115 protein-coding genes, 1 pseudogene and 1 riboswitch (2 of these 117 cut by a window edge) are annotated in these 111,643 nt (G+C 69.0%); of the genes and pseudogenes, 46 read left to right on the forward strand and 70 right to left on the reverse strand.

Annotated features, from left to right (window positions below; translation table 11 throughout):
* Window positions 1-186, reverse strand: partial view of a winged helix-turn-helix transcriptional regulator gene (locus tag ACLJO0_RS17605; protein ID WP_125794099.1) — the beginning only. The gene continues 246 nt to the left of window position 1, outside the view; 186 of the gene's 432 nt are visible here — the first part of the coding sequence; the start codon lies at window positions 184-186; the stop codon falls past the left edge of the window.
* A gap of 103 nt (window positions 187-289) precedes the next feature.
* On the opposite strand from ACLJO0_RS17605, the gene ACLJO0_RS17610 reads away from it, so the two are divergent.
* From ACLJO0_RS17610 to ACLJO0_RS17620, 3 genes are read left to right on the forward strand one after another with little or no spacing between them, the layout of a single operon-like run.
* Complete coding sequence (locus ACLJO0_RS17610) at window positions 290-1,228, forward strand: NADP-dependent oxidoreductase (protein WP_410579576.1); 939 nt, start codon at window positions 290-292, stop codon at window positions 1,226-1,228.
* A 37-nt stretch (window positions 1,229-1,265) separates the two neighbouring features.
* Window positions 1,266-1,718: an SRPBCC family protein gene (locus ACLJO0_RS17615; RefSeq protein ID WP_410579577.1), complete on the forward strand. Its 453-nt coding sequence runs from the start codon at window positions 1,266-1,268 to the stop codon at window positions 1,716-1,718.
* Entirely contained in the window at window positions 1,715-2,413 is a 699-nt protein-coding gene (locus ACLJO0_RS17620) for an SDR family oxidoreductase (RefSeq protein ID WP_410579578.1), read from the forward strand. Before ACLJO0_RS17615 ends, ACLJO0_RS17620 begins: the two co-directional genes overlap by 4 nt.
* Here the strand turns inward: ACLJO0_RS17620 and ACLJO0_RS17625 are convergent.
* The 8 genes from ACLJO0_RS17625 to pafA form a co-directional block, all read right to left on the reverse strand.
* Window positions 2,410-3,273, reverse strand: coding sequence for a TIGR03620 family F420-dependent LLM class oxidoreductase (locus ACLJO0_RS17625; protein ID WP_410579579.1), 864 nt, complete (start codon window positions 3,271-3,273; stop codon window positions 2,410-2,412). The genes ACLJO0_RS17620 and ACLJO0_RS17625 overlap by 4 nt on opposite strands.
* Before the next feature lie 72 nt (window positions 3,274-3,345).
* Complete coding sequence (locus ACLJO0_RS17630; RefSeq protein WP_125787707.1) at window positions 3,346-3,687, reverse strand: ArsR/SmtB family transcription factor; 342 nt, start codon at window positions 3,685-3,687, stop codon at window positions 3,346-3,348.
* 12 nt (window positions 3,688-3,699) lie between these two features.
* The gene (locus ACLJO0_RS17635; RefSeq protein ID WP_410579580.1) at window positions 3,700-4,743 is read right to left on the reverse strand and encodes a WD40/YVTN/BNR-like repeat-containing protein; all 1,044 of its coding nucleotides are present in this window, start codon (window positions 4,741-4,743) and stop codon (window positions 3,700-3,702) included.
* A gap of 76 nt (window positions 4,744-4,819) precedes the next feature.
* Window positions 4,820-5,380, reverse strand: a complete 561-nt coding sequence (locus tag ACLJO0_RS17640; RefSeq protein ID WP_410579581.1) for a hypothetical protein — start codon at window positions 5,378-5,380, stop codon at window positions 4,820-4,822.
* Window positions 5,377-6,135: a hypothetical protein gene (locus tag ACLJO0_RS17645; protein WP_410579582.1), complete on the reverse strand. Its 759-nt coding sequence runs from the start codon at window positions 6,133-6,135 to the stop codon at window positions 5,377-5,379. The genes ACLJO0_RS17640 and ACLJO0_RS17645 overlap by 4 nt, the downstream gene beginning before the upstream one ends.
* A gap of 24 nt (window positions 6,136-6,159) precedes the next feature.
* On the reverse strand, window positions 6,160-6,483 hold the full coding sequence (locus ACLJO0_RS17650; RefSeq protein ID WP_410579583.1) for a hypothetical protein: 324 nt from the start codon (window positions 6,481-6,483) through the stop codon (window positions 6,160-6,162).
* Entirely contained in the window at window positions 6,483-7,205 is a 723-nt protein-coding gene (locus ACLJO0_RS17655; protein ID WP_410579584.1) for a hypothetical protein, read from the reverse strand. Before ACLJO0_RS17655 ends, ACLJO0_RS17650 begins: the two co-directional genes overlap by 1 nt.
* An 89-nt stretch (window positions 7,206-7,294) precedes the next feature.
* Complete coding sequence (pafA, locus tag ACLJO0_RS17660; protein ID WP_037319655.1) at window positions 7,295-8,653, reverse strand: Pup--protein ligase; 1,359 nt, start codon at window positions 8,651-8,653, stop codon at window positions 7,295-7,297.
* Between the two features lie 147 nt (window positions 8,654-8,800).
* On the opposite strand from pafA, the gene ACLJO0_RS17665 reads away from it, so the two are divergent.
* Window positions 8,801-10,279 (forward strand): bifunctional phosphatase PAP2/diacylglycerol kinase family protein, encoded by a 1,479-nt coding sequence (locus ACLJO0_RS17665; RefSeq protein ID WP_410579585.1) that lies wholly within the window; start codon window positions 8,801-8,803, stop codon window positions 10,277-10,279.
* Here ACLJO0_RS17665 and ACLJO0_RS17670 read toward each other — a convergent pair.
* Window positions 10,276-11,250 (reverse strand): ArsR/SmtB family transcription factor, encoded by a 975-nt coding sequence (locus ACLJO0_RS17670; protein WP_410579586.1) that lies wholly within the window; start codon window positions 11,248-11,250, stop codon window positions 10,276-10,278. The two genes, ACLJO0_RS17665 and ACLJO0_RS17670, sit on opposite strands and share 4 nt — an antisense overlap.
* Before the next feature lie 282 nt (window positions 11,251-11,532).
* On the opposite strand from ACLJO0_RS17670, the gene ACLJO0_RS17675 reads away from it, so the two are divergent.
* Window positions 11,533-12,171 carry an RICIN domain-containing protein gene (locus ACLJO0_RS17675; RefSeq protein ID WP_410579587.1) on the forward strand — a complete coding sequence of 213 codons (639 nt, stop codon included), beginning with the start codon at window positions 11,533-11,535 and terminating at the stop codon, window positions 12,169-12,171.
* A gap of 157 nt (window positions 12,172-12,328) precedes the next feature.
* Here ACLJO0_RS17675 and prcA read toward each other — a convergent pair whose 3' ends face one another.
* The 4 genes from prcA to dop all read right to left on the reverse strand — a co-directional run bounded on the left by prcA (window position 12,329) and on the right by dop (window position 15,831).
* Window positions 12,329-13,075, reverse strand: a complete 747-nt coding sequence (prcA, locus tag ACLJO0_RS17680) for a proteasome subunit alpha (RefSeq protein WP_410579588.1) — start codon at window positions 13,073-13,075, stop codon at window positions 12,329-12,331.
* 51 nt (window positions 13,076-13,126) lie between these two features.
* On the reverse strand, window positions 13,127-13,963 hold the full coding sequence (gene prcB / locus ACLJO0_RS17685; protein ID WP_125794113.1) for a proteasome subunit beta: 837 nt from the start codon (window positions 13,961-13,963) through the stop codon (window positions 13,127-13,129).
* Window positions 13,964-14,036: 73 nt separating this feature from the next.
* Window positions 14,037-14,231, reverse strand: coding sequence for a ubiquitin-like protein Pup (locus ACLJO0_RS17690; protein ID WP_037319666.1), 195 nt, complete (start codon window positions 14,229-14,231; stop codon window positions 14,037-14,039).
* Window positions 14,232-14,328: 97 nt separating this feature from the next.
* On the reverse strand, window positions 14,329-15,831 hold the full coding sequence (dop, locus tag ACLJO0_RS17695) for a depupylase/deamidase Dop (RefSeq protein WP_076161912.1): 1,503 nt from the start codon (window positions 15,829-15,831) through the stop codon (window positions 14,329-14,331).
* A 43-nt stretch (window positions 15,832-15,874) separates the two neighbouring features.
* Here dop and ACLJO0_RS17700 point away from each other — a divergent pair, with 43 nt between their 5' ends.
* Entirely contained in the window at window positions 15,875-16,390 is a 516-nt protein-coding gene (locus tag ACLJO0_RS17700; protein ID WP_410579589.1) for an NUDIX domain-containing protein, read from the forward strand.
* Here ACLJO0_RS17700 and ACLJO0_RS17705 read toward each other — a convergent pair.
* The 3 genes from ACLJO0_RS17705 to ACLJO0_RS17715 are packed head-to-tail and all read right to left on the reverse strand — an operon-like array spanning window position 16,387 to window position 18,342.
* Window positions 16,387-16,992, reverse strand: coding sequence for a hypothetical protein (locus ACLJO0_RS17705; protein WP_410579590.1), 606 nt, complete (start codon window positions 16,990-16,992; stop codon window positions 16,387-16,389). The genes ACLJO0_RS17700 and ACLJO0_RS17705 overlap by 4 nt on opposite strands.
* A gap of 55 nt (window positions 16,993-17,047) precedes the next feature.
* Window positions 17,048-18,001, reverse strand: a complete 954-nt coding sequence (locus ACLJO0_RS17710; RefSeq protein WP_410579591.1) for an aldo/keto reductase — start codon at window positions 17,999-18,001, stop codon at window positions 17,048-17,050.
* A complete protein-coding gene (locus ACLJO0_RS17715; RefSeq protein WP_125789998.1) occupies window positions 17,998-18,342 on the reverse strand; it encodes a hypothetical protein in 345 nt (114 codons plus the stop codon). The genes ACLJO0_RS17710 and ACLJO0_RS17715 overlap by 4 nt, the downstream gene beginning before the upstream one ends.
* 142 nt (window positions 18,343-18,484) lie before the next feature.
* Between ACLJO0_RS17715 and ACLJO0_RS17720 the strand changes: the two genes are divergently transcribed.
* Window positions 18,485-19,396, forward strand: a complete 912-nt coding sequence (locus ACLJO0_RS17720; protein WP_410579592.1) for a DMT family transporter — start codon at window positions 18,485-18,487, stop codon at window positions 19,394-19,396.
* 54 nt (window positions 19,397-19,450) lie between these two features.
* On the opposite strand, the gene arc is transcribed toward ACLJO0_RS17720, so the two are convergent.
* The gene (gene arc / locus ACLJO0_RS17725; protein WP_125794118.1) at window positions 19,451-21,253 is read right to left on the reverse strand and encodes a proteasome ATPase; all 1,803 of its coding nucleotides are present in this window, start codon (window positions 21,251-21,253) and stop codon (window positions 19,451-19,453) included.
* 362 nt (window positions 21,254-21,615) lie between these two features.
* On the opposite strand from arc, the gene ACLJO0_RS17730 reads away from it, so the two are divergent.
* On the forward strand, window positions 21,616-22,437 hold the full coding sequence (locus tag ACLJO0_RS17730) for a hypothetical protein (protein ID WP_410579593.1): 822 nt from the start codon (window positions 21,616-21,618) through the stop codon (window positions 22,435-22,437).
* A 7-nt stretch (window positions 22,438-22,444) separates the two neighbouring features.
* Window positions 22,445-22,900 (forward strand): hypothetical protein, encoded by a 456-nt coding sequence (locus ACLJO0_RS17735; protein ID WP_410579594.1) that lies wholly within the window; start codon window positions 22,445-22,447, stop codon window positions 22,898-22,900.
* A 115-nt stretch (window positions 22,901-23,015) separates the two neighbouring features.
* On the opposite strand, the gene ACLJO0_RS17740 is transcribed toward ACLJO0_RS17735, so the two are convergent.
* Window positions 23,016-23,840, reverse strand: a complete 825-nt coding sequence (locus ACLJO0_RS17740) for a tRNA (adenine-N1)-methyltransferase (RefSeq protein WP_410579595.1) — start codon at window positions 23,838-23,840, stop codon at window positions 23,016-23,018.
* Window positions 23,841-23,901: 61 nt separating this feature from the next.
* Window positions 23,902-25,053, reverse strand: a complete 1,152-nt coding sequence (locus ACLJO0_RS17745; RefSeq protein WP_396561580.1) for a M50 family metallopeptidase — start codon at window positions 25,051-25,053, stop codon at window positions 23,902-23,904.
* Window positions 25,054-25,181: 128 nt separating this feature from the next.
* Here ACLJO0_RS17745 and ACLJO0_RS17750 point away from each other — a divergent pair, with 128 nt between their 5' ends.
* The 3 genes from ACLJO0_RS17750 (at window position 25,182) to ACLJO0_RS17760 (ending at window position 27,873) form a co-directional block, all read left to right on the forward strand.
* Entirely contained in the window at window positions 25,182-26,075 is an 894-nt protein-coding gene (locus ACLJO0_RS17750; protein ID WP_410579596.1) for a RecB family exonuclease, read from the forward strand.
* Between the two features lie 9 nt (window positions 26,076-26,084).
* Window positions 26,085-26,870, forward strand: coding sequence for a thioesterase family protein (locus ACLJO0_RS17755; protein WP_410579597.1), 786 nt, complete (start codon window positions 26,085-26,087; stop codon window positions 26,868-26,870).
* A gap of 67 nt (window positions 26,871-26,937) precedes the next feature.
* Window positions 26,938-27,873, forward strand: coding sequence for a ParA family protein (locus ACLJO0_RS17760; protein WP_396561585.1), 936 nt, complete (start codon window positions 26,938-26,940; stop codon window positions 27,871-27,873).
* A gap of 75 nt (window positions 27,874-27,948) precedes the next feature.
* Here ACLJO0_RS17760 and hisG read toward each other — a convergent pair whose 3' ends face one another.
* The 5 genes from hisG to ACLJO0_RS17785 all read right to left on the reverse strand — a co-directional run bounded on the left by hisG (window position 27,949) and on the right by ACLJO0_RS17785 (window position 31,869).
* Window positions 27,949-28,794 (reverse strand): ATP phosphoribosyltransferase, encoded by an 846-nt coding sequence (hisG, locus tag ACLJO0_RS17765; protein ID WP_410579598.1) that lies wholly within the window; start codon window positions 28,792-28,794, stop codon window positions 27,949-27,951.
* A 32-nt stretch (window positions 28,795-28,826) separates the two neighbouring features.
* Entirely contained in the window at window positions 28,827-29,090 is a 264-nt protein-coding gene (locus ACLJO0_RS17770) for a phosphoribosyl-ATP diphosphatase (protein WP_007035378.1), read from the reverse strand.
* Window positions 29,091-29,162: 72 nt separating this feature from the next.
* Window positions 29,163-29,654 (reverse strand): methylated-DNA--[protein]-cysteine S-methyltransferase, encoded by a 492-nt coding sequence (locus tag ACLJO0_RS17775; protein ID WP_410579599.1) that lies wholly within the window; start codon window positions 29,652-29,654, stop codon window positions 29,163-29,165.
* A 14-nt stretch (window positions 29,655-29,668) separates the two neighbouring features.
* Complete coding sequence (locus tag ACLJO0_RS17780; RefSeq protein ID WP_410579600.1) at window positions 29,669-31,132, reverse strand: DNA-3-methyladenine glycosylase 2 family protein; 1,464 nt, start codon at window positions 31,130-31,132, stop codon at window positions 29,669-29,671.
* A 56-nt stretch (window positions 31,133-31,188) separates the two neighbouring features.
* On the reverse strand, window positions 31,189-31,869 hold the full coding sequence (locus tag ACLJO0_RS17785; RefSeq protein ID WP_125794128.1) for an HAD family hydrolase: 681 nt from the start codon (window positions 31,867-31,869) through the stop codon (window positions 31,189-31,191).
* 178 nt (window positions 31,870-32,047) lie between these two features.
* Between ACLJO0_RS17785 and ACLJO0_RS17790 the strand changes: the two genes are divergently transcribed.
* Window positions 32,048-32,947, forward strand: coding sequence for a PAC2 family protein (locus tag ACLJO0_RS17790; protein WP_410579601.1), 900 nt, complete (start codon window positions 32,048-32,050; stop codon window positions 32,945-32,947).
* An 87-nt stretch (window positions 32,948-33,034) separates the two neighbouring features.
* On the opposite strand, the gene ACLJO0_RS17795 is transcribed toward ACLJO0_RS17790, so the two are convergent.
* Genes ACLJO0_RS17795 through ACLJO0_RS17805 form a run of 3 tightly spaced genes read right to left on the reverse strand, consistent with a single transcriptional unit; the run spans window position 33,035 to window position 35,688 of the window.
* The gene (locus ACLJO0_RS17795) at window positions 33,035-33,859 is read right to left on the reverse strand and encodes a metallophosphoesterase family protein (RefSeq protein ID WP_410579602.1); all 825 of its coding nucleotides are present in this window, start codon (window positions 33,857-33,859) and stop codon (window positions 33,035-33,037) included.
* Between the two features lie 15 nt (window positions 33,860-33,874).
* The gene (locus ACLJO0_RS17800) at window positions 33,875-35,113 is read right to left on the reverse strand and encodes an MFS transporter (protein ID WP_410579603.1); all 1,239 of its coding nucleotides are present in this window, start codon (window positions 35,111-35,113) and stop codon (window positions 33,875-33,877) included.
* Window positions 35,110-35,688, reverse strand: coding sequence for an ArsR/SmtB family transcription factor (locus ACLJO0_RS17805; protein WP_410579604.1), 579 nt, complete (start codon window positions 35,686-35,688; stop codon window positions 35,110-35,112). Before ACLJO0_RS17805 ends, ACLJO0_RS17800 begins: the two co-directional genes overlap by 4 nt.
* Before the next feature lie 154 nt (window positions 35,689-35,842).
* Here ACLJO0_RS17805 and ACLJO0_RS17810 point away from each other — a divergent pair, with 154 nt between their 5' ends.
* Together ACLJO0_RS17810 and ACLJO0_RS17815 are read left to right on the forward strand one after the other, a co-directional pair.
* Window positions 35,843-36,319: a MarR family winged helix-turn-helix transcriptional regulator gene (locus tag ACLJO0_RS17810; RefSeq protein ID WP_410579605.1), complete on the forward strand. Its 477-nt coding sequence runs from the start codon at window positions 35,843-35,845 to the stop codon at window positions 36,317-36,319.
* Window positions 36,320-36,472: 153 nt separating this feature from the next.
* A complete protein-coding gene (locus ACLJO0_RS17815) occupies window positions 36,473-38,080 on the forward strand; it encodes an ABC-F family ATP-binding cassette domain-containing protein (protein WP_410579606.1) in 1,608 nt (535 codons plus the stop codon).
* Between the two features lie 51 nt (window positions 38,081-38,131).
* Here the strand turns inward: ACLJO0_RS17815 and mshC are convergent, their stop codons facing one another.
* The 3 genes from mshC to ACLJO0_RS17830 form a co-directional block, all read right to left on the reverse strand.
* On the reverse strand, window positions 38,132-39,370 hold the full coding sequence (gene mshC, locus ACLJO0_RS17820) for a cysteine--1-D-myo-inosityl 2-amino-2-deoxy-alpha-D-glucopyranoside ligase (protein WP_410579607.1): 1,239 nt from the start codon (window positions 39,368-39,370) through the stop codon (window positions 38,132-38,134).
* A gap of 596 nt (window positions 39,371-39,966) precedes the next feature.
* Window positions 39,967-41,925, reverse strand: a complete 1,959-nt coding sequence (locus ACLJO0_RS17825; RefSeq protein WP_410579608.1) for a vWA domain-containing protein — start codon at window positions 41,923-41,925, stop codon at window positions 39,967-39,969.
* Window positions 41,922-43,319, reverse strand: a complete 1,398-nt coding sequence (locus ACLJO0_RS17830; RefSeq protein ID WP_396561605.1) for a sigma 54-interacting transcriptional regulator — start codon at window positions 43,317-43,319, stop codon at window positions 41,922-41,924. Before ACLJO0_RS17830 ends, ACLJO0_RS17825 begins: the two co-directional genes overlap by 4 nt.
* 135 nt (window positions 43,320-43,454) lie before the next feature.
* Here ACLJO0_RS17830 and ACLJO0_RS17835 point away from each other — a divergent pair, with 135 nt between their 5' ends.
* Window positions 43,455-44,252, forward strand: a complete 798-nt coding sequence (locus tag ACLJO0_RS17835) for a hypothetical protein (RefSeq protein ID WP_410579609.1) — start codon at window positions 43,455-43,457, stop codon at window positions 44,250-44,252.
* Window positions 44,253-44,256: 4 nt separating this feature from the next.
* On the opposite strand, the gene ACLJO0_RS17840 is transcribed toward ACLJO0_RS17835, so the two are convergent.
* Window positions 44,257-44,877: a VC0807 family protein gene (locus ACLJO0_RS17840; protein ID WP_410579610.1), complete on the reverse strand. Its 621-nt coding sequence runs from the start codon at window positions 44,875-44,877 to the stop codon at window positions 44,257-44,259.
* Complete coding sequence (locus ACLJO0_RS17845) at window positions 44,874-45,758, reverse strand: alpha/beta fold hydrolase (RefSeq protein ID WP_410579611.1); 885 nt, start codon at window positions 45,756-45,758, stop codon at window positions 44,874-44,876. Before ACLJO0_RS17845 ends, ACLJO0_RS17840 begins: the two co-directional genes overlap by 4 nt.
* Before the next feature lie 86 nt (window positions 45,759-45,844).
* Between ACLJO0_RS17845 and ACLJO0_RS17850 the strand changes: the two genes are divergently transcribed.
* Window positions 45,845-46,414 (forward strand): TetR/AcrR family transcriptional regulator, encoded by a 570-nt coding sequence (locus ACLJO0_RS17850; protein ID WP_410579612.1) that lies wholly within the window; start codon window positions 45,845-45,847, stop codon window positions 46,412-46,414.
* A gap of 303 nt (window positions 46,415-46,717) precedes the next feature.
* Here ACLJO0_RS17850 and ACLJO0_RS17855 read toward each other — a convergent pair whose 3' ends face one another.
* Window positions 46,718-47,764, reverse strand: coding sequence for a ferrochelatase (locus tag ACLJO0_RS17855; protein ID WP_410579613.1), 1,047 nt, complete (start codon window positions 47,762-47,764; stop codon window positions 46,718-46,720).
* Between the two features lie 85 nt (window positions 47,765-47,849).
* Here ACLJO0_RS17855 and ACLJO0_RS17860 point away from each other — a divergent pair, with 85 nt between their 5' ends.
* The 3 genes from ACLJO0_RS17860 to ACLJO0_RS17870 all read left to right on the forward strand — a co-directional run bounded on the left by ACLJO0_RS17860 (window position 47,850) and on the right by ACLJO0_RS17870 (window position 50,104).
* Window positions 47,850-48,434 (forward strand): TetR/AcrR family transcriptional regulator, encoded by a 585-nt coding sequence (locus ACLJO0_RS17860; protein ID WP_410579614.1) that lies wholly within the window; start codon window positions 47,850-47,852, stop codon window positions 48,432-48,434.
* Between the two features lie 75 nt (window positions 48,435-48,509).
* Window positions 48,510-49,691: a Cmx/CmrA family chloramphenicol efflux MFS transporter gene (locus ACLJO0_RS17865; RefSeq protein WP_410579615.1), complete on the forward strand. Its 1,182-nt coding sequence runs from the start codon at window positions 48,510-48,512 to the stop codon at window positions 49,689-49,691.
* Window positions 49,692-49,699: 8 nt separating this feature from the next.
* Window positions 49,700-50,104, forward strand: a complete 405-nt coding sequence (locus tag ACLJO0_RS17870) for a nuclear transport factor 2 family protein (RefSeq protein WP_410579616.1) — start codon at window positions 49,700-49,702, stop codon at window positions 50,102-50,104.
* A 64-nt stretch (window positions 50,105-50,168) separates the two neighbouring features.
* On the opposite strand, the gene fabI is transcribed toward ACLJO0_RS17870, so the two are convergent.
* Entirely contained in the window at window positions 50,169-50,936 is a 768-nt protein-coding gene (gene fabI, locus ACLJO0_RS17875; RefSeq protein ID WP_410579617.1) for an enoyl-ACP reductase FabI, read from the reverse strand.
* Window positions 50,937-50,984: 48 nt separating this feature from the next.
* The gene (gene fabG / locus ACLJO0_RS17880) at window positions 50,985-51,689 is read right to left on the reverse strand and encodes a beta-ketoacyl-ACP reductase (RefSeq protein ID WP_005150154.1); all 705 of its coding nucleotides are present in this window, start codon (window positions 51,687-51,689) and stop codon (window positions 50,985-50,987) included.
* 191 nt (window positions 51,690-51,880) lie between these two features.
* Between fabG and ACLJO0_RS17885 the strand changes: the two genes are divergently transcribed.
* The 6 genes from ACLJO0_RS17885 to ACLJO0_RS17910 all read left to right on the forward strand — a co-directional run bounded on the left by ACLJO0_RS17885 (window position 51,881) and on the right by ACLJO0_RS17910 (window position 58,381).
* Window positions 51,881-53,239 (forward strand): MFS transporter, encoded by a 1,359-nt coding sequence (locus ACLJO0_RS17885; protein ID WP_410579618.1) that lies wholly within the window; start codon window positions 51,881-51,883, stop codon window positions 53,237-53,239.
* A gap of 10 nt (window positions 53,240-53,249) precedes the next feature.
* The gene (locus ACLJO0_RS17890; RefSeq protein WP_125794147.1) at window positions 53,250-53,918 is read left to right on the forward strand and encodes a response regulator transcription factor; all 669 of its coding nucleotides are present in this window, start codon (window positions 53,250-53,252) and stop codon (window positions 53,916-53,918) included.
* Window positions 53,919-53,921: 3 nt separating this feature from the next.
* Window positions 53,922-55,325, forward strand: a complete 1,404-nt coding sequence (locus ACLJO0_RS17895; RefSeq protein WP_410579619.1) for a sensor histidine kinase — start codon at window positions 53,922-53,924, stop codon at window positions 55,323-55,325.
* On the forward strand, window positions 55,322-56,263 hold the full coding sequence (locus ACLJO0_RS17900) for a TAXI family TRAP transporter solute-binding subunit (RefSeq protein ID WP_410579620.1): 942 nt from the start codon (window positions 55,322-55,324) through the stop codon (window positions 56,261-56,263). Before ACLJO0_RS17895 ends, ACLJO0_RS17900 begins: the two co-directional genes overlap by 4 nt.
* 145 nt (window positions 56,264-56,408) lie before the next feature.
* The gene (locus ACLJO0_RS17905) at window positions 56,409-57,695 is read left to right on the forward strand and encodes an alpha/beta hydrolase family protein (protein WP_410579621.1); all 1,287 of its coding nucleotides are present in this window, start codon (window positions 56,409-56,411) and stop codon (window positions 57,693-57,695) included.
* Window positions 57,696-57,949: 254 nt separating this feature from the next.
* A complete protein-coding gene (locus tag ACLJO0_RS17910) occupies window positions 57,950-58,381 on the forward strand; it encodes an acyl-CoA thioesterase (RefSeq protein WP_125794151.1) in 432 nt (143 codons plus the stop codon).
* On the opposite strand, the gene ACLJO0_RS17915 is transcribed toward ACLJO0_RS17910, so the two are convergent.
* Entirely contained in the window at window positions 58,369-59,964 is a 1,596-nt protein-coding gene (locus tag ACLJO0_RS17915; RefSeq protein ID WP_410579622.1) for an alkaline phosphatase D family protein, read from the reverse strand. The two genes, ACLJO0_RS17910 and ACLJO0_RS17915, sit on opposite strands and share 13 nt — an antisense overlap.
* Window positions 59,965-60,075: 111 nt before the next feature.
* Between ACLJO0_RS17915 and ACLJO0_RS17920 the strand changes: the two genes are divergently transcribed.
* Window positions 60,076-60,537, forward strand: a complete 462-nt coding sequence (locus ACLJO0_RS17920; protein ID WP_410579623.1) for a tRNA (cytidine(34)-2'-O)-methyltransferase — start codon at window positions 60,076-60,078, stop codon at window positions 60,535-60,537.
* 82 nt (window positions 60,538-60,619) lie between these two features.
* Here ACLJO0_RS17920 and ACLJO0_RS17925 read toward each other — a convergent pair whose 3' ends face one another.
* From ACLJO0_RS17925 to ACLJO0_RS17945, 5 genes are all read right to left on the reverse strand, one after another.
* A complete protein-coding gene (locus ACLJO0_RS17925) occupies window positions 60,620-61,600 on the reverse strand; it encodes a VWA domain-containing protein (protein WP_125794154.1) in 981 nt (326 codons plus the stop codon).
* A complete protein-coding gene (locus ACLJO0_RS17930) occupies window positions 61,597-62,481 on the reverse strand; it encodes a DUF58 domain-containing protein (RefSeq protein WP_233598847.1) in 885 nt (294 codons plus the stop codon). The genes ACLJO0_RS17925 and ACLJO0_RS17930 overlap by 4 nt, the downstream gene beginning before the upstream one ends.
* Before the next feature lie 69 nt (window positions 62,482-62,550).
* Window positions 62,551-63,621 (reverse strand): AAA family ATPase, encoded by a 1,071-nt coding sequence (locus ACLJO0_RS17935; RefSeq protein ID WP_410579624.1) that lies wholly within the window; start codon window positions 63,619-63,621, stop codon window positions 62,551-62,553.
* A 283-nt stretch (window positions 63,622-63,904) separates the two neighbouring features.
* Window positions 63,905-64,447, reverse strand: a complete 543-nt coding sequence (locus ACLJO0_RS17940) for a molybdenum cofactor guanylyltransferase (protein ID WP_410579625.1) — start codon at window positions 64,445-64,447, stop codon at window positions 63,905-63,907.
* A 2-nt stretch (window positions 64,448-64,449) separates the two neighbouring features.
* Entirely contained in the window at window positions 64,450-65,805 is a 1,356-nt protein-coding gene (locus ACLJO0_RS17945) for an NlpC/P60 family protein (protein WP_410579626.1), read from the reverse strand.
* A gap of 341 nt (window positions 65,806-66,146) precedes the next feature.
* Here ACLJO0_RS17945 and acnA point away from each other — a divergent pair, with 341 nt between their 5' ends.
* The gene (gene acnA / locus ACLJO0_RS17950) at window positions 66,147-68,957 is read left to right on the forward strand and encodes an aconitate hydratase AcnA (RefSeq protein WP_410579627.1); all 2,811 of its coding nucleotides are present in this window, start codon (window positions 66,147-66,149) and stop codon (window positions 68,955-68,957) included.
* Between the two features lie 73 nt (window positions 68,958-69,030).
* Window positions 69,031-69,834 (forward strand): alpha/beta fold hydrolase, encoded by an 804-nt coding sequence (locus ACLJO0_RS17955; protein ID WP_410579628.1) that lies wholly within the window; start codon window positions 69,031-69,033, stop codon window positions 69,832-69,834.
* Between the two features lie 238 nt (window positions 69,835-70,072).
* On the opposite strand, the pseudogene ACLJO0_RS17960 reads toward ACLJO0_RS17955, so the two are convergent.
* Window positions 70,073-70,504, reverse strand: a pseudogene (locus ACLJO0_RS17960) (MgtC/SapB family protein); the annotation flags it as partial.
* Between the two features lie 135 nt (window positions 70,505-70,639).
* Window positions 70,640-71,590 (reverse strand): LysR family transcriptional regulator, encoded by a 951-nt coding sequence (locus ACLJO0_RS17965; RefSeq protein WP_410579629.1) that lies wholly within the window; start codon window positions 71,588-71,590, stop codon window positions 70,640-70,642.
* A 144-nt stretch (window positions 71,591-71,734) separates the two neighbouring features.
* Between ACLJO0_RS17965 and ACLJO0_RS17970 the strand changes: the two genes are divergently transcribed.
* The 3 genes from ACLJO0_RS17970 to ACLJO0_RS17980 are packed head-to-tail and all read left to right on the forward strand — an operon-like array spanning window position 71,735 to window position 74,423.
* The gene (locus ACLJO0_RS17970) at window positions 71,735-73,156 is read left to right on the forward strand and encodes an MFS transporter (RefSeq protein WP_410579884.1); all 1,422 of its coding nucleotides are present in this window, start codon (window positions 71,735-71,737) and stop codon (window positions 73,154-73,156) included.
* A gap of 13 nt (window positions 73,157-73,169) precedes the next feature.
* Entirely contained in the window at window positions 73,170-74,060 is an 891-nt protein-coding gene (locus ACLJO0_RS17975; protein ID WP_410579630.1) for an SDR family oxidoreductase, read from the forward strand.
* Between the two features lie 15 nt (window positions 74,061-74,075).
* Window positions 74,076-74,423, forward strand: coding sequence for a darcynin family protein (locus ACLJO0_RS17980; protein WP_410579631.1), 348 nt, complete (start codon window positions 74,076-74,078; stop codon window positions 74,421-74,423).
* A 205-nt stretch (window positions 74,424-74,628) separates the two neighbouring features.
* On the opposite strand, the gene ACLJO0_RS17985 is transcribed toward ACLJO0_RS17980, so the two are convergent.
* The 7 genes from ACLJO0_RS17985 to ACLJO0_RS18015 form a co-directional block, all read right to left on the reverse strand.
* Window positions 74,629-76,236: an alpha/beta hydrolase gene (locus ACLJO0_RS17985; RefSeq protein ID WP_410579632.1), complete on the reverse strand. Its 1,608-nt coding sequence runs from the start codon at window positions 76,234-76,236 to the stop codon at window positions 74,629-74,631.
* Between the two features lie 156 nt (window positions 76,237-76,392).
* Entirely contained in the window at window positions 76,393-76,815 is a 423-nt protein-coding gene (locus ACLJO0_RS17990; RefSeq protein ID WP_410579885.1) for a nitroreductase family deazaflavin-dependent oxidoreductase, read from the reverse strand.
* Between the two features lie 46 nt (window positions 76,816-76,861).
* Window positions 76,862-77,839 carry an L-histidine N(alpha)-methyltransferase gene (egtD, locus tag ACLJO0_RS17995; protein ID WP_410579633.1) on the reverse strand — a complete coding sequence of 326 codons (978 nt, stop codon included), beginning with the start codon at window positions 77,837-77,839 and terminating at the stop codon, window positions 76,862-76,864.
* A complete protein-coding gene (gene egtC, locus ACLJO0_RS18000; RefSeq protein ID WP_410579634.1) occupies window positions 77,836-78,618 on the reverse strand; it encodes an ergothioneine biosynthesis protein EgtC in 783 nt (260 codons plus the stop codon). Before egtC ends, egtD begins: the two co-directional genes overlap by 4 nt.
* A 5-nt stretch (window positions 78,619-78,623) precedes the next feature.
* Window positions 78,624-79,973 (reverse strand): ergothioneine biosynthesis protein EgtB, encoded by a 1,350-nt coding sequence (egtB, locus tag ACLJO0_RS18005; RefSeq protein WP_410579635.1) that lies wholly within the window; start codon window positions 79,971-79,973, stop codon window positions 78,624-78,626.
* The gene (locus tag ACLJO0_RS18010) at window positions 79,970-81,232 is read right to left on the reverse strand and encodes a glutamate-cysteine ligase family protein (RefSeq protein ID WP_410579636.1); all 1,263 of its coding nucleotides are present in this window, start codon (window positions 81,230-81,232) and stop codon (window positions 79,970-79,972) included. Before ACLJO0_RS18010 ends, egtB begins: the two co-directional genes overlap by 4 nt.
* Before the next feature lie 130 nt (window positions 81,233-81,362).
* Complete coding sequence (locus ACLJO0_RS18015) at window positions 81,363-82,286, reverse strand: LysR family transcriptional regulator (RefSeq protein ID WP_410579637.1); 924 nt, start codon at window positions 82,284-82,286, stop codon at window positions 81,363-81,365.
* 162 nt (window positions 82,287-82,448) lie between these two features.
* On the opposite strand from ACLJO0_RS18015, the gene ACLJO0_RS18020 reads away from it, so the two are divergent.
* On the forward strand, window positions 82,449-83,639 hold the full coding sequence (locus ACLJO0_RS18020) for a Glu/Leu/Phe/Val dehydrogenase dimerization domain-containing protein (protein WP_410579638.1): 1,191 nt from the start codon (window positions 82,449-82,451) through the stop codon (window positions 83,637-83,639).
* Window positions 83,640-83,694: 55 nt separating this feature from the next.
* Here ACLJO0_RS18020 and pip read toward each other — a convergent pair whose 3' ends face one another.
* From pip to ACLJO0_RS18045, 5 genes are all read right to left on the reverse strand, one after another.
* Window positions 83,695-84,642, reverse strand: coding sequence for a prolyl aminopeptidase (pip, locus tag ACLJO0_RS18025; RefSeq protein WP_410579639.1), 948 nt, complete (start codon window positions 84,640-84,642; stop codon window positions 83,695-83,697).
* Between the two features lie 311 nt (window positions 84,643-84,953).
* Window positions 84,954-85,685 (reverse strand): ESX secretion-associated protein EspG, encoded by a 732-nt coding sequence (locus ACLJO0_RS18030; protein WP_410579886.1) that lies wholly within the window; start codon window positions 85,683-85,685, stop codon window positions 84,954-84,956.
* 24 nt (window positions 85,686-85,709) lie between these two features.
* Window positions 85,710-87,053: a hypothetical protein gene (locus tag ACLJO0_RS18035; RefSeq protein ID WP_410579640.1), complete on the reverse strand. Its 1,344-nt coding sequence runs from the start codon at window positions 87,051-87,053 to the stop codon at window positions 85,710-85,712.
* Complete coding sequence (locus tag ACLJO0_RS18040; RefSeq protein WP_410579641.1) at window positions 87,050-87,676, reverse strand: DUF3558 domain-containing protein; 627 nt, start codon at window positions 87,674-87,676, stop codon at window positions 87,050-87,052. The genes ACLJO0_RS18035 and ACLJO0_RS18040 overlap by 4 nt, the downstream gene beginning before the upstream one ends.
* A 2-nt stretch (window positions 87,677-87,678) precedes the next feature.
* The gene (locus tag ACLJO0_RS18045) at window positions 87,679-88,077 is read right to left on the reverse strand and encodes a hypothetical protein (RefSeq protein WP_125794175.1); all 399 of its coding nucleotides are present in this window, start codon (window positions 88,075-88,077) and stop codon (window positions 87,679-87,681) included.
* 201 nt (window positions 88,078-88,278) lie between these two features.
* Here ACLJO0_RS18045 and ACLJO0_RS18050 point away from each other — a divergent pair, with 201 nt between their 5' ends.
* The 5 genes from ACLJO0_RS18050 to ACLJO0_RS18070 all read left to right on the forward strand — a co-directional run bounded on the left by ACLJO0_RS18050 (window position 88,279) and on the right by ACLJO0_RS18070 (window position 93,104).
* On the forward strand, window positions 88,279-88,875 hold the full coding sequence (locus ACLJO0_RS18050; RefSeq protein WP_410579642.1) for a TetR/AcrR family transcriptional regulator: 597 nt from the start codon (window positions 88,279-88,281) through the stop codon (window positions 88,873-88,875).
* A gap of 157 nt (window positions 88,876-89,032) precedes the next feature.
* Entirely contained in the window at window positions 89,033-90,379 is a 1,347-nt protein-coding gene (locus ACLJO0_RS18055; RefSeq protein WP_410579643.1) for a hemolysin family protein, read from the forward strand.
* The gene (locus tag ACLJO0_RS18060) at window positions 90,376-91,419 is read left to right on the forward strand and encodes a hemolysin family protein (protein ID WP_410579644.1); all 1,044 of its coding nucleotides are present in this window, start codon (window positions 90,376-90,378) and stop codon (window positions 91,417-91,419) included. The genes ACLJO0_RS18055 and ACLJO0_RS18060 overlap by 4 nt, the downstream gene beginning before the upstream one ends.
* Complete coding sequence (locus ACLJO0_RS18065) at window positions 91,416-92,327, forward strand: 3-methyladenine DNA glycosylase (RefSeq protein WP_410579645.1); 912 nt, start codon at window positions 91,416-91,418, stop codon at window positions 92,325-92,327. Before ACLJO0_RS18060 ends, ACLJO0_RS18065 begins: the two co-directional genes overlap by 4 nt.
* A gap of 93 nt (window positions 92,328-92,420) precedes the next feature.
* A complete protein-coding gene (locus ACLJO0_RS18070) occupies window positions 92,421-93,104 on the forward strand; it encodes a hypothetical protein (protein WP_233611602.1) in 684 nt (227 codons plus the stop codon).
* A gap of 146 nt (window positions 93,105-93,250) precedes the next feature.
* On the opposite strand, the gene ACLJO0_RS18075 is transcribed toward ACLJO0_RS18070, so the two are convergent.
* Both ACLJO0_RS18075 and ACLJO0_RS18080 read right to left on the reverse strand, forming a co-directional pair.
* Window positions 93,251-94,075 carry an aldo/keto reductase gene (locus ACLJO0_RS18075; RefSeq protein WP_410579646.1) on the reverse strand — a complete coding sequence of 275 codons (825 nt, stop codon included), beginning with the start codon at window positions 94,073-94,075 and terminating at the stop codon, window positions 93,251-93,253.
* A 48-nt stretch (window positions 94,076-94,123) separates the two neighbouring features.
* The gene (locus ACLJO0_RS18080; protein WP_410579647.1) at window positions 94,124-94,951 is read right to left on the reverse strand and encodes a helix-turn-helix domain-containing protein; all 828 of its coding nucleotides are present in this window, start codon (window positions 94,949-94,951) and stop codon (window positions 94,124-94,126) included.
* 114 nt (window positions 94,952-95,065) lie between these two features.
* Here ACLJO0_RS18080 and ACLJO0_RS18085 point away from each other — a divergent pair, with 114 nt between their 5' ends.
* On the forward strand, window positions 95,066-95,428 hold the full coding sequence (locus ACLJO0_RS18085) for a nuclear transport factor 2 family protein (RefSeq protein ID WP_410579648.1): 363 nt from the start codon (window positions 95,066-95,068) through the stop codon (window positions 95,426-95,428).
* Window positions 95,429-95,431: 3 nt separating this feature from the next.
* On the opposite strand, the gene gcvP is transcribed toward ACLJO0_RS18085, so the two are convergent.
* Window positions 95,432-98,311 carry an aminomethyl-transferring glycine dehydrogenase gene (gcvP, locus tag ACLJO0_RS18090; protein WP_410579649.1) on the reverse strand — a complete coding sequence of 960 codons (2,880 nt, stop codon included), beginning with the start codon at window positions 98,309-98,311 and terminating at the stop codon, window positions 95,432-95,434.
* 171 nt (window positions 98,312-98,482) lie between these two features.
* Window positions 98,483-98,584, reverse strand: a riboswitch (glycine riboswitch).
* A gap of 46 nt (window positions 98,585-98,630) precedes the next feature.
* A complete protein-coding gene (locus ACLJO0_RS18095; protein WP_125794182.1) occupies window positions 98,631-99,212 on the reverse strand; it encodes a MerR family transcriptional regulator in 582 nt (193 codons plus the stop codon).
* A gap of 297 nt (window positions 99,213-99,509) precedes the next feature.
* On the opposite strand from ACLJO0_RS18095, the gene ACLJO0_RS18100 reads away from it, so the two are divergent.
* On the forward strand, window positions 99,510-100,124 hold the full coding sequence (locus ACLJO0_RS18100; protein ID WP_410579650.1) for a TetR/AcrR family transcriptional regulator: 615 nt from the start codon (window positions 99,510-99,512) through the stop codon (window positions 100,122-100,124).
* Window positions 100,125-100,214: 90 nt separating this feature from the next.
* Here the strand turns inward: ACLJO0_RS18100 and ACLJO0_RS18105 are convergent, their stop codons facing one another.
* The 6 genes from ACLJO0_RS18105 to ACLJO0_RS18130 all read right to left on the reverse strand — a co-directional run bounded on the left by ACLJO0_RS18105 (window position 100,215) and on the right by ACLJO0_RS18130 (window position 103,702).
* Window positions 100,215-100,688 (reverse strand): bifunctional nuclease family protein, encoded by a 474-nt coding sequence (locus ACLJO0_RS18105; protein WP_005150031.1) that lies wholly within the window; start codon window positions 100,686-100,688, stop codon window positions 100,215-100,217.
* 219 nt (window positions 100,689-100,907) lie between these two features.
* On the reverse strand, window positions 100,908-101,669 hold the full coding sequence (locus ACLJO0_RS18110; RefSeq protein WP_199748990.1) for a MerR family transcriptional regulator: 762 nt from the start codon (window positions 101,667-101,669) through the stop codon (window positions 100,908-100,910).
* Window positions 101,666-102,133: a glycogen accumulation regulator GarA gene (garA, locus tag ACLJO0_RS18115; RefSeq protein WP_005150023.1), complete on the reverse strand. Its 468-nt coding sequence runs from the start codon at window positions 102,131-102,133 to the stop codon at window positions 101,666-101,668. Before garA ends, ACLJO0_RS18110 begins: the two co-directional genes overlap by 4 nt.
* A gap of 125 nt (window positions 102,134-102,258) precedes the next feature.
* Complete coding sequence (gene gcvH / locus ACLJO0_RS18120) at window positions 102,259-102,642, reverse strand: glycine cleavage system protein GcvH (RefSeq protein ID WP_125784149.1); 384 nt, start codon at window positions 102,640-102,642, stop codon at window positions 102,259-102,261.
* A gap of 63 nt (window positions 102,643-102,705) precedes the next feature.
* Window positions 102,706-103,341, reverse strand: coding sequence for a CDP-alcohol phosphatidyltransferase family protein (locus tag ACLJO0_RS18125; RefSeq protein WP_410579651.1), 636 nt, complete (start codon window positions 103,339-103,341; stop codon window positions 102,706-102,708).
* Between the two features lie 88 nt (window positions 103,342-103,429).
* Window positions 103,430-103,702, reverse strand: a complete 273-nt coding sequence (locus tag ACLJO0_RS18130) for a hypothetical protein (protein ID WP_410579652.1) — start codon at window positions 103,700-103,702, stop codon at window positions 103,430-103,432.
* A gap of 307 nt (window positions 103,703-104,009) precedes the next feature.
* Between ACLJO0_RS18130 and ACLJO0_RS18135 the strand changes: the two genes are divergently transcribed.
* Window positions 104,010-104,519, forward strand: a complete 510-nt coding sequence (locus tag ACLJO0_RS18135) for a hypothetical protein (RefSeq protein WP_410579653.1) — start codon at window positions 104,010-104,012, stop codon at window positions 104,517-104,519.
* Window positions 104,520-104,542: 23 nt separating this feature from the next.
* Window positions 104,543-104,920: a hypothetical protein gene (locus ACLJO0_RS18140; RefSeq protein ID WP_125794189.1), complete on the forward strand. Its 378-nt coding sequence runs from the start codon at window positions 104,543-104,545 to the stop codon at window positions 104,918-104,920.
* A gap of 320 nt (window positions 104,921-105,240) precedes the next feature.
* Here ACLJO0_RS18140 and ACLJO0_RS18145 read toward each other — a convergent pair whose 3' ends face one another.
* Together ACLJO0_RS18145 and ACLJO0_RS18150 are read right to left on the reverse strand one after the other, a co-directional pair.
* Window positions 105,241-105,681, reverse strand: a complete 441-nt coding sequence (locus tag ACLJO0_RS18145; RefSeq protein WP_410579654.1) for a hypothetical protein — start codon at window positions 105,679-105,681, stop codon at window positions 105,241-105,243.
* Between the two features lie 17 nt (window positions 105,682-105,698).
* The gene (locus ACLJO0_RS18150; RefSeq protein ID WP_410579655.1) at window positions 105,699-106,634 is read right to left on the reverse strand and encodes a hypothetical protein; all 936 of its coding nucleotides are present in this window, start codon (window positions 106,632-106,634) and stop codon (window positions 105,699-105,701) included.
* 109 nt (window positions 106,635-106,743) lie between these two features.
* On the opposite strand from ACLJO0_RS18150, the gene ACLJO0_RS18155 reads away from it, so the two are divergent.
* The 4 genes from ACLJO0_RS18155 to ACLJO0_RS18170 are packed head-to-tail and all read left to right on the forward strand — an operon-like array spanning window position 106,744 to window position 110,508.
* The gene (locus ACLJO0_RS18155) at window positions 106,744-107,712 is read left to right on the forward strand and encodes an adenylate cyclase (protein ID WP_410579656.1); all 969 of its coding nucleotides are present in this window, start codon (window positions 106,744-106,746) and stop codon (window positions 107,710-107,712) included.
* Window positions 107,713-107,714: 2 nt separating this feature from the next.
* Window positions 107,715-108,689: a hypothetical protein gene (locus ACLJO0_RS18160; protein WP_410579657.1), complete on the forward strand. Its 975-nt coding sequence runs from the start codon at window positions 107,715-107,717 to the stop codon at window positions 108,687-108,689.
* Window positions 108,686-109,879 carry an adenylosuccinate synthetase gene (locus ACLJO0_RS18165; RefSeq protein ID WP_410579658.1) on the forward strand — a complete coding sequence of 398 codons (1,194 nt, stop codon included), beginning with the start codon at window positions 108,686-108,688 and terminating at the stop codon, window positions 109,877-109,879. Before ACLJO0_RS18160 ends, ACLJO0_RS18165 begins: the two co-directional genes overlap by 4 nt.
* A complete protein-coding gene (locus ACLJO0_RS18170) occupies window positions 109,876-110,508 on the forward strand; it encodes an NUDIX domain-containing protein (protein ID WP_410579659.1) in 633 nt (210 codons plus the stop codon). Before ACLJO0_RS18165 ends, ACLJO0_RS18170 begins: the two co-directional genes overlap by 4 nt.
* A 5-nt stretch (window positions 110,509-110,513) precedes the next feature.
* On the opposite strand, the gene ACLJO0_RS18175 is transcribed toward ACLJO0_RS18170, so the two are convergent.
* Both ACLJO0_RS18175 and ACLJO0_RS18180 read right to left on the reverse strand, forming a co-directional pair.
* Window positions 110,514-111,272 (reverse strand): D-Ala-D-Ala carboxypeptidase family metallohydrolase, encoded by a 759-nt coding sequence (locus ACLJO0_RS18175; RefSeq protein WP_125794197.1) that lies wholly within the window; start codon window positions 111,270-111,272, stop codon window positions 110,514-110,516.
* Between the two features lie 261 nt (window positions 111,273-111,533).
* Window positions 111,534-111,643, reverse strand: partial view of an AMP-binding protein gene (locus ACLJO0_RS18180; RefSeq protein ID WP_410579660.1) — the end only. 1,594 nt of this gene lie beyond the right edge of the window; 110 of the gene's 1,704 nt are visible here — the last part of the coding sequence; its start codon lies beyond the right edge, outside the window; the stop codon is at window positions 111,534-111,536.

Below are 111,643 nucleotides of genomic sequence, written 5' to 3' on the forward strand. Positions count from 1 at the left end.
GACGCCGGCGATCCGGCGGGAGAGGTCGCTGTAGCGCTGGGGCCCGTCTCCGAGGGCGACGAGGACGAGGCTCACCCACTTACCCGAGACCTCGTCGAGCAGTTTCCGGGCGGGGCAGGCCGCGAGATAGGCGTCGTAGGCCCGTTTCTCCTCGTTCCGCCGTTCTTGTGCCGTGCGCGTGACCACGGTGCGCGTACCTCCGCGTGGGTTGGGCACCTCGAGGTGCGTACTTCCCGATGGAGAGTAACTCCCCATACGTTCGCTGGGAACGATCCCTTGGAGGAGAATGATGCGCGCAGTGGTGGTCCGCCGGTTCGGCGGTCCGGAAGTCCTTGAGTTCACCGAGATCCCGGTGCCCGTACCGGGAACCGGTCAGGTACGGGTGAAGGTGGCCGCGGCCGGGGTCAACCCGGTCGACGCCGCGACCCGCTCGGGTTTTCTGACCGAGGCGGGGATCATCCCGCCTCGTGAGGTGATCGGGATCGGCTGGGATGTCGCCGGGACGATCGACGCGGTGGGCGACGGTGTCGCCGGATTCGCCACGGGCGACACCGTGATCGGCCTGCGGGACCGGCCGTCGACGGCGCTCGGCACGCACGCCGAGTTCGTCGTGCTCGACGCGGGCGCGGTCGCCGCCGCCCCGCGGACGGCGTCTCTCGTAGAGGCCGCGACGCTGCCGCTGAACGGTCTCACCGCGGTCCAGGCCCTCGATCTGCTCGACCTGCCATCGGCTGCGACGGTCCTGGTGACCGGTGCGGCGGGTGCCGTCGGCGGCTACGCGGTCACCTTGGCCAAGGCCCGCGGTTTCCGCGTGGTGGCGGTCGCCGGTTCCGCCGACGAGGCACTGGTCCGAGGGTTCGGCGCGGAGGTTTTCGTGCCTCGCGGCGACTTCCTGGCCGATCGCGTGCGCGCGGTGATCCCCGGCGGTGTCGATGCGGCGCTCGACACCGCGTTGCTCGGGCTCGAAGCCCTGGACGCCGTGGCGAACCGTGGCCGGTTCGTGGTGTTCGCGGCCGGAGCGGCTCCGATTCCCTTGCGCGGCATCAGGGTCGAGCACGTCTGGATCCGAGCGGACGGCGCCGCGTTGGCCGATCTGGCGGCCCTCGTCGACGAAGGCACGCTCGCGCTGCGGGTCGCGGACACGTCGCCCTTGGACGAGGCGGCGAAAGCGCACGAGCGCCTTGCCACGGGCGGGCTCCGCGGACGACTGGTGCTGACCAACGAATAAGTTGACGCTTAATTAAGCCTACGGTTATCTTCGCATCATGGACAAGAACGAAACCCGGCTCGAACTCCGGCGTGAGTACCCGGACCCGATCGAAGACGTCTGGTCCGCGCTCACCGAATCCGAGCGCACGGCCCGCTGGATCGGCACGTGGACGGGCGAAACAGGGGTCGGCAACACGATCATGCTGCTGATGACCGCGGAGGAGGGCTCCGAACCGTCGCCCGCCGTCATCCGTGAATGTGATCCGCCGAAACGGCTGGCCATGGATCTGCACAACACCGACGAGCCGACCTGGCGGGTGGAGCTGACGCTGACACCGCGCGGCGACGGAACGGTGCTCGACTTCGTACACCGGATGCCCAAGCCGGATTGGGACACCTCGGACATCGCCAAGGGCTGGCACTTCTATCTCGACCGGCTCGGAGCTTCCCTCACCGGCGAACCGGTGCCCGAATGGGAGACGTACACGCCGCCTAGTTTGGAGGCATGAACGATCGAGTACTGCTGATCACCGGCGCCTCCCGCGGTCTCGGCGAGGCCACCGCACGCCGGGCGGCCGCGGCCGGGTTCCGGCTGGCGTTGCTCGCCCGCGACCGCGAGGCGCTGCTCCCCCTCGTCGCCGAGTTCGGCGAGGATCGCGCCCTCGCGCTCGCGGTCGACGTCACCGACTGGGGTTCGCTGTCCTCCGCGGTCGAGACGGTGAAGTCCACCTTCGGCGGGCTGGACGCGGTGTTCGCCAACGCGGGGCAAAGCGTCGTGGTCTCGTTCTTCGGCGACGGCGGCGCGGAGCCCGAGCAGTGGCGGGACATGGTGCTGACGAACGTCTACGGCACCGCCCTCACCGCACGGGCGACCCTGCCGTCGCTGGCGGAATCGAAGGGGCACCTCGTGCTCACCGGTTCGGTCGCGGGGCGCTACCACCGGCCGGGGAACCTCTACTCGGCGACGAAATGGGCGGTGACCGGGCTCGCCGGATCGATCCGCGAGGAGGCCGTCGGCACCGGCGTCCGGGTCACCGTCGTACAGCCGGGCCTGGTGGACACCTCGATGATCCCCGAGGACTCGAAGTCCAAGCCGAAACTGGAACCCGACGACATCGCGAGGGCGGTGCTCTACGCGCTGGAGCAACCGCCCTCGGTCGACGTCAACGAGATCGTGGTCCGCCCGACCGGGCAGATCCGCTAGCCCGGCAGCAGCGACTCGGCCAGCCGTCGCCAGTGCGGCATGGCCGACTCGCCGGGTTCGACGCCGATGACCTGGATCCCGACGTGGTCGGCGCCCGCGTCGAGATGGCCGCGCAGTTTCGCGGTGACGGTGTCGAGGTCGCCCCAGAACACGAGATCGTCGACGAGCCGGTCGCTGCCGCGGCCACCGTCGAGGTCGGCTTCCGTGTAACCGAGACGGAGGAACTTGGCGACGTTGTACTCCGACGTCAGGTAGCCGTGCAGATGCTCGCGAGCGATCCCGCGCGCCTTGCCAGGGTCGGTTTCGAACAGCACAGCGTGCTCGACGCCGAGGAAGGCCTTCTCCCCCAGCACTTCCCTCGCCTTGACGGTGTGCGACACCGGCACGTGATAGGTGTGCGCACCCTCGGACCGGTCTCGGGCCAGTTCGAGCATCTTCGGCCCGTACGCGGCCAGCAGGCGCCGGATCGGCACGGCGGGCAACGGGTTGGCGCTCGTGACCGTGTCGAGTTCGTCGAGGTAGCCGTTCATGGCCTCCAGCGGCTTGACGCCGGGACGCGCGCCACCGAAGCCGAGCCCCAGGACGTGCCGGCCCGGATAGGCGTCGGCCAGCAGGAGCGCGGCGCCGCGGGTCCAGCGCGCACCGCGGGAGCCGATCCGCGCGATCCCGTTGACCACGGCCATGCGTTCGGTGGACGCGAGCAGGAATCCGGCGTGGGTCAGGGCTTCCCGCCCGTCCCGTTCCGGGATCCAGATCGACGGCCACCCGAGTTCTTCCAGTTCCCGCACCGAATCCCGCAGCATGCTCGCGGGCTGATCTTCGAAGTCGAACGTCCAGATCCCGAAACGCCCCAGTTCCATCTGTCTCTCCTCAGGTCGAGTGCAACATATCGAAGTATCGCAGATGTTCGATATGTTGCACTCGACCTGAGCTCAGATGGAGCGTCCCAGCAGGTCGACGAGCTGCGCGATCCGCTGTTCGTCACGGCGGTAGTGCGTCCACTTCCCCACGCGTGTGGACCGGACGAGCCCCGCGCGCTGCAGCAACGCCATGTACGCGGACACGGTGGATTGCGCGAGCCCCAGCTTCGCCTGGAGATGACTGACGCAGACGCCGACCTCGTTCTGGTCGGCGATCGCGTTCTCCGGCGGGAAGTGCCGGTCCGGTTCACGCAGCCACCCGAGCACCTGGAGGCGGATCGGGTTGGCGAGCGCCTTCAACACCTCGACGAGATGCTCGGTGGTCTCCGGGACGGGTTCGGCTTGTGCGGTCATGATCCTTCGAGCTTAAACCCCGCCGAGCCGGGCGGCCCTGCCTTTCGCCCCGCTCGCCCAGCAGGCGCCGCGCGCGCAGTCGACCGAGTCCAGCGATCCGGTGTCGAACGACTTCCAGTGCCGCCCGCCGTCCGGGCTCAGATCGCTCCCGCCGGGGCCGACGGCGATGACCGTGTTCCCCAGCCAGGCCAGCCCGGAGCGGTAGCCGACCGGCGCCTCGGACGGCGTCCGCCACGTGCGTCCCCTGTCCGCGCTCAGCGCGACCGCCGGCCCCGGCGCGTTCGGCGCCGCGTAATCGCCGCCGATGGCCACGCCGTGCCGCGGGTCGCGGAACGTCACCGAGAAGACCCCGGCGGAGGCGCCGCTGGGCAACGGGGTGTCCGCGGCCTCCCAGGTCTTCCCGCCGTCGCCGGAGTGCAGGACCCGTGCGCGGGCGCCACCGCCGGTCGCGATCCAGGCGTCACGCGGGCCCGAGGTGGTGAGGCACTGGCCGCTGGCGGCGAACCCGAACTCGCCGTCGAGCGCGGGGACCATCCCCTCCGATGGCACGGGCTGCCAGGACCGCCCGCCGTCCGAAGTGGACTGCAACCGGAACTTGCCGTCCACCGGATCGCTCATCGCGAGGCCGCGCCGGTGGTCGAAGAACGCGACGCAGTCATAGAAGGCGGCCGGGTCACTGTTCTGGAAGGACAGTCGCCAGCTCTTGCCGCCGTCGTCGGTGCGATAGATCCGGGACGCGTCGCCGGGCCCGATGGACAGGGCGACGGCGTGGTCGGCGTCGAAGGCCTCGATGTCACGGAAGTCGAGCGCCTCGGTGCCCGCCGGGGCGACCGGCTTCCAGGTGCGACCGCGGTCGGTGGTGCGCAGGATGGTGCCCCCGCTCCCGCTGACCCACGCCGTACGCGAGTCCACCGCGGCGAGCCCGCGCAGTTGCGACTCCGTACCCGTCGGAGTCTCCGTCCACCTCGGCTCGGGACATTCCGGCGCGGCTTGCGCGACCCCGGTGAACGCCAACGGGACGACCGCTCCCAGCAGGACCAGCAACGATCGGCGCATCGGCGCACCTCTCCCTCGGTCGAAGAACCGCGCGGGCAACCCTAGTCCGCTCGACGGCGACGTGGCGAGACCCGAGTCAGCCGGACTCTCGCTCGAGATGCTTCCGCACCTTCTCGACCGTCGGGAAGAGCAACCGGTGAGCGACGACGGCGTTGACGATCGTGAGGATCAGGGCGAGAACCGGCAGGAGCGTGTACATCACGATGCCAGGCGTCACTTCAATGGTGTCCTGGGGGTCGTATTGACCGGATGTGGCGACACGGGAAACATAAAAGATCAAGAAGATCGCCGTCGCGAAAAGAGCACCGCCGCACAACCCTGCCTCGACTCCTCGCAGGAGGATGGCGCCTTTCGTCTCCACGCTGCCGGTTCTCACGAGCGGCCGTGCCGTCATCATGGCGATACCCGACAACAACAGCGCGACGGCCGCGAAAGTGGCCATTCCCATGGTGACGACATTGGCGCCGTCACTCGACGTCGGAAGAATCCGCCCCGCGATCTGGATGACCACCACCATGACCAGGCCGACGGCACCCGTTCCGATCCCGAGACTGGTGGCGATTTCGCGAATGGTGCCGATCATCGCGGGCGGGAGAGGACGATAGGGCTCCGTCGGCCACACGGTCGGGTAGGTCACGGTTGCCGCTTCCAGTCCGATGAATGCGACATCGATTCCGTGTTGGTCCTTGGCCACGTGGCGCCGAGCGAGTTCACCTTGTCCTCAATAGCGGTTTGTTCCACTCCGATGCTGTTGGTGAGTGAATCCACCGCGCTGATGGTAGTGAAGATCGACGCGATACCGGCACCGATCACGCCGATTAGAATCACGACCGCGGCTGGGATGCCGACAACGCTGATGGCACTGACGATGGCCACGGCGACAGCGATACCCAAAGCCGAAAGGGTTCCATATATCTGAATCCAGAAACTCTCCAGACCATTGGCGAGGTTGACGAGCGAGTTCCGGATCTGTAACCCCAGATCCTTGAGCGAGTTCAGCCCCGCGACCTGAGCGGGCACCGTGACCTTGTATGTCTCGGCCGCCTTGCCACTCCACTCGATGTTCGTCTTGAGCTTGTCCAACGATACCGAGCCGGCGATCTCGCCGATACCGCTACCGATCCGATCCGACCACTCGGCGGCCACTTGCCTCAGCTTCGCGGGATCTCCACGGTCCGTGACGAACTTCTTGGTCGCGTCCCATAGCTCGGTCACCTTCTGGTTGAGCTCGTTCATGACCCGGCGGACGGGTTCGATCAGATCCGAGAGGATGTCCGGCACCCAGCTCATCACGCTGTTCACCTGGTCGAACAACTCACGGATCTTGTCTTCGATTTCACGAAGCTTTTCCATCGACTGGTCGATGACCGGATTCGCTCCAGCGGCCGTCATGGTGGATTCCCCTCGGATGTGTCGCTAGCCGCGGCCGGCGCGATCGATGTCGAGCGCGTGCTGGTCCTCGTCGTGGGCGTACCGATCGGCGGCCGCGCGCAAGGAGGTGGACAGCGCACGGAAGTTGCTTCCCGCTTGGTCGATCATGTCCTGGATGAGGGCGCGGGCCTGGTTGTACTGCTTGTCGAGTCCCTTCGCCGCCGCGTACGACATGACGTCGCCGGGTCCCAGACCCAGCGGATCGATCGCCGCACGAGGAGCGGCGAGATCGTCCGCGGCCCTGTCCCACAGGTCCGCGTCCGAACGAAGTGCGTCCAGCGCCAGTGCGAGGTCGTAGTCGTCCGCCATTACGGCTGCTCCTTACTGATCGACGGTTCGAGACCGACGCGGCGCGCCATCCGGTGCGGGTCGAAGAGCAGGCCCATGATCTCGGCGATCGCGGGCCCTTGCGGGCCGTCGGCGAGGCCCGGCGGAGCACTGGCCCCGCGAAGGCGGCGGAGCACGTCGAGGAGTTCGCTCTCGATCTCGCCCGTCCGGACCTGCGCCACCCAGGACTGGTCGATTTCCACGTCGACGATCTGCCCGTTGGTCACCGAACCACGGACATGGCCACCACCGCTCTCGACGGTGATGCGGCGGTCGACGACCTCGGCGGCCCGCTGAGTGAACTGCGCCAACTCGGCGGTCGCGGCTTCCACGAGACGAAGCATGTCCTGTGTGCCGAGGGGTGACTCGTCGGCGATGGACGCGGGTGTCGCGCCGAAGGTCGGCATGGCGGGCGGGTTGCGGGCGACGTCGTCCACTTGCCGGGCCAAAGCGGCGATCGTGGCGGCGTTCGCCGCCGCTGCCACAGCGCTGTGCAGCCCGCGTGGGTCGACCGACCGTTTCCACTCCGGAGAGAGGGCCACCGCGAAGACGTCCGCATCCGGTGAGACGACCACGGTGACGACACCGTCCTGATCCCGCCCGGCGATCCGGTCGGCTTCGGGAACCGGTTCAGCGGTGGACGACCTCGGTGGATCGTCGTCCTGTTCCAGCTCTTCCTCGAACGCCCACCGCTCGTCGTCCATCCTCGCCCTCCCCGGCTCAGAACCCACAGCGACCTCCACGGTACCTGGAGTGACGATCGCGTGTCGGTCGACTCTGAGCCGGGTGTCGATCAGAGTGAGGAAATGAGCCTTTCGACCCGTTCGTCCACCGAACGGAACGGGTCCTTGCACAGCACGGTCCGCTGGGCCTGGTCGTTCAGCTTGAGGTGCACCCAGTCCACGGTGAAGTCACGCCCGGCGGCCTGCGCGGCGGCGATGAAGTCGCCGCGCAGCTTCGCGCGCGTGGTCTGCGGCGGGGTGTCCTTGGCCAGTTCGATCTCGCCGTCGTCGGTGACCCGCCGCACGAGGCCCTTCCGCTGCAGCAGGTCGAAGATGCCGCGGCCGCGCCGGATGTCGTGGTAGGCCAGGTCGAGCTGAGCGATCCGCGGGCTCGACAGGTCGAGGTCGTGCTTGTTGCGGTAGCGCTCGACCAGCCGGTGCTTGATCGCCCAGTCGATCTCGGTGTCGATCTTGCTGAAGTCCTGCTGCTCGACCGCCTCCAGCGCCCGGCCCCACAGCTCGACGACGCGCTCGGACTGCGGCGACGAACCGGTTTCCTTGACGTGCTGGACGGCACGCGCGTGGTACTCGCGCTGGATGTCGAGCGCGGACGCCTCGCGGCCGCCGGCGAGCCGCACCTGGCGGCGGCCGGTGAGGTCGTGGCTGATCTCGCGGATGGCCCTTATCGGGTTGTCCAGGGTGAAGTCGCGGAACTGGACACCCGCCTCGATCATCTCCAGCACCAGATGCGCCGAGCCGACCTTGAGCATCGTGGTCGGTTCGGCCATGTTCGAGTCGCCGACGATCACGTGCAGGCGCCGGTAGCGTTCGGCGTCGGCGTGCGGCTCGTCGCGCGTGTTGATGATCGGCCGCGAGCGCGTGGTGGCGCTGGAGACGCCTTCCCAGATGTGTTCCGCTCGCTGGGACAGGCAGTACACCGCGCCGCGCGGCGTCTGCAGCACCTTGCCCGCGCCGCAGATCAGCTGCCGGGTCACCAGGAACGGCAGCAGCACGTCGGCGATCCGGGAGAACTCCCCGGCACGGGTCACGAGGTAGTTCTCGTGGCAGCCGTAGGAGTTGCCCGCCGAGTCGGTGTTGTTCTTGAACAGGAAGATGTCGCCGCCGATGCCCTCGTCCGCCAGCCGCCGCTCGGCGTCGACGAGGAGGTCCTCGAGGATGCGCTCCCCCGCCTTGTCATGGGTGACGAGCTGGACGAGGTCATCGCATTCGGCCGTCGCGTACTCCGGGTGGGAGCCCACGTCGAGGTAGAGCCGCGAGCCGTTCGACAGGAAGACGTTCGACGAACGCCCCCAGGACACGACACGCCGAAACAGGTAACGCGCCACTTCGTCCGGGGAGAGCCTGCGTTGCCCGTGAAAGGTGCACGTGACCCCGAACTCGGTCTCGATGCCAAAGATCCGCCGCTGCATTCCACCAGAGTAGGCGGTGAGGGCCCGGTGACGGTGCGCCGTTCGGGCGGCGACACGCGGTCGGTACGTTGCATTCGGTGAAAGGTGTGCGGGACGTCCCGATCGGGTATCACGCGCATGACGTCCCGACCCGGAAGCGGTGAATCCGTGTTAAAGCAGCTCAAACGCCCTTTCCGCAAGGTCGGAAGGACTGACCGGAGGCTGATGGCCCGGAGCGCCGCGCTCCCGAGGACGCGGGCCGACGACGTGATCACCTCGCTCTCCAAAAGTGCGGACAAATCCAAGCTTTGGTGGTGTGTCGCGGTCCTGCTCGCGGCGAAGAAGGGTCCGACGCGCCGGGGCGCGCTCCGCGGCGTGGCGGCCATCGCCGGGGCCAGCGCCGCGGCGAACCTGATCGGCAAGCCGCTGTTCCCCCGCCGCCGTCCCGCGGCCGAAGAAGTGCCGATGCACCGGCGCCTCGTCCGGCGGCCGACCTCGTCGTCGTTCCCGTCCGGACACTCGGCGTCGGCGGCGGCCTTCGTCACGGCCGTCGCGATGGAATCGCCCAAGACCGGCGCCGCACTCGTCCCGCTGGCCGCCGCCGTGGCCTATTCCCGGGTCCACACGGGCGTCCACTGGCCCAGCGACGTCGGCGTGGGCATCGGCATCGGTATCGGTGCCGGCCTGCTGACGCGGCACTGGTGGCCGCTGCACCCCGACGTCCCCGGCCGCACCGCGCACACCGCCGAAGCGCCGGAGATGCGCGACGGGGAGGACATGCTCGTCCTGGTCAACCCGCATTCGGGGATCGACGGCCAGGACCCGACCGAGGAAGCCCGCTTCGCCTGGCCCAAGGCCACCATCCTGTACCCGGACGCGAAACGGGACCTGCGCGAGCAGCTCTGCGAGGAGATCGCCGCCCGCGACAACACCGTGCGCGCACTCGGTGTCGCCGGCGGTGACGGGACGGTCGCCGCGGTGGCCGCCGTCGCGTCCGACCACGACCTGCCGCTCGCGCTCATCCCGGCCGGCACCCTCAACCACTTCGCCCGCGACGTCGGCATGCGCTCGATGCCCGACGCGGACGCCGCCACCGAAGCGGGCAACGCCGTCGGCGTCGACCTCGGCGAGGTCGAGATCAACGACGGCGACGACCACCGCTACTTCGTGAACACCGCCAGCCTCGGCGGCTACCCGGAAATGGTCCGGATCCGGGAAAGGCTGCAGAAGCGGCATCCGAAGTGGCCGTCCGCGGCGATCGCGCTCGCCCGCACCCTCCGGCGCGCGAAACCGCTCGAAGTGACCCTCAACGGCAAGCACACCAGCATCTGGCTGCTGTTCGTGGGCAACGGCACCTACTCGCCCAAGGGGCTCGCGCCTTCTCGCCGCCCGGCGCTCGACACCGGCCTTCTCGACGTCCGCTACCTACGGGCCGACGTGCCGTACTCGCGGGCACGGTTCATCCTCGCCACGATCACGAACAGTCTCAACGCCAGCCACGTCTACCAGGAACTCGACGTCCCGGAACTGCACGTCCGGCTGCTCGACGGCAATCGCCGCGTCGCCACCGACGGCGAGGTCGGTCCGCTCGGCAACGACTTCCGCTTCCGGTCGCGGCCCAGCGCGCTCACCATCTACCGGCTCTAGGCGTCCAGCATGGCGCTGCCCAGCGGCGTCAGCGAGTGCAGCACCGCGTTGCGGTCACGTTCGGTGGTGATCAGCCCCGCGCGCCGCAACACGGAGGTGTGCTTGCTGACCGCCGACGGAGTCACGCCGAGCCGGACGGCCAGCTCCGACGTGCTGCACCCGACCGCTAGAACAGCCAACGTCGCCGCCCTGGTCGGCCCGAGCAGGTCGGCCAGTGCGGTGTCCGGCGATCTTCGTACGTCGCGGCCGTACCCGGTCGACTGGGCCGCCTGCCGCACCGACGGGTAAAGCAGCCGAACGGGTCCCCGGCCCGTCGCCGGGACGACCACCGGGCACACCGCGAAATACGTCGGCGAGATCATCAGCCCGGCTCCGTCCGCGCCGCAGGAACCGACGATCCCGTCGCCGACCTCCAGTACCGGGGACGACCAGCGCACCAGCGGCCGCAGGCTCGTCAGCGCCGCGTCCACCCCTTCGTTCAGCATCAGCTGCGCACGCATCCCCCGGTCCGCGTCCACCTGGGCCCGCGCCGCTTCCCATCCCGGCGCAAGCGAGAGGTCGAAGTAGTCCTGCATCGCCTGGACGAGCTTCGGCAGCCCGGCGGTGTCCCCATCCGGCAATCCCGCCGCCCAGGCGGGCAGCTCCCGGTTCACCGCGACATCGCGCAACGCCGACTTCAAGCCCACTGAGTCGGTCCGGGCGATCTCCGCGAGCCCCGCCTCCAAACCGGCTTCGTCGGCTTCCGGAACGAGAAACGCCGGAATCGGCGCGTACGGGCGGCACAACCACAGCAGCACCGAAGCCGACTCCACCAGCCCGAGCCGGACACGGTGCCGCCACCGGTTGAACAACGCCGAGCCCGCGTCGCGCCGCTGCAGGATCTGAAGACTGGAAACCAGCTCGGCCAAGGGATCCGCTTCGGGCGCGAGCCTGACGCGCGTCAGGTCCTGCAACGTCAGCTCGATTCGCACGGATAGCCTCGCCTTGCTCGAAGTCGTCGCCGTGTGATCGTGAACCAGGCCATTCCGTTACATCGCTGAACTGCCCTATTGCCGCTCCCGGAAATCTCCTCGACGGCCGTGGTTCAGACCTGAATGATGTTCGGAGAAGGCCCGCTTCTCGGGGGTTTACGCGGAGCCTTCCACGAGGGGATTCATCGGCTGTGCCTTCGGGCTGCGATTCATCGCGGCCTGACGACGGCTGCCTTCCCTTCACCTCACTGGGAGAAAACGCTTTCCACAAAAGGGGAATAAATGACGAAAATGAAGCGCCTTGCGGGAATCATCGCCGCCGCCGCGGGTGTCCTGACCCTGGTCACCGCACCCGCCGCCACCGCGGCCCCGCAGCCCACCGGCGACGGGTTCAAGACGGTCAGCGTGCACGGGATGAAGCTCATCCCGGTCAAGCGCACCTCCACCGGCGCGCGCACGCAGGCCGCCGGCATCGCCGACGCGGACATGTTCCTCATCCCGTCCGGGCTCGACACGAACAAGTGCTGGGACGCCGACCTGAACACCATCAACCGCAACGGCACCAGGATGCAGCTCTGGGACTGCAACTTCGACGCGGACCACCAGGCGTTCTACATCACCGACAACCCCGAGGGTTACACCCGCTTCCAGAACGTGGCCAGCGGCCGCTACCTGGACGCGGACCTCAACACCATCAACAAGAACGGCACCATCGTCCAGCTCTGGGACTTCATCGCCGGTGCCAAGAACCAGTGGTGGGGCGGCACCGTCAACCCCGAGGGTTACGTCCGCTTCCAGAACCCGAGCAGCGGCCGTTACCTGACCGCGGAGGGCAACTCGGCCAGCAACGGCACGCGGCTCCAGCTGTGGAGCTTCATCGCCGGTGGCCGCAGCCAGTGGTGGGGCAACGGCCCCGCCTGAGGCCGAACCGGTCGCTTGACCGACGCGACCTGACGTCGTGAAGGCCTCCTTCCCTACTCTCAAGGTAGGGAAGGAGGCCTTCACGGCGTTTCGGCAACAGGAAGGCCCCCTTCCTTGCGTCCAGCGCAAAGGAAGGGGGCCTTCCGGTACTTGAGACTCAGTCCTTCTTGGACTCGCCCTCGGCTTCGTCCTCCGCGGGCTCTTCCGGCTCGGGGGGCAGAAGCGCGTCGAGCGCGGCACCGGCGACCCGGCGGAACTTACGTCCGCGCCGATCCCGCTCCAGCACGGCGACCTCGAGCTTCACCGGGTCCGAGTCGCCGTTCGTGGGCGTGGGGGTGTTGGCGCGCAACGCCTTCACCGCGACGCCGAGCGCCGCTTCCAGCTCCATGTCCGACTCGTAGCTGTCCTTGAGCTTCGTGGTGAGCGTGTCGGCCTGACCGCCCATCACGACGAACTTCGGCTCGTCGAAGATCGAACCGTCGTAGGTCAGCCGGTACAGCTGGTCCTCGTCCGCGGTCGCGCCGACCTCGGCTACGCAGACCTCCACCTCGAACGGCTTCAGCTGCTCGGTGAAGATGCTGCCCAGCGTCGCGGCATACGCGTTCGCCAGCGCACGCGCGCTGACATCCCGCCGGTCGTACTGGTAGCCCTTCAGGTCCGCGTGCCGGATGCCAGCGACGCGAAGGTTCTCGAACTCGCTGTAGCGGCCCACGGCCGCGAAACCGATCCTGTCGTAGATCTCCGACACCTTGTGCAACGTCGCCGAGGGGTTCTCGGCCACGAACAGCACGCCACCGCGGTACTTGAGCACGACCACGCTCCGGCCACGCGCGATGCCCTTGCGCGCGATCTCGGAACGCTCCCGCATCAGCTGCTCGGGAGAGGCGTACAACGGCATCGTCACTGTGGTGCTCCGCTCTTTCGGACTCTCATCGGGAAGGGGACAGGGAGAGGGCTAGCGCCCGCGCTCGGCTCGTGCGGCCACGATGGCCTCGGCCACCGCGGTCGTCTTCTCGAGCGGCACCGCCACCGCACCCTGCTCCGCGGTGACCGTCACGATCGTCGGGAAGATCCGGCGTACCAGATCCGGGCCGCCGGTCGCGGTGTCGTCGTCCGCCGCGTCGTACAGCGCCTCCACCGCCGTCCGGATCGCGGCTTCGACGTCCGCGTCCGGGTCGTACAGCTTCTTCAGCGAGCCCTTCGCGAACAGCGATCCCGAGCCGATGGCGTGGTAGCCAGCGCTCTCCTCGTAACGTCCGCCGGTCGCGTCGTACGAGACGATCCGGCCCGCGTGCTTCGCGTCCTCCGCGTCGAGGTCGTACCCGACGAACAACGGCAGCACGGCCAGCCCCGCCATCGCCATCTCCAGATTGGACTTCACCAGCCCGGCGAGCTTGTTCGTCTTGCCGTCGAGCGAGAGCGAAACACCCTCGATCTTCTCGTAGTGCGCCAGTTCGACCGCGTACAGCCGCACCATCTCGATCGCGAGCCCGGCCGAGCCCGCGATGCCCACCGCCGAGTACTCGTCGGTGAGGTGCACCTTCTCCATGTCGCGCGAAGCGATCAGATTGCCCGACGTGGCCCGCCGGTCACCGGCGATCAGCACCCCACCCGCGAACTTGACCGCGACGATCGTCGTCCCGTGCGGGGCGTCCAGCCCGCCCGCCCCGGCCGAGACCCGCCGCTCCGGGAGCAGCTCGGGCGCCTGCGCCCGAAGGAAGTCCGAGAACGACGAGGTCGCCGACGAGAAGTACGCGGCGGGCAGCGCCGACTTACCCGAGGTGTGTTCCATACGTGCTCAAAGTTCCAATCTGTGTGATCCACCGGCTCCGCACAGGCGGCCGCCCTGGCCGCCGGAAGACGAGTTACTCGCCGCCCTTTTGCACGTAGGCGCGGACGAAGTCCTCGGCGTTCTCCTCGAGCACGTCGTCGATCTCGTCGAGGATCGTGTCGACGTCCTCGCCGAGCTTCTCGCGCCGTTCCTGACCCGCCGGACCGCCGTCCTCGAACTCTTCGTCCGAGTCGCCGCCGCCGTGCTTTTCGATCTTTTCCTGAGCCATCTCGCCTCCCGGTGTGGCCGATGTTTCCTAGCCTACCCAGCGGTCCCGACATTCCGTGGGATCCGTGATCGCTTAACCCCGATGAAAGGAAATCCCGCTAGTCCGAACCGGTGAGCGCCTCCACCAGCTCCTCGGCGGTCGCGGAGTCGTCCAGCAACTTCCCCACGTGGGCCTTCGTGCCCCGCAACGGCTCCAACGTCGGGATCCGCACCAGCGATTCCCTGCCGACGTCGAAGATGACCGAATCCCACGACGCCGCGGCGATGGAGCTGGCGTACTTCTCCAGCGCGCGGCCCCGGAAATAGGCCCTGGTGTCCGAAGGCGGCGTCGTGACCGCCTCCAGCACCTCCTCCTCGGTCACCAGGCGCTTCATCGAGCCCCTGGTGACGAGCCTGTTGTACAGGCCCTTGTCCAAGCGGACATCCGAGTACTGCAGGTCGACCAGCCGCAACCGCGGCGCGCCCCAGGCCAGCTGGTCCCGCGCGCGGTAGCCCTCGAGCAACCGCAGCTTCGCCGGCCAGTCCAGCCTGTCCGCGCATTCCTGGGGGTCCCGCGCCAGTGCGTCCAGGATCTCGCCCCAGACCCGCAGGACCTCCTTGGAGGCCTCGTCCGCGCCGGTGCGCTCCAGGTTCGCCGACGCGATCTCGTGATAGGCGAACTGGAGATCCAGCCCGGTGTACTTGCGCCCGTTGGCCAGCGACACCTTCGCCTTCAACGTCGGGTCGTGGCTGATCTGGTGCACGGCCCGCACCGGCTCGTCCAGCTTCAGGTCGTCGAACCGGATGCCCGCCTCGATCAGGTCCAACACGAGCGCCGTCGTGCCGACCTTGAGGTACGTGGAGTACTCGGCCAGGTTCGCGTCGCCGATGATGACGTGCAGACGGCGGTACTTGTCCGCGTCGGCGTGCGGCTCGTCGCGGGTGTTGATGATCCCGCGTTTGAGCGTCGTCTCCAGGCCGACCTCGACCTCGATGTAGTCGGAGCGCTGCGAGAGCTGGAAACCGGCTTCCTCGCTCTGCTGCCCGACACCGACCCGTCCCGAACCGGTCATCACCTGCCGGGACGCGAAGAACGGCGTCAGCCCCGCGATCACCGCTGTGAACGGGGTCGAGCGCTGCATCAGGTAGTTCTCGTGCGTGCCGTAGCTCGCGCCCTTGCCGTCGACGTTGTTCTTGTACAACTGCAAAGGCGGCTGACCGGGGACGGTGGCGGCCTTGCGCGCCGCCTCCTCCATGACCCGTTCGCCCGCCTTGTCCCAGATGACCGCGTCGCGCGCGTTCGTCACCTCGGGCGCCGAGTACTCCGGGTGCGCGTGGTCGACGTACAGCCGCGCCCCGTTGGTCAGGATGACGTTCGCCGCGCCGAGGTCCTCGACGTCCGGGTCGTGCCCGGGGCCGCTCGGGCCGGTCAGGTCGAACCCGCGGGCGTCCCGCAGTGGCGATTCCACCTCGTAGTCCCACCGTGCCCGCCTGGCCCGCGGGATGTCGGCCGCGGCCGCGTAGGCCAGCACGACCTGGGTCGAGGTGAGTACCGGGTTCGCCGTCGCGTCGCCCGGCACCGCGATGCCGTACTCGACTTCGGTTCCCATGATCCGCCGCATACCCACCACCCTACGGGGTCGGGGCCGTGCGACGATGCCCCCCATGTCAGGCAGTGACGAACTCGTTGCGCTCTATGACCTCGACGGAACCGCGATGGGAGCGGCCACCCGGTCCCGGGTCCGCGCCGAGGGGCTGTGGCACGCGGCGGGCGTGGTGTTGGTCCGTTCGAGTGACGGAGGTTCCGTTTACGTGCACCTGCGCACTCCCACGAAGGACGTCTATCCCTCCACTTGGGACTGCTGGGCGGGCGGCATCGTCGCGGCGGGTGAGACACCGGTGGAGTGCGCGCGCCGGGAACTCGCCGAAGAACTGGGTGTGCACGGAGTGGAACTGCGGCCGCTTTTCGTCCATGTCACCGATGACGACACGATCCGCTGCCACAACTTCGCGTTCGAAACGCGCTGGGACGGCCCCTTCGTCCACCAACCGTCCGAAGTCGTGGAAGGACGTTGGCTGACACTGGCCGAGTTGCGTTCGTGGCTCGACGATCCGGAGAGCCGGTTCATCCCGGACGGCCGTCTCGGCGCGCTGGAGTGGTTCCGGCGAGAAGGCGGCTAGGCTGAACGGAGGCGCTGCGCGACGATCGGCAACATGCGCTTCGCCGCGTCCGTCGCCCGCGCCTCGGTTCCGGCCGTCACGCTGAGGGCGGAGACCAGTTTCCCCTTGGCGAGCAACACCGTGCACGTCGTGCCCTCGCACCAGGCACGCTGGATCTCGACGCCGGCTTGCTTCGTCAGCGTGAGCTTCTTGCCTTCGCAGTCCGCCTGGGCGACGACGTCCGAGGCGTCACGGTCGGTGTACTCGGTGACCTGGTGCTCCAGCGTCGAGCCACTCGGATACGACCACGTCGACGAGCGGCTCGTGCCACGGGTCAGTCCGGTCAGACAGCCGGACACCTTGCTCTCACCGGGGACGACTTCTTCCTCGACGACGTCCTCGTCCGTCAGCAGCGCGGCGGAAACGGCCGCTGGGACCGGAGCCCGGGTTGACGACGGCGGCACCGGCGCGGCCTGCGGCTTCACCGACGGTTGCGCGGGTTCGACCGCAGGCGTCGGTGTCGGGTCGTCGTAATAGGTGTCGAGGTCGTTGGGGCGGTCCGCACAGCCCGACAAACCGAACAGCGCGACCGTCGCCACCGCGAGCACCTGCCGATGACGCACCCTCAAGCCTCCCCGGTGACCCGCCAGACGTTTGCCGCGAGAGTAGTCCAGCCCCTCAATGCCAGCCCAGGCAGGACCGGTGCCGCCAGTAGGCGACCGGTTCTTCCGCGAGCGCGGCCAGCTCCGCGAGTTCGTCCGCGGTCGGCTTCACCTGCGTGGCAAGGAGATTCTCCGCGAGCTGGGCGGTACTCGACGGGCCGATGACCGCGACCGGCCGCCAGTCCTGCGCCAGCACGGCCGCGATCGCCACCGCGTCCGGACCGGCCCCGTGCTCCCGCGCGATCCGCGCGAGCGGTGGCGGCGGCTCGACCACCAACCGTCCGTTCGCGACGGTTTCCTTGACCAGCACCCGTTTCCCGGCGGCGTGCGCTTCCGCGAGCGCCGGGCCGACGGAGGGTTCGAGCAGGTTCCATGTCGACTGCACGGCACTGAAGACCGGCGTTCCGGAGACCTCCAGCTCGAACGCCCGGCGGACCGCGTCGGCCTGCGCGGCGCCGGAGGTGGAGAACCCCACCGGGACACCGTCGGCGGCGAGTTCGGCCAGGGCGCCGATCAACCGGTCGTCGCCGAACAGCGGACTGTCCACAGTGAGCGAGTGGACTTGGTAGAGGGAGACCGCTTTACCCAGCAGGTCAACGGTTTCCGCCCACTGCTCGCCGAACCGCGCCGCGGTGTGCTCCTTGACCTCGTGCACCTCCGCGTCGAGCTTCCACTCCCCTACATAGCGGTAGCCCCATTTGCTCGACACCGTCACGTCCGCGGGGGCGCGATCGGCGAGCCAACCGGCGAGGAACTCCTCCGAGGAACCATACGAACGGGCGACATCGATCCACCGGACGCCCGCGCGGTACGCGTCGTCCAGTACGTCGTAGGTCGCCGCGCGCATCGCCTCGAACTCGCGTCCGGGCGGCAGCGCGTCGGCCGGGCCGAGGTTGATGTACGCGGGCCTGCCGAGCGCCGCCAGTCCGACGGCGATCCGGTCGCCGACGCAGGTTTCCGAGGCTGTCACCGGGCTCCTTCGTTCTTGTGGCGGAGGATCGCGAGCCACTGGCTCGAGTTCTGCGCCTGCCGATGGAGCTTTTCGAGGCGGGCCGCCGGGGCTCGAACGTAACCCTTGCCGAAGACGGGCGCGATCTGACGGAGGCTGGCGCCTTCCTCCCTGGCGGCGAGCAGTGCCCAGTCGGAGGCGTCGGCGCAGGCCGCGGAAGCGCGGCGCAACTCCCCCAGGATCTCGATGAGTTCGGGGGCGCTCACCTCGCCCGCTCGTACGGCGGCCGCCGTCGTTTCCAGCCATGCCAGGACATCGGCCTCGGTGATCGGCGCGCGCGGGCGCCCAGCGGATTCGCTCACGGCCGATAAGTATAGGTCGTTATACGCTCGGCGCGCGGGACCGCCACGCGGAGGCGTGGAACACATCGTCCGAAAACCGCTGGAGTACACAGTGGATTCCCGATTCACTGAGCCGGAAGACGCGAACTCGGGAGAAGGACAATTGGGACGTTTCAGTATCGCGATCCGGTTCGCGGCACTCGCGATCGTGTGGGGCGCGAGTTTTCTGTTCATCAAGATCGGCCTCACCGGCCTGTCGCCCGCTCAGGTGGCACTCTCGCGCATCTGCCTCGGCGCGGTGGCCCTGATCGCCATCGCCGCTTGGCGCCGCAAGCCACTCCCCCGTGATCCGGCGCTCTGGGGCCATCTCGCGGTGGTCTCCGTGCTGCTGTGCGTGATCCCGTTCCTGCTGTTCTCCTGGGCCGAGCAGTACATCTCGTCCGGGCTCGCCAGCATCTTCAACGCGACCACCCCGCTGATCACCATGCTCATCGCCGCCGCGGCCCTGCCGTCGGAACGGTTCACGAAGGCCCGTACGACCGGCCTGATCCTCGGTTTCCTCGGCGTGCTCACCATCGTCGGGGTCTGGCAAGGGATCGACGTCTCCCACGAACTGACCGCGCAGCTGGCGTGCCTCGGCGCGACGACCTGTTACGGGATCTCGTTCGTCTACGTGCGACGGTTCATCTCCTGGCGGAACCTCGACGCGCCGACCGTCGCACTCGGACAGGTCTGTTGCGGTGCCGTCGTGATGCTGCTGCTCGCGCCGTTCATCGCGACGACGCCGGTGCGCCTCGACACGCCGATCGTCCTCAGCATGATCGCGCTCGGCGCGCTGGGCACCGGGCTCGCCTACTCCTGGAACGCGTCGATCATCGCGGCTTGGGGCGCGTCGAACGCGTCTGCGGTGACCTACCTCACACCCGTCGTCGGTGTGCTCCTCGGTGTCCTGGTCCTCGACGAACCCTTGGCGTGGAACCAGCCCGTCGGCGCGCTGCTCGTCGTTCTCGGCATCCTGGCCGCACACGGACGGCTGAGCGTGCGCAAGAAGGTCCGGGAACCCGTCCCCGTGTGACGCGAAAGGGCCCTTCGCCGCATGCGCTGCGGCGAAGGGCCCTTTCGGCTTGCTCTACAGGTACTGACCGGTGTTCGTGGCGGTGTCGATCGCCCGCCCCGAATCCTGGTTCTTGCCGGTGACGAGCGTGCGGATGTAGACGATCCGCTCGCCCTTCTTGCCGGAGATCCGGGCCCAGTCGTCCGGGTTGGTGGTGTTGGGCAGGTCCTCGTTCTCCGCGAACTCGTCGACGATCGCGTCCAGCAGGTGCTGCACGCGCAGGCCGGGCTGCTGGGTCTCCAGCACCGACTTGATCGCCGACTTCTTCGCCCGGTCCACGATGTTCTGGATCATCGCGCCCGAGTTGAAGTCGCGGAAGTACAGGACTTCCTTGTCACCGTTGGCGTAGGTGACCTCGAGGAACCGGTTCTCGTCCGTCTCCTCGTACATCCGCTCGACCGTGTGCTGGATCATCGCGTCGAACGTCGCCCTGCGGTCCCCGCCGAACTCGGCGAGGTCGTCCGCGTGGATCGGCAGGCCATCGGACAGGTACTTGGAGAAGATGTCCTTCGCGCCTTCGGCGTCCGGACGCTCGATCTTGATCTTGACGTCGAGCCGGCCCGGCCGCAGGATCGCCGGGTCGATCATGTCTTCACGGTTGGAGGCGCCGATGACGATGACGTTCTCCAGGCCCTCGACACCGTCGATCTCCGAGAGCAGCTGCGGGACGATCGTGGTCTCCACGTCGGAGGACACGCCCGAACCGCGGGTGCGGAAGATCGAGTCCATCTCGTCGAAGAACACGATCACCGGGGTGCCTTCGGAGGCCTTTTCCCGAGCCCGCTGGAAGATCAGGCGGATATGCCGCTCGGTCTCCCCGACGAACTTGTTCAGCAGCTCCGGACCCTTGATGTTCAGGAAGTAGGACTTCCCGTCCGCCTTGTCGCCGCGGGCTTCCGCGACCTTCTTGGCGAGCGAGTTGGCCACCGCCTTCGCGATGAGGGTCTTACCGCAGCCAGGAGGCCCGTAGAGCAGCACGCCCTTCGGCGGGCGCAACTGGTACTCCTGGTAGAGATCCGCGTGCAGGAACGGAAGCTCGACGGCGTCGCGGATCTGCTCGATCTGCCGGGTGAGGCCACCGATGTCCTCGTATTGGACGTCGGGCACCTCCTCCAGCACGAGATCCTCGACCTCCGCCTTCGGCACGCGCTCGTAGGCATAGCCGGCTTTCGAGTCGACCAGCAGGGAATCGCCCGGCTTGAGGGGCTGTTCGGCCAGCGGATCGGAGAGCAGGACGACCCGCTCCTCGTCCGCGTGCCCGACCACGAGCGCACGAAGGCTGTCGCCCTCGACATCCGGGGCCAGCACCTCGCGCAACGCGCAGACCTCGCCGATCCGCTCGAAGTCGCCGCCTTCGACGACGGTGAGCGCCTCGTTGAGCCGCAACGCCTGTCCGCGCTGCAGCGATGACACCTCGACCGCGGGTGAGACCGAGACCCGCATCTTGCGGCCCGCGGTGAACACATCCACCGTGTTGTCCTCGTACGCGGTCACGAACACGCCGTAACCGCTCGGAGGCTGGGCCAGCCTGTCGACCTCCTCCCGCAACGCGAGCAACTGGCCACGCGCCTCGCGGAGCGTCTCGACCAGTTTCGTGTTGCGTTCCGTGAGTTGGCTCACTCGTTCCGACGCCTCGGCGAGTCGCTGCTCCAGCACTCGGTTCTGACGTGGCGAATCGGTGAGCTTCCGGCGCAGCAGGGCGACTTCCTCCTCGAGGAAGCGAACTTGACGTGCCTGCTCGTCGGACGTGATCTCGGCTCCGGTCGTTTCTGAAGGGTCGGCCTCCTCGCGCCGACCTCCGGGAAGGTCATGATGCATCGGGCACCTCCTCGGAGTGCTTTTCATTCCACGGTACCGGCGATCACCGACAATAAAAGGCCTTTCCGCATCACAAGATCGGCGCGTCGCGTTCCGGACGTTCCCGCAGCACGTACCTTCACCATGCGCAAGGGGCCATCCCGGTGCCGGGTCCGACACTCCCATGGTCACAATCCGTCCACCTACCCTGACCTGCGGCGGAATACCCGGCGCCGTCCGGGTGCAAACGGGTTCCCGGTATCAGTTCGGCCCTAATCGAGCGGCGATCCGGGTCGATGGCTAGCATCGGGCGACGTTCGCCGGGGAGGTCGACCGGCGCGTCGTGTTGAGCATTTTCGCAGAACAGCTAGGGGGCAACAGCCATGACTTACCCGCCGCAACAGCCCGGCGGCTACGGACAAGATCCGTACGGCCAGCAGGGCGGGTACCCGCAGAGCGGCCCCCAGCCGCAGCAGGGATACCCCGGGGGTGGCCAGTACGGCCAGGACCCGTACGGCCAGCAGCAAGGTGGCTATCCGCAGAGCGGACCACAGCCCCAGCAGGGATACCCGGGCGGCACGCAGCAGTTCGGCCAGCCGGATCCCTACGGGCAGCAGGGCGGCTACAACGCGTACCCGCAGGAAGGCGGCGGGTACGGCGGCGAGCCGCCCAAGAAAAAGAAGACGGGCCTGATCGTCGGCATCGCGATCGGCGCGGTCGTGCTGGTCGGCGGTGGTGTCACCGCCCTCGTCATCGCACTGAACTCCGGTGACGACAACCCGACCGCCGCGCCGCCCACCAGCAGCGCTGCCCCGTCGGAGGCTCCGGCCTCGTCGTCGCAGAAGCCGAGCTCGACCCGGAGCAAGTCCAGCTCGCCGAGCACGTCGGCGACCAAGAGCTCCGGTCCGGCGCCCGGTGGGAAGGCCACGCCTCAAGAGGTCTTCGAAAGTGCGGCGACCTCTTACAGCGCGGGTGACAAGAAGGCGTTCCTCGACCTGATCTGCCGCAGCGAGAACACCAAGGACGAGGGCAAGCCGCTCGACCCCATCAAGCTCGAGATCACCGAGCCCGCCAAGGAAAGCGGCGACCGGGCGACCGGCCGTTACCGCGCGACCCAGGGCACCAAGATGGCGGAAGGCACCATCACCGCGGCCAAGGAGTCGGAACTGTGGTGCCTCAAGGACATCAAGGCCGACAAGAAGTGACCCACCGGTGACGGTGAGCCACAAGCTGACCGCCGCCGCGGTGGTTTTTGGCGCGGTCGTGGCCGGGGTCGTGGTGGGGCTGCTGCTGGTGGCCCCGTCCGGCTCCGACCCGGCCGCGTCGACCACCGTCACGCCCTCACCGCAGCCGAGCTCGTCCCGTCCGGTCCCGGTGGATCCGGACGTGGCGGCGGTCGAGGTCGTCGGCAAGGCGATCGCCGCGGCCATCGTCAACCACGACGCGACGGCGTTCGGCAAGCTCACCTGCGTCCAGCAGTCCTCGGCCGATCTGGCCGAGCTCAAGCGGAAGTGGGAGGCGGCGGGCAAGGTTTCGGCCACCGTCCCCGACCCGCCCGCGGTGAGAGGCGACTCCGCGACCGTGACCGTGCACGTCGAGGGCGCGGGCGGTCAGAAGGACACGCCGTTCCCGCTCAAGAAACGCGACGGCAAATGGTGCGTGCCCTGACATCGCGCCGGTGCCGGGTCTTTGGTCCGTCACGCCACCTGTGGCATCGCGCCTTGCTGAGGTACATGAAGGTCCCCTTCATGTACCTCAGACGAGCAACGGCCAACCCGAGCGGCTAGCCCTTGCCGGAGCGGCGGTGGACCCGCGGCGACACGGTCCCGTCGGCCAGACGGCGCGCCGTCAGCAGGAACGCGGTGTGCGCGACCATCCGGTGATCCGGCCGCACCGCGAGGCTCACGACGTGCCAGGGCCGCATGAGTGTCTCGAACGATTCCGGCTCGGTCCAGCACTGCTGGTCCCGCAAGGCTTCCGTGATCCGCGAAAGCTGTGTGACCGTCGCCACATAGACCGTGAGTACGCCGCCGGGCACGAGATGCGCGGCGACCGTCTCCAGCTGGTCCCAGGGCGCCAGCATGTCGAGGACGACCCGGTCGACCTCGCCGGTGTGCGTCGACAGGTCCGCGACCGTGAGCGACCAGTTGTCCGGTTTGTGGCCGAAGAACTTTTCGACGTTCCGCTCGGCGTGTTCGGCGTGGTCGTCCCGGATCTCGTAGGACTGCACGGTGCCTTCCGAACCGACCGCCCGCAGCAGCGAACAGGTCAGCGCGCCGGAGCCGGCGCCCGCCTCGAGCACCCGTGCTCGCGGGAAGATGTCGCCCCACATGACAATCTGCGCGGCGTCCTTCGGGTAGATCACCTGCGCGCCACGCGGCATCGACAACACGTAGTCCGGAAGCAGCGGGCGAAGCGCCAGATAGTGGCTGCCGCCCGCAGAAGTGACGACCGAACCCTCCTGCGCCCCGATCACGTCGTCGTGCGCCAGTGCGCCGCGATGGGTGTGATACTGCTGCCCCTCGGCGAGGACCATGGTGTAGTGCCGCCCCTTGGAGTCGGTCAGCTGAACCCGGTCACCAATACGAAACGGCCCACGGACCGACACTGAACCTCCACACGCACGCGAACCTGATCGACGACCGATCCTCGCAGGTGGCCGCGCCACGCTACGCCGGGGGTCGGCTCCGGGTCATCGCGGCACGCAGGTCCTCGCGCCGGAGCACCCCCGCGGGCCTGCCTTCGTCGTCCACGACGAGGAACTGCCACGCGGCGGTTTCCCGGACCCGCTCGGCGATCTCCTCCCCCGACTCCGAGGAAAGCAGCACCGTGTCGGCGCGGATCGGTTCCGCCGCCATCTCCGCGGGCGCGTGTGGTGACGTCCCGGCCAGTTGCGCGGCGGCCGTCTCGTCGAGCAGCCCGGCCGCGACGCCGTCGGCACGCACCAGGACCACCCCACGGCCCGCCGAAGCGGCCAGCGCGTCCGAGACGGGGCTTTCCGCGGGAAGCTGGAGAACGGGCCGGACGAGTTCGCTCAACCGCACGCCTTCGGGCCAGCCTCGACGTGTTTCGGCGGCGAGTTCGCTTCGTGCGCCGAGGATCACGAACCACGCCGTCACGACGCAGACGCCGAGCCGGAGCCAGCGGTCTTCGCTGCCCGCCGCCAGCCCCCACAGCGCCCAGACGACCAGTCCCGCCGCGACGACGCCGCCACCGACGACCGCCGCCCGCGTGCCCTTCTCCCGGTGGCCCGTCGCCGCCCACACTCCGGCGCGGACCAGCCTGCCGCCGTCGAGCGGGAGCCCGGGAAGGAGGTTGAAGATCCCGACCGCGAAGTTCGCGACGGCGCATTCGGCGATGAGCAGCCATGCCGCGCTTTCCGGTGGGACGGCGAACATGAGCAGCGCGCAGAAACCGCCGAGCAGCAACGAAACCACCGGTCCCGCGGCGGCTACGAGCCCTTCCTGCCGCGGCTGGCGGGGTGTCCTGGCGACCTCGGAGAGTCCGCCGAGCAGGAACAGGCGCAACCGCCGGACCGGGATGCCGAGGCGCAGCGCGACCAGGCAGTGCCCGAGTTCGTGCGCGAGCACCGAGAGTCCGAGAAGGACCGCGAACGCGGCCGCCAGCAGCCAGGAGGTCAAGGTCGTCGCGCCCGGCAAGAGCCTGCCGACCAACGGCGTGTAGAGCACCACGATGATCAGGGAGCCGATCCACCACGAAGGGGCCAGCAACACGGGGATCCCGGAGACGCGGAACAGCAGGAGACCGCCCTCTGGTGCCACGCCTCGTCGAGGCGGGCCCTGCTCACCCGTCACCGCCATGGATGAGAGCGTAGATGCCCAGGTGTGGGGTGCCGGTAACCCGCCCTTCCCGTCCGGGTGGTGTCGGTCATGCCGCTCCGGTGCGTTGCGGTCGGAGAACTGTCGGTGCCCGGCGATACCCTCGTCCCATGCCCGACACCGACACGGTCACCGCCGATCCGCCGCCCGGCGCCGAAGTCCCGCGCCGTCGGCCGGCCCTGTCCCCGTCGCGTGCCAGCGACTTCAAACAGTGCCCGCTGCTCTACCGCTTCCGCGCGGTCGACAGACTCCCCGAGATCCCGACGAAGGCCCAGCTCCGCGGCACGCTGGTGCATTCCGTGCTGGAGCGGCTGTTCTCCCTCCCGCAGGCCGATCGCACGCCGCCGCAGGCCAAGGAGCTGCTCGCGCCGGCGTGGGAGGATCTCTCCGCGGAACGTCCGGAATGGATCGAGCTGTTCGACCAGGAGGATCCCGAGGCCGTCACCTCGTGGCTCTCCTCGGCGGAGCAACTGGTCGACACCTACTTCGGCCTCGAAGATCCACGTCGGCTGGAGCCCGAAGCGTGTGAGCTGCACGTCGAGATCGAGCTGGGCTCCGGGGTGCTGCTCCGGGGCTACGTCGACAGGCTGGACGTGGCGCCGACCGGCGAGATCCGCGTCGTCGACTACAAGACCGGCGCCGCGCCCCGTGAAATCGGCGAGGCCAAGGCGATGTTCCAGATGAAGTTCTACGCCGTGGTCCTCTGGCGGCTTCGCGGTGTCGTGCCGCGCCAGCTGAAACTGATGTACCTCACCGACGGGCAGTCCCTGGCGTACGCGCCCGACGAGGGCGAGCTGATCCGCTTCGAGCGCACGCTGGAAGCCATCTGGCAGGCGATCCTCAAAGCGGGCAAGACCGGCGATTTCCGGCCCAACCCGAGCAAACTCTGCGCGTGGTGCGATCACCAGGCGCTGTGCCCGCAGTACGGCGGCACTCCCCCGCCGTATCCCGGCTGGCCGGAACCGGACCCCGGTGAAGAGTCCGTTTTGGACCGTGCGGATTAGGCTGCCTTTGTGACAGAAGCCTTCTATGTGCCGTCAGGCGACGGCGTCTTCCTCCCGACCCCGCATACCGCCGGCCCGTGGACGCCGGACGCGCAGCACTTCGGGCCGCCCTCGGCGCTGCTGGTCCGCGCGCTCGAAGAGCTCGACGCGCCGCACGCGAGCCAGCTGGCGCGAGTGACGGTCGAGATCCTCGGTCCCGCGCCGCTCAAAGAGCTTTCGGTGCGAGCTTCGGTGAAGCGACCGGGCCGGTCGGTCGAGTGGCTGGAAGCCGAGCTCTCCCACGGCGAGCGAGTCGTCGCCCGTGCCGCGGCGTGGCGGATCGCGACTTCGGACACCACCGCGGTGGCCACTCCCGAAGGTCCCCCGCTGCCGTCGCCGGACGGCCTGCCCACGTCGAGCTGGCCGGAAACCTGGCACGGCGGCTACCTCGACGCCGTCGAATGGCGGCGGATCAGCGGCGCGCTGGACACACCCGGGCCGGCGACCGTCTGGGGCCGCCAGCGTGTCGCCCTCGTCGACGGGGAGAAGCCGAGCGCGCTGCAGCGGCTGTTCGTCCTGGCGGACTCCGGCAATGGGATCTCGAACTTCCTCGACCCGCGCGAGTGGTGGTTCATCAACTCGGAGCTGACGGTGCACCTCCGCCGCCCGCCGCTGGGCGACTGGATCGGCGTCGACGCGGCGACGCTGGTCGGCCCGAACGGGATCGGCACGGCGACGACCACCCTGCACGACGCCTCCGGCCCGATCGCTTCTGGAGCACAGGCGTTGCTGGTGCGGCCGCGACAGGCGGGCTGATAGACGCGCTTTCCGAGCCCGTTTCCAATAGCCTTCCCGGAACAACAGACGCAGGGAGCGCTTCGGCATGCAGATCACCTCGGTGGTCAACCAGAAAGGCGGGGTCGGCAAGACCTCACTCAGCGTGGGCGCGGCGGCCGCACTTGCCGAACGCGGCCGCCGGGTGCTGCTGATCGACCTCGACCCACAGGGCCACGCGACCACCGAACTCCTCGGGCTGGACGAGGTGGCCCCGAACATGCCCAGCCTGGCGAAAGCCCTGACCAAGGTGTGGAAGGGGCCGATCGAGGAGCTCGCCGTCCGGCATCCGCGCAGCAACCTCGGGCGGGGCGGGGCGTTCGACGTCATCCCGACGTCGCCGGGCATGTTCGACCTGATCCGGCGGCTGGACCAGTTCCGCGTCCCCGGCTGGCAGCTGGCCAGGGTCATCCAGTTCGCGAACTACGACCACGTCATCATCGACTGCCCGCCCGCGCTCGACGTGCTGACCAACAACGCGCTGGCCGCTTCGCACGGGATCCTCGTGCCGGTGCAGCCGGACCGGACGAGCATCCGCGCGCTGCGCCTGCTTTCGGACCAGGTGCGTTACGTCGAACAGACCGTCGGCCGTCCGCCGATCGCCTACTACGGCCTCGTGCCGGGCCTGTACCGCCGCCCGATCTCGCACTACGCGGCGGCGGCTTTGCAGGAGCTGTACACCTTCGGGATCCCGATGCTGTCGCACGTGCCGCTCGGCGTCGTGATGAACGAGGCCGCGGCGCACGGCGTGCCCGTGACGACGTACGCGCCGGAAACCTTGCAGGCGCTGTCGTTCCGGGAGATCGCGGAGACGCTGGACGGCTACCTGCGGAACCATCCGGCCGCGGCGATCGTGCCGGCGGACGAGGACTTCGTCTTCGAGGATTTCATCACCGAGGTGTCGGTGACCCGCAGCGCGAAGGACAACGGGACGCGCAAGAAGCTCTACGACCTCATGCCCAAGAAGCCGAACCGGCCCCGCTGACCAACGCCATGAAAGGTCCTTTCCTTGCGAAATTTGCAAGGAAAGGACCTTTCATGGCGTCTGTGACCGTGAGGGTCAGAGGCGGCAGGCCCGGATGTCCGAAGCCAGGACGGCCTTGGCGCCGGTTTCGGCGAGTTCGTCCATGATCCGGTTGACCTCCTTGCGCGGCACCATCGCGCGCACGGCCACCCAGTCCTCGTCCGCCAGCGGCGCGACGGTCGGCGACTCGAGGCCCGGCGTGATCGCGATGGCAGCGGCGAGCAGCGGACGCGGGCAGTCGTAGTCCAGCATCATGTAGTGCTGGGCGAAGACGACGCCCTGCAACCGCGCCTTCAGCTGATCCTTGGGCCGGGTGTGCTCGGTGCCCGCGCGCTGCAGCAGCACCGCCTCGGACACGCAGATCGGGTCCCCGAAGGCCACGAGGTTGTGCTGGCGCAACGAACGTCCGGACTCGACGACGTCCGCGATGGCGTCGGCCACGCCGAGCTGGATCGAGATCTCGACGGCGCCGTCGAGGCGGATGACCTCCGCCTCGACCCCGTGCTGCTTCAGGTTCTCGCGGACGAGCCGCGGGTACGACGTCGCGAGCCGCTTGCCCTGCAGGTCCTGCGCCTTCCAGTCCCGGCCCGCGGGTGCGGCGTACCGGAACGTGGAGCCGCCGAAGCCGAGGCCGAGGATCTCCTCGACCGGGGCACCGGAGTCGAGCGCGAGGTCGCGGCCTGTGATGCCGAGATCCAGCTCGCCGGATCCGACGTAGATCGCGATGTCCTTGGGGCGCAAGAAGAAGAACTCGACCTCGTTGATCGTGTCCAGCACGGTCAGGTCGCGGGCCTCATGTCGCTTGCGGTAGCCGGCCTCTCCGAGCATCTCCGACGCGGCGGCGGCGAGGGCTCCCTTGTTCGGCACGGCGACACGCAGCATTGTCTCTCCTTGGTTCTCCGGACGCGAACGCGTCACAGGTACCGGTACACGTCCTCTGTCGACAGTCCTCGGCCGAGCATGAGCACCTGTACGCGGTACAGCAGCTGTGAAATCTCCTCAGCGAGCCTGTCGTCGGATTCGTGCTCGGCGGCGATCCACACTTCGCCCGCCTCTTCGAGCACCTTCTTGCCCTGGGCGTGCACTCCCGCGTCCAGCGCGGCGACGGTGCCGGAACCGTCGGGGCGCGTACGGGCGCGCTCGGCAAGCTCGGCGAACAGCTCATCGAAGGTCTTCACAGTCTGGAGATCCTTCCATCCGCGTCCGCGTCGCGCTGCCCCGGGCCGGTGTGGTGCCGGTCGCGTCACACTTCAGAACAGCACCGAGCCGCCGCGTTCGAAGTCGAGCAGGTGCCGCTTCCGTGCGACCCCGCCGCCGTAACCGGTGAGATCGCCGTTGGAGCCGATCACGCGATGACACGGCACGATGATGCTGATCGGGTTCTTCCCGTTCGCGAGCCCGACCGCGCGCGACGCGGTGGGCCTGCCGAGCCGGTCGGCGAGCTGACCGTACGAGACCGTCTCGCCATACGGGATCCCGAGCAGCCCTTCCCAGACCATCCGCTGGAACGTGGTGCCGCCGAAGCTCAGCGGGAGATCGAAGTCCTTCCGCTGGCCGGCGAAGTACTCCTTCAGCTGCCTCTCGGTGTCGACGAAGATCGGCGAGCCCGGATCCGGATGGCCGAAGCTCTCCTCGACCGGACGGTGCCGCTGCTGGACCATGTACAGGCCGCAGAGGCTTTCGCCGTCCGCGACCAGGGTCAGTTTGTCGTACGGGCTGTCGATGACGGTGTGCGTGCGCATGGCGCTCCTCGAACTCAGGCGGCGGGCAGCCGGTTGATCGGGTGATCTCCGGTCGCCCAGAGGTGCTGAACGGCGTAGGCGCGCCACGGGCGCCAATGTTCGGCGTGCGCGGCGAACGCGGCCGGACCGAGCCCGAGCCCTTTCGCGGCGATCTTGACGCCGAGGTCGGTCGGGAGGAAGGCGTCCGGGTCGCCGAGCGAACGCATCGCGATGCTCTCGACGGTCCACGGGCCGAAGCCGGGCAGCGCGTGCAGCCTCTCCCGGGCCTGCTGCCAGTCGCTTCCCGCGCTGAGGTCGAGTCCGCCGTCGTTCAGTTCGGCGATGAGGCCGAGCAGGGTCCGCTTGCGGCTCTGCGGCATCGCGAGACTTTCCGGGTCGATCTCCGCGAGCGCGGTGGCGTCCGGGAACACGTGGGTGAGGCCACCGTCCGGATCGTCGACGGGCTCGCCGTGCGCGAGGACCAGCCGGGCGGCGTGGGTGCGGGCGGCGGCGGTGGACACCTGCTGGCCCAGCACGGCCCGGACGGCGAATTCGTCGCCGTCGACCGTCCTCGGCACCCGTCTGCCGGGTGCGGCGGCCACGAGCGGCCCGAGCAGCCGGTCCGCGGCCAGCGCTTCGTCGACCGCGACCGGGTCGGCGTCGAGATCGAGCAGGCGGCGGCATCGGCTGATCGCGGTCGAGAGGTCACGCAGGTCCGAGAGCGTGAGACGGCAGCCGATGTAGCCGTCTTCCGGTTTGAGGGTGACGATGGCGGGGCCGTGCGGGAGCCGCAGCGTCCGGCGGTACGCACCGTCTCGCCATTCCTCGACGCCGGGGACACCGGTCGCGACCAAATGGCCGAAGAGGTTGTCCGGGAACAGCGGCTTCCGATACGGCAGGCGGAGGCTCAGCGTCCCGGGCGCGGTCGACGGCTCGGTGCGGCCCCGGGCCCGCAGTTCGGTCGGAGACAACGCGAAGACCTCGCGGACGGTGTCGTTGAAGGTGCGGACGCTGCCGAACCCCGCCGCGAGGGCGACGTCGATCATCGACAGGCCGGTCGTCTCGATCAGCAGGCGCGCCGTCTGCGCCCGTTGCGCACGGGCGAGGCTGAGCGGGCCCGCGCCCAGTTCGGCACGCACATGCCGCTCCACCTGCCGGACGCTGTAGCCGAGCCGGGCGGCCAAGCCGCTGACCCCGTCGGTGTCGACGACGCCGTCGGCGATCAGCCGCATCGCTCTGGCCACCAGGTCCGCGCGCTCGTTCCACCGCGGTGAACCGGGGCTGGCGTCCGGTCGGCACCGTTTGCAGGCGCGGAATCCGGCCTCCTGCGCGGCGGCCGCGCTCGGATAGAAGGTCATGTTCTCCGGTTTGGGCGGGACGACCGGGCAACTCGCCCGGCAGTAGATCCGCGTCGTCAGGACGGCCGTGAAGAACCACCCGTCGAACCGGGCGTCCTTCGCCTGGACAGCGCGGACGCAGCGCTCGAAATCCTCATGCACCCGGCCAGCATCACCGACCGCACGGGCCGCGGTCTAGCGGAAATGCGACATGGCGGTCAGGGCAGGAGCGCGGTCAGCGCGGGCACGTCAAGACCGACCAGCGAAGAACGGAACACGCGCCGCTCTCCCGGTTCGACGTCGACGTCGTTCGGGATCACCACCACCGTGCAGCCCGCCGCGGCCGCGGAAGCCGCGCCCGGCGGGGAATCCTCGATCGCGACGCACCGGGAAGCCGGTACTCCCAGCAACTCCGTGGCCAGCTGATACGGCCTGGCGTCCGGCTTGTTCAGACCATCGACCTCGTCACCGCAGACGGTGGCGGCGAAGTACTCGCGGCCGATGGTGTTGAGCGCGAGTTCGGTCAGCGACCGTTCGGTGGAGGTGACCAGCGCCATCGGAACGCCGTTGGCCCGCAACAGTTCGAGCAGCTCCTGCGCACCGGGGCGCCACGGAAGCGGGCCGTCGAAGAGGTTGGCCGTGCGGGCGCGGATCCACTCCCCCATCTCCGCGATCGACTCCGGGGTGACGGGTTTGGCGCACACTTCGAGCAGGAACGCGGCCGTGTCGTCCATATTGGACCCGACGAGACTCAGGCGCTGTTCCTCGGTCAGTGTGCCGCCGAGGGTTTCGACGGCCTCGTAGAGCGCGACGTCCCACAGCTTCTCCGAGTCGACCAGCGTGCCGTCCATATCCCACAGCACGGCGGCGAGTCCGTCCGGTGTGGACGGTTCGGTCACGGCTCCCCCTCACGATCGGATGCACCTTCCGGGCCCCACGGTAGCCGAGACGAATTCACGTCGGCGGCGCGGTCGCTGCCCGAAATGTCGTATTGCGTCGTCTCCGCGCGTTTCGTCGCCGCGAAACGCCACCGGACATGCCCAACGGCGCACGGCCGCCTGGTCGTAGGCTGGTCCGGTGAGTGAGCCCGTCGACGAGACCCAGCAGCCCGGCCGCGACCAACCGGATGACCCAAAGCCGATCATGATCGTCGCCTTCGAAGGTTGGAACGACGCAGGGGACGCGGCCAGCCGGGCGGTCGAGCATCTCCAGCTCAACTGGGATGCGACCCCGCTGAGCGAGCTGAGTCCGGACGAGTACTACGACTTCCAGGTCAGCAGACCGACCGTGCGCATGGTGGACGGCGTCACCCGAAGGGTCGACTGGCCGACCACGCGGCTCTCGGTGTGCCGTCCGGAGGGCATCAGCAGGGACATCGTGCTGGTCCAGGGGCCCGAACCGAACATGCGCTGGCGTGCCTTCTGCGCCGAACTGCTGGAGTACATCCAGCAACTGGACGTCGCCACAGTCGTCACCCTCGGCGCGCTCCTGGCCGACACCGCGCACACCCGGCCCGTCCCGGTCACCGGGACGGCGTACGACAAGGACACCGCTTCACAGTTCGGCCTGGAGCTGAACAACTACCAGGGGCCGACCGGCATCGTCGGCGTCCTGCAGGACTACTGCGTGCAGGCGGGCGTCCCGGCGGTGTCGATCTGGGCGGCCGTGCCGCACTACGTTTCGCACCCGCCGTCGCCCAAGGCCACCCTCGCGCTGCTGCACAAACTCGAGGACGTCCTCGACGTCGAGATCCCGCTCGGCGCGCTTCCCGAGCAGGCCGAGGAGTGGCAGCGGACGGTCACCGAGATGGCCGAAGAGGACGAAGAGATCAGCGAATACGTCCGGGGGCTCGAGGAGCGCGGTGACGCGGAGACCGAGTTCACGCTGGACGACGTGAGCGGGGACAAGATCGCGGCCGAGTTCGAGCGGTACCTGCGGCGGCGGCGCCCGGGCCAGGATGGGCCTGGACGGGGCTGAGCTCGCGGCACTTCTCAAGCGCTATGAACGGTCCGTTACTGGCAAAATTTGCAAGTAACGGACCGTTCATAGCATCCGGGTGACCGCTCAGAAGATGCGCCGGAGCGGGATCGGACCCCGCGCCCGCTTGCGCCACTCCCGCGGATAGCCGAGCGAGACCTCTTCGAACCGCACGCCGTCCGCCTCCGTGGAGCGCGGGATGTGCAGGTGCCCATAGACGGCGACCTCCGCCCGGAAGCGCAGGTGCCAGTCCTCGGTCTCGGTCGTCCCGCACCACAGCGCGAACTCCGGGAAGTACAGCGGCTCGGTCGGGTGGCGGTGCAGCGGCCAGTGCGACATGAGGATCGTCCCGTGGTCCTCGGGGATCGCCTCCAGCCGTTCCGTGCTGATCTTCACCCGGTCGGCGCACCAGGCCTGCCTGCTGGGGTACGGGTCGGGGTGCAGGAAGAACTCGTCCGTGCACAGCACGCCCGCCTCGCGCGCCTGCTCGATGGCGGCCAGCATCGGCAGCCCGTCGGCCGCGGGGGTCCGCCAGCTGTAGTCGTACAGCACGAACAGCGGGGCGATCGTCAGCGGCTTGTCCTGGTGCTCCCACACCGGGTACGGATCCTCCGGGGTGAGGACGTCGATCTCGCGGCAGCGCTCGACCAGATGCTCGTAGCGCGCCTGGCCCCGCAGCTGACATTCATCCTTCTGGGTGGTCCACAGCTCGTGGTTGCCGGGAACCCAGACGACCTTCGCGAAACGTTCACGCAAGGTCTTGAGCACCCCGATCACCGATTCGGCGCGTTCGGCGACGTCACCGACCACGAGCAGCCAATCGTCCGGGGTTCGGGGGACGACCTCGTCGACGAGCGGGGCGTTGCCCTCATGGGTGACGTGGAGGTCGCTGGTGGCGAAGAGATGCGGCACTCCACCACCGTAGCTTCACCCGGACCGGGGAATCACCGAAACCGCGTCACGACGCGGCCGGCCCGACGCCGACACGCCCAGCACGACCAACGCCGAGACGGTGTGCAGACCCGCCTGGACGTTCAGCAGCACTCCGGTGCCCAGCACGTTCACCAGCGCGCCCGTCAGCAGCGCGCCCAGCGCCGTGAACCCCGCCGTGCCTGCGAAGACGGTGCTCAGCACGCGGCCGGACCGTTCGGGGGACGCGGTCGTCTGGACCAGTGAGAGCAGCCCGGAGCCGGCGAGCACTCCAGGGGCGCCGACCAGGCCGAAGAGCCCGATGAAGACACCCAGCGACGTGGTCAGTGCGGGCAGGTTCCAGATCACCGCCGACAGCAGACCGAGCGCCAGTCCACCCCAGCCGAGCAGGGCGGCGGGCGCGACCTTGCGGGCGACGGTGGCCACGGCGAATCCCGCGACCAGCCCGCCGAGCGCCTGCACACCGCGAAGCAGGCCGACGTCGCCTTCGGTGCCGTCGAGGATGTCGAGCACGAAGACCACGAACAGGACCAGGAACATCCCTTGCGCCAGTGACGTCAGCACCACGACAACCCCGGCGAGGCGAAGGCGTCCTTCGCGGCCGATCTCGCGTAGCCCGTCGATCCAGGCTCGGAACACCGGTTCGTGCGGTCCTGCCGGTTTGGGCGCGGCGACGCGCGGAAACGGGCGCGCCAGCAGGGCCGAACCGATCACCAGCACGCCGAGATAGGCCACCACGACCCAGCCCAGGCCGCCGAATCCGAGCAGAAGACCGCCCGCCCAGCCGCCGGCGAGCCGCGCGACGCTCCCGTTGATGCTCATGAGGCCGTTGGCGCCGATCAGTTCCTCGGGGGCGACCAGTTCGGGCACGAGCGCGTTGCGGGCGGGCTCGAACAGCGAAGCCAGCCCAGCTTGCGCGGCCATGACCGCGTAGATCACGTACACCGGGCCGCCGGACGCGACGAACAGCAGCGGCAGCGCCACGAACGCCTGGCCCGCGCACACCACGCACAGCACCAGCCGCCGGTTCCAGCGGTCCGCGATCACGCCGGCGACCGGGCTGAGCAGCACCGCGGGCACCAGGCCGAGGACGATGCTCAACGCCGTGGTGGCCGCCGAACCCGTCGCCTGGAAGACGAACACCGGCAACGCGATCTGCAGCATCCACTCGGCGGTCTCGGAGAAGAAGGCGGCGATCCACAACCGCGCGAAGGCGGGTTCTCTCAACGGTTTCATCTGCTCGGCTTCCCCTCGGCGTCGATGCGAAGGAACGCCCGCAGTCCCAAGTGGACCGGAAGGGCCTCCGCAGGAGCGTCTTCGCGGATCGCGCCGACGTAGGGCCGCACGAGCGCGTCGATCCCCCGCACCAGCTCGTCCAGCTCCGCCGCGGTCACCCGCAGCGAGTAGTTGTTGATCCCGGACGCGTCCCGCCACTCCTTGTCGAGCAGGTCTGCCGCGTCGAGATAACGCTCGGTCAGCTCCTTCTCCCGCGCGAGAGTGGTGCCCACGACCGCCAGTTGCGCGCCGTGCAGCTCCGGGTCGTCGCCGAACTCGATGCCGACCTGACATGCCCGCCACGGCCGCTCGCGGCCGTCCTCCCCCTCGACGCGTTCCACGAGGCCGTGCTGGGCGAGCTGACGGAGATGCCAGCTGCAGTTCGAGGCGGTCGACCCGACGGCCGCCGCGCATTCGCTCGCGGTCCGCGGACCGACCGCCATGAGGTGGTCCACCAGCGCCGAACGCAGCGGATGCGCCAGCGCCCGCATCAGCTCGACGTCTTCGATCCGCTTGCGCGGCGGCAACCCGGTCATCGCCCGATCCAATCTGAAAGACTTCTTTCGAAAGTTCTCTTTCAGATTCACAGGTGGCCGTCAGGATGTCAAGCGAACGCCGGGATACCCTTGGCGACACAGCTACTGCACGCAGCAGTAACTGCACAAATTAACTACTGACTCAGGGAAGCACATGCCTGACCAGCGAGAACTCGCCACCGCGGCGGCTTTGGAGATCCCCCGGTTCGTCAGCGCGACCGTCCTGTTCCAGACGGCCATGGCGGAACGGCTCGGGATCAGCGCCACCGAGCTGCACGGACTCCAGCTGGTCATCAGTGGCGCCGCAACCTCGCCGACCGAGCTGGCGCGAGCACTCGGCATGACCACCGGCGCGGTGACCCGAATGCTCGACCGGATGGAGGCGCAGCGGCTGGTCGAGCGCGTCCCCGACCCCGCGGACCGCCGCCGGATCGCGATCCGCCCGCTGCCCGACCGGCTCGACGACGTCGCCGACCTCTACTCCCCCATGGCCCGGTTCTTCGGCGACCGCCTCGGCAGGCTCGACCGGCGCCAACTCGCCGCGCTTCTCGGCGTCATGACCGACGGGCGCGCGTTCGCCGAACAAGAGGCCGCGCGGCTGCGATCCGACTCCCCCGAAAAGAGGGGTTGACTAACGCTACATAGGTTGCGTTAGACTGCTCGCATCATGGACAACTGACATCGCACCTTCCCCGCTCCGAGGCGGCTTCGGTCGAGCGCTGCTCCCGTAAGCCACGAGACCCGGCAGGGATCACTCATGTCCGAAGAAGCACGGTGATGTCGTATGTCTCTTTCCCTGATCGCCAAAGACCTCGTCCACTCCTACGGTGCCCGCGTCGTGCTCGACGGCGTGAACCTGACGGCTTCGGCCGGGCAGCGGCTCGGCCTGGTCGGCGAGAACGGCGCCGGCAAGTCCACGCTCCTGCGCTTGCTGGCCGGGGTCGAAGAGCCCGACGCCGGCGAGGTGCTGCGAGGCGACGACCTCGGATTCCTCTTGCAGGAGCTGCCTTTCGCGTTGACCGCGCGGTTCTCCGACGTCATCGACGACGCGCTCGCCGAAATCAGGCAAGCGTCGGCGAGACTCGACGAACTGACCGAAGCGCTCGCTCGGCATCCAGACGACGCTGCCGTGCTCGACGAGTACGGGACCGTCCTGGAATGGGCCCAGGCGCACGACCTCTGGGACGCCGACCGACGAGCCGAGGTCGTCTGCGCTGGTCTGGGGCTCGCCGGGATCGACCCGGCGCGCGAACTGGGCACCCTGTCGGGCGGGCAACGGTCGAGGCTCGGCCTCGCGGCGTTGCTGATCCGGCGGCCGGGCACGCTCATCCTGGACGAGCCGACGAACCACCTCGACGACGCCGCGATGGAGTTCCTGGAACAGCATCTCGCGTCGCTGACCGGTGTCCTCGTGCTGTCGTCGCACGATCGCGTGTTCCTCGACGCGGTGTGCACCGACATCGTCGACCTCGACCCGGCGCTGGGCGGCCCGACCCGGTACGGCGGCACGTATTCCGACTACCTGGACCAGAAACGGGCCGAACGGGCGCGCTGGGAGCAGCGCTACGCCGAGGAGCAGGACGAGCTCAAGGAACTGCGCGAATCGGTGGCCGTCACGGCGCGCGCCGTCGCGCACAACCGGCCGCAGCGCGACAACGCCAAGATGCTCTACGACTTCAAGACCGGGAGGGTGCAGAAACAGATCTCACGCCGGGTCCGCAACGCACAGCTGCGGCTGGACGAACTGGAACGCGACCAGGTGCGGAAGCCGCCCGCGCCGCTGCGGTTCCAGGGCGGCCTGACCGGCGAACCCGGCGAGGACAAGACGGCCATCTCGGTGCGGGACATCGAGATCGCCGGACGGCTGCGGCTGGCGACCCTGGACGTCACGACGACGTCGAGGCTGCTGATCACCGGCGGGAACGGCGCCGGGAAGTCGACGCTGCTGTCCGTCCTCGCCGGCTCGCTGACGCCGGACTCCGGCACCGTCCTTTCCGGACGCGGCGTGCGGATCGGCATGCTGGCTCAGGACGTCGCGTTCGCCGAGCCCGAGAAGACCGCGCAGCGGACCTACGCCGAAGCCCTCGGCGAGGACGCTCCCCCGTTGCGTGGCCTGGGATTGCTGGCCCCGCGTGATCTCGGGACCCGGGTCGGTGCGTTGTCGGTCGGGCAGCGGCGGCGGCTCGCGCTGGCGTTGCTGATCGCCGACCCGCCCGAGGTGCTCCTGCTGGACGAGCCGACGAACCACATCTCGCTCACCTTGGCCGAGGAGTTGTTCACCGCGCTCGATTCCGCGCCGGGTGCCGTCGTCATCGCGTCGCATGATCGGTGGCTGCGGCGCGATTGGGCCGGTGACCACCTCCGGCTGGAGGCCGGTCGCGTCGCCGTGTAGGGCGTTATACACACTGCTGGGGCGGGGAAGTTCCCCGCCCCAGCAGTGTTTTCAGAGCTCGATGCCGAGCAGCGCGTCGACGGCGTTCCGGATCAGGCCGGGGGCCGCCGGGTCGGTGCCGGACCGGTTCAGTGCCTGCTCCGCCCAGGCGTCGACGGCCGCGAGTGCCTTGGGCGTGTCGAGGTCGTCGGTGAGGTGGTCACGCAGTCGCGCGACGGTGTCCTCCGCCGACGGACCCGTGCCGACGGAGACGGCCTCGCGCCAACGGGCGAGGCGCGCTTCGGCGTCCGTGCGCAACTGCTCCGTCCACGGCCGGTCCTCGCGGTAGTGCCCGGCGAACAGCGCGAGCCGGATCACGCCGGGGTCGACCTTGTCGGCACGCAGCCGCGAGACGAACACGAGGTTCCCGCGCGACTTCGACATCTTCTCGCCGTCGAGACCGATCATCCCGGCGTGCACGTAATGCCGCGCGAACGGCCGGTCCCCCGCGACGGCTTCCGCGTGCGCGGCGCTGTACTCGTGGTGGGGGAAGATCAGGTCCGAGCCGCCGCCCTGGACGTCGAAGCCGAGGCCGAGCCGGTTGACCGCGATCGCGCTGCACTCGATGTGCCAGCCGGGCCGCCCCGCGCCCAGTTCGGACTCCCACGACGGTTCACCCGGCCGCGCCATCCGCCACAGCAACGCGTCGAGCGGATGCTGCTTGCCGGGGCGGTCCGGGTCGCCGCCGCGTTCGGCGAAGAACTTGGCCATGGTCTCGGCGTCGTAGTTCGACTCGGACCCGAAGTGCCCGGTCGCGTTGTGGGCGAAGTAGATGTCCGGGTACTCCGCGTCGTCGGCGCGGTACGCGCTGCCGTTCGACAGCAGCTTGGCGATGACCTCGACGATCTCCGGGATGCTCTCGACGGCCCCGACGAACTGCCGCGGCGGCAGCACCCGCAACGCGGTCATGTCCTCACGGAACAGCGCCGTCTCGCGCATGCCGAGGACGACCCAGTCGTCCTTGTCCCGCTCCGCTCGCTCCAACAGGGGTTCGTCGATGTCCGTCACGTTCTGCACGTAGTGGACGTCGTGCCCGGCGTCCCGCCACAGGCGGTTCACCAGGTCGAATGTCAGATACGTGGCGGCGTGTCCCAGATGGGTCGCGTCGTACGGCGTGATGCCGCAGACGTACATCCGGGCGGTCGACCCGGGCGCCGTGGGGCGGATCTGCCCCGTCGCCGTGTCGTGGAGCCGCAGCGGACGGGGGGTGCCGGGGATACGGGGCACGTCGACCGATGACCAAGTCTGCATACCCCGACTGTAAGCGGAGCCGCCACGCCGTTCCCGTCCGGTGGGAGCCGGACACGGCCGGAGTAACGTAATCCGCTGGTCCTCGGCTCCCGCACCAGGCAGCCGAGCTGGACCGGTTCGGTCGCGTACGGCCGAGTTCGCGATCGGTACAGGTGGTCGTGAGTGGCGATTCGGGTTAGAGCGAAGCGTGTTTAGGTACCTACGGCGGGTGGGTCGGGATCGCAGGTCCGTGAAGGGCTCCTTGCCTACCCTGAGAGTAGGGAAGAGGCCCTTCACTACTACATGCCGGACTCAGCTCAGCCCGAGCCGAGGCTGGGGGCGGGCAGGAACACCACCTGGAGTCTCAGCGCTACAGCGACAGCGCGTGAAGGCCCCGTTCCCTCGGCTCAGCCGAGGAAACTCGACCTTCACCCTTCCCCAGTACATGAAGGACCCCATCCTTGCGCCTAGGTACAGGAAGGGGGCCTCCATGTACTGGGGGAAGGCCTTCGAGCGCCATCGTTGTGCCTGGTGGGGCTACTGGGCTAGAGGTGTGTTCCGAGTCCCGCGCTCAGCCGAGGCCAGTAGGTACCGGAGCCGACTCGGCCCACCCCTCACTACCGCTTCCTGACCCGCAGGTAGTCGCCGACCACGGCGGCGCCGAGCCCGTCCAGATCCGGAGCGACGACGCGGCCGCCCGAGCGGCGGGCGATGAGGTCGACGAACTCCGTCAAGCGCGGGTCGTCCCCGAGCCGGAACACCGTCACCGACGCGCCCAGCTTCGCCATCCGGTCCACTTCGGACAACGTCTTGAGCAGCGTCCTGGGCTGGGGCGGATAGTCGAACTCCGCCGAACCGTCGGCCTCCAGATGCGCCGTCGGCTCACCGTCGGTGACCATCAGGACCACCGGCTGCGCGTCGGGATGCCGCCGCAGATGCCGTCCGGCCAGCAGCAGGGCGTGGTGGGCGTTGGTGCCCTGCTCCCAAGCGCCCTCCAGCCCGACGAGTTCGGCCAGTTCGACCGATGTCGCGTAACGGCCGAAGGTGATCAGCTGGAGGGCGTCGTTGCGGAACCGGGTGCTGATCAGCTGGTGCAGCGCGAGCGCCGTCCGCTTCATCGGCAGCCAGCGGCCCTCCTGCACCATCGACCACGAGGTGTCCACGAGCAACGCCACCGCCGCCCGCGACCGGTGCTCGGTCTCGATCACCTCGACGTCGGAGACGTCCATCCGGACCTGCCGCGCCCCCACCGAAACCGAGCGCAGGACGGAGTTGCGGACCGTCCTGGAGACATCCCACGGCTGCGTGTCCCCGAACCGCCACGGCCTGGTCGCGCCGGTCGGCTCACCCGCGGCGCCGGCGGACTCGGTCTCCCGTTGACCTATCTTGCCGCGCAGCGCGTTCACGACGTCGGCGAGCGCTGTCTCTCCGAGTCGCCGCAAAGCCTTGGGAGACAAGCGAAGCGTGCCATCGGGGGCGCGTTCGAAGAGGCCTTGCCGCCGGAGCTCGCGTTCCAGTTCGGACAGCCGCCGCGCGTCAACGCCGGCGTCCGGTCCGAGCTGGCGTTCGAGAGCCTCGACGTCGATGTCCTCCAGCCGCGCGCCGGGATACGACTGGCCGAGCTGTTCGGCCAGCGCGTCCAGTTCGGCGAGGTCGGACATCGCGCGGGCACCCTCTCCGAGGCCCAAGGGATCGTCGCCCCGGAACCGTTCCGAAGACGTCCAGTCCTCGCCGGGCCGCAGCGCGCGCAGCTGGGCGTCCAAAGTGGACAGTTGTTGCGCGAGCCGGGGATCGCCGAACGCCTGCTGCGACAGTTCGGCCAGTTCGGCTCGCTGCTCCGGGGTCATCGAGTTGAGCATCCGCTGCGCGGCCGCGGCACGAGCGGCGAGGACGTCGATCAGTTCCTCGACGTTCTTCGGGTTCTCCGGGAAGAATTCGCCGTGCTCGCGCATGAACTCCGCGAACCGCTCCGGGACGTCCTCACGGCCCTGTGCGTGCGCGGCCAGCAGGTCGTTGAGATCGGCGAGCATCCGGTTGGCCCGCTCGGCCTCTTCCGGTCCGGCGTTCCGCAGCGCCTCCTTCATCCCCTCGAAGCGGGAATCCAGCAGCTCACGGCCGAGCAGGTCCCGGATCTTCTCGTAGTTCTCCCTGCCCTCCCGCGAGCGCCAGTCGTACTCGGCGAGTTCGCGTACGGCCGCCGCCGTCCCCGGCGGCAACGCGTCCAGCTGAGCCTCACGGAAGCGGGCGTCGTCGTCCGGATCGGGGAACAGCTCGCGCCGTTCGGCCTCCAACGCCTGGTCGAGCAGCCGCTGAACCTCCTGGAGCGTGCCGTCCAGCCGGTGCCGCCGCTGGATCTCCGACCGGCGCTGCCAGAGCCGCCTGGTCAGTTCGTCGAGCCCGGCGGTGCGCGGGGTGCCGCGCCGCAACAGCTCCTCCAGCGCGGACCGGGGCGAGGCGCCCGCCATGACGTCGCGGCCGATCTCGTCGAGCGCGTCCCGCAGATCCGCCGGCGGCGCCAGCGGATCCGGACCGTCGTGCCACGGCCCGTACGAGTAGCCCTCCGGGGCGGCGCTCATCGGCCGTAGACGGTCGTGCCGTCGTCGGAGTCCTTGGCGAGTTTCCTCGACAGGAACAGGGATTCCAGTGCCAGTTCGACCGCGGCCGCGATCCGCCCCGCCGGTTCGTCAGGGCCGACGCCGGCGCGCGCGGCGACGTCGTGGAGCACGGGCAGTTCCGGCAGCGCGGCGAGGACGTCCTTGCCGGGCACGCGTTCCCCGGTGGAGACCAGGTGCCCGGACTCGACTGCGTCGGCCAGCGGCAGCAGATCCAGACCGGCGAACCGCGAACGGGCCGTCTCCGCGACCGCCCGGCGCAGCAGGTGCACGAGATGCTCGGTCTCGCGACCCTCCTCGCCCGGCTCGAATTCGAGCTTGCCCCGCAGGACCGCGGGCACCGCATCGAGGTCGACGGGACGCGCCACGGCGGGTTCCTCACCGGTCAGCGCGGACCGGCGCAGCGCCGCCGCGCCGACCGTTTCCGCCGCCGCGACGGCGAACCGGGCCGAGACGCCCGACCGCTGGTCGATCACCGGTGATTCGCGCAGGTTCCGCACGAACCGGGCCAGCACCTCCAGCAGCGGCTCGCCGACCTCGGCGACCAGATGCGCCTCCTGCCGGACGACGGCGATCTCCGACTCGACGTCGAGCGGGTAGTGCGTCCGGATCTCGGCACCGAACCGGTCCTTGAGCGGGGTGATGATGCGGCCGCGGTTGGTGTAGTCCTCCGGGTTGGCCGTCGACACCAGCAGCACGTCCAGCGGCAGGCGCAGGGTGTAGCCGCGCACCTGGATGTCGCGCTCCTCCATCACGTTCAGCAACGCGACCTGGATGCGCTCGGCGAGGTCCGGCAGCTCGTTGATCGCCACGATGCCGCGGTGGGCACGCGGGACGAGTCCGAAGTGGATGGTCTCGGGATCGCCGAGGCTGCGGCCTTCGGCGACCTTCACCGGGTCGACGTCGCCGATCAGGTCACCGACCGAAGTGTCCGGTGTGGCCAGTTTCTCCGTGTACCGCTCGTCGCGATGGCGCCAGGTCACCGGCAGGGCGTCGCCGAGTTCGGCGGCGCGACGGCGCGATTCCGGGGTGATCGGGTCGAGCGGATGCTCGGCCAGCTCGGCACCGTCGATGACGGGCGTCCATTCGTCGAGAAGTCCCGCGAGGGTGCGCAGCAGCCGGGTCTTGCCTTGGCCGCGTTCGCCGAGCAGGACGACGTCGTGCCCGGCCAGCAGCGCGCGTTCCAGCTGCGGCAGCACGGTGCGCGAGAACCCGACGATCCCGGGCCAGGCGTCTTCCCCGGCGCGGAGCTTGGCGAGCAGGTTGTCGTGCAGTTCTTGTTTGACCGACCGCGGCAGGTGACCCGCCGCGCGGAGGTCCCCGGCGGTCCGGGGCAGGTTTGCGGGAACATCGTTCACCCGTTCGACGCTACGTCGCGACCGTGGCCTCTGTCGACGTGAAGCAACTCCAGCTCCGGGTACGTTCACCTGCCCTCCCCCTCGATAACGCGCCCATTTCCGGGTTTCGCCGGAAGCACGACTAAAATCAGTCCAGTGTGCCGTCCTAGTGCGACCCTCGCGGTCTGGTCTTCGGCGTGGCTGAACGGAGCCGCCGCCTCCGACGACATCCTTGACGCCCTTCAGGTCTGGGGCGAAGCCCACGACTTCGTCGCCGCGGACGCGGCGGCCGCCGAGGCGTTCGACCTGCCGCTCGCGTTCAACCGGGCGGCGACCCCGGTCCAGCTGCTGCTCGCCCTGCGCGCGCAGGGCGCCAAGAGCATGCAGTTGCTGCTCCCGGTACCCGGCGATGTGCGGGGGTTGGGCGGCGGCGGGCAGTTCACCGAAGCCGCGCTTCGGACCGGTGAGGCCGTCCTGTTGCCGGATCTCGGCTACGGCGTCGTCCCCGAGGCCATCGCCGAAGGTCTCATGCGGTGGACCGTGTACTCGGTGCCCACGCCGGGCGTCCTCGAGTACCGCCCGCTCGGCGAGGCCGAGCACGGCCTCACCGACGCGATCCGGGCGAGCGCGGGCGCGCTCCAGACCCTGGACGTCGCCAGCGAACGGCCGGGTGTGCGGGCGGAACTTTCGGCTCGGCTGCGGGCGGCCACCGACGCGCCCTGGCCCGCGGGGATGCCCGGCCGGGCACTGCGGGTGCTCCAGCGATCCCAGGAGATCGCGGCGATCCTCGCCATCGCCGAATCCGACGATCCGGGCGGCGCGCTCTCCGCGTCGGCGGCGCTTCGGCGGGCGGAGGCCTTGCGGCCGCTGACCGAAGCCGTCCGCAACGCGCGGTGCGCGGCGATCAACGAAGCGGTGCGGGAGTTCGCCGAGCAGGCGGACAGGCACCCGTAGCCGTTCACGTGGTCACGGTGTGCTTTTTCTGGATCTTCTCGGCATACCGGACGGACCACAGCGAAAGCCCTCCGATGACCGTGATCAGCAGGACCACGCTGAGCACGTTCATCACGTCCGCCGAAAGGGTGTAGACCAGCGGCACGCGGACCGCGGCCTCCAGCAGCAGCGCCACTCCCCACACCGCCGACATCCGGGTGAACGCCCGGCGGAAAGCGGGCACTTCGTCCGTGAGGCGGTCGATCTCGGCGCGTTTGGCCGCGCTGGACCCGGCCCGCACGGCGACGAGCACCATGGGCGTACGGCTGAAGCAGCTCACCAGCAGCACGATCGCGGCGGTCGCGGTGGCGAAGGATTCCTTGAGCAACAGGAATTTCGCGTCACCGCTGACCAGTGAGAGGACGAGCCCGACCCCGAGCACGCCTGCCAGCAACGCGGCGAAGCCGTCGAAGGACCGGTCGCGGACGGCGACCCAGGCGATCCGGGCCGCGGCCACCACCGCCCCGGCCAGCAAGGAGACCTGCTCGCTCTGCCAGGCGAGCCGGAGCCCGTAGTACGCGGCCAACGGGAGCGCGACATCCCAGAGCAGCAAGGAGAGCGTCGGATTCCTGCCGTGCCCGGTCACGACGGTGTTTCCTCTGCCGCCAGGAACGCCAGGATCCGCGCGTTGACCTTGTCCGCCGCTTCGCCCGCGATGGCGTGGGTCGCCGAAGGCCACAGTTCGACCTGGCCCCGCGGCAGAAGCCCGCGAGCCCGTGCGGCCGCGCGATCCGGGTGGTGGATGACGCTGCGCCCGGCGATCAGGGCCAGCACGGGCATCCGCAGTGAGCGCAACTGCGCGTCGGTGATCAACCTGGGTGACGGCAGGGCGATGCGGTAGGTCCGCATTCCTTCGTCGATCACCCGCGCGACCGGATCCGTGGTGTCGACCTCCGCGCCACCGGAGATCCAGTGCAGGAACGACGGCCGGGCCCATCGGCTGACGCCGGGAATAGCGGTGAGCGTGGCGCGGACGACCAGTCCCGCGGTCAGCCCGCCGAAAGTCAGCACCGGGTCGATCAGGGTGAGCGAACTCAGCCGCTCCGGCGCCCGCGCGGCGAGGTTGGCCGCGAGCCAGCCACCGAAGGAGTACCCGATCAGGTGCACTGCGGCCAGGTCGAGCTCCGCGAGCACCGTACTCAGCCAAGCGGCTTGGTCCACACCGTCCCGGATCGGGGCGGTCTGTTCACTGCGGCCGGGTTCGCCGATGAGGTCGACCGCGTAGACCTCGCCGTGCCGGAGCAACGCGGCGAGGTTGGGTTCCCACATCACCGCGGTCCCGGCACGACCGGGCAACAATACGATCGGCGTTCCACCCGGCTGCCCGAACCGGTACACGCGCGCCACCCCGAACGCCGTCTCGACGTCGTGGATCCCGGCCGCCGCGGGCAAAGCCGCCAGACCTCGCTCGTAGACGACCTCGTACTCGGCCCGTGCCTCCGACGAGGCGAAACCGCCCACCTTCATCTACACCCCTCCTTTTACGGTACGATCGGATTGTAAACAATTGGTGAGAAGTTTGCAATCCGATCGGACTGCCAAAGGAGGAGCGGGTGCCCAAACGAGTCGATCACGAGGACCGGCGGCAGCAGATCGCCGCGGCCGTCCGGCGTATCGCGGCCGACCGGGGGCTCGAAGGGGTCAGCCTGAACGAGGTCGCGGCCGAAGCGGGCATCTCGAAAGGGTTCGTTCAGCACTACTTCGCGTCGAGAGACGACATGCTGCGCTTCGCGACGACCACTTTGCGAAGCGGGCTCGAGGAGCGCATCGCCACCCCGTCAGAACTCGGCGTACGGGACTTGCTCATCGCCCTGCTCCCCCTGAACGAGGCCGCCAGGGACGAAGCGCTGGTCGCCAACGCCTTCCTGATGCGCGCGCTCAAGGATCCGGAGATCGCCGGCCACTTCCGGACCGGCCACGGGCAGCTCCGTGACGCGTTGGCGGCCATGCTCACCGCCGCCAGGGTCGACGGCGAACTCGTGCCCACCGTCGACCCGGTCACCGAAGCCGCGCTCCTGCTGGCGCTGGTCTCCGGCCTCGGCGACGCGGTGCTGCTCGGCTATCAGTCCGGCGAAGAGGCCATCGCCCTGATCGACCTCCACCTGTCGAGGATCACCGCCTGACGACGATCGACCTCGTCAGTGGTGATGACGGTTCGGGCCAGCCGTGGCTTAGGTACCTACGGGCGCCTGGACGCGAGGTTGGCCGCGGGCCGGTGCGCGGATGGCGGTTTCGCGTGATTGGACGGACGACACGCGTGTTCGGGCGGACGAATCGTCCGGTCAATCACATGACATCGCCGGTGCTGGAGCCAGGCCCGAGTCCGTGAAGGCCCTCTTCCCTCGACTCAGCCGAGGAAACTCGACCTTCGCACCTTCATGTACCTCGGGAGGGCAAGGTCACTGGTACCGAGCCGGTCGAGCTCTTCAAGGACGTGCGGGCCTCTTCGCGGGCTCACAGCACCCGATCGCGCAAGGCGCGCCGTTGACCGTGCACCCGGCCGCCGGGAAGGGCGACAGCTTCCGCGCGGGTGCCCCGTCGGTGTGCTCCCGGATCAGTTCCACGACGAGCTCGGCGAAACGCGGGTCGGTGTCCGGCGTCAAGGCCCGCGCGAAGCCCATGCCGTGCTCCGCCGCCCGTTCGGCGGCCTCGTTGTCGAGGTCCCAGATCACCTCGAGGTGGTCGGACACGAAACCCACGGGGCAGACCACCACCGAGGTGACGCCTTCCGCGTGCAGCGCGTCGATGTGGTCGACGATGTCCGGCTCCAGCCACGGCACCTGCGGCGGACCGGAGCGCGACTGCCATACGACGTCGTAGGTCTCGATTCCCACTTCGGCCGCGACGAGGCGCGCGGCCTCGGCGATCTGACGCGAGTAGCGCCTGCCGCCTTCCGAGGGCGGCCCGGACGCGGTGTCGGCGGATTCGGGCACCGAGTGGGCGCAGAAGACGGTCCTGGTTCCAGGCTGGTTCCCCAGCTTCGCGTGCGCAGCGCGAACTGCGTCGGCGAAGGCGGCGATGAACAGCGGGTGGTCGAAGAACTGCCGCAGCTTCACCAGTTCCGGCGCGCCGTCGCCGACCGACGCACGGGCGCGCTCGATGTCCTCGTCGTACTGACGGCAGGCGGAGTAGCCGCCGTACGCGCTCGTGGGGAAGACCAGGACGCGCCGGGCACCCGCTTTGGTGATCTCGGCGAGGGTGTCCTCGACCATCGGCCGCCAGTTGCGGTTGCCGAAGTGGACGGGCAGCTCGATCCCGGCGGCCGCGAGCTGCTTCTCCACCGCGGCGATCGCGTCCCGGTTCAGCCGGTTGATCGGCGAGACCCCGCCGAAGTGCTGGTAATGCTCGGAGACCTCGAGCAGTCGTTCCCGGGGGACCCCGCGGCCCCGCGTGACGTTCTCCAGGAACGGCATCACTTCGTCAGGTCCCTCGGGACCACCGAACGAAAGCCAAAGCAGCGCGTCGTAACCCACCCTGTCATCTTGCCGCTGTGGCGCCCCGCACGCTGACCCGGCCCATTTTGAACCGAGCGATCCAAAACCTGGTACGGTCGCCCCCATGGCCAGGCCGAAGGAATTCGACGAGCGCGCCGCGATCGGGCGCGCCATGGACGCGTTCTGGCTTCGCGGCTACGAGGGCACGTCGACGCAGGCCCTCTGCGAAGCCACCGGCTTGGGCCGCAGCAGCATCTACAACACCTTCACCAGCAAGCACGAACTGTTCGTGCGCGCGCTCGACCACTACGCCGAACGCGGGATCGTGGCCAGGACGGCCTTGCTGGAGGAGTCCGGAACCGGCCTCGATCGGTTCCGCACCTTGTTCTCGTACACGATCGCCGAGGAAGTCGCGAACCACGGCCGAGGCTGCCTCGTGGTCAACACGGTGGCCGAGTTCGGCGATCGCGATCCCGAGATCAAGGCGCGGATCGACGCCGACACCGGACGGCATCTCACCCTTCTCTCGGCCTGCGCCAGGGAAGGCCAGCTCGACGGGACGGTCGACAGCGACCGCGAGCCCGGCGCCATCGCCGAGTTCGCGCACAGCACCGTCGCCGGCCTGCGGCTGATGTCCCGCCGCGGCGCTGGACGGGCGGCCATGGAGGCCGTCTCCGCCATCGCACTGGACGCGATCGCCGCGAAGTAACACCTGGAACGAAATCCCCGTGCGCAACGCTGCCCACATTTTGGACTGATCAATACAAAACTGGAGGGAATCCCCGTGCCTTTGGCAGTCTGCGTACTCGGACTGAGCGTGTTCGCGCTCGGCACGTCCGAGTTCATGATCACCGGCCTGCTGCCCGGGATGGCGGCCGATCTGAACGTCGGCATCCCGGAGGCCGGGCTGCTCATCTCGGCTTTCGCGATCGGCATGGTCGTCGGCGCTCCCCTGCTCGCGATCGCGACGCTGCGGGTGCCGAGGCGCGCCACCCTCATGGCCTTGCTCGTCGTCTTCGGCATCTCGCACGTGGTCGGCGCGCTGAGTTCGGGATACGCCCTGCTCTTCGCGACCCGCGTGGTCAGCGCCGTCGCCTGCGCCGGGTTCTGGGCGGTCGCGGCGGCCACCGCCGTCGCGCTCGTCCCGGTCGAGCGCCGCGGCCGCGCGCTGGCCATCCTGGTCGGCGGGCTCACCGTCGCGAACATCGCCGGCGTGCCCGCCGGGACCTTCCTCGGCCAGCACGCGGGCTGGCGGGCCGCGTTCTGGGCGGTCACGGCGCTGACCGTCGTCGCGCTGATCGGGGTCTTCGCCTTGGTCCCGGAGACGCAGAACGGTGAGGCCAAGACCGACGTGGCGACCGAACTGCGGCTCTACCGAGGCGGCCGGTTCTGGCTGGCACTCGGCGTCATCGCGTTCGCACAGGCGATGATCTTCGCGACCTTCAGCTACCTCGCGCCCATGCTCACCGAAGTCGCCGGACTGCCGGAAAGCTGGGTTCCGGGCGTGCTTTCCCTGTTCGGGCTCGGCGCGCTGATCGGTATCACCGTCGGCGGACGGCTCGCCGACGCGAGGCCCTTCGCGACTCTCTACGGCGGCCTCGCCGTCGCCTTGCTCGCCCTCGTGCTGCTCGCGCTGTCCGGCCCGGCGACCCCGGTCGCGATCTTCGCCGTCTTCCTCTTCGGCGTCGCCGGATTCGGGGTCAATCCCGCGTTGAACGTCCGCGCCTTCGCCGTGGCGGGCAACGCGCCCACGCTCGTCGGCGCGAGCACGACCGCCGCGTTCAACGTCGGCAACACCGTCGGACCGTGGCTCGGCGGCGAGTCGATCGACGCCGGTCTCGGCTATCCCAGCGTCGCCTGGGTGAGCGTCGGCCTCGGCGTCGCCACCGTCGTCGCACTCACCTTCGCCGCCGGTGTCCAGCGCACTGACGACACCCGCCTGCTCCGCGAACCCGTTACCCAGTAAGGAGAATCATGTCCGAACGAACCCGAACCACCCTTGCCGAGTTCTTCCGCCGAATGTCCACAGGGGACACCGACGGAGCCACGGAACTGTTCGCCGACAGCGTCGCGTGGGACATCCCCGGTGCGACCGAGCTCGTCCCGTGGATCGGCCCGCGCCGGAACCGGGCGGAGATCCGCGAGTTCTACGAACTGCTCGACAAAGGGCTCATCAAGGACCGGTTCGACGTCGAACGCGTCCTCGCCGACGGGCCGCACGCGGTCGCGATCGGCCGCCTCCGCTCGACGATCCGCAGCACCGGCAAGGTGATCGAGACGGCCTTCACCATCGAGTTCGAGGTGAACGGCGACGGCCTGATCACCAAGTACCTGCTGCTCGAGGACTCCTGGCACGTCGCCAACGCCGTCCGGCCCTGAAGTACATGAAGGCCCCCTTCCTTGCGCCTGGCGCAAGGAAGGGGGCCTTCATGTACTTACGAACTCAGAAGCCGGTGGCGTGCAGACCGCCGTCGACCATGATCATCGAGCCGGTGGTGGCGGGCAGCCAGTCCGACAGCACGGCGCAGACGGACTTCGCCGTCGGGTCCGGGTCGGAGCTGTCCCAGCCGAGCGGGGCGCGGTCGCCCCAGCCGTTCTCCAGATCCGCGAACCCGGGGATCGACTTCGCGGCCATGGTCTTCATCGGGCCGGCGCTGACCAGGTTGACCCGGATGCCCTGCGGGCCCAGGTCGCGGGCCAGGTACCGGTTGACCGACTCCAGCGCGGCCTTCGCGACGCCCATCCAGTTGTAGGCTGGCCACGCGACGCGAGCGTCGAAGTCCATGCCGACGATCGACGAACCGCGCGACAGCAGCGGCAGGGTCGCGACCGTGAGCGCCTTGAAGGAGTACGCCGAGACGTCGACGGCCACCTTCACGTCCTCGCTGGGGGCGTCCAGGAACGGCGCGCCCAGGCAGGACTGCGGGGCGAACCCGATCGAGTGCAGAACGCCGTCGAGCCCGTCGACGTGCTCACGGACACGGTCGGCGAGCGAGTCGAGGTGCTCCTGGTTGGTGACGTCCAGCTCCAGCACCGGCGCCTCCTCGGGGAGACGCTTGGCGATGCGCTCGACGAGCGACAGCCTGCCGAAGCCGGTGAGCACGACCTTCGCGCCCTCCTGCTGCGCGATCTTGGCCGCGTGGAACGCGAGCGAGGCGTCGGTGATGACGCCGGTGATCAGCAGGCGCTTGCCTTCGAGCAGTCCTGGCACGGGACCTCCAGTCCGGGTGGTTTCGATCGGTACGGGAAAACGGGAACGTCAGTGGCCCATGCCGAGGCCGCCGTCGACCGGCAGCACCGCGCCGTTGACGTACCCGGCCTCTTCGGAGGCGAGGTAGCGGACGGCGGCGGCGATCTCCGACGGCTCGGCGTACCGGCCGGAGGGAACCTGGGCGAGGATCTCCTTCTTGCGGTCCTCGCCGAGTTCGTCGGTCATGTCCGTGGCGACGAAGCCCGGCGCGATGACGTTCGAGGTGATGTTGCGCGAGCCCAGCTCACGCGCGAGCGAACGGGCGAGACCGACGAGACCCGCCTTGCTCGCCGCGTAGTTGACCTGGCCCGCCGAGCCGGTGAGGCCGACGACGGACGAGATGAAGATGTAGCGGCCCCACTTGCCGCGCAGCATGCCGCGCGAGGCGCGTTTGGCGACCCGGTAGGCGCCGGTGAGGTTGGCGTCCACCACGCGGGTGAACTGCTCCTCGCTCATCCGCATGAGGAGGGTGTCGTCGGTCATGCCCGCGTTCGCGACGAGGACCTCGACCGGACCCTGGTGCTCCTCGACGAGCTTGAAGGCGGCGTCGATCTGCTCGGCGTCGGTGACGTCGGCCTGCACGCCGAAGAGACCGTCGGGTGCTCCGGAACCGCGGTGCGTGATCGCGACCTTGTGCCCCTGCGCCGCGAGGTCCTTCGCGATCGCCAAACCGATGCCGCGGTTGCCGCCGGTGACCAGTACCGACCGTCCCACAGAGCTCTCCTCGCCTCGTCGTGTCGCGCTGACGGCACTGAGGTTATCGGCTCGCCCGGCGCCCGCCGGAGCCGCGCCACCCCTACCTCCGGGTAACCGCGACCGTCCTAAGCGGATGTTAGGAACCGCGCCGAAACCTTGCCCGGCGGTCACGGATTGTTCACCGTGAGCCGGAACACAGGAGGTCAAAGATGACAACCCGGATCGGCGAATCCTCGCCGCCCGTGAGCGAGAGGCGAGTCGTCGGCAACGTGCTGCGCGGCTCGATCGGCAACCTGGTCGAGTGGTACGACTGGTACGCCTACGCCGCCTTCACCACGTACTTCGCCAAGTCCTTCTTCCCCACCAAGGACACGACGGCGGCCTTCCTCGGCACCGCGGCGGTCTTCGCCGTCGGTTTCCTCATGCGACCGCTCGGCGGCTGGATGCTGGGCCGCTTCGCCGACCGCTTCGGGCGACGAAGCGCACTCGTGCTTTCCGTCACGTTGATGGCGGCGGGGTCGCTGATGATCGCGGTCACCCCGACCTACGCCTCGATCGGGATCGCCGCACCGATCCTGCTGCTGGTGGCCCGGCTCGTCCAAGGGCTCTCGGTCGGCGGGGAGTATTCGACCTCCGCGACCTATCTGTCCGAAGTGGCCACTCCGGGCAAACGCGGCTTCTACTCCAGCTTCCAGTACGTGACACTGTACGGCGGCCAGTTGCTGGCGCTCGGTCTCCAGTTGCTGCTGCAGGCCATCCTGACCGAACAGCAGCTGACGTCGTGGGGCTGGCGGATCGCGTTCGTCGTCGGCGCGCTCGCCGCGGTCGTGGTGATGTTCCTGCGCCGCGGGATGGACGAGTCGGCCAGCTTCGAAGAGGCCAAGGCGTCCGGCACCGGCAAGGAGGCGGGCGACAAGGGCACGCTGCGCGCGCTCATCAAGTATCCCAAGGAGATCGCGCTCGTCGTCGGCCTCACCCTCGGCGGCACGGTGTCGTTCTACACCTTCGCCACCTACAGCCAGAAGTTCATGGAGAACACCGCGGGCATCCCGCGCCGGACGGTCACGCTGATCCTGTTCTGCGCGATCCTCGTCGCCGCGATCCTGCAGCCGTTCGCGGGCAAACTTTCCGACCGCATCGGCCGCCGTCCGCTGCTGATGTTCTTCGGCATCGCCGGCACGCTGCTGACCGTCCCGATCATGACGCTGATGGGCGGGACGAAGGAGCCGGTGCTCGCGTTCCTGCTGATGCTGGCCGGGCTGGTGATCGTCACCGGCTACACCTCGATCAACGCGATCGTGAAGGCCGAGCTGTTCCCGACGAAGATCCGCGCCATCGGCGTCGGTCTCCCCTACGCGCTCACCGTGGCGATCTTCGGCGGCACCGCCGAGCTCATCGCGCAGGCGCTGAAGGGCGCCGGTCACGAATCGGTGTTCTTCTTCTACGTCGCGGGCTGTGTCCTGGTGTCGCTGATCGTGTACGGCACAATGCGGGAAACCTCGAAGACCTCGGAGCTGGACAAGAAGAGCCGGCCCGAGCCCGAGCTCGTGTCCGGCCGAGAAGGCTAGGCGGGAAGGTATGGCCGTGCGGGTGCTGCTCGTCGAAGACGACGCCGGTGTCGCCGACGCGCTCGCCGAAGCCCTGCAATCGCGCGGCCATACCGTCTCCCACGCGATCCGCGGCAGCGACGCCCTGCACCGGCATCGCGCGGCCGACGTGATCCTGCTGGACCTCAACCTGCCGGACATGCACGGGCTCGACGTGCTCAGGAAGGTCCGGCAGGTCTCTCCGGTGCCGGTGCTCGTGCTCACCGCGAGCGGGGACGAGCGGTCCGTGGTGCGCGGACTGCGGCTCGGCGCCGACGACTACCTGACCAAACCGGTCCGCCTTGCCGAACTGCTGGCGAGGATGGACGCGGTCGTCCGGCGTGCCGCGGTCTCGGCGACGCCGCAGGACGGCGTCGTCCGCGTCGAGGACGTCGAGATCGACCTCGGCGCGCGGCGCGTGCTCGTCGACGGGACCGACATCGGGCTCACCGCCAAGGAATTCGCCGTCCTGGCCGTGCTCGCCGCGCGGCCGGGCACCGCGGTGAGCCGCCAGCAGCTGATGGACGAGGTCTGGGGCGACGCGTACCTCGCGGTCTCCCGTTCGCTCGACGTGCACCTGACCCAGCTGCGCGCGAAGCTCGACCGGCCGGGACTGCTCACCACGATCCGGGGTTTCGGCTACCGCCTCGGCCGGGGCTGACCGGTGCGCACCCGGCTGCTGGTCGTCCTCGTCGCGCTCGCGCTGACCGTGGTCGCCGCGTTCGCGATCCCGCTGTTCGGGTCGACCGCCGCGCAGCGGACCCAGCAGCTGGTGATCGCCCGCAACGCCGACGTCGACCGGTTCGTCGTCCTCGCCCAGCAAGCCGTCGACGCCGGGGACGCGACCACGCTGACGGTCGACGCCGCGCGGTATTCGTCGTTATACAGCGAGGCCGTCGTGGTGGTCGACGCGCGCGGTGGGCCGCTGGTCGAAACCGGCGGGATGACCGCCGGGGAACCGGTGGTCCGCTCACTCGTCGAAGCCGCGCTGCGCAACCAGCTCGCGAAGGGACCAGAGCAGCTGAGCCCGTGGTCGGCGGATCCGGTCTACTTCGCCCGCCCGGTGGGCACCGGGACGCGGGTGGCCGGTGTGGTCGTCCTTCGCGCGTCGGTGACCGCGGCGGCGGCCGACGTCGCCACCCGCTGGGCCACGATCGTCGCGGGCGCGGCGCTGGTCGCGGCGCTGTTCGTACTGCTCGCGGTCCTGCTGGCCCGCTGGATGGTGCGGCCGCTGCACGAATTGGAGACCGGCGTGCAGGCGGTGACCGAGGGGCATCGCGCCCAGGTTCCCGATCGGGCGGGGCCCCGCGAGCTGCGTTCGCTCGCGACGTCGTTCAACCGGATGTCCGACGCCGTCGTCGAGGCGTCCGAGCAGCAGCGGCGGCTCGTCGCGGACGCGTCGCATCAGCTGCGCAATCCCATGGCCGCCTTGCGATTGCGGGTGGATTCGCTGGCCGCGCAGGTCGATGGGGACGGCCAGCGGGCCTACCGGGCGACGGTCGCGGAGGTCGAGCGCCTGGAGTCCCTGCTCGACGGGTTGCTCGCGCTGGCGCTCGCCGAAAGCGCCGCGACCCGGCTCGCCGCTGGGGAATCCGGCGACGAACCCTGCGATCTCCCGGCCGTACTGGCCGAACGCGTCGACGCGTGGCGTCCCTCGGCGGACGACGCGGGAGTCCGCCTCGCGGCGTCGCAAGGCCACGACGAGCCGGTGCCCGTGCGGTGCCCGGAAAGCGATCTCGCCCAAGTGCTGGACGTCCTGCTGGACAACGCGGTGCACTACGCGGGCCGCGGCGCCACGATCACCACCGGCTACGAGACCGGTGACACGACCGCCACGGTCTTCGTGTCCGACAACGGTCCTGGACTGTCCACAGAGGACCGTGAACGGGCGACCGAACGGTTCTGGCGGGCAGGCGGCGACGGCGCGCCGCGCGGGACGGGACTCGGCCTCTCGATCGCGAACCAGCACGTGCTCGCCCGGGGCGGGAAACTCGAACTGCGCCAAGCCGAACCGCACGGACTCGAAGTCCGCGTCGAACTCCCTCTCGCGACAGGGGAAAAGCCGTGACCGTCACCAGGCGTACGGCGATCCTCGCTGGGCTCGCCACCCTCGCGGGCTGCTCGACGGCCGGCTACCGGGGGCCGGAGCGGGAGGTCGTCATCTCGGCGGGCGAGAGCGGCGGCTTCTATCTCGCCTTCGCGGAACTGCTGGCCCAGCAGCTGAACCGGGCGGAGCCGCGGCTGCGCGCGACGGCCGTCGCCACCGAGGCCAGCGTCGAGAACCTGCGGCGGCTGCGGGACGGCCGGGCCGATCTCGGGCTCGTCCTCGGCGACGTCGCCGAGGCGGCCTTCACCGGCGCGGAGCCGTTCTCCGTCCCGATCGCCTTCTCGGCCATCGGCCGCGTCTACGAGAACTACCACCAGCTCGTGGTCCGCGCGGACGGCCGCGTGCGGTCGCTCGCCGATCTGGCCGGACGACCGGTGGCGATGGGCGCGAGCGGCTCCGGCGTGGCGGTGTTCAGCTCACGGCTGTTCGCCCGCGCCCAAGTGCCGGTGAAGGCGAAGAACCTGCTCCTGGGTGAAGCGATCAACGCGTTGGCGGCACACGAGGTCGACGCGCTGCTCTGGTCCGGCGGGATCCCGACTCCCGCGCTCACCGAGCTCAACCGGTCCACCGCGATCACCCTGCTCCCCCTCGACGCCCAGCTGCCGGCGCTACGGACGGGCTACGGCCCGGTGTACGACCAGGTCCACGTCCCTGCGCAGGCCTACCAGGGCGTCGGCGAACTGCGGACGATCGGCGTCGCGAACCTGTTGCTGGCCGCCCCTTCACTGCCCGACGACGTCGCGGCCGCCGTCGCGCGCGTGCTGGCCGGACACGCCGCCGACCTCGTCCCGGCGCCCGCCGTCGGAACCCAGTTCCTCGACGTCCGGACGCTGATCGGCACTGGCAAGGTCCCGCTGCATCCTGGTGCCGCGTCGGCCTACCGTGCCCTGCACGGGTGACCCGCGCTCCATCTTCAGAGGGATGCGCGCCGACCTCGCGCGCTGCCAGGGTCGGAGGCAGGCGGCCGCCGGGCCGCCCCGATCTGGAAGGACTCCAGCAGTGGGCGAATTCATGCGGTCGTCGCAACATGGTCTACATGGGACAGTGTCATCGAGACACACCAGGGTGGTGCGGGGTTCGGCGCTGATCGCGGGCCTCGCGCTCGCGGGCGGGCTCGCCACGGCGGCCCCCGCCGTCGCGGCCGACCAGGCCAAGCTCACCGCACCGGCTCTCACCGGCCACCACGACGTCGGCACCACCGACCTCCACCTCGTCGACCAGTCCCGCCCCGATCCGTGGAAACCGGAACGGCGCCGGGAACTCATGGTCACCGTCACCTATCCGGCGGACCGGTTCGCCGACGGACCGCGCGCGCCGTGGCTCACGCCCGGCATCAGCGGCGTCATCGACCAGACGCTGGCGAGCAAGGACTATCTCGATCTCCCGGCGGGCTCCATCGATTGGAAGTCGGCAAAGCGGCGGGCCGAGCTCGGCGTTCCCGCGGCGCACGGCGCGCCCAAGCCGGTCGCGCTCTTCTCGCCCGGTTTCGGCGGGCCTCGGGAGACGTACTCGGCGATCGTCGACGATCTGGCCAGCCGCGGCTACGTCGTCGTCTCGCTCTCGCACACCTACGAGAGCGCGGCGGTCGAATTCCCCGGCGGGCGGCTCGAAACGGCCCTGCCGCCGGGCGAGGGCCCCGAATTCATGAAGAAGGCGCTCGACGCGCGGGTCGGTGACACCCGATTCGTCCTCGACCAGCTCGCGAAGATCGCCCGCGGCGAGAATCCCGACGCGGAGAAGCGGCAGCTCCCCCGCGGCCTCGGCTGGTCACTCGACCTGTCCCGGGTCGGTGCCTACGGGCATTCCTACGGCGGGTTCACCTCCGGCGAGGCGATGGTGCACGACCGCCGGATCGACGCCGGGATCAACCTGGACGGCGCGATGGCGACCGCGTTCGGCTACCCGCCGGGCAGTGCCTACGTGCCCGGCGAGGTCACGAAACGCGGCCTGGACCGGCCGTTCATGCTGATGGGCGCCGAGGGCGTCGACGAGAACGGGAAGCCGCTGGAGCACACGCACAAGCAGCCCGATTTCGACCGCAGCTGGGCGGACTTCTGGGCCAACCAGCGGGGCTGGAAGCGGGACCTGCTGCTGCGCGGCGGCAGCACGCACATGGCCTACAGCGATCTTCAGGTCGTCGTGCCGCAGCTCGGTTCGCGAGTCGCGCCGGAGAAGCGTGAGGCGGTCATCGGCACCATCGATCCCCGCCGATCGCTGGCCGCGCAACGGGAGTACATCGGCGCGTTCTTCGATCTGCACCTGAAGGGCCGCGACCGGCACCTGTTCGACGGCGAGTCGCCGCGCCACCCGAATATCGATTTCATCGACTGAGAAGGGGCCGTGAGTGGTAAGGACGGTTAGGGCCAAGGGTGGCTTAGGTACCTGCGTGGATTCCCGCTGCGGTTGATCTCAGGCTCGGTCCGTGAAGGACTCCAGTCAGGCGCTCACGTGAGTTTCCTGGGGATGTCGTGAAGGGCCCCTTTGAGACGATGAAGGTCTCAAAGGGGCCCTTCACGACATAAGAGCTCGACGCCGGGCCCCTTCCTCGAACCGAGGGAAGGAGGCCTTCACGTAAGTTGGAAACCGTGACAGAGCCACGGAAACCGATCGTCGAAATGCCGCTGCGCGTGCGCTACCACGAATGCGACGGACAGGGCATCGTGTTCAACGCGAACTACCTCGCCTACGTCGACATGGCCATGTTCGAAGTGGAGAAAGCCCTCTTCGGCTCACACGAAGCGGCACTGGACAGCGGCGTCGACGTCGTCGTCGCCGAGTCGAACCTCCGCTATCGCGCGCCCTGCCGCTACGACGACGAACTGGTCGTGGCCGTGTACCTCAACCACCTCGGCACGACGTCGCTGATCATCGACTTCGAGATCAGCCGCGGCGGTGACCTGTGCACGGAAGTGAAGACCCGCTACGTCTTCGTCGACCCGAAGACGCTCAAGAAGGCGGCGCCACCCGCGTCGGTGCGCGAGGTGTACGCCGCCCTCCTGCCCGCTCAGGCGGACTGAACGCCGGGGCGCCGGTCCTCGACGACGTAGCTGGCCCGCGTGCTGATCGGCGCGCCGGGGGTGTTGACGAACGGCACCACCCGGAAGTCGCTCCGCCAGCGCTGCCGGTTGACGTTGACCCGGACGTATCCGCGCTGGCTGTTGAAGAACTTCATGTGCGGGTTGGCCTTCAGCAGGTTCTCACCGCCAGGTGTCATGTCGGCGCCGTTGCCGCCGCTGGTGATCGACGTCCCGACGAACTCGCTCGCGACGGTGGGCGAACCCGGGTCGCCGAAGTCGCGTTTGAGGTCCCACGCGTAGTTCTGGTGCCTGTCGCCGGTGATGACCACCAGGTTCCGCACCCCGCGGTCCTGCGCGGCCGCGAGCACGCGGTCGCGGTCGGCGACGTAGCCGTCCCACGGGTCGAGGTAGACGTTCGTGGCCTCGCCGGCGTCGGTGTCGGTCTGGCCCATCGGCGCCTGGTTGCCGAGGATCTGCCACCGCGCGCGGGATCGGGAGAAGCCGTCGAGCAGCCAGTCCCGCTGTTCCGAGCCGAGCAGCGTGCGGTCCTGGTCGAACCGCTCGGTGCAGTTCGCCGACTGGCCGTCACCGCACGGCTGGTCGTCACGGTACTGGCGGGTGTCGAGCATGGTGAAGTCGGCCAGCGTGCCGTAGCTCAACCGCCGGTGAAGCCGTGCGTCCGGCCCCTTCGGCAGCTGGGCGATGCGGTACGGCAGGTGCTCGTACATCGCCTGGAACGCCTCGGCGCGCCGACGGCGGAAGACCGCGCGGTCCTGGTCCGGTTCCTTGTCGATCTGCGAGATGTCGCCCGCCCAGTTGTTCTCCACCTCGTGGTCGTCGTTGACGTGGATCCACGGGAAGGCGGCGTGCGCGGCCATCAGCGGCGCTTCGGACTTGTAGAGCGCGTACTGGAGCCGGTAGCGGGCCAGATCGAAGGTCTCGCCCTTGAACTGCGGCCCCACCGGCGTGCCGCGGCCGACACCCGTGACGCCGCTTTCGTAGAGGTAGTCGCCCAGGTGCACGACCAGGTCGAGGTCCTCGGCCGCCATGTGCTCGTACGCGGTGAAGTGCCCGGCCTCCCAGTTCTGGCACGACGCGAACGCGAAGTTCAGCTCGCGCGGCGACGACCACGCGACGGGCGCCGTCCGGGTGCGGCCGACCGGCGAGACCTCGTCACCGGTGCGGAAGCGGTAGAAGTACTCGTGATCCGGTGCGAGGCCGTGGATCTCGGGGTGCACGGAGTGGCCGAGTTCGGGCGTGGCGACCACGGATCCGCGGCGGATCACGGCGCGGAAGCGCTCGTCGAGCGACACCTCGTACTCGACGCGGACCGGCGTCCGCGGCATACCGCCGAAGCCGTCGGCCTCGTAGGGCTTCGGCGCGAGCCGGGTCCAGAGCACGACACCGCCGGGCAACGGGTCACCCGACGCGACACCGAGCGTGAACGGGTTTCCGGCACCGCGAGCGAGCGGCATCGCGCCGGCGGCGTTCCAGGCACCGGTCCCCAGCAGGACGGCGGCCGCGCCGGCGGAGCCATAACCGAGGAAGCGACGCCGCGACAGGGGGTGAGGGAGCGAAGGCATGAAGCCCTCCTGTGGTGGGATGGTCACGGGCGGGCCTCATGCTCGTCCGGCTTGATGGCCACCCGGCCGCGCTCAGGCGAAGCGCCCGTGAACGAAAGACGATCAACCCTCGTGTTCCGCATCCTGTTCTACCGCCCGGAAATCCCGCCCAACACGGGTAACGCGATCCGCTTGACCGCGAACACCGGCTGCGAACTCCACCTGGTGGAGCCACTCGGTTTCACGCTGGAGGACAAGCAGCTACGGCGTGCCGGGCTCGACTACCACGACCTCGCGCGCGTCCACGTGCACGCGGATCTCGACGCCGCGTGGGCGGCGCTGCTCCCCGCCCGGGTCTACGCGTTCAGCGCTTCGGCGACACGGCTGCACACAGACGTCGCGTACGAGCCCGGAGACGTGCTGATGTTCGGACCGGAGTCGGCGGGGCTGCCCGCGGACGTGCAGGAGTCCGCGCAGGTGACCGACCGGGTGCGGCTGCCGATGCTGCCGACGAGCCGGTCACTGAACCTGTCGAACACCGCGGCGATCGCCGTCTACGAGGCTTGGCGGCAGAACGGCTTCGCGACCCCCTGAGGCACTCCCCCATGCTATGAAAGGTCCTTTCCTTGCAAAATTTGCAAGGAAAGGACCTTTCATAGCACTCTCGGGAGCCAGATCAGGGCAGTCGCTGCCCCAGGAAGAGTGAAGCCGCCGCCCCGATCATCAAGATCAGCGTCCCCAGAATCACCCAAGGCCTGCTCGCGTCGGCGTCCTTCAGCTCGTATCCGATCTGCTCGCCGAGGTCGTCGTACACACGTTTCAGTTCGTCCGCGCTCGCCGCCTTGTAGAAGTCGCCGCCCGAAAGCCGGGCGATCTCCTCCAGCGATTCGTCGTCGACCTTCACGTCCTGCGGTTTGCCGTCGATGTCGACGGAGCCGTGCGTGGTCCCGAACGAGATCGACGAGATCGGCACCTGGGCCTGCTTCGCCGCCTGCGCGGCCGTGTAGCCACCTCGCGGGGCGTACAGGTCGTCCGGCACGGTCTGCTTGCCGTCACTCATCAGGACGATGCGGGCGGGCGGCGGGCCTTCCGCGCCGCCGACGATCGCCGAGAAGCTTTCGATCGACTGCAACGCGGCGAAGATCCCTTCACCGGTGGCCGTCGACTGCGCCAGCTTGAGGTTGTCGATCGCCTTCACCACGCCGCCGCGGTCGGTGGTCGGCGCGACCAGCACGGTCGCCGTCCCCGCGAAGGAGATCAACCCGAGGTTCACCCCGGGGGTCATGTTCTGCGCGAACGACCGCGCCGACTCCTGGGCCGCCTTCAACCGGGTCGGGGCGACGTCGGTCGCTTCCATCGACAGCGAGGTGTCGATCACCAGCATCACGGTCGCCCGGTTGCGCGGCACCTTCTGCTCGGCCGTCGGCCCGGCGAGCGCGACGGTCAGCACCAGCAGCGAAAGCACGATCAGGATGGCGGGAACGTGCCGCACCCATCCCTGGCTCTTCGGCGCGACCTTCTCCAGCAGTTCCAGGTTGGCGAACCGCATGGTGCGCTTGCGCCGCGCGCGCTGCGAGAGCACGTACCCGACGGCCACCGCGGCGACCGCCAGCAGCAGCAGGAACCACCACGGCGACGCGAATCCGGTCAGGCTCACGCGACACCACCGGACCAGCGGCGCTTGCGGGCCACCACGAACCGGACCATGTCCGCGATCCAGTCCGAATCGGTGCGCAGCACCAGATGCGCGGCACCGGCCCGGCGCAGCGCGGCAGCGACCTCCTGCCGGTGAGCATGCGCCGCGGCGCCGAATTCCTTACGCAGCAAGGCCGAAGCGTGCACTTCGCGCTGTTTCCCTGTCTCCGGGTCGGCCAGCACGACGGTGCCCACGTCGGGCAGGTCGATGTCGCGCGGGTCGAGGACTTCGATGGCGATGAGGTCGTGGTGCCCGCCGAGCGCGCGCAACGGACGCTGCCATTCCATGTCACCGAGGAAGTCGGAGATCACGACGGCGAGCCCGCGACGGCGAGGCGGGCGGCGCAGTTTCTCCAGCGCCGCGGCGAGATCCCCGCGGACACCTTCCTCGGCACGCGGGGTTTCGGCGATCTTGCGGACCAGTCCCCGCGCGTGCGGGAGCCCGCCGCGCGCCGGGATGCGCGTGATGCTGCCCGCCCCGTTGGAGACGAGCGCGCCGATCCGGTTGCCGCCACCGCCGGTCAGGTGGGCGACGGCGGCCGTCGCGCAGACGACCAGGTCTCGCTTCTCGCACAGCGCCGTGCCGAAGTCGAGACTCGCGGACACGTCCGCCACCAGCCATGTCTCCAGCTCGCGGTCGGCGACGGTCTCCCGGATGTGCGGGCTCGTCGTCCGCGCGGTGACCGCCCAGTCCATCCGGCGGACGTCGTCGCCGGGCTGGTACGGCCGGGCCTCCCCCGGTTCCGAACCGGGCCCCGGCACCAGGCCGAGATGGTTTCCCTGCAGCAGACCGTCGAGACGGCGGCGCACGTCGAGTTCGAGCGTGCGCAGGCCCGCCTCCATCCGCTCCCCGCGGAGTACCGGCGGAGCCCAGGAAGGACGTTCGCCCTTCTCGTTCTTCACGCGAGTTCCTTACCTGACGGGTGCGCCGGCCGGGACCGGGCCGCTCTGCCCGGCGCCGCCCTGCGGGCGGGCCGAGACCTGCGGCAACGGCACGGTCTGCAGCACCCGCGTGATGATGTGGTCGATGGGGACGCCGTCGGCCAGCGCGTCGTAGGACAGCACGAGCCGGTGGCGCAGCACGTCGGGAACGACGTCGACGACGTCCTGCGGCAGCACGTAGTCCCGGCCGCGGACCAGGGCCAGCGCCCGCGAGGCGGCGATGATGCCGAGGCTGGCACGCGGCGAGGCGCCATAGGACACCCAGCCCGCGACGTCGGCGAGGCCGTGGTCGTTCGGGGTACGGGTGGTGAGCACGAGGCGGACGACGTAGTCGACCAGCGCGTGGTGCACGAACACCTGCGAGGCCACGCCCTGCAGGCGGACCAGTTCACCCGGGGACAGCACCTCTTGTGGGGTGGGCGCGGTGACGCCCATCCGGTAGATGATCTCCCGCTCTTCCTCGGCGGTCGGGTACTCGACGACGATCTTGAACAGGAACCGGTCACGCTGCGCCTCGGGCAGCGGGTACACGCCCTCGTTCTCGATCGGGTTCTGCGTGGCGAGCACGAGGAACGGGTCGGGCATCGGATGAGTCTGGCCGCCGATCGACACGTGCCGCTCGGCCATCACCTCGAGCATCGCCGACTGCACCTTGGCAGGCGCGCGGTTGATCTCATCGGCGAGCACGAAGTTCGCCACCACCGGGCCGAGCTCGACGTCGAACCGCTCGGCGCCCTGCCGGTAGATCCGGGTGCCGAGGATGTCGGCGGGGACCAGGTCCGGGGTGAACTGCACGCGCGAGAACGAGCCGCCGACCACTCGCGCGAAGGTCTCGACGGCGAGGGTCTTCGCGACGCCGGGAACACCTTCGAGCAGGAGGTGCCCCCTGGCCAGCAGGCCGACCAGCATTCGTTCGACCAGCCTGTCCTGGCCGACGATGATCCGCTTGACCTCGAACACGGTCCGCTCCAGCAACTGGGCGTCCCGCGCCGGCGTTCCGGGCTGCTGCTGCGCGCCATCGGCGTAGCCGGGCTCGGTCACTCGTGCCTCCTGTGTTCCCCGCTTGCGTTCTTGCGTCCGGATGTGACCGTAGTGGTCGGTGACACAGCCGTTCGTGAAGGTAGCCAACCCGATCAGCGGTATGACGGCTGTGAAGGCCTCGGTGACGCCTGGGGACCTACGGCGAACTTGGCGCGCGAAGGCCCGAGTGCACCGAGGGTCCCTTCAGGTACTTCAGCGGCGAGGCGGCTCACCGGTACCGAGCCGGTCAAGCCTCGTGAGCGGTAAGGACGGTTAGAACCATCCGTACCCCTCACGACCACACCTACGAGAGCCGGTCCAGATCCTCCGGCGTGTCGATGTCGTCGCTCTCGCCCGGCTCCTCGGGGACCTCGACGATGTCCAGCCCGCCCAGCGTCCGCCGCAGCGAGGCGTTCTCCACCGTCTCCGGCAAGGCCGCGCGCAGCGCCTCGGCGCGCCAGGCGCCGAGCAGCCACTGCCGCTCCCCCGAACCGTCGACCAGAACCGCGCCCGACGCGGCACCGAGTGCGGCCACCAGCCGATCCACAGTGGACTTCCGGACGCCGGCGAGGTCACCGGCCAGCACCACGACGAGCTCCGTGCGCACCAACGCGAGCCCGGCGGCCAGCGCGGCCACCGGACCCGTTCCGGGCGAAGCTTCCCGAGTCCAGACGACGTCGCCGAAACCCGGTCGTTCCGGGCCGACGACGATCACCGGATCCGCGTCCTCGAGCGCGGCCAGCGCCCTGGCCAGCAACGGTTTCCCTCCGACGGGGAGCGCGGGTTTGTCCACACCGGACAGGCGACGCGCGGCGCCGCCAGCCAGCACGATCCCCGCGTGAGTCACGCTCAGCCGATCAAGCGGGTCGCGTACGGCATGATGCCGCCGTAGCGCACCGGCGCGATGCGCACCCGCAGACCCGACTGCGGCGCCTCGACCATCTGCCCGTTCCCGAGGTACATCGCGACGTGGTGGATGCCTCGCGCGCTGCCGCCCCAGAAGAGCATGTCACCGCGGCGCATTTGCGAGAGCGGCACTTTCCGCCCGGCGTTGTACTGGTAGCCGCTGTAGTGCGGGAGCGACTTCACCCCGGCGAACGCGTAGATCATCAGGCCCGAGCAGTCGAAACCGATCTTGTTGTAGTCGCCGTAACGGTCGGCCGTGCCACCGTCGCGGATGCCGCGGGTCGGACCGGCCGTGTTGCCACCGCCCCAGGCGTAGACCACGCCGAGCTGCGACAGCGCGCGCCGGACGACGGCTTCGACGCTCGCCCCGGCGGGGGCCGACTGGACGGGCCTGCCCGTCGGACGGCCGCCTCCGCCCTGACCGGGGCTGGGCCTCGATGCGGCGAGAGCGGCCTGACGAGCGCGTTCCTCGTCCTCGCGGGCCTTCTGCGCCTTCCAGTCCTCGTAGCGCTGCCGCTGCCCCTGCAGGCCGCTGACCTTCTGCTGCGCTTCGAAGAGCTGCTTCTCGACGCCCGCCTTGTCGGCTTCGAGCTTCTGATTCTGCGTGGCCTGGTTGTCCTGCGCGTGCTGGGCGGCGCTCTGCGCGTTGTCGGCCTCGTGTTTGGCCGCTTCGGCCGCGCGCTTGCGCTCCTGCGCGATCTCCAGCTTCTTGCGCGCGGTCGCGTCCTTGTTGGACTTGTCCGTCTGCGCGCGCTTCATCGTGTCGAGCGCGTTGAGCCTGCTGCCGCCGACCGCGTCGAGCATCTGGGCGCGGCCGAGGAGTTCCTTCGGGCTGTTGGCCGTCAGGTACGCCGACACCGAGCCGATGGTGCTGCCCTGCTGGAAGCTGGCGGCGGCGAACTTGTCGAGGTCGGTTCGGGCCTTGTCGATGGTCGCCTGCGCGGCGTCGGATTCGGTGCGCGCGGACTGCGCCTCGCGATCGGCCTGCGAGGCTTCGTCCTGCGCGGTCTCCGCGTCGACCCTCGCCTTGTTCGCCTCTTCCATCTTCAGCTCGACGTCGTCGTTGAGCTGGGCGAGCTTGGACTCGGCCTGGGCCAGCTGGTTCGTGAGCCTGCCGACGTCACCCGCCTTGGCGTTGGCCTCGGCCTTGCTGGAGTTGATCTCGGAGTCGCTGGGGTTCGGCGGGGGCGGCGGAACCGCGAGCCCCGTGCCCGTCACCCCGAGCAACAGCGCGGCGGCGAGCGCGCCGATGGTCATGCCACGGCGGGCACGCGTCCCAGACCCGGCTTCACCACGCACGATCCGCCCACCTCCTGATCTTGAACAATGGACTCACTGTGCCACTGCCGTCACAGCATTACCAGAAGCACCACCAGGAACTTACACACCGTAGGCACCATTTCCCCTCAACGGGGGACGAACAGACGAACGTTTCGTCACTCGAACGGCCGCAGGTCGGTGAGACCTTCATGACCCGCGTGTCGGCTTGCTTCCCAAAAAGGACGGGCGTACTGTTTGAGGAGACGAACGAGGTGTGCCATCCCGCGTCCGGACCTACGGTGGGGGTGCGCAAGACTCGCTCCCGGCCGACCCGAACGGCCTGGAGAACTCACCGAACTGACCCGCCACTGGAGTTAGAAGTGACCGCACCCGCCAGCAAGGACAGCTTCGGCGCCAAAGACACGCTGAAGGTGGGCGACGCCTCCTACGAGGTGTTCCGCCTGAACAAGGTCGAGGGCTCCCAGCGCCTTCCCTACAGCTTGAAGATCCTGCTCGAGAACCTGCTGCGGACCGAGGACGGCGCGAACATCACCGCCGACCACATCCGCGCGCTCGGCGACTGGGACGCCAAGGCCGACCCGTCGATCGAGATCCAGTTCACGCCCGCCCGCGTGATCATGCAGGACTTCACCGGCGTGCCCTGTGTCGTCGACCTCGCCACCATGCGCGAGGCCGTCACCGACCTCGGCGGCGACCCGGACAAGGTCAACCCGCTCGCCCCCGCCGAGCTGGTCATCGACCACTCCGTCATCATCGACGTCTTCGGCCGCGCGGACGCCTTCGAGCGCAACGTCGAGATCGAGTACGAGCGCAACCGCGAGCGCTACCAGTTCCTGCGCTGGGGCCAGGGCGCCTTCGACGAGTTCAAGGTCGTCCCGCCGGGCACCGGCATCGTGCACCAGGTCAACATCGAGCACCTCGCGCGCACGGTGATGGCTCGCAACGGCCAGGCGTACCCCGACTCCTGCGTCGGCACCGACTCGCACACCACCATGGTCAACGGCCTCGGCGTGCTGGGCTGGGGCGTCGGCGGCATCGAGGCCGAGGCCGCCATGCTGGGCCAGCCGGTCTCCATGCTCATCCCGCGCGTCGTGGGCTTCAAGCTCACCGGCGAGATCCCGACCGGCGTGACCGCCACCGACGTCGTGCTCACCATCACCGAGATGCTGCGCAAGCACGGTGTGGTCAGCAAGTTCGTCGAGTTCTACGGCGAGAGCGTCGGCGCGGTGCCGCTGGCCAACCGCGCCACCATCGGCAACATGAGCCCGGAGTTCGGCTCCACCGCGGCGATCTTCCCGATCGACGAAGAGACCGTCCGCTACCTCAAGCTCACCGGCCGCTCCGAGGAGCAGGTCGCGCTCGTCGAGGCCTACGCCAAGGAGCAGGGCCTCTGGCACGACCCGTCGCACGAGCCGGAGTACTCCGAGTACATCGAGCTGGACCTGTCGACGGTCGTCCCGTCGATCGCCGGCCCGAAGCGCCCGCAGGACCGCATCGAGCTCACCGACGCGAAGAACTCGTTCCGCAAGTCGATCCACGACTACGTCGGCGGCGAGCAGGACACCCCGCACACCAACGTCGACGAAGCCGTCGAGGAGTCCTTCCCGGCCAGCGACCCGGCGGCCCTCTCGTTCAAGGACGAGGGCGCGGTCGACATCCAGTCCGCGGCGAACGGCCACAGCGGCCGCCCGAGCAAGCCGGTCAAGGTCAGCACGTCGGACCGCGGCGAGTTCGTCCTCGACCACGGCGCCGTGGTGATCGCCTCGATCACCTCCTGCACCAACACCTCGAACCCGTCGGTCATGCTCGGCGCGGCGCTGCTCGCCAGGAACGCGGTCGACAAGGGCCTCGCGGTCAAGCCGTGGGTCAAGACCTCGATGGCGCCGGGTTCGCAGGTCGTCACCGACTACTACAACAAGGCCGGTCTCTGGCCGTACCTGGAGAAGCTGGGCTACCACCTGGTCGGCTACGGCTGCACCACGTGTATCGGCAACTCGGGCCCGCTCTCGGACGAGATCTCCGCGGCGATCCAGGAGAACGACCTCACCGCGGTTTCGGTGCTCTCGGGCAACCGGAACTTCGAAGGCCGGATCAACCCCGACGTGAAGATGAACTACCTCGCGTCGCCGCCGCTGGTCATCGCCTACGCGCTCGCCGGCACGATGGACTTCGACTTCGAGAACCAGCCGCTCGGCCAGGACACCGACGGCAACGACGTCTTCCTGAAGGACATCTGGCCCGCGGCCAAGGAGATCCAGGAGACCATCGACTACGCGATCACGCAGGAGATGTTCACCAAGGACTACGCCGACGTCTTCGACGGTGGCGAGCGGTGGAAGTCGCTGCCGACCCCCGAAGGCAAGACCTTCGAGTGGGACGCGGAGTCCACCTACGTCCGGAAGCCCCCGTACTTCGAGGGCATGCAGGCGAAGCCGGCCCCGGTCACCGACATCGCCGGCGCGCGCGTGCTGGCGAAGCTCGGCGACTCGGTCACCACCGACCACATCTCCCCCGCCGGTGCGATCAAGCCGGGTACCCCGGCCGCGCAGTACCTGACCGAGCACGGCGTGGAGAAGAAGGACTTCAACTCCTACGGCTCGCGTCGCGGTAACCACGAGGTCATGATCCGCGGCACCTTCGCGAACATCCGGCTGCGCAACCAGCTGCTGGACGACGTGCAGGGCGGCTACACCCGCGACTTCACCCAGGACGACGCCCCGCAGGCGTTCATCTACGACGCGGCGCAGAACTACGCGGAGCGGAACATCCCGCTGGTCGTGCTGGGCGGCAAGGAGTACGGCTCCGGTTCGTCGCGTGACTGGGCGGCCAAGGGCACCTCGCTGCTGGGTGTGCGCGCGGTGATCACCGAGTCGTTCGAGCGCATCCACCGGTCGAACCTGATCGGCATGGGTGTCATCCCGCTGCAGTTCCCGGCAGGCGAGTCGGCCTCGTCGCTCGGCCTCGACGGCACCGAGACGTTCGACATCTCGGGCATCACGAAGCTGAACGACGGCGAGACCCCGCGCACGGTCCACGTCACCGCGACGAAGACCGACGGCACCAAGGTGGAGTTCGACGCGGACGTCCGCATCGACACCCCTGGTGAGGCGGACTACTACCGCAACGGCGGCATCCTGCAGTACGTCCTGCGGAAGATGACCCAGGCGTAAGCACCTCCCACGTCGGCCCCTTTCCCCGCACTTCGGGGAAAGGGGCCTTCGTCGTTCTCCGGTACCGTGCGGTATGACCACGGGGAGAATTCAGGTCGAGAACGGCGAATTGGCGTACGAGATCCGCGGCGAAGGCGATCCGGTGATCCTGCTGCACGGCGGGATCCTCGATTCCCGGATGTGGGACGCCGAAATGGCTGCGCTCGCACCGCACCACACCGCTATCAGGTACGACGCTCGCGGACATGGCGAATCGTCCACGCCGACAGAGCGGTTCAAGCACTACGAGGATCTCCGCGAGCTGATGACCGCGCTGGGGCTTCCCCGCGCGTCACTGGTCGGCTTGTCCGGCGGCGGGCGGATCGCGGTCGACTTCGCGCTGACCTACCCGGACCTCGTCGAGAACCTCGTCCTCGTGGCCACCGGCCTCAGCTCGATGGTGATGAAGGATCCTTTCGTCTTGGAGCAGAACAAGAAACTCGAGGAGGCGGGTGCGCGAGGTGATCTCCCCGCCGCCATCGAGTGCATCCTGCGCATGTGGGTGGACGGGCCGCGGCGCGCGCCCGCGGACATCGATCAGGAGGTCCGGAGGCTGTGTCAGGAGATGTACACGCAGACGATCGTGCGGCACGGGCTCTCCGGTTTCACACTGATGGACGAACTGCGGGCCATCGAGCGCACCGGCGAGCTGACCCCGCGCACGTTGACGTTGGCGGGCGATCTGGATTCTACGGACATCCTCGCCATCTCCGACCAGATCGAAAGCGAAGCACGCGACGCCCGGAAACTCGTCGTTCCCGGAGTCGCGCATATGATCAATCTGGAGAAACCCGCCGAGTTTTCGGGGATATTGCTGGAGTTCCTAGCCTGCTCGTGAGCGATAACGACGGTTCTGTTGAGGGGTAACGCAAAGGTGTCGGGGTCGCGGGATTCGCTCGCGGGCCGTGGGCGACCGTGCCGCGAAAGCCCCCTCCTCGCTACCGCACCCCCGCACCCGGCGTTGCGAAAGCCACTTTCGCAACGTTGAACGTTGCCAAAGTGGCTTTCGCAACCTCCCAACTTTGCCCTACCCCTCAATAACCGTCCTTACCGCTCACGACGTCGTCGTCCCGGTGCTCCGGCCGGCGGTCGACGACGCGACCGAGCGGGCGCAACAGCACGTTGACCCCGACGATCACCGCCGTCCCGGCGAGCGCGACGACGTAAAGTCCTGCTCCTGCAAGGGATCCGACGGCCGCCGAGCACCACAGGGTGGCCGCGGTGTTGAGCCCGCGCACGTTCAGGCCGTCCCGCAGGATCACCCCGGCACCGAGGAAACCGATACCGGAGACGATCTGGGCGGCGACGCGCGTCGGGTCGGCGTCGCCACTGGTGTTCAGCCCGCCGAAACCGTGGGCGGACAACAGGACGAAGAGGGTCGCGCCGACGGCGACGAGGGCGTTGGTGCGGAGTCCGGCCATCCGGGCGCGGTACTGGCGCTCGATGCCGATGACGGCGCCGAGGCCGACGCCCGTGCCGACCCTGAGCAGCATTTCGAAGGTGTTCATGATTCCGGCTCTTTTCTGGCGTGCGTACACAAAGCCAGACAGGGAAAGGAGACCGGAGAAGGTCAGCGCACCGCGCGCACGGGTGAACGGCGACCACTTCCGGTCGATCCAGAACTGTCTTCCGGCATGTGCCGCTCACCTCGCTTTCGTACTCGATCGGTGTTGATCAACCTTCGAGACTCTACCACCGGACGGTCCGAAGGCGGCGTGGATCGTGTCACGCAGCCAGCGCTGGGCCGGATCGGCGTCGAGCCGCGCGTGCCAGAGCTGGCAGACCTCGATCGACGGCAGGTCCGCGGGGACCGGGAACCAGCGGATGCCGAGTGACCGGCCGTACTGCTCGGCGAGCCGCTGGGGCGCGAGACCGATGTAGTCGCTCGAAGCGACCAGGAACGCGGCGACGGCGGAGGTGGGGACGACCGCCGCGACCCGCCGCTGGAGGCCGGCCGCCTCGAGCACGTCGTCGAGTGGTCCCCTGCCCTTTCCTCGCCGCGAAGCGGAAACGTGCGGATACCGGCAAAGCTGCGCCAGCGTCGGACGACGTACGCCGCCGAGCGGGCCGTCCGCCCGGACGATCGCGACCACGCGTTCCTGGTACAGCAGGGTCGAATGGATGTCGGGCGCCGCGATGTCGCCCGCGCCGATGTCCAGATCCACCGATCCGTCTCGCAACGCCTCGGTGCTCTCGCTTCCTTCGGCGACGAAACGCAGGACCACACCCGGCGCGACGGCGGCGGTCGCCTCGACGGCCGCCGTCACCAAGGTCGCGGCGACGCCGTCGTTGATGCGAATGGTGAAGGTGCGTTCGAGGTCGGCGATCGCGAGGTCACGGTCGGCGCTGATCAGGGCCGACGCCTCGTCGAGCAGCGACCGCACCCGCGGGGCGGTCCGGAGCGCGAACGGCGTCGGCACCATCCCGCGGCCAGCGCGCACCAGGATCGGATCCCCCATCGCCCGCCGCAACCGGCCCAGCGCCCGGCTCGCCGCCGGGATCGACAGGTGCAGCCGTTCGGCGGCCGCCGTCACGCTGCCCTCCCGCAGCAGGGCGTCGAACACCCGCAAAAGGTTGAGGTCCAGCTGATCCATAGTTGCATCATACGCAACTACTTCTTGTCAAAGTTGCGTGGCACGAAGAACGCGCTGGCCCATAGCGTCGTGGACATGCCACTCCGACTTCACCTCCGCGACGCCCCCGAAGCCGCCGCGGACCGACGCGGCCTGCTGACCGCCATGTGTGCCTGTGTCGTACTCGTGGTCGGGATGGTCGCCGCCATCAACCTCGCCGTCCCGATGCTGGCCGCGAGCGATCTCCACCCGTCCGCGTCGGCGCTGATCTGGATCGTCGACACCTACGTCGTCTTCTTCGCCTGTCTCGTGATCCCCGGCGGCGCGGCGGGCGATCGTTTCGGCCGCAAGGGCGTCCTGCTCGCCGGCCTGGCGCTGTTCGCGATCGGCGCGCTGCTGTCGGCGATCGCGCCAAACGTGCCGACCCTGCTGGCGGGCCGGGCCGTCACCGGGATCGGGGCCGCCGCGGTGCTGCCCAACACACTCGCCGTGTTGCTGCACGCCGTACCCGCCGAGCGCAAGGGCGTGACGATCGCGACCTGGGCGTCGATGACCGGGATCGGCGGTGTCGTGGGGAACGTCGGCGGCGGCGCGCTGCTGGCGGGCGGATCGTGGCGCTGGCTGTTCGCGGCCGTCGTCCCGCTCACCGTCGTGCTGGCCGCGCTCGTCGTCCGGATCGCGCCCGTGTCCCCTCGGCACGACCGGCCGCTCAGCCCCCTCGGCGCCGTCCTGCTCGTCGGCGCGTCGGTCGCGTTGTTACTCGGCATCGTCGAAGGGCCCGAAGAGGGTTGGGGAAGCCCGATCGTCCTGGCCGGATTCGCGGGCGCGGTCCTGCTGTTCGCCTTGTGGACGGTCGTCGAACTGAGGGCCGGGCACCCGCTGCTCGATCCCCGGTTGTTCCGGGTGCCCGCGCTGCGCAGTGCCTGTCTCGGCATGACCACGATCTTCTTCGGGATGTTCGCGCTGTTCTACGTCAACGCGTCCTTCCTCCAGTACGGCAAGGGTTTCGGGGTCCTGTTGACCGGGCTCGGGATCATCCCGCTGACCGTCCCGGTCATCCTCGGCGCGCGGCACGTCGGCAGGCTCGTCCGGCGCGTCGGCGTCGACGCCACGGTCGCCATCGCGTTCGTCTTCAGCGGTTGCGGTCTCATTGGACTGTCCACAAGCGACAGTTCGACGCCGTACCCGGTGTACGCGGCCTGGCTCGTGGTGACCGGTGTCGGTGTCACGCTGGCCCTTCCGACGCTGTCCGCCGCGATCTCCGGTTCGCTGCCGCCCGCACAGGCCGGTGTCGGCGCCGGACTCCAGGCCACCACCCGCGAATTCGGCAGCGCACTCGGCGTCGCCGTCATCGGCACCGTTCTCACCGGACGCTTCGTGGCCGCGCTTCCACCGGACATCCACGCGGAGCACGATCCGCGCACCGTCGCGCAGGCGCTGGCCGTCACCGCGCCCGGCCGCGCGCCCGAAGTGATCTCCGCGTTCGTCACCGGCGCGAGCGCGGCCCTCCGGGTGATCGGTGTGAGCGTGCTCGTCCTCGGGGCGCTCGTCGTCCTGCAGTCCCGTCTTTCCCGTAACACCAAGTAAAAGGAGTGCTCCCATGCACGTATTCGTCACCGGGGCGACCGGCTGGATCGGCTCGGCCGTCGTGGACGAGTTGCTCGACGCCGGCCACGAGGTCACCGGCCTCGCCCGCTCGGAGGCTTCCGCGGCCGCACTGGAGCGGAAGGGCGCGCGGATCCGCCGCGGCGACCTGGACGACCTCGACGGCCTCCGCGCGGGCGCCGAAGAGGCCGAGGCCGTCATCCACCTGGCGAACAAACACGACTGGGGCAACCCCGCCGAGTCCAACCGGGCCGAGCGGGCCGCCGTCCAGACCTTCGCGGATGCTTTGACCGGAACAGGCCGGGCTTTCGTGCTCGCCGCCGGACTCTCGACCCTGGCCAAGGGCAGGCCCACCACCGAAAGCGACCTCTCCCCCGCCATCGGCCCCGGCTCCCATCGGGGCGGTAGCGAGAACCTCGCGCTCGAGTACGCCGAGAAGGGCATGCGGGTGATCAGTGCCCGCTTCGCACCATCGGTGCACGGCGTGGGCGACCACGGTTTCGTCTCCGCCCTCGTCGCGGCCGCCCGCAAGCAAGGCGTGTCCGGCTACCTCGGCGACGGCACCGCCTCCTGGGCCGCCGTGCACCGCACCGACGCGGCCCGGCTCGTCCGGCTTGGCCTGGAAGGCGCGCCCACCGGCTCGCTGCTGCACGCCGTCGCCGAGGAAGCCGTCACGACACGGGAAATCGCCGAGGCCGTCGGACGGATGCTCGACGTCCCGGTGGTTTCCGTGGCACCGGAGAAGGCGGGCGAACACTTCGGTTTCGTCGGCCGGTTCTTCGCGCTGGACATGTCCGCGTCCAGCGAGCGCACCCGCGAACTCCTCAAGTGGACGCCGTACGGACCGAGCCTCACCGAGGACATCGAAGCCGGCGCCTACGCCTGATCGAGAGGAACCACCATGTCCGAAGTGACCGCTTTCATGCTGGTGAAGACCACGCCGGAATGGCTCGGCCTCACCGTCGAGCAACGGGTGGAGGCCTTCAAGACCGAGGTGCTCCCGGCGATCGAGAGCAAGGTGAAAGGAGTCCGGTCCCGGTTCTTCGACACCGAGTTCTACTCGGCGCGAGTGACCGACGTGTGGGTCTGGGAGGCCGACGACCACCACTCGTACCAACTGCTCATCGAGGCGCTGCGTGAGACGCCGTTCTGGGACCGGTATTTCGAGGTCGTCGACCTTTTGGTCGGCGTCGAGAACGCGTACGCCACGAATTACGGTTTGGACGTCTACGCGAGCGTCAACGTCTGAAGCCGGCAGGGGCCAGGTGCACCGGCGGCCGCGACCTTGGCCGTAGCCGGTGCCCTGGTTACCCACCCGGGTCACCCGGACGAGAATCCCGTCCGGGTGATCCGGCCTCCCCGCCGGAACCCTAGGCCGGGGTGTTCGGGACCGGTCCCCGGACGCCACGAAGGCCACCGTCGAGACGGTGGCCTTCGTGTTCACGAGCCCAGGATCAGGCAGTGGTTTCGAACGGCTGGACGTTCGGCTGGAACACCTGGCCGTTGGCCGGGACCTTCAGATCGATCAGGTAGTCGGCCGTCACCTTGTCCACCCCGAGCGAGTCGCCCAGGATGCAGTGCCCGAAGGCGTCGACCGAGAGCAGCCGGGCGTTCCCCAGCTGGTCGGCCATCCGCTTCGAGAACAGGTACTGGGTCGCCGGGTCGTAGTAGTTGCCGACGACCAGGACCGGGGTGTCGGTCTTGGCCTGCCACGGGCCGCGGTAGACGTCCGGCTTCTTCGCCGGCCACACCGGGCAGCCCGCCACGTCCGAGAACGCCTGGTAGCGACCGAAAGTGGGCGATTCCTTCTCCCACTTCGCGGCGATCTCCGGGACCTTCTCCTGCTTGATCGTGATCTTCTTGTCCGAGCAGTTCACGGCGAAGTACGAGTCGTCGCCGACGTACGGGCTGTCCGGATTCGCGTCCGCGCGCCCGTTCGCTCCCGACCGCAGCACCTTCAGCTCGACGGCCTGCGCCGTCTGCGTCTGCGCCGCGGGCGGGTGGACGACGTTGTACAGCGCCTGCAGGTCGTCGGCCAGCGGCGGGAACGACGTCGGCGAGTACAGCACCCCGGCCACCGTGCTGGTGAACGCGTTGATGTCGTAGTTGCTCCCGTCCGGCAGCTTGATCGGCTGCCGGCGCAGGTGGTCGCGGATCTCGTCGAACTTCTCCCGCGGCGTGCCCGGGCTGAAGGAGCACTTCGGCCCGACCTGCGCGCACTTGCGCAGGAAGGCGTCCAGCGCGATCTCGAACCCGCGAGCGCGCTCGCGGTCGTACTGCACGCCGTCGCTGGTGCGCAGTGCCGGGTCGACGTTGCCGTCGATGACGATCGCGCGGCTCTGCTTCGGGAACATCGACGTGTACGTCGACCCGATCAAGGTGCCGTACGAGAAGCCGACGAAGGTCAGCTTCTGGTCGCCGACGGCGGCCCGCATCTTGTCGAGGTCACGCACGACGTCCTTGGTGGACATGTGGTTCAGCAGCGCGCCGGCGTTGTTCTTGCAGAACTGGCCGTAGTCGCGGTACGACGCGAGCGTGCCGGAGATCTCCTGCCGCGACAACGGCACGGGGATCTGGGCGGCGAAGACGTCGTTCGCATCCTCCTGCGTGGTGAAACACTTGAGCGGGTTGCTGGCGCCGACCCCGCGCGGATCGAACCCGATCAGGTCGAACCGGTCGAGCACCTGCGGCTGGAAGTAGTTCGCCGCGCCGATCGGCATCCTGAATCCGGAGCCACCGGGGCCGCCCGGGTTGAGGAACAGCGAACCGACCTTCTTGTCGGGCGTCTTCGCCGCCCGCTTCAGCATCGCGATGTCGATGGTGCCGAGCGCCGCGTTGTCGTGGTCGATCGGCACGCGATACCGCGCACAGCTGTAGAACTTGACCTGGTCGGCGGGAACACCGCGGATCTGGTCCGCCGTGCAGGCACCCCAGGTCACCGGCGCGGTCGCGCCGACTTGGGCGGCAAGCGTCCCGGCTTCCGGTGCGGCGACCGCCGTCCCGGACGCACCGGTCAACGCGGCGCCGGCCACGAGTGCCCCTACCAGTGCGAAACCGCGCACCGGCCTCCTTGTGGATCTCGGCAAAACGACTCCTCCCTCGGCTGGCGACGTGGTGGTCCACGTCGCACCATGCGCCGCCGACGTCACGGCGCGTAACACCAAGCGAGCCTCGCACAAGCCGGTAACCCAGTCACCGGCCGAAAGGATGGTACGAACCTATCGAGTGGTTGTCTTCAACTCGAAAATCGGTAACACACGGCGAGCGGCGTGGGCTTCCATGGAGTAACCGGGCCAGAAGTCCAGCAGCAGTTTCCACATCGCTTCGTACTCGTCACCGAGGAGTTCCCTGGCCATGACCGGGATCTCCTTGCCTGCCAGCGCGACGACCGCGTCCGGACGCGCACGCAGATTGTGTGTCCACGCGGGATCGTTCGGCCTCCCCCAATTGGAACCGACGAGCACGAAATCCTCCCCGTGCGGGAAGTACAGAAGGTTGGTGCCGCGGGACAGCCCGCTCTTGCGCCCGGTCGTGGTCAGCCGCAGGGAAGGGAGCCCGGCCAGCGCGACCAGGCTCACCTTCCCCTTGAAGAGGCGGTGGAGTCTCTTGTCCACCCAGATGATCCCGCCCGCGAGCCCCATCAGCCACGGTTTCGTGCCGAGCACGCGGGCGAGCGACGTGAGAGGGTTAGCCACGGACTGATCTTGCCAGGCTCACGCCGAACCGCGATTCCGAGTCCGTCCACCATTTCTCCACCGAGAACCCGGCCTCGGCCAGTTCCGCGGCGATTCCCTCCCGCCGGAACTTCGCGGAGATCTCCGTACGCACGTACTCGCCCTCGGCGAACTTCACCCGCAGGTCCGCACCGGGGATCTCGATGGTCAGCGGCTCACGCGCACGCAGGCGCATTTCGATCCATTCGTTCTCCTCGTCCCAATACGAGACGTGGTCGAAGGCGGCCGGATCGAAGTTCGCGCCGAGGCCGTCGTTGATCACGTGGAGCATGTTGCGGTTGAACTCGGCGGTGACCCCTGCCGCGTCGTCATAGGCACGCTCCAGTGTTTCCCGGTCCTTCACCAGGTCCGTCCCGAGCAGGAGCCACTCCCCCTCGTCGAGCACCTCGCGGACCGAGCGCAGGAAGGTGGCGCGATCGGCGGGCAGGAAGTTGCCGATCGTGCCGCCGAGGAAGACCACCAGCCGCGGCCGGTCACCCGGCAGCAGGTCGAGATGCCGGGTGAAGTCGCCGACCACGCCACGGACTTCGAGGGACGGGTAGTCGGCCGTGATGGCTTCCGCGGCTTCGGCGAGCGCGGTTTCGGAGACGTCGAGCGGGACGAACTCCTTCAAGGTGCCGTGGTTCGTCAGCGCGTCGAGCAGGAGCCTGGTCTTCTCACTCGATCCGGAGCCGAGTTCGACCAGGGTGTGCGCGCCCGAGCTTTCGGCTATCTCACCGCCGCGCGCGGCGAGCACCTCCCGCTCGCTGCGAGTCGGGTAGTACTCGGGAAGGGTGGTGATCTTCTCGAACAGTTCGCTGCCGCGCGCGTCGTAGAACCATTTGGGCGACAGCCATTTCTGGTCAGCTTCCAGGCCGGCGCGGACGTCCGCGCGCAGCTGCTCGGTGATGTCCGATTCGCTGTGGTGTACGTCGAGGTCGACTTCGGTCATCGTGCCTCAGGGCTCCGATCGGCTTCGAGGGCGGCGTTTTCTTGAAGGGCGATGATCTCCACGCCCGCGCCGGTCACCCGGACGGCGTGGTGGTCGGGAACGGGAGTCCAGCCGGGCTCGTCGTCACACGGTTCCGACGCGACGAGCACGCCGTCGCCGATGTCCAGATAGGACAGGGAATGCGTCCACGCGGTGCCGATGAGCGTCCGGCCGTCGGTCAGCAGGAGGTTGAGCCGCGAACCCGGCCCCGCCTCCTCGACGACTCCGGTCAGCCATGTGACCGCAGCGAGCGGGTCTTCACCCGCCTCGAGCCGCTCACGCAGCAAAGCCCACAGCAGTACCGAATCCGTGGTCGCCTCCAGGGTCAGCAGGCGGGTGATCGGCAGTTTCGCGGCGAGCTCGGCCATCGAATCCGGCCAGCCCCTCACCAGCCCGTTGTGGCTGAAGAGGTAGCCGCCGCCGGTGAACGGCGCGTTCGCCGCCTCGACCACGGGCATCCCCGTCGTGCCGTTGCGGACCGCGGCCATGAAGGCGTGCGACCGGACCGACGCGGCCAGCGCGGGCAGGTCCCCGTCCGCCCACAAGGGAGCGGACCGGCGCAGCCGCAGCGGCTCGGGACCTTCGGCATACCAGCCGAGGCCGTACCCGTCCGCGTTGACGGAGCCGCCGCCCCGCATGTCATCGGGGGCGTAGGACTGTACGAGCAGTGAATGAGGGGCGCGAAAGAGCGTCTCGGCGGGCGAACGCGGCTCGCCGAGATACGCGAGGTGACGGCACATGCCGCTCAGGCCACCTCGCTCGGCCGTGCGTCCCGGGCACAGCGGAACCCGGAGAAGATCTGCCGCCGGATCGGGTGATCCCAGTTGCGGAACGTGCCGCGGATGGCCGCCGCGTCCGTGCCGAACGAGCCACCGCGCAGGATCCGGTAGTCCCCGCCGAAGAACACCTCCGAATACTCCTTGTACGGGAACGCGGCGAATCCCGGATATGCCTCGAATCCGCTGCTGGTCCACTCCCAGACGTCACCGATCAGCTGGTGCACACCCAGCGGGGAGGCCCCCGCCGGATACGCGCCCGCCTCCGCGGGCCGCAGGTGTCGCTGCCCGAGGTTGGCGTGGTCGGGGCCGGGTTCCTCGTCGCCCCAGGGGAACCGGCGCGAACGGCCGGTCACCGGGTCGAACCGGGCGGCCTTCTCCCACTCCGGTTCCGTCGGCAGGCGCCGTCCGGCCCAGGCGGCGTACGCCTCGGCCTCGTGGAAGGAGACGTGGACGACGGGTTCCGCCGCGGTCACTTTCTCGTAGACGCCGAACCGCGTCCGCCACCAGCCGTCCTGTTCCCGCTTCCAGAAGCGAGGCGCGTCGATGCCGTGCTCGCTGCGGTACGCCCAGCCCTGTTCACTCCACCACTTCGGGTCTTCGTAGCCCCCGGAGTCGAGGAACTCGGCGTACGCCCCGCAGGTGACCGGCGTGGTGTCGATGAAGAACGCCTCCACCGCGACCTCGTGCGCCGGACGTTCGTTGTCCAGCGCCCACGGCTCGGCGGAGGTGCCCATGGTGAAAGCGCCACCGGGCACGAAGACCTCCGCGGGCAACGGCCCGGACCTCGACGGCGGCGGGGCGGGCGCGTGCAGCACCGGATCACCCTTGCGGAGCTGATGCGTGGCCAGCATCGTCTCGTCGTGCTGCTGCTCGTGCTGGGTGATCATGCCGAAGGCGAAGGCGTCCTCGGTGAGCCGCCTGCCTTGCAGTGGAACGGTTTCCAGGATGTCGAAGGACTTCTCCCTGACCTCGCGGACGTATTTGCGGGCTTCCTCCGGGCCCAGCAGCGGCAGTGCCGGACGATCCGCGCGAGCGTGCTGGAACGCGTCGTAGATGTCGTCGATGTCGGGCCGGAGCGCTTCGCGGCCGCCGACGTCGCGCACCAGCCAGAGTTCCTCCTGGCTGCCGATGTGCGCGAGGTCCCAGACCAGCGGCGACATCAGTTTCGAATGCTGGCGGACCAGGTCCTCGTCGTCGACGTCCGTCAACGCGACACTGCGCTCGCGGGCCCTGGTGAGCGCCTCGGCCGCGTGGGCCCGCAGGTCTTGCGGGCTCAGCGCGCGAAGCGGGTTGGTCTCGGTGCTTTCCACGCTCATGACTGGTGGCTCCTAGAACCGCGCACGAGGGACTGCACGCCCTCGCTGATCTCTGTGATGGTCTCCGGCGGCAGACCGGTCATGCCGAGTTCGGCACAGCCGAGGTCCACCACCTCGCTCGCCACGGCGGCGATCGCCCGGTCGGCCAGGCCGAACCGGGCCGCGCACTCCCATCGGCCCGTGACCGGTTCGCACAGTTCGAGTACTTTGTCCACTGTGGACGGGCGCGCGAGTAGTGCGGCCAGCAGCGCCACCGGATGCAGCCACTTGGCGGCGGGCTGGGCGTCCAGGTAGCGGATCTCCAGATACCCCTGTGGACGGACCGGGGTGAAGAAGGTCGTCAGGTGATAGGCAAGGTCGTCCTCGGTCGGCCTGCCGAGCCGGGCCGCTTCGCCCCGTCCGTCGATCCAGTCGGCGAACGTCAGGGAATCCGGCGCGTCCCAGCGGCCTTCGCGGCCGGGCAGGACCATCAGCGGGGTGTCCAGGATCCTGCGTGCCCACTCCCCCGCCGGATCCGTCGTCGGCTCCGCCGAGCGAGTGCGGACGTTTTCCGTTTCCATCACGGCCAGCCAGCGCGCGGACGCATGGCCGGTGTCGCGTCCGGCGTGGACCCGGGAGTTGGCGAAGGTGGCCAGCAAGGGCGGCCCCAGCGCGTGGACGGCGGCCCAGCGATCGGCAAGATCGCCCGCTTCACCGGTGTCCACGCAGACCTGCAGGCCGGCGGTGCTGCACATCATCGTCGCGCCCCCGGTGCCCATGGGGGCGAAGCGGCGTTCCATCGCGGCGTAGCGCGGTGTGCCCAGTTTGCGGGCAGGGGCGCGATGCCTGTCTATCCCGGAGTCACCCAGGCGCAGGCCTCGAGCGGCGAGAAGAGTTTCGAGGTGGGCCAGATCGGCCGAGACGACGGCGTCCAGGTGGCGCAGCGTGGTCTGTGGTTGAGCGGAGATCTCCACCTGACATCCGGGCTCGAGGCTCAGCGGTGAACCTGCCGGAAGCGGGAGGGCGGGGCTGTCGGGGCTCAGTGTCCGCGGGGTGTGCGGGCCGAGCGCGGTGGCGAGATCGTCGGGGTCGAGAGGCCGGGCGGGCTCGTCGGCGTAGTGCACGGTGAATTCCAGCTCCACGCCGAGAAGTCTCGGTGGCCCGTGCTTGAAGCACACGGAAGCCACATACGCCTCGCCCTCGGCGCGGTCCGAGAGGACCTTCGCCGTCGCGTTCGACGCACTCCCGGACTTCTCGGGGAAATCATGAACAGTAGTCATCTTTCCGCCGTCCAGTCGGTTGTCCGATCAGTGAGAAATCTTGACTTCGGACGCTACACGCGAGGTCCGACAAAATCAGGCGGGTTCTCGCCGGGCAGGATCGGCGGCCCAGCTCTCAGGACGGGACGAATCAGGGCAAAGCGGGCTCGGTGCCCAGCCCCAGCGACGCGGCCGCGTCGCGGACCGCCTCGATCACCAGCTGCAAGGCGGGCCGCCGCTTCGAAGTCGTCCGGTAGGCGATCGAAACCGTCCGGAGCAACGGTGTGGTCAACGCGACGACGTCGATCCCCGGCGGCCGGAGGCCGAGCCCGAGATCCGAAACGAGGGTCACCCCGAGTCCGGCGCGGACCATCGCCATCGCCGTGGACTGTTCTTCGACCTCGTGGTTGATCTTGGGATCGAACCCGTGGCGATGGCAGGCGGTGCGCACGGCACGGCCGAAGTGGCTCTTCGGGCTGGCGAGGATCCACGGATGTTCGGCCAGTTCGAGCAGCGACGCGCTGCCCGTGGGAACGGCGCCGGCGGGCACCGCGGCGTGCAGCCGCTCGACCGCGATCACCGCGCGTTCCAGACCCGCGTCCCATGGCATCGGCGCGTCGGAGTAGTCGATCACGAACGACAGGTCCAGCTCGCCGTCCCGGACCGCGTCGGCGGTGTCCTCGGGCGCCAGCTCGCGGGTCCGGACCTGGATCCCCGGATGCTCACCCGCGAGCGCGGTCAGCGCGTGCGGCAGCAGCCCCGAAGCGACCGACGCCCACACCCCGGCCATGAGCCGGACGGAAACGGTCTCCTGCGCCTCTTCCAGCGCCAGCGTCGCCCGTTCGACCGAACCCAGGATCTCCTCGGCGTGCTCGGTGAGCAGCAACCCCAGTTCCGTCAGCTGCACCCGCCTGCCGAACCGTTCGAACAGCTTCGCGCCCACATCCCGCTCCAGCTGCGCCAACTGCTGCGACACCGCCGAAGCGGTGTAATGCAGCGAAGCAGCGGCCGCCGTGACGGTGCCGCGCCTGCTCAGCTCGCGGAGCATCCTCAGGCGGTGCAACGAAAGCTCCATGAGCCCAACGTAATCGGGTGCGGTCGCGCATGCCGGGTGACGCGTTACACCAGTTTTTCTGCACGTCATCGTTCAGATTCGGTAAATGGACGCCCGCGCCCGGAAGGGCGCACCCTCGGAAGTGGCGCAGGACGACCCCGAATCCCCGAAGGAGGTGGCCGCATGGCCGCGAGGAACGCCGAACCGCTGATGAGGCTGATCTGGACCGACCCCGTCACCGGTGCCACCGGCTACCTCGTCGTGCACACCCTGGTCTCCGGTATCGCGACCGGCGGGACGCGGATGCGTGCGGGCTGCACGATGTCCGAGGTCGAGGACCTGGCGAGGGGGATGGCGAACAAGACCGCGACCTTCGGCCTGCCGGTCGGCGGCGCAAAGGGCGGCATCGACTTCGATCCGAAGGACGGACGCGCTTTCGGTGTGCTGGAACGGTTCTGCTCGTTCCTGCGGCCGTGGATCGACAACCACTGGGTGACCGCCGAGGACCTCGGCGTCCCGCAGCACCTGATCGACGAGGTGTTCGCGAAACTGGGGCTGGAGCAGTCGTACCACGCCGCGATCCGCCGTTCGGCCGATCCGGCGCACACCCTCCGCCGCGTTCAGGCCGGGTTGAACACCCCGGTCCCCGGCGGTCTCCTGCTCGGCGACGTGATCGGCGGCTACGGCGTCGCACAGGCCTGTCTGGGTGTCGCCGACGCGTGGGAGTGGCCGGTCGCGAAGACCACGGTCGCCGTCCAGGGCATCGGCACGATGGGCGGCGGTGCGGCCTGGTACCTGCACGAGGCCGGCATGACCGTCGTCGCGGTCGCCGACGCCGCCGGGACGCTGTACCGGCCCGAAGGCCTCGACATCCCCGCGCTGCTGGAGCTGCGCGACTCCTACGGCGAGATCGACCGCGGCCGGCTCCCCGCCGACGTCCAGCTGCTCCCCCGCGACGAGATCGTGTCGACGGAGGCCGACATCTTCGTCCCGGCGGCGATCTCCTACGCGCTGCGCGCCGGGAATCAAGGCCTGGTCAAGGCGAAGGTCGTCATCGAGGCGGCCAACGCGGCGACCACACCCGACGCCGAGGCCGGCCTGGCGGCCCGTGGCATCCCGGTGATCCCGGACTTCGTCGCCAACGCCGGCGCGGCCGCGTGGGCCTGGTGGCTGCTGCTCGGCGAGGTCGGCGCCGACCCCGCCGACTCGTTCCTGCGGCTGAGGACCGAGATGCGGGCGAAGGTGGCGCTGCTGCTGAGTTCCTGGAACCTCGACCGGATCGCCCCGCGCACCACGGGCCTGCGGCTCGCCGAAACCACCCGTTCGGACGCCGCCACTACCCCTGAAGCCGCCCCCGTCCTGGTGATCCCCTGACAATGCGCGTGAAGGCCCCTTCGCTTGGCTGGGGCCTTCACGCGCGATCCGTCGCTCAGGAGGCGAAGCGGTCCGTCGCGCCGATGAGGACTTCGCGCATCGGCTCGTCCTGGGTGCTGTGGCCGACCTCGTCGATGACCACCAGCTCACTGCCCGGCCACGCGTGCGCCAGTTCCCACGGGGTACCGATGAGATTGCCCAGGTCGAGGCTTCCTTCGGCGAGCACGGCTGGGATGTGGGCCAGTTTCCCGGCCTCCCGCAGGACCACGCCTTCGTCCAAAAAGGACCCCTGGCTCCAGTAGTGCGTGACCAGTCTCGCGAACGCCAGCCGGAACTCCGGCGTCTCGAAGCTCTTGTACGGCGGGGAAGTCGGGATGATCGCGTCCTCCCAGGTACACCAGTCGGCCGCCGCCTTCTGGTGCACCGCCGGATCCGGATCCATCAGCAACTTGAGGTACGCCGCCGCCAGGTCGCCGTCGCGATCCTCTTCGGGGACCCCGTCGCGGAACTTGGCCCAGGCCTCGGGGAAGACGCCGCCGAGGCCGCGGGTGAGCAGATCGGTCTCGCTCCGGCGCCCGGTGGCCAAGCCCATCAGGACCATCTCCGAGACCCGGCCCGGATACCGCTCGGCGTAGACCAGCGCGAGCACCGAACCCCAGGAACCGCCGAAGAGCAGCCACTTCTCGATGCCCAGATGCTCGCGGAGCCGCTCCATGTCGGCGAGCAGGTGGTCGGTGGTGTTGGCGGAGAGGTCGGCCTCGGGCTCACCCGCGTGCGGCGTGCTCCGGCCGCAGCCACGCTGGTCGAACAGCACGACGCGGTATTTGGCCGGGTCGAAATAGCGGCGCAGACCGGCGCTGCAGCCTGACCCCGGCCCGCCGTGCAGCGTGACGGCGGGTTTGCCGTCGGGGTTCCCGCAGACCTCCCAGTACACGAGGTGCCCGTCGCCGACGTCGAGCATCCCGTGGTCATACGGTTCGATTTCCGGATACAGCCGTGTCACTTCTCGTCCTCCCAGACCCCGCCCGAAATACAACAGCGCTGTCACAATAGCCGGGTACGGCGCCTGGGTGCGCGTGCTTTTAAGTACATGAAGGCCCCCTTCCTCGCGTCTAGCGCGAGGAAGGGGGCCTTCATGTACTTGCCTGTGATTAGGCCGTGTCCTGCGAGGCCGGGCGGACCGGCCCGGAGGCGAGAGCAAAGGTCCCTTGCTCCCTCTCCCGGTGACCGTGTGGATTTCTGGTCATCCAACGCACCAAAATCCACACGGTCGGCGATGGTCCTGACAGCGAGTGAGCGGTGTGTGGATACGACCTAGCCGGGCAGGGTCCCGGAGACGTGCCGGAGCGCGTCGGCCAGTTCCGACGGACCGGCCGGTCCGATGTGGACCACCGCGTCCTTGCCTTGCCCGATCGTGTAGCTGAGGTACCGGCCCCAGTCGGTGTCGGCGAAGTGGAGCGGATCCTCGACCGCGACGTGCCTGCCGACCTCGTCCCGCTTGCCGACGTAAAGCTCACCGCTCCCCTCGACCGGCCGCTGCACGAGGCTCACGATGTCCGCGATCACCGGCGGCAGCGAATGCGTGTCCGGATTGCGCCGTGCCGCCTCTTCGAGCTCGTACGCGCGGACCGTGCGAAGCCTGCCGCCGCCCGCGGGAACGGGCGGCAACTGCTCGATCAGCGTTTCGGGCAGCCGACGGCGGTCGATCTCCTGGAGTCCGACCCAGTCGCCGGACGCCACCGCCAGGACCGCTTGCAGTCCCAGCGAGGCGGCGAGAACGCCGTAGGTCTCGCCTCCGGTGTTCACCCAGCCGTAGTACTCGATGGCCGGTTTCGTGAGCACCGGAAGCCAGTCCAGGAAGTCGACCGACGCGCGGCCGCTCGAATCCAGCAACCCGGCCTGTGCCAACGCCGCTTGCACTCGCTGGTCCGCCTCCGCGCGGGCCGTCCTCGACAGCCAGCGCGGCTCGGGGCGCAGCGTGATGTGCAGGTCGCCGACGCGTTCGCGTTCGGCGAGCACCGCCAAGGCTTCGACCGGGACGTCCACCCGGCCCGTTCTGACGGTCATCCGCTACTCGCCGATGACCGGCGGACTGGTCCGCTGGTCGGTGCCGAAGATCGCGTCGGGGTCGGCCTCGATCAGGTAGTCGGGACGCTGGTGCTCGTCGTCCTCGTCACCGTCGGCACGCCTGCCGCCTGCCCCCATCGGGCCCATCTGACCGCCGCCACCGCGGCCTGCGCCACCACGACCACCGGCCACGTCGGCGCCACCCAGGCCGCCGAGACCGCCCATGCCGGAGCCCCTGCCCGCGCCGAGTCCGCCGGAACCCGGTCCACCGGGACCACCCGCGCGGCCACCGGTGCCGCCCTCGCCACCGAGGAGCCTGCCCGCCGCGCTGTTGGGCCCGGGAACGTTGCGTCCGCTGGTCCCGCCGGGCGGGTTCTGCCCGGTGTTGCCACCGCCCGGGTTGTAGTTCTGGCCCGGCCCGTTCGGGAGGCCGATGACGTTGTCCGAGTCACCGGTTCCGCGTCCGGGGTTCCTGCCCGGGATCTCGGTCGTCGATCCCGGCTTGCCCCGGCCACCACCGGACGGCAGCGTCGTGTCCCCGGTACCCGGCTTCCGCGTCGGCGTCGTGATGTTGGTGTCGCCGCCGGGCTTGTCCCTCGGGTTCACCGGACGATCATCGGTCGAGCCCGGCTTGGTCTGGTTCTGGTCGCTACCCGGCTTGGTCTGGTTCTGGTTGGTGCCGTTGTCGTCCGTGCCGCTGGTGTCGGTGCCGTCGTTGTCGTCCCCGCCGCCGTTCCGGCCGGGCTTCACCGGGATGACCGGCGGCGGCTTGATCGGAGGCGGACCGTCATCGACCTTGACGCTGACGTTCGCGCCGTCGTTCTTCAGCACGCCGTAATCGGTCGGCAGGCTGGAGCTCGTGCTACTGGTGACCGAGTCGTACTGGTCCATCACGCGGACGTTGTTCTGGTTCGCCGCCTCGTGCTTCGCGACGCCCTCTTGGTAGTTCTTGATGTCGTTGTTGACCATGAACGGCCCGGCGAACGGAATCGCGCCCTTCAGGCCGGTGGTCCAGGGATTGGGCTTGTCCGGCTTCGGCGGCACGGGCACGACCGACGATCCCGAATCGTCGAAGCTGTCGGCCTGCATGGTGACCGAGGCCTTCGTGGTGAACAGCGGGTCTGCCGTCTCTTTGAAAGCCTGCTCAAGCGGGCCGGCGCCGGCGTTCGCCGCGTCGGCGCCGGACCCCGTCCAGGAGGACGCCATCCGGGTCTGCAGCGACTTGATGGCCATGCCGCGTTCGACATAGGCATCAGCGAGTTCGGCGACGCCATCGGCCGCGGAGCGCAAATTGCGGGTGTCGCCCTGAGTGAAGTTTTCGTAGATCTGCTTGCCGTCCACCCTCATGCCCCCTTGAGTGTCTTGATCACGGCCGACGCAAGTTTCTGCGCGGTCCCACAGGAATCCTGCTCGTTGTCATAACCGCCGGCGAGCGTGTTGATCGTCAGATCGTCCGCGACCCCCACCGCGAGATCGCAGTTGCCGCGCGCCCGCCTGTCTTGAATTCCGTAATAGACGGTCGGATAGCCGTCAACCTCCGGGCCGGGCTCCAGGAACCTGAGTTGCCCGGCTTCCTTGGCCTTGTGCATCCCGGCCAGGCCACCCATGCCCTTTTCACGGTTGCCGCTGCCGAGAATGATCTGCAGCGTGTCCGCCTTGCCCTTGATGAACCAGCCGCAACTCGGATTGCTCGACTCGGAACTGGGTTCGCCAGGCTCGGTGAACCCCAGTTCCGCGGCGGCGGCAGCCGGAAGCAGCTTGCAGGCGTCACCGGCGTAGGCCGAGGCGTCCAGCGGAATCGCCACCTTCGGGACGTTCGGATCCTCGGGCGCTACCGACGAAGCCGATGACGGCGCCGATCCGGTACCGGGCGACGGTGTCCCGGGGTTCTCCCCTGCGCAGCCCGCTACCGCGACGGAAACGAGCACGAGCGCCGCTGCGGCGGCGCGATTCCTCAACACGTTCGGCATCCTCAGGTCGTGCGCAGGGTGTTGGCCTGGTCGGTGGCCATCGTCTTCGAGCGGGCGATCTCGAGCTTCTCGATGTAGCCCTCGATGTACGTTTTCATCGAGTCGTTCTGCTTCTGCAGGGCGAGCAACGAGTCGACCCCGGAATCGACGTAGCTGGAGCTGGCTTCGTCCTGACCGGGCGGCATCAGATCGGCGAGGATGTCCTGGATCTTCATACCGTCCTTGGAGACCTTCTTCAGCTCGTCCTGCCACAGCCCGATGACGGTCTTCAGCTCCTCCGGGCTCATCTCGAACCCGCCGCCACCACCGCCGCCACCGCCGTAAACGGTCGGCTCCTTCGGCGTGGTGAGGTCACCCCAGACGGCCTTGATCGCGCTCGCGGCGTCTTCGATGATGTTCACGCCCGCACCTTCCCCTCAGCATTCACGCACCGTGACGGACAAAGCGTAGCCAAGCGGCGGACGGCGTGTCAGCCGATCCGGCCGAGTTGTCGGACGTGTTGCGCGGCCGTCCGGTTCCCCGGCCGGCCGGACGTCCCGCGAACTGGTCACAGTACGTACGTACGGATTGCTTAACCGGGTTCCCGGTGACAGGATTCCAGGATGCCACGGGTCAGCCAGGATCACCTCGACGCACGCCGGCGCCAGATCCTCGACGGCTCCCGCGTGTGCTTCGCACGTTATGGCTACGAGGGTGCCACTGTCCGGCGGTTGGAGGAAGCCACCGGCCTGTCCCGCGGTGCGATCTTCCACCATTTCCGCGACAAGGAGTCCCTCTTCCTCGCCTTGGCCGAGGACGACGCGGTCCGCATGGCCGACATCGTCGCCGAGCAGGGTCTCGTCCAGGTGATGCGCGAGCTGCTGACGAACCGCAGCGAGCATCCCGCCGATTGGCTCGGCACGCGGCTGGAGGTCTCCCGCCGGCTGCGCACCGACCCCGAGTTCCGTGCCCGCTGGGCCGAGCGGTCCCATCAGCTGACCGCCGCCACCCGACGCCGCCTGCTGCGCCAGCGCGACGCCGGGATCCTGCGTGATGACGTCGACGTCGATGTCCTGACCGCGTACCTCGAGCTCGTCCTCGAGGGACTCGTCTCGCACCTCGCGATGGGCCAGCCGGGTGATGATCTCGGTCCGGTGCTCGACCTGGTCGAGGAGAGCGTGCGGCGGCACCGCGCCCACACTGCCGGGGGAACGCGTTAAGATTGTCCTATCGCCGCAGTACAGCGGTGGTATTCGTTGGTTTCGATCGAGGAGTGACTCTTTTCGTGCGCGACGCGCAGTCACCTGGTGACAGTATCGAGCCGGGTGGCACACCCGGCTGTTCCGCGGACTTTCCCGCCGACCCCATCGGCAGGAAATGATGGAAGTCCTGCTCGCCGTTCTCGGCATTCTCCTGTTCCTCCTGCTGACGGTCGGCACCGGCCTCGCCGTCGCAGCCGAGTTCTCCCTCACCGCGCTCGAGCGCAGCACGGTCGACGCGAACGTCCGCCAGGTCGGCGACCGGCGCGCGCACACCGTGCAGAAGGCGCACCGCACGCTCTCGTTCCAGCTCTCCGGCGCGCAGGTGGCGATCACCATCACCACCCTGATCACCGGTTATCTCGCGGAACCGGTGATCGGTGACCTGCTGCACCCGCTGTTCACCGCCGTCGGCTTCTCCGAAGGCGTGGCGAACGGCGTGTCGCTGGCCGTCGCGCTGATCCTGGCGACGTCGCTGTCGATGATCCTCGGCGAAATGATGCCGAAGAACCTCGCGATCGCCCGGCCGCTGCAGACCGCGCGGGCCGTCGCGGGGTACCACTCGCGGTTCTCGTCGCTGTTCCGCTGGCTCATCACGCTGATGAACAACAGCGCCAACTTCCTCGTCCGCAAATTCGGCGTCGAGCCGCAGGAGGAACTGCGTTCGGCCCGTTCGCCGCAGGAGCTGGGCTCGATCGTGCGCTCCAGCGCGGAAAGCGGCACGCTCGACACGTCGACCGCCGAACTGCTGGACAAGTCCCTGCGCTTCGGCGAGCGGACGGCCGACGAGCTGATGACCCCGCGCGTGCAGCTCGAATCGCTGACCGTGGACGACACGATCTCCGACCTCATCGAGATCTCGAGCCGCACCGGCTTCTCGCGTTTCCCGGTCTACACCGAGGATCTCGACGACGTACAGGGCGCGGTGCACATCAAGCAGGCGTTCACCGTCCCGGCCGCCCAGCGCGCCACGGTGCGGATCGGTTCGGTCATGCGGCCGATCCCGACGGTGCCCGAATCGCTGCCGGGCGACTCGCTGCTCAACCGGCTGCGTGATTCCCGGTTCCAGCTCGCGATCGTCGTCGACGAATACGGCGGCACCGCGGGGCTGGTGACGCTGGAGGACGTCGTCGAGGAGATCATCGGCGACGTCCGCGACGAGCACGACGAGCGTGAAGCGCCGTCCTCCCAGCAGGTCGGCACCGACAACTGGCTCGTTTCGGGACAGCTTCGCGCCGACGAGGTCACCGACGAGACCGGATTCCGGATGCCCGACGGCGACTACGAGACCATCGCCGGGCTGATCCTCGAGCGGCTCGGCCGGATCCCCTCCCCCGGCGACGCCACCGAACTCGACGCCTGGCGGCTCACGGTGACCAAAATGGACCGTCTCCGCATCGCCGAGGTCGAAGTCCGCCGGGTCAGCGGGACCGCCACCTCCGCCGAGCAGGAGCCCGCCCGATGAGCGACTGGTTCAACATCTTCCTCGTCGTGGTCCTGCTGCTGGCCAACGCGTTCTTCGTCGGCGCCGAGTTCGCGCTGATCTCTTCGCGGCGCGACAGGCTGGAAGCCTTGCTGGAGCAGGGAAAGACCCGCGCCCGGATCGTCATCAACGCGAGCAAGAACGTCTCGCTGATGCTCGCGGGCGCGCAGCTCGGCATCACGATCTGCTCGTTGCTGCTGGGGCGGCTCGGTGAACCCGCCATCGCACACCAGCTGGCCGGGTTCTTCGAACTGTTCGGGATCCCGGAGGTGCTGCTGCACCCGATCTCGTTCGCGATCGCGCTGGCGTTCATCACCGTCCTGCACGTCCTCGTCGGCGAGATGGTGCCGAAGAACCTCGCGATCGCCGAGCCCGAACGGCTGGCGCTGTGGCTGGTCCCGGTCCACGTGGCCTGGGTGAAGCTCGCCAACCCGTTCATCTGGCTGCTGAACTTCGTGGCGAACTCGCTGCTGCGGCTGTTCAAGGTCGAGCCGAAGGACGAGCTCGAAACCGCCTACACCTCCGACGAACTCGCCGAACTGCTCAGCGAGTCGCGGCGCGAGGGGCTGTTGGAGCACTCCGAGCACCAGCGGCTGAGCAAGACGCTGTCTTCGGTGGAGAAGACGGTGGCCGACGTCCTGGTCCCGACGGCGCAGCTGACCACGCTGCCCTGCTCGCCCACGCTGGGCGACGTCGAGCGCGCGGTGTCCTCCACCGGGTTCTCCCGCTTCCCGGTGTGCACCGACGACGGGACGCTGACCGGCTATATCCACGTGAAGGACATCCTCGACCTCGTGGGCGAAGATCCGAGCACCGTGGTGCCGTCGGACAAGACGCGGGCGCTGACCGAACTGCACGCCGACGCCCGGCTGGACGAGGCGCTTTCGGCGATGCGCAAGGAAGGCAGTCACCTGGCACGGGCGCTGAGCCCGGCGGGGGCCGCCGTGGGCGTCGTCGCGCTGGAGGACCTCGTCGAGGAATACGTGGGAACTGTCCGCGACGGTACCCACGTCATGTCATGACCGGTCCGATCGTTCTTCCCGAGCCCGTGTGGCGGGCTCGGGAAGACGACCACGTGACGCGGATGCGGCGCTGGACGACACCGCACCAGCGCCGCCGCTCGCGGGGTGAGAAGCATCCGGTGCTCGACTTCCTCTTCACCTATTACTCGCACCGGCCCGGGCATGTCGAACGCTGGCAACCGGGCGCGGGTGTCCTGCTCGAAGGCGCGTCCGCGCGCCGGTTCCTGGAGCGCAAGGGCTATCTGGAGACGCCGGAAGGGGTCATGCTCGATCCGGCGGGCTTCACCGAGGGCCGGGCCAAGACCGCAGAATTCGTCCTCGGACTGCTTTCCGCGACGGCGTCCCGCTCGCCGAGACTCAGTTGTTTCGGACTTCACGAATGGGCAATGGTTTACCGGGAATCGGCGGATGAGGTTCGTCACTCACAACTTCCGCTCCGGCTCGGTTCGGCCGGAACGGACGGCGTCGTCGAGTCGCTGGAGATCCGGTGCGGACATTTCGACGCTTTTCGGTTCTTCACCGAACCCGCCCGGCCGCGCAACACGCTGCGGCCGGAGCGGGAGAACCAGATCGAGTTCGAGCAGCCGGGCTGCCTGCACGCCAACATGGACCTGTTCAAGTGGGCGTACAAACTCGACCCGTTCGTGCCCGCCGAGCTGGTCGGGGACTGCTTCGAACTGGCGGCGGACATCCGCGAGCTGGACATGCGGGCCAGCCCATACGACCTGGCGGGGTTCGGGTACTCGCCCGTGCGTATCGAGACCCCGGAGGGCCGGGCCGAGTACGCCCGCGCGCAGGCCGGTTTCGCCCGCCGGGCCGCGCCGCTGCGTGAGCACCTGATAGCGCATTGCCAACGGCTCCTGACCGAGTTAAAGAAGGCGCCCGCGACACGCGGAAAACAACTGTGAGTTGCCGCATTCCCCGTAACATCCTCCCCTGTTAGAGTGATAACGGTTTGATTGCATACGCAGCGCGAGCGCGCACGTTTCGAAAGGACAACGATGGGGCGACACAGCGTGGCCGAAGAGCCGGTGCCGCATCCCCTCGACCCGAAGCTGCCGCAGGGTCGCGGTGAGGCGACCGGTTCGCACCGGATCGTCGGGAAGAAGGCCCCGCGACGACGGATCGCCAAGTGGCCCATCGCCTGCCTGGTCCTCCTGGTCCTGGTCGCGATCGGCGTCTTCGGCTGGAACTGGGCGGACGGGGAGCTCAACACCCGCGCCGAAGCCCAGGCCAAGGCCTGCAGCGCCGGCGACACCCCGATGCGGGTCATCGTCACCCCCAGCATCGAGAAGCCGGTCCGGGCGGCGGCCGAGCGGTGGAACAACGCCGCGACCGTGGTCCGCGACCACTGTGTGATCATCCAGATCGACGCGCTGTCCTCCGCGTCCGTGCTCGACGGCCTCGTCGGACGGACGAACCTGGACGCGATCGGCGGGCTCCCCGCCGCCTGGATCCCCGAGTCCACCTACTGGGTGACCGAGCTGAACACCGCCAAGCCCGAACTGGTCGGTTCGCCCGCCCAGTCCGTCGCCACGGCGCGTTCGGCCGACTACCCCCTCGTCGGGCTCGCCGGGAAGAACATCGACGAGGTCCAGATGCGCGCCTCGCAGACGTTCCGGCAATTCCTCCAGCAGCCCGCCCAGCAGGCCGACTTCGCCGCCGCGGGTATCAAGGCCACCTGAGCCTTCGGACTTACGGGAAAGGCCCCTTCACCGCTCGGGAAGGGGCCTTTCCCGTATCTCGAGTCTCGTGAGTGGTACAGCCCGGCCTGGGGCGAAGGTGTGACTCGCGTGATCAGGCACGTAACTCGCGTGACCGGACGCCGCACTCACGAGCCGAACGTGTCCGGGTCGGGGCCGGTGCGGGTGCCGTCGTCGAACTCGGCGAGGGCCGCGAGGTCGTCCTCGGCCAGTTCGAAGTCGAAGACGGCGAAGTTCTCGCGGATCCGGGACGGGGTCACGGATTTCGGGATGGCCACCGTGCCGAGCTGGAGATGCCAGCGCAGCACCAGCTGCGCCGGGCTCTTGCCGTATTTGGCCGCGAGGGCGGTCAGTGTCGGGTCCGAGAGCAGCGACCCCTGCGCGAGCGGGCTCCACGCCTCGGTGACGATGCCGTGCTCGGCGTGGAATTCCCGCAGTGGCTTCTGCTGGAGCTTGGGGTGCAGCTCGACCTGGTTGACCGCGGGCACGATCCCGGTCTCGTCCAACAGCCGCCGCAGATGCGGGACGTGGAAGTTCGACACCCCGATGGCCCGTGTCCGGCCGTCCGCGTACAGCTTTTCCAGCGCCCGCCACGTTTCGACGTACTTCCCGCGGGTCGGCATCGGCCAGTGGATCAGGTACAGGTCGACGTGGTCCAGGCCGAGCTCCGCGAGACTCGCGTCGAACGCCCGGAGCGCCTCGTCGTAGCCGTGGCCCGGATTCGGCAGCTTCGTGGTGATGAACAGTTCGTCGCGCGGCACACCGGCGGAGCGGATCGCGTCGCCGACACCGGCTTCGTTCCCATACGACGCGGCGGTGTCGATGCTGCGGTACCCGGCTTCGATGGCGGTCCGGACGACCTTGGCCGTGTCGCCGGCGGGTACCTGCCAGACGCCGAAACCGAGTTGGGGGATGGCTACCTCGTTGTTCAGGACGACGGAAGGCACGGCCATGGAAGGGGAATCCTCACTGGGGTCTGCGGCGGGACTTCTTGCCCCGCATCATTCCACCCCGCGCGCGGCGTACGCGCGCAGATACTCCGCCGTGTCCGCGTCGGCGGGGAAGAAGGATTCGATCACCAGCTCGGCGACCGTGATGTCCAACGGTGTCCCGAATGTGGAGACCGTGCTGAAGAAGGTGAGTTCGGTGTCCTCGTGCCGTAGCCGCAACGGGACGAAGATGTCGCCCGGTCCGGGGACCTCCACTTCGGGGACGGGATCCGCGCACGGATAGGTGAGCAGTTCCTCGAGGAGATCGGTCAGGACCGGATCAGCCGTCTGGGTCACCTGACGCCGCAGCCTGCCCAGCAGATGAGCGCGCCACTCCCCCAGGTTCAGCACATGCGGCGCCATCCCGTCCGGATGCAGCGTCACCCGCAGGACGTTGACCGGTGGCGTCATCAGGGCGGGCGAGACCAGGCCGGTCATGATCGAGATGCTCGCGTTGGCGTCGACCAGATTCCACCAGCGGTCGGCGACGGCGGCCGGATACGGCTCGTGGCTGGTCATCAGCTGCCGGACCGCCTTGCGGACCGCCGCCATTTCCGGGGCGCCGAGACCGCTTTCGGCGTACGCGGGCGCGTATCCCGCGGCCAGCAACAGCTGATTGCGTTCCCGCAAGGGCACCTCCAGATGTTCGCCGAGCCGCAGCACCATGTCGCGGCTGGGTTTGGAGCGGCCGGTCTCCACGAAGCTCAGGTGCCGGGTGGAGATGTCCGCCGAGATGGCGAGATCCAGCTGGCTGATCCGGCGGCGGTCGCGCCATTCGCGGAGGAGTTCGCCGACGGGGCGGCCCGCACGGCTCACGGTCACTGTGGTCGTCACGATCACGAACCTACGGCCACGGATGACGGGCCGCCATTACCTCCCGCGTAATCGACGGGCCCCACCCTCAGCCGCCAGGCTTGTGGCATCGGTCAGCCCCCAAGAAAACGAGGAGACACCATGTCGGACATCCAGCGCGTCGCCGAGCAGTACATCGCCGTGTGGAACGAGACCGACGCGGACGAACGCCGCGCGCTCATCGCCGAAGTGTTCACCGAGGACACCACCTACACCGACCCGCTCGGCGCCGTCACCGGCCACGACGGTGTCGACGGCTTCATCGCCGGCGCGCAGGCCCAGTTCGCCGGTCTGAGGTTCAGCCTGCCGGCCGCTCCCGACGCGCACCACGACATCGCGCGGTTCCAGTGGTACCTCGCGCCGGAAGGCGCCGAAGAGCCGCTCGCGATCGGCTTCGACGTCATCACCGTCGAGGACGGGCGGATCAAGCAGGTGCTGGGCTTTCTCGACAAGATGCCCGGTTAAGGCTCAGGCGAAGGCCTCCGGTGGCGGGCAGGAGCAGACGAGGTTGCGGTCGCCCGCGGCCCCGTCGATCCGCCGCACCGGAGGCCAGATCTTCGCGGCGGTGAAACCGGCGGGGAAGACCGCGATCTCCCTGCTGTACGGGCGATCCCACTCACCCGCGAGACAGCGTGCGGTGTGCGGGGCGTTGCGCAGCGGGCTTTCGGCCACCGGCCACTCCCCCGCGGCGACCTTCTCGATCTCGCCGCGGATCGCGATCATCGCGTCGCAGAACCGGTCGAGTTCGCCGAGGTCCTCGCTCTCGGTGGGCTCGACCATGAGCGTTCCCGCGACCGGGAACGACATCGTCGGCGCGTGGAGGCCGTAGTCGGCCAGCCGCTTGGCGACGTCGTCGACCGTGACGCCGGTCCGTTTGGTGATCGCGCGGAGATCGAGGATGCATTCGTGCGCCACGAGTCCCTCGTGCCCGGAGTACAGCACCGGATAGTGCCCGGCGAGACGTTTGGCGACGTAGTTCGCGTTCGCGACCGCCGTCAGGGTCGCGCGCCGCAGGCCGTCGGCGCCCATCATCCGGACGTAGGCCCAGGAGATCGGCAGGATCGACGCGCTCCCCCACGGCGCGGCGCTGATCGGGCCCACACCGGTGGCCGGGCCTGCCTCCGGTTGCAGCGGGTGGTTCGGCAGGTACGGCGCCAGATGCGCGCGGACGCCGATCGGCCCGATGCCCGGTCCGCCGCCACCGTGCGGGATGCAGAAGGTCTTGTGCAGGTTGAGATGGGAGACGTCGGCACCGAACTTCCCGTACTGCGCCACCCCGATGAGCGCGTTCAGGTTCGCGCCGTCGACGTACACCTGGCCGCCCGCGTCGTGCACCAGCGCGCAGACCTCGCGGACGGTGTCCTCGTAGACACCGTGCGTCGAGGGATAGGTGATCATGATCGCGGCGAGGTCGTCCGCGTGCTCGTCCACAGTGGACCTGAGGTGGCCGAGGTCGATGTTGCCCTCGTCGTCGCATTTCACCACGACCACGCGCATTCCCGCCATGACCGCGCTGGCCGCGTTCGTCCCGTGCGCGCTGGACGGGATCAGGCAGACGTCACGCGCCGCGTTCCCGCGTTCGCGATGATAGGCGCGGATCGCCAGCAGCCCGGCGAACTCGCCCTGGCTTCCCGCGTTCGGTTGCAGGGAGACCGCGTCGTAGCCGGTGATGCCGGCGAGCCACCGCTCCAGATCCTTCACGACGGTGAGCAGCCCTGCCGCGTCCTCGGCGGGCGCGAACGGGTGCAGACCGGCGAACTCGGGCCAGGTGATCGGCTCCATCTCGGCCGTGGCATTGAGTTTCATCGTGCAGGAGCCGAGCGGGATCATGCTGCGGTCGAGCGCGACGTCCTTGTCGGACAATGCCCTCAGGTACCGGAGCAGCGCCGTCTCCGAGCGGTGCGCGTGGAAGACCGGATGCGTCAGGTACGCACTGGTGCGGCGCAGATCCGGCGGAAACCCGTCCGCGGTGTCCGCGTCGAGTGAGTCCACATCGGACACCGCGACCCCGAACGCCTTCCACACCAGGGAAAGGTGCTCACGGGTCGTCGTTTCGTCGCAGGCGATGGCGACGTGGTCCGCGTCCACGAGCCGCAGGTTGACCCCGAGTTCCCTGGCGGTGGCGACGATCCCGGTCGCGCGGCCGGGGACGGCGACCATGACGGTGTCGAAGAACTCGCAGTGCACGACGTCGGCACCGCTTTCGGCGAGTCCCGCCGCGAGCACGGTGGCCATCCGGTGCGCGCGGTTCGCGATGGCGCGCAGGCCTTCGGGACCGTGGTACACCGCGTACATCGACGCGATCACCGCCAGCAGCACCTGGGCGGTGCAGATGTTGCTCGTCGCCTTCTCGCGGCGGATGTGCTGCTCGCGGGTCTGCAACGCGAGCCGGTACGCGGGCGCGCCGTCGGCATCCTTCGACACCCCGACCAGCCTGCCGGGCAGCTGCCGTTCGAGTCCTTTCCGGACGGCGAGGTACGCCGCGTGCGGCCCGCCGAAGCCCATCGGGACGCCGAATCGCTGTGTGGACCCGATCGCGACGTCGGCGCCGAGCTCACCGGGCGACCGCAGCAGCGTCAGTGCCAGCGGATCCGCGGCCATCACCACCGCCGCGCCCAGTGCCTTGGCCTCGGCGATGGAGTGGTCCCATTCGCGGACGACGCCCGACGCGCCCGGATAGGACAGCAGCACGCCGAAGAAGTCGCCGCCGAGCCCCAGTCCGGTGATGCCTTGGGACAGATCCGCGGTCACCAGCTCGATGCCGAGCGGTTCGGCGCGGGTACGCAGGACCTCGATCGTCTGCGGAAGGGTGTCCTCGTCGACGACGAAGCGGGCCGACTTCGCCTTTCCCGCCCGGCGGACCAGCGTCATCGCCTCCGCCGCGGCGGTCGCCTCGTCGAGCATCGACGCGTTGGCGATCGGCAGGCCGGTCAGATCGGCCACCATGGTCTGGAAGTTGAGCAGCGCTTCGAGGCGGCCCTGCGAGATCTCCGGCTGATATGGCGTGTACGCGGTGTACCAGGCCGGGCTCTCCAGCACGTTCCGGCGGATCACCGGCGGGGTCACGGTGTCGTGGTAGCCGAGGCCGATCATCTGGACCATCGGCCGGTTGCGCGCGGCCAGTGCGCGGAGTTCGGCGAGCGCGCCGGTCTCGGTGGCGGGCGGCGGAAGCTCCAGCGGTGTCGCGGATTCCCGCAGTGACGTGGGAACGGCCCGCTCGGCGAGCTCGTCCAGCGAGGCGACGCCGACGACGTCGAGGATGCGCGCGAGCTCTTCGGTGCCGGGACCGATGTGCCGGCCCGCGAAGGGGGTTCCGGATTCGAGAGCGGCCAGTGAAACGGGCTCCAACGGGGACCTCCCAAGACGCGGGGGTGGGGCCGGGACGGATTGTCCTGGCCCTCCCCACTCTGTCCGTACCCCCGAGGGAGCGCCTGAGAGTTTCGCCCGAGTGTTGAGCCGGGCTTGCACCGTCGGCGGGGCCGCCAGGCTGTGACCTGGCGAACCACTTTCCAGAGGCGTCTCTTCCGCGCGGTCCAGGGTGCCTGAGAGGTTCCGGGGAGGACTTGCTCCTTCGGCGCCGAGCTCAACGGTTATCGGCTCGGTCTCTCCCGCGCGGATTCGTCGACCGCGGAAGTGAGCCTACCCTGCCGCCCGCACAGCTTCATGATCAGCCGGTGCGACGTGCGTTACGGCGCTGCGTGAGCTCGTCCGGCGTGACCGTTTCGATCACGCCGCCGTCGGCGCGTTCGGCCTGGAACTCGTGGATGGTGCCGCTGATCTCCTGCATCGCACCGCTGACCGCGATCCCGAAGACACCCTGCCCGCCCTGGAGTAAATCGACGATCTCTTCGGGCGAGGTGCACTCGTAGACGGTGGTGCCGTCGGAGAACAGGGTGACCCTGGCGAGGTCGCGGACACCGCGCAGGCGCAGGTGGTCGACGGCGACGCGGATGTTCTGCAGCGAGACGCCGGTGTCCAGCAGCCGCTTCACGACCTTCAGGACGAGGATGTCCTTGAACGAGTAGAGCCGCTGCGAACCGGAACCGTGCGCCGTGCGGATACTCGGCGCGACCAGCTTCGTCCTGGCCCAGTAGTCGAGCTGCCGGTACGTGATCCCGGCGATCTGGCAGGCTGCGGGACCGCGGTAACCGACGAGTTCGTCCGGGAGGGAAGAGTCGGGGAACAGCTCGCCCTGCTCGCCGTCAGCGACCGGAACGAGCGGCTCTTGAGGGCTACCAGCCTCGACCACGCCATGCCTCCCCTCGCCCGACCTGGCGGCCGGCGAACAAAGCCGCGCGGACCCACGTGAGCCCGCACCGGAGTTCCTCGTCAAGACGAATGCCCCAGACATCCGAATCACACCTTGGCGATTCACCCTCATTGACGGTAAGCGCGTCCGGCAAACCGGTCAACGCGACGCGCGGTCGGCCTCAAGCTCTTCTTGAGGCTTGTCGAGCACGGTCCCCCGTTCGGCCGCACAGTTGCCACTTTTACTCGATCGTGTTAATTTTTACTCATGCAAGTAAATCCCTCCACCCAAAGTGCCATGCAAGAGGTTCAGGCGGAGCTGGGGCTCTCGGTCACCGAGGCGGCCCGGCGGGCCCAGATCATCGGGGCCACGATCGCGACGATCTCCGACCTCGGCTACCACAAGACGTCGTTCGCGAAGATCAAGGAGCGCGCCGGGCTGTCCAGCACCCGGATCATCTCGTACCACTTCACCAACAAGGCTGGTCTGATGCAGGCCGTGGTCACCACCGCGACCGGGATGAAGGACAAGTTCCTCGAGGAACGGATCCAGGGCACGACCGACCGGGCCGGGCTGCTGCGCGGTTACATCGAGTCGGAGATCGCGTTCCTCGGCTCGTACCCGGAACTGGTGCGGGTCATGGTCGAGATGGCTTCGAGCGGCTCGGACGCCGAGGGCTGGTTCATGTCGGCGCCGCTCGTCGAGGAGTTCCGGACCGGCCGGCTCGAACGCCAGCTGCGGCAGGGACAGCAGGAAGGCGCTTTCGGCGAGTTCGCGCCGGACGTGATGGCGCTGTCGATCGCGCAGGCCATCGACGGTGTCGCGGCGAAGTTCGCGGCGGACCGGAAGCTGGACCTGGAGCGGTACGGGCGGGAGCTGGCGGACCTGTTCGTCAAGGCGACCGCGGCCTGAGCCACCTCGGCGGGATGTCATGAAGGGCGGCCGTACGACGAAGGGGCGGCGCCACCGGCGCCGCCCCTTCGTACGAGATCCAGGATGTGCTCAGGTGTCCGCGCCGCGGAAGTCCTCCGGCGAGACCGAGTCGAGGAACTCGCGGAACTTCTCGACCTCGTCCTCCTGCTCGTCGGGGATGATGAGGCCCGCTTCCTCCAGCACCGCGTCGACGGCGTGGATCGGGACCCCCACCCGCAGCGCCAGCGCCACCGAATCGCTCGGTCGCGCGGAAACCCGGATGTCCCCGTCGAAGACCAGTTCCGCGAAGAACGTGCCTTCCTTCAAGTCGGTGATGACGACCTGCTCCAGTTCACGGCCCAGCGCCCCGATGACCTCCTTGAGCAGGTCATGGGTGAGCGGGCGGGCCGGGCGGACTCCCTGCTGCTCCAAGGCGATGGCGGTGGCCTCGACCGAGCCGATCCAGATCGGCAGGTAACGCTCGCCTTCGGTTTCCCGTAGCAACAAGATCGGCTGATTCGCGGGTAGCTCCACCCGCACGCCGACGACGCGCATCTCGCTCATCGGGCTTCGCCTCCCTCTCGTGCGCACGGGCTGCAGCGCTTGTCTCGACGATCAAGCGACGGCAATCCCGACGCTACCCGTCTTCCGAGCGCTGTGCTCGCTGTCTCCGACATTCTCGGTTCGCCCGTGGCCAACCAACTCTCACGGTACGGCATAGGGTGCCGAACATTCAGTCATTGACAAGTGGCCTCACAACGGCTCCCGGTCCCCTGAAGCCGTTCAACCGCCTGTGACTGCCCGTATTCCGGCCTTCACCAAGAGCGTGTGCAACGCCACGGTCAACGCGGCGAGCTCCCGGACGACCTCGTCGCCCCTCGCCTGGGCGTCCTCGTCACGATGCCGATACACCGGGGTCACGATCTGCTCCAGCAGGCCGACTTCGCGGTCGGCCGCGGCCCGGAAGGCACGCAGATGTCTCGGCTCTATACCGAATTCGGTCATCGCTTTCACGGTCTTCGCCACGAGGACCGCGTCGGGATCGAAGAACCCCGCCGCACCTGGGCGGACGAGACCGTATTGCCGCAGCTCAGCCAGGGTGGCGGCGTCGATGCCCGCCTGGCGGAGCAGATCTTCCTCGGTCAGCCTGATCTCTCGATCGGTCTCGAAATCCCCGGGGGACGGCAGTCCGCCGTTCTCCCCCGGGGAATCGAGTGAAACGAGTTTCCGCGGCGGTTTGGGCAGCGCCGCCGAGGGCGCGGCGCCCTGATCCGCCGCGTCGAGCTGTTCCTTGATGACCTTCAGCGGGAGGTAGTGATCCCGCTGGGCGGACAGGACGAATCGCAGGCGCTCCACGTCCGCCGGAGCGAACTGCCGGTACCCCGACGGGGTCCGGCCCGGCTGGACCAGACCCTCCGCCTCGAGGAACCGGATCTTGGAGATGGTGACATCGGGGAAGTCGCCGCGCAGCTGTGCCAGCACGGCCCCGATGCTCAACCCATCGCGCTGCGACGCATCCCGATCAGGCCGCCCGGCCGCCGTCACCGTGCCCCCTGGCCCCCGTGACCCGGGCCGGTCAGGAAGACCAGGCGGAACTTGCCGATCTGGACCTCGTCGCCACCGGCGAGGACGGCCTGGTCGACCGGCTCGCGGTTGACGTAGGTGCCGTTGAGGCTGCCGACGTCGATGACGACGAACTCGCCACCCTCACGGCGGAACTCGGCGTGCCGCCGGGAGACCGTGACGTCGTCGAGGAAGATGTCGCTGTCCGGGTGCCGTCCCGCACTGGTGGTGTCGCGGTCCAGCAGGAAGCGCGAACCCGCGTTCGGGCCCCGCTTGACGACCAGCAGGGCGGAACCCGCGGGCAGCGCGTCCACACCCTGGACAGGGGCCTCGGCAGCCGGAGGAGCCTCAGTGCCTTCGACGTCGGCCAGGAAGTCGGCCCGGAAGACAGAAGTCCGCTCCGGAGACTGCTCCGGGGGAACGCCGGGCCCGTCGTTCGTGCTCACCTGAGCTCTCCTAACGCATGTGTGTTGCCACTACTCAAGAACGTGTGGAGGTCAAACGTACCGTGCCTGATCGAATCTCCGGCCCGCGGCTCCCCCTACTCTTCCCGAAGGGCCGCGGCCTGCGGCTATTCCTTGATCAGCGCCTGGTACGCCTCGGCCTCCAGCAGGGATTCCACCGAGCTCGCGTCGTCGAGACGGAGCTCGATCAACCAGCCCTCGCCGTAGGGATCGCTGTTGATCAGCTCGGGCGACTCGGTCACCGCGTCGTTGACCGCGACCACCTCGCCGTCGAGCGGGGCGAACAGCTCGGAAACGCTCTTGGTCGACTCGACCTCGCCGAACGTGTCTCCCGAGCCGACCTGCTTGCCGACCTCGGGAAGTTCGACGAACACCACGTCACCGAGCTGGTCCTGGGCGTACTCCGTGATGCCCACGCGCACGAGCCCGCCATCGCGCACGGAGACCCACTCGTGCTCCTCGGTGTACCGCAGTTCTTCTGGAGTGGACAACGCCGCTCCCCTTTCTCAAGCCCTCACTCGAAACCGACGCGCGCAGTTTCGCATCCCGCCGGGTCACGCGCCCGCCGCCTCCCGCAACTCGCCGGGTTCGGCCGTTCGCAGCGCCCGCACCGTCTGGACGACGTACAACACGCCTGAATAGACGTACAGGACCGCGCCCCACGCCGTGAAGGCGTATCCGATCGGCCGGGCGATCGCGGCGATGTCGGATCCGCCTTGGGTGAGCAGCAGGAACGGGAAGGCGTACATCAAGACGAAGGTGGCGCCCTTGCCGATGTAGGTGACCTCCGGCGGGGCGAAGCCGCGGTGCCGGAGCAGCAGTACGCAGACGCCCAGCACGGCCTCGCGGACGATCAGCGGGACCACCAGCCACCAGGGGATGATGTCGCGGATCAGGAACGCGATGAGGGTCGCGAGGATGTAGAGCCGGTCGGCGGCGGGGTCGAGCAGCTGGCCGAGCCGGGACATCTGGTTGAGCCAGCGGGCGAGTTTGCCGTCGAGCCAGTCGGTGAGCGCGCTGAACACGAGCAGCGCGAGCGCCCAGCCGTCCTCCTTCGGGCCGAGGAGCAGCCAAAGGAAGACCGGCACCCCGGCGAGCCGGAGGATCGAAAGCATGTTGGGAACGTTCAGGGCCTGCCGCAAGAGGGAAGGCTCTTCGCTGGTCACGCTCGGTTCGGGGGGCGTACTCACCCGCTCAGCCTAGGCTGCGTCTCCCAAAGCGCGCTTTCGGATCTCCGCAGCCGGGCCGCGGCATCAGCCGGTCACTCAACCAGCCGTATCAGCGGCCCGCCTCCGCACATCCGAGGCCTCCGGCCGAAAAAGAAACCCGGGTGTGCGTCCAGCCGCGGCGTTGCAGGTCCGCGCTGGTCAGCGCCACGGGCCTGCCCCGGTGGTCGGTGCCGACCCAGCGGTTGTGGCCGGCGGAGCTTTCGAGGACGTACGGGCGGCCGCCGCACCAGACGACGGTGCACGGTGCCGTCGGTGGCAGCTCCGTGCTCGCCGGCGCGGTGGCCTGGGGTGACGCGGGGTCGGTCTGTTCGTCGGTCTTCATCACTCTCACAGTTTCGTGACGGGGACTGGGACACGCCGGAGCGCTACCTTTCTTTTCGGCAGAACGGGGCCGCGCGTTAACGGGTCCGGCGTGGATTCGTCCGATCGGTTCGCAACGACAGTGGGGTGTTGTCGCGCTGTGAACGGCATGTTAATCGTCCACAATGGACAGTTATTGAGCGGTCCTCGCGTACCGCGGCCCCAGGGGCGCGATAGCCTCCCGCGAATCGAACGTGGCTCAATGCCACGGCTTCGGGCCCGGCCGGGTCAGAATGGGCCGGCCACGACCGGCCGACGAAAGGATCGCCTTGCGCGTCTCGACGACCACGGGAACGTGGCGGCGCCTGTTCGCGGCCTGCGCCGTCGCCGGAACGCTCGCCGCCTGTTCGGGCGACGATCCGCCACCGCCTGTCACCGCGATGTCGGCCTCACCGCCCTCGCTCCCCGCGAGTGTGTCCAGCGTGTCGGTCCCGCCGATCCCGTCGCAGACCGCGCCGAGTTCCTCCGCTGCCCCGAATCCCACCACGAAACCGAAACCCGCTGAACCGGTACAGGGTTCGTGCGGCACGGTCACCGCGGCCAGCGGGCTGACCCTGCAGGTGCTCAACGGGCCCGGGGTCTCCTGCGCGGACGCGACCGCGATCGTCGGCTCGTTCCACCAGAGGATCGCCGGACGCCAGTCCGCGGGCTCCGACGAACCCGTCAGCGAGACCGTGGACGGCTGGCTGTGCGTCTCCGGCGCTCCCGCCGCGCAAGGCGGCACCAGTTGCGGCAAGGGCGATCAGAACGTGTTCGCCGCCGTCGTCCCCGTCGAATGAACCATCCCCGAGAAGAAGGGCCCATGAAGAGCCTCGCCGTACTTCCCGCCGCTTTCGCCGTCGTCCTGCTGAGCGGTTGCGGAGCCGATCCCGCTCCCGCCGCCGCGCCGGCACCGTCCTCCCCCGCCGCCACCTCGGCGCCCGCCGGGACGCCCTGCGGCGAGGTCGCCGGGCTCCAAGGCGCGAAGAACAAGGTCGTCGCACACGGGAAGACCGACTGCGCCGAAGCGACTCAGGTGCTCAAGGACTACTTCACCAAGCTGACGCCCGCCGAGGCCGCTTCGCCGCAGGGGCCCGGTCCGGTGGTGATCGGCGCCTGGACGTGCGGGAGCGGGCCGAACGATCCGGTGACGAGTTGCTCGACCGAGGACGAGCGCCAGATCGAAGCGACCCGCTCCTGAGCCTCAATTGCTCCAGACGATCGGGGTCTTGCGGTAGGCGTCTCCGGTGTTGAAGGCGGCGACCCGGCGCGGCGGTCGTGAGTGATAAAGAGCGTTCTATTGAGGGGTAAGGCAAAGGTGCCGGGACGCGGGGATTCGCTCGCGGCCGTGGGGCACCCCTGTCGCGAAAGCCACTTTCGGGACCCCAGGCGTTGCGAAAGTGGCTTTCGCGACACATCTCGACCATGGGTTTCAGCGGCGGTAATGACGGCTCCCTCTTCGCTACCGCACCCTACTCCCGACGTTGCGAAAGCCACTTTCGCAACCTGCCACCCTTTGCCTTACTCTCGGCTCTCGCGACGCCGCTTGCCAACGTCCAACCGGTACCGGACGACACCCACTATCACCAGTCCGACGAGAAAGAGACCCAGCGCGCCGCCTGCCGAAACCTTCCAGATCAACGGCGATCTCGTCCGGTAGGCGAATCCGTCACCGGCGAAGACCGTGTCACCCCGCGAGATCTCCTCACCCAGGATCTGCCCGCCTCCGGTACGACCGTCGGCGAAGCGCCATTTTCCGGAGCAGTAGGGGGTCTGGCCGTTCACCGCGGATCCCTCCGAGGTGCACCCCGAGATCTCGGTGACCGTGACATCCTCGCCGGTGCTCAATTCACCGATGTCGGAACCGAGGGAGCCCCAGACGACACCGAAGATCAGCAGAAAAGGAAGAAAGGCCGAAAGCGCCGAGGTAAGAACTCCGGGTTTCCGCGCGTTTTCCGGCACTGGAGTCCTTTCGTCGATCACCGGAGCTTCAGCAGGACTTCCCGCTCGAGTTTGCCGACGAGGAGGTACTCGGCCCGGTATCCGGGCGGGACCACGAAACAGACGAGACCCGTGGTGCCGTCGAAAGCGCCGGGAGCGCCGGCGCAGTCCTTGACCCGCTCCGGCTCACCGTGTTCGTCGGCCGACAGCTCCAGCGCCGAGTCACCGAAGCGAGACGCCTCGATCCGCAAGGTGAGGACGTGGAATCCACTCAACCACGCCTCGGCTCCCTCAGGCGGCCCGGACCGGCTGTCGAGCACACGCACGGCCGAATCCCCGGAGACGGCGGTCTGTCCACGGGCGAACACCGGTGGCGGCCCCCATAAGTCGCGACGGAGTTCCCAGAAATTCGGGACAGGGTCGGACACCTCGCCGTAGGCCGTCCCGCCGAACCCGACCGGCGTCAGCACCACTAACGCGGCGAAGGCCAGCCCAGCCAGGAACGGCAGCGACTTCCACGCGATGCCCGGTCTCGCCAGCCTGGCCAGCACGATGGCCGCGAGCACCAGGAGTACCCAGCCGAGGGACATCGCCGTGATCTTCTCCCACGGATGGTGGGCTTCCACGACGTCGGTGGCCCCGCGCACGGACAGAACCCGGTCCGTCACCGACGAAAGCCGGGCGACCACCGGATCGGCGAGGCCGAACGTGTCTCGTGTCGGCAATTCGATCGCGCGGCCGTCTTCGCCGATTGCCAGGACCTCGTAGCTGGTTCGCGGGCCGTGCTGTCCTTCGCTGGTCGTGGAGTTCCGTTCGGAGATCACCGCGCGCACGTCGTACACGCCGGCCAACCCCTCGACGGTCCACCGTCCGACGAAGGCCGCGACGGCTCCCCAGACGATCCCGAGCGCGAACACGACGATCTTCGCGATCGTGCGCTGACTGTCTTTCCGATCCGGTTCGCGGACGACCACCAACACCCCCTGTTCGGCTCGCCCAGTCTATTGGCCGCAGCCGCCGAGCGGCACGGGATTTGTACCCACCCCCTTGCGGACCGAAGTAAGAGTCGTCTAGACTCAAACTATGCTCACCAGGGAAGACGCCGTGGCGATGATCGAGAACACGGTCGACGCGGCCGCTCTGTTCGCCCGCCATCGCTACCGCGAACTGGCGGCCGTGCTCCACCCCGACCGCAACCCCGGCGACGACCGCGCCCACCGGGCCGCCGCCACCCTCAACCACCTCCACGACGAGTGGAAACGCGCCCGGCGCCAGACGATCACCACCGCGACCTCGGCGTACACCCTCACCGAGCCGCACGCGGTGGGCAGTGTCGCGACGACCTACCGGACCACCGGCCCTCATCTGGTCAAACTCGTCCGCGACCCGGCGCTCAACCCGCTGATCCACGCCGAGTGGGCGGCGTTGCGCACCCTCGACGGCTTCACCGAACGGCACCGGTGGCTGCGTCCCTACTACCCGCGGCTGCTCGACACCTCGGGTCCGGTGGCGCGGGGCGACCGCGCGTTCAGCGTCCTCGATCCGCTCGTCGACGGCTTCGTCACCCTCGCCGATATCGGGAAAGCCTTCCCTGGCGGGCTCGACGGCCGCGACTACGCCTGGATGCACCGGCGCCTGCTGCGCGCCGTGGCGGGCGCGCACCGCGCGGGTGTCGTCCATGGCCACCTCACCGCGGACAACGTGCTCGTCCATCCGGGACAGCACGGAATCGTCCTCGCAGGCTGGTCCTTCGCCGTCGAAGACGGTGTGCTCCCGCTGGCGACGGACAACTCCGTCCAGTACCCATCGGAAGTCCACAGAGGACTCCCGATGACCGCGGCGACGGACGTCCACATGCTCCACCGCATGATGCTGGAACTACTGGCACCGAACGAAACCCGCCAACGCGAGTTCGCGACGTGGTGCACCCAGGACATCCCGGCACAACGACCCGAAGCCGCCGATCTGCTCGACGAGTACGACGAACTGCTCGCCGACCTGTACGGCCCCCGCACCTTCCGACCCTTCACCATCCCCGAGACAGGAGCCTGACCATGGGACACGGACACTGGGACGACAACGCCTACGCCGCCGCGAGGACCTTCCGCGCGGCCAAGGGCGAGGACGATTTCGGCTACACCGCCGATCTCCGCTCCAAACCCGCGAAAGAGTGGAAGGTCGCGCCCGCGCTCGATCCGCTGAACGCCGTGCGGGAATGCCGGGATTCGGCCGACCACACCGATTCGACGCCGATCGCGGTGCTGTTCGACGTCACCGGCTCGATGCGCCGGGTGCCGCGGATCATGCAGGGCAAGCTCGGCAAACTGCACGGCCTGCTCAAACGCCGGGGTTACCTGGCCGATCCGCAGATGCTGTTCGGCGCGATCGGCGACGCCGACAGCGACCGGGTCCCGTTGCAGATCGGCCAGTTCGAATCGGACAACCGGATGGACGAGCAGCTGCGCACGATCTTCCTCGAAGGCGGTGGAGGCGGGCAGAAGAGCGAATCCTACGAGCTGGCCGCCTACTTCATGGCGAGGCACGTGGTCACCGACGCTTGGCAGAACCGCGGCCGCAAGGGCTATCTGTTCATCATCGGCGACGAGCTGAACAAGCCCGCGCTGGAGGCCCGCCACATCCGCCGGGTGATCGGGGACGACGTGCGGGAGGACATCGACCCGGCCTCGGTGTACCGGGAGCTGGCCCGCAAATGGAATGTCTACTTCGTGCTGCCGAACCAGTCGTCGTACTACAACGACCCGCAGATCGGCGAGCACTGGAGCGGTCTGCTCGGCCAGAACTTCCTCAAGCTCGACGATCCCGGCGCGGTATGCGAACTGATCGCGGCCACCATCGGGCTGGAGGAACGGGTCGTCGACGTCGACCGGGCGCTCGCCGACCTCGCGGACGTCGGCTCGGTCGCCGAGAGCGCGGCTGTGGGCAAGGCGCTGGCGAAACTGGGCACCAAATCGGTCGTCACCTCGGCGGTGCCCGACACCGACGGCCCGAGTGACGTGGTGCTGCGATGAGTCCGCTGGACGGCCACGTGGTGGTGGTCGGGCTCGGCTTCGGCGACGAAGGCAAGGGCGCCGTGGTCGACGCGCTGTGCGCCGCCCGGCCCACCACCGCCGTCGTCCGCTTCAACGGGGGCGCGCAGGCCGCGCACAACGTCGTCGCGGACGGGCGGCACCACACCTTCAGCCAGTTCGGGGCGGGCACGTTCGCCGGCGTGCCCACCCATCTGTCGCGGTTCGTGCTGGTCGAGCCGTTCGCGCTGGCCGCCGAAGCGCGGCGGCTCGAAGCGGTGGGCGTCCGGAATCCGCTCTCACTGCTGAGCGTGGACGGGAGCGCCCTGCTCACGACCCCGTTCCACATCCACGCGAACCGGGCCAGGGAGGAGGCCCGGGGCGCGAACCGGCACGGCTCGTGCGGGAAGGGGATCGGCGAGACCGTCTGGTACTCGCTGCTCGCGGGGGCCGCGCCGGGCGAAATGGTGGAGAACCAGGAGGTGATCGGGACGCCGGGGGAAGCGCCCACGGTCGCCGACTGCGCCAGCCCGTCGGTGTTGCGGCGCAAACTGGACGCGCTCGCGCGGTTCTACGCACCGCTCGCCACGCCACCGCACACCGTGGACGAACTGGTGGCGCTGTACCGCGATTTCGCGGACGCGGTGCGGATCACCGACGGCGGCGAGACAGGGCGGCTCGCGGACTCCGGACGGCTGGTCTTCGAGGGAGCGCAGGGGGTTCTCCTCGACCAGCACCACGGATTTCACCCGCATACGACCTGGTCGACCACCACCCCGCACAACGCCCGCGCCTTGCTGGCCGGGCGCCCGCACGCGGTACTGGGTGTCACGCGGACCTATCTAACCCGGCACGGCGCGGGGCCGCTGCCGACCGAGTCCGCCGCCGTGCTCGCCCGTTTTCCGGAGGCGCACAACGAAACCGGCGACTTCCAGGGCGCGTGGCGGGCTGGCCATCTCGACGCGGCCCTGCTGGACTACGCGATCGCGGCCTGCGACGGCGTGGACGCGTTCGCGGTGACCCACCTCGACGCGTCCGGGCTGAAGGTCGTACCCGGTGACGGCTCCCCCGCCGTCGACCTGCCGGATCCGGCGGCGTGGTTCGGTGCGCGGCTGCCGGTAGCCGTCGCCGGCTACGGCCCGGACAGGGCCGGTTACCGGGTCGTGGAGGCAAGGTCGACAATCAACGCGTGATCGAGTCGACTCCGGTGTCCGTCGACGTGCTCGTGGTGCGGTTCGACCCCGGCACACGGACCGTCCTGCTGGGAACCGCGCCGCGTGCCGCCGAGCCGTTCGAAGGCGAACTCGCCCTGCCCGGGGTGCTGCTCGGGCTCGGCGAGCGGTTGCGGGAGGCGGCGCTCCGGGCGGTGGTCACCAAACTCGGGCTGCCGCCGGACGCGCTCTCGGCGACGGGACAGCTCGCCACCTTCGACGAGCCGAACCGTGACCCCCGCGGGCCCACCCTCTCCATCGCCTTGTGGGCCACCATGAAACCCGCGCTCGACGACCCGGGGAACGTGGTGTGGGCGCCGCTGGACGAGGTCCCGCCGCTGGCTTTCGACCACGACCGGATCGTGGCGGACTGCCGCCCGATGCTGGCCGAACGGCTGTGGCGGGACGTCGCGTTCACCGCCGGGCTCCTCGGTCCGATCTTCACGACGGCGCAGGCACTGGACGCGACCGAAGCGCTGACCGGGGACCGACCCTATCCGGCCAATCTCGGCCGGACCATGGAGCGGGTCCCCGGGCTGCGGCGCACCACCGAACACGCGACCGCCCTCCCCAAGGGAGGACGGCCGCCGTCGTTGTGGCGCTGGGAGTGACGAGGTCAGATCCCGCAGGAGGACGCCGACCAGAACCGGGTGGACCGGTGTGCCACGTGCGTGTGATCGTTGTGGCCGGGGTAGCCCGGGCCGAGGATCTCACTGAACCCGTGGTTGCGGGCCTGCTTCGCCAGCCCGCAGAAGCCCTGCGAGCCCGCCCCGAGGTCGACCGCGTCGCCGTAGAGGTGACGGCTGTTGGTCGCCCCGCCGACGGCGTTGTTGCAGGCGACGCTGCGGAAACCGCCGTTGACGTCGATCGGCCGGTCGCCCATGGCGTGCCGCATCGCCTGCAGCTTCCACATCGAGACCAGCGCGTTGGCCTTCGCCGTCGCCGCTGACACGTTGCCGCCCGACCAGTCGGAGTTGCACCGGTTCAGTTCGGCGTAGGTGAAGTTGACCGGCGTGCAGTCGTCGTCCTGCAACGCGTAGAGCTTGGTGAACGTGGCCGATCCGGCGATGCCGTCCGCGCCCAGCCCGTACGCCTGCTGGAAGCGGGTGACCGCGGCCTTGGTGCCCGCGCCGAACTGGCCGTCGATGGCGAGCACACCACCGTAACCGGGATATCCGGCGACCCGGATCTGCAACTGCCGGACGTCCTCACCGGACGCGCCCTGGGACAACGTGCGCCCCCAGGAGTAACAGGCGTCGGCGACGGACACTTCGCCCGCCGTCACCGGGCCCGGATCGGCGGCCGCCGGAGTGGCGACCGCGGTACCGAGCCCGGCCACGAGGGCGAGCATCGGCAGGAGGAAACGAATGCGCATGACAGGAACACCTTTCAAGACAGGGAAGGTGAGACCCGTGACCCCCACGGGTTGTCAACGATTCACTGCACCGGATGCTAACGCGGTTCCGGTTACCGCACTGTGGGTCGTTCGACCCACACGTGCCCAGACTCGTAACTCGCGTGTTCGGAGACGTCACTCGCGTGCTTGGAGGCGGAACACACCGGCTGGGCGAGTTCCGCCCCCAAGCACGCGAGTTACGTGTTCAAGCACGCGAGTTCGGAGTTCGGGACCGGGCGGTCAGCCCTTCAGTTGCGGGAAGTCCTCCTCGCGGAACTCCCCCGCCGGCCGTTCGGCGGCGTCGTTCTCGCGTCCCCGGAGTTCGACCCGCCGGATCTTGCCGGAGATCG

The sequence above is a fragment of the Amycolatopsis sp. lyj-108 genome (assembly GCF_046549005.1).
Lineage (GTDB): Bacteria > Actinomycetota > Actinomycetes > Mycobacteriales > Pseudonocardiaceae > Amycolatopsis.

Excerpts from the sequence above, each read along its gene's own strand:
- ACLJO0_RS17650 (WP_410579583.1), bottom strand. The coding sequence starts at position 6,483 with ATGGCGGACGACTACGACCTCGCACTGGCGCTGGACGCACTTCGTTCG.
- ACLJO0_RS17775 (WP_410579599.1), bottom strand. The coding sequence starts at position 29,654 with ATGCGCACGCACACCGTCATCGACAGCCCGTACGACAAACTGACCCTG.
- ACLJO0_RS18130 (WP_410579652.1), bottom strand. The coding sequence starts at position 103,702 with ATGAAGACCGACGAACAGACCGACCCCGCGTCACCCCAGGCCACCGCG.
- ACLJO0_RS17700 (WP_410579589.1), top strand. The coding sequence starts at position 15,875 with ATGTCAGGCAGTGACGAACTCGTTGCGCTCTATGACCTCGACGGAACC.
- ACLJO0_RS18160 (WP_410579657.1), top strand. The coding sequence starts at position 107,715 with ATGGGACACGGACACTGGGACGACAACGCCTACGCCGCCGCGAGGACC.
- ACLJO0_RS17825 (WP_410579608.1), bottom strand. The coding sequence starts at position 41,925 with ATGAGCGCCGCCCCGGAGGGCTACTCGTACGGGCCGTGGCACGACGGT.
- ACLJO0_RS18105 (WP_005150031.1), bottom strand. The coding sequence starts at position 100,688 with ATGAGCGAGATGCGCGTCGTCGGCGTGCGGGTGGAGCTACCCGCGAAT.
- ACLJO0_RS18065 (WP_410579645.1), top strand. The coding sequence starts at position 91,416 with ATGACCGGTCCGATCGTTCTTCCCGAGCCCGTGTGGCGGGCTCGGGAA.
- ACLJO0_RS17870 (WP_410579616.1), top strand. The coding sequence starts at position 49,700 with ATGTCCGAACGAACCCGAACCACCCTTGCCGAGTTCTTCCGCCGAATG.
- ACLJO0_RS17610 (WP_410579576.1), top strand. The coding sequence starts at position 290 with ATGCGCGCAGTGGTGGTCCGCCGGTTCGGCGGTCCGGAAGTCCTTGAG.
- dop (WP_076161912.1), bottom strand. The coding sequence starts at position 15,831 with ATGCGGCGGATCATGGGAACCGAAGTCGAGTACGGCATCGCGGTGCCG.
- egtC (WP_410579634.1), bottom strand. The coding sequence starts at position 78,618 with ATGTGCCGTCACCTCGCGTATCTCGGCGAGCCGCGTTCGCCCGCCGAG.
- mshC (WP_410579607.1), bottom strand. The coding sequence starts at position 39,370 with ATGCAGACTTGGTCATCGGTCGACGTGCCCCGTATCCCCGGCACCCCC.
- ACLJO0_RS18050 (WP_410579642.1), top strand. The coding sequence starts at position 88,279 with ATGCCACGGGTCAGCCAGGATCACCTCGACGCACGCCGGCGCCAGATC.
- ACLJO0_RS17890 (WP_125794147.1), top strand. The coding sequence starts at position 53,250 with ATGGCCGTGCGGGTGCTGCTCGTCGAAGACGACGCCGGTGTCGCCGAC.
- ACLJO0_RS18035 (WP_410579640.1), bottom strand. The coding sequence starts at position 87,053 with ATGAGGGTGGACGGCAAGCAGATCTACGAAAACTTCACTCAGGGCGAC.
- ACLJO0_RS17805 (WP_410579604.1), bottom strand. The coding sequence starts at position 35,688 with ATGACCGGGTTGCCGCCGCGCAAGCGGATCGAAGACGTCGAGCTGATG.
- ACLJO0_RS17810 (WP_410579605.1), top strand. The coding sequence starts at position 35,843 with ATGCCTGACCAGCGAGAACTCGCCACCGCGGCGGCTTTGGAGATCCCC.
- ACLJO0_RS17845 (WP_410579611.1), bottom strand. The coding sequence starts at position 45,758 with ATGAAGGTGGGCGGTTTCGCCTCGTCGGAGGCACGGGCCGAGTACGAG.
- ACLJO0_RS17930 (WP_233598847.1), bottom strand. The coding sequence starts at position 62,481 with ATGGAGGCGGGCCTGCGCACGCTCGAACTCGACGTGCGCCGCCGTCTC.
- ACLJO0_RS17690 (WP_037319666.1), bottom strand. The coding sequence starts at position 14,231 with ATGGCTCAGGAAAAGATCGAAAAGCACGGCGGCGGCGACTCGGACGAA.
- ACLJO0_RS17730 (WP_410579593.1), top strand. The coding sequence starts at position 21,616 with ATGACTTACCCGCCGCAACAGCCCGGCGGCTACGGACAAGATCCGTAC.
- ACLJO0_RS17975 (WP_410579630.1), top strand. The coding sequence starts at position 73,170 with ATGCACGTATTCGTCACCGGGGCGACCGGCTGGATCGGCTCGGCCGTC.
- egtD (WP_410579633.1), bottom strand. The coding sequence starts at position 77,839 with ATGACCGAAGTCGACCTCGACGTACACCACAGCGAATCGGACATCACC.
- pafA (WP_037319655.1), bottom strand. The coding sequence starts at position 8,653 with ATGCAGCGGCGGATCTTTGGCATCGAGACCGAGTTCGGGGTCACGTGC.
- ACLJO0_RS18165 (WP_410579658.1), top strand. The coding sequence starts at position 108,686 with ATGAGTCCGCTGGACGGCCACGTGGTGGTGGTCGGGCTCGGCTTCGGC.
- ACLJO0_RS17615 (WP_410579577.1), top strand. The coding sequence starts at position 1,266 with ATGGACAAGAACGAAACCCGGCTCGAACTCCGGCGTGAGTACCCGGAC.
- ACLJO0_RS18085 (WP_410579648.1), top strand. The coding sequence starts at position 95,066 with ATGTCGGACATCCAGCGCGTCGCCGAGCAGTACATCGCCGTGTGGAAC.
- arc (WP_125794118.1), bottom strand. The coding sequence starts at position 21,253 with ATGCATCATGACCTTCCCGGAGGTCGGCGCGAGGAGGCCGACCCTTCA.
- ACLJO0_RS17620 (WP_410579578.1), top strand. The coding sequence starts at position 1,715 with ATGAACGATCGAGTACTGCTGATCACCGGCGCCTCCCGCGGTCTCGGC.
- ACLJO0_RS17955 (WP_410579628.1), top strand. The coding sequence starts at position 69,031 with ATGACCACGGGGAGAATTCAGGTCGAGAACGGCGAATTGGCGTACGAG.
- ACLJO0_RS17760 (WP_396561585.1), top strand. The coding sequence starts at position 26,938 with ATGCAGATCACCTCGGTGGTCAACCAGAAAGGCGGGGTCGGCAAGACC.
- ACLJO0_RS17980 (WP_410579631.1), top strand. The coding sequence starts at position 74,076 with ATGTCCGAAGTGACCGCTTTCATGCTGGTGAAGACCACGCCGGAATGG.
- ACLJO0_RS17990 (WP_410579885.1), bottom strand. The coding sequence starts at position 76,815 with ATGGGGCTCGCGGGCGGGATCATCTGGGTGGACAAGAGACTCCACCGC.
- ACLJO0_RS17655 (WP_410579584.1), bottom strand. The coding sequence starts at position 7,205 with ATGGACGACGAGCGGTGGGCGTTCGAGGAAGAGCTGGAACAGGACGAC.
- ACLJO0_RS17635 (WP_410579580.1), bottom strand. The coding sequence starts at position 4,743 with ATGCGCCGATCGTTGCTGGTCCTGCTGGGAGCGGTCGTCCCGTTGGCG.
- ACLJO0_RS18140 (WP_125794189.1), top strand. The coding sequence starts at position 104,543 with ATGAAGAGCCTCGCCGTACTTCCCGCCGCTTTCGCCGTCGTCCTGCTG.
- hisG (WP_410579598.1), bottom strand. The coding sequence starts at position 28,794 with ATGCTGCGTGTCGCCGTGCCGAACAAGGGAGCCCTCGCCGCCGCCGCG.
- ACLJO0_RS18155 (WP_410579656.1), top strand. The coding sequence starts at position 106,744 with ATGCTCACCAGGGAAGACGCCGTGGCGATGATCGAGAACACGGTCGAC.
- ACLJO0_RS18055 (WP_410579643.1), top strand. The coding sequence starts at position 89,033 with ATGATGGAAGTCCTGCTCGCCGTTCTCGGCATTCTCCTGTTCCTCCTG.
- ACLJO0_RS17745 (WP_396561580.1), bottom strand. The coding sequence starts at position 25,053 with ATGGCGGTGACGGGTGAGCAGGGCCCGCCTCGACGAGGCGTGGCACCA.
- ACLJO0_RS18060 (WP_410579644.1), top strand. The coding sequence starts at position 90,376 with ATGAGCGACTGGTTCAACATCTTCCTCGTCGTGGTCCTGCTGCTGGCC.
- ACLJO0_RS17915 (WP_410579622.1), bottom strand. The coding sequence starts at position 59,964 with ATGCCTTCGCTCCCTCACCCCCTGTCGCGGCGTCGCTTCCTCGGTTAT.
- ACLJO0_RS17800 (WP_410579603.1), bottom strand. The coding sequence starts at position 35,113 with ATGAAACCGTTGAGAGAACCCGCCTTCGCGCGGTTGTGGATCGCCGCC.
- ACLJO0_RS17675 (WP_410579587.1), top strand. The coding sequence starts at position 11,533 with ATGACGAAAATGAAGCGCCTTGCGGGAATCATCGCCGCCGCCGCGGGT.
- ACLJO0_RS18070 (WP_233611602.1), top strand. The coding sequence starts at position 92,421 with ATGGGGCGACACAGCGTGGCCGAAGAGCCGGTGCCGCATCCCCTCGAC.
- ACLJO0_RS17965 (WP_410579629.1), bottom strand. The coding sequence starts at position 71,590 with ATGGATCAGCTGGACCTCAACCTTTTGCGGGTGTTCGACGCCCTGCTG.
- ACLJO0_RS17645 (WP_410579582.1), bottom strand. The coding sequence starts at position 6,135 with ATGACGGCCGCTGGAGCGAATCCGGTCATCGACCAGTCGATGGAAAAG.
- ACLJO0_RS17625 (WP_410579579.1), bottom strand. The coding sequence starts at position 3,273 with ATGGAACTGGGGCGTTTCGGGATCTGGACGTTCGACTTCGAAGATCAG.
- ACLJO0_RS17630 (WP_125787707.1), bottom strand. The coding sequence starts at position 3,687 with ATGACCGCACAAGCCGAACCCGTCCCGGAGACCACCGAGCATCTCGTC.
- ACLJO0_RS18175 (WP_125794197.1), bottom strand. The coding sequence starts at position 111,272 with ATGCGCATTCGTTTCCTCCTGCCGATGCTCGCCCTCGTGGCCGGGCTC.
- ACLJO0_RS18040 (WP_410579641.1), bottom strand. The coding sequence starts at position 87,676 with ATGCCGAACGTGTTGAGGAATCGCGCCGCCGCAGCGGCGCTCGTGCTC.
- ACLJO0_RS18020 (WP_410579638.1), top strand. The coding sequence starts at position 82,449 with ATGGCCGCGAGGAACGCCGAACCGCTGATGAGGCTGATCTGGACCGAC.
- ACLJO0_RS18100 (WP_410579650.1), top strand. The coding sequence starts at position 99,510 with ATGCAAGAGGTTCAGGCGGAGCTGGGGCTCTCGGTCACCGAGGCGGCC.
- ACLJO0_RS17885 (WP_410579618.1), top strand. The coding sequence starts at position 51,881 with ATGACAACCCGGATCGGCGAATCCTCGCCGCCCGTGAGCGAGAGGCGA.
- ACLJO0_RS17750 (WP_410579596.1), top strand. The coding sequence starts at position 25,182 with ATGCCCGACACCGACACGGTCACCGCCGATCCGCCGCCCGGCGCCGAA.
- ACLJO0_RS18015 (WP_410579637.1), bottom strand. The coding sequence starts at position 82,286 with ATGGAGCTTTCGTTGCACCGCCTGAGGATGCTCCGCGAGCTGAGCAGG.
- egtB (WP_410579635.1), bottom strand. The coding sequence starts at position 79,973 with ATGAGCGTGGAAAGCACCGAGACCAACCCGCTTCGCGCGCTGAGCCCG.
- ACLJO0_RS17970 (WP_410579884.1), top strand. The coding sequence starts at position 71,735 with ATGTGTGCCTGTGTCGTACTCGTGGTCGGGATGGTCGCCGCCATCAAC.
- prcB (WP_125794113.1), bottom strand. The coding sequence starts at position 13,963 with ATGGAACACACCTCGGGTAAGTCGGCGCTGCCCGCCGCGTACTTCTCG.
- ACLJO0_RS18075 (WP_410579646.1), bottom strand. The coding sequence starts at position 94,075 with ATGGCCGTGCCTTCCGTCGTCCTGAACAACGAGGTAGCCATCCCCCAA.
- ACLJO0_RS17815 (WP_410579606.1), top strand. The coding sequence starts at position 36,473 with ATGTCTCTTTCCCTGATCGCCAAAGACCTCGTCCACTCCTACGGTGCC.
- ACLJO0_RS17860 (WP_410579614.1), top strand. The coding sequence starts at position 47,850 with ATGGCCAGGCCGAAGGAATTCGACGAGCGCGCCGCGATCGGGCGCGCC.
- ACLJO0_RS18010 (WP_410579636.1), bottom strand. The coding sequence starts at position 81,232 with ATGACTACTGTTCATGATTTCCCCGAGAAGTCCGGGAGTGCGTCGAAC.